This window comes from Ammoniphilus resinae (genome assembly GCF_017873965.1).
Classification (GTDB): Bacteria; Bacillota; Bacilli; order Aneurinibacillales; family RAOX-1; genus Ammoniphilus_A; species Ammoniphilus_A resinae.
On record NZ_JAGGKT010000003.1, the window covers coordinates 57672 to 173014 of the forward strand.

Below are 115343 nucleotides of genomic sequence, written 5' to 3' on the forward strand. Positions count from 1 at the left end.
TAAAGGTGAAGTTGTAGTCGTAGACGAGAGCTTTGCCGTGAGATTAACGGAGATCACATCCCAACAAGACCGGATGAAGAACTTGCAATAATCCTAGTTTTGTAGCCCTCATATTTGAGGGTTTTTTATTTGTGTTCTAGATGGTTGGTGCTCTTAGTTTGGTGGGGGGAGGGGATATTTCTCCTGATCTACCCTCTGATTGAAACTAAAGAAAGTTAGATGATATGCCGATATAAAAAGTAGGGAATATTTCGCTTGGGAGGGTCGAAATGGAAGTTGGAAGAATACAACCTGCAGCAAAAAACTTGAATCAGATGAAACAGTCTTCCCAGTACTCAAGTAAACCAAAACAAGAAGAAAAAATGAATGATGAAATGGAACAGAAGAAGAATCCGTCAGAAAAGGAAGTTAAAAAAGCCGTAGATGGGTTAAATCGGATGTTTGAGTTGAGCAACACTCATATTAAATTTAATTACCATGAAAAACTTGGAGAGTACTATGTTCAAGTGATTGATGATCAGGAAAATGAAGTGATTCGAGAAATTCCTTCTAAAAAGATTCTAGATCTAGTAGCACATATTCGGGAATCTATTGGGATTTTAATCGATACTAGAGTTTAGGGGGGAACCGAATGATAAATGAACTTCGTTTTAGTGGGCTTGCTTCCGGGATGGACACAGAGTCGATTGTAAAAAAGTTAATGGATGCTGAACGGATCCCACTAAATAAACTAAAGCAAGATAGGCAATGGAAAGACTGGCAGCGTGATGCCTACCGCGAAACCAATACACTCTTGATGGACTTGCGAAGTTCCATGGAGAAGCTTCGTTTGCAATCTTCCTTTACACAAACGAAGGTGAGTTCTTCGGACACGTCAAAAGTAGATGTGACCAAAGTAGGCAAGCCAAGCCTAGATAGTTACACTATTTCAAGTGCGTCATTTGCAAAGCCTGCGCAGCCTTCTTCTGTGAAATTTGCCTCAACAGGTCTAAGTCCAGATGATTTAATAAATAAAAATGGTGGAACAGACTTCACATTTAAATTGTTAAATACCGACGGGACGGAGTCTGAAATAAAAGTTGATGCAGATGTTGATACAGTTAATAGTGTGATTTCCAGAATTAACAGTCTTTCTGATAAAACAGGTGTTACAGCTAGTTATTCGGAAGGTGACAAGAGACTTATTTTTACTTCGACTGCAACTGGAGCCTCAGCCGACTTTGCTGTAACAACAGCAGATGGTAACAATCCTCTGAAAATTGTAAAGGGATCGATTAAAGAATCCCTTTCAGATAGTACTGGGACAACCATTACAAAATTTGATGTTTTAAAACAGGATGGGACATCTGATGCTAATGCTGTTGTAATTGGAAAAGATCTAGAACCCGGCACCGTCGTCATCAACGGAACCACCGTTTCTACAACTGGAAACAGCTTTGTTTACGACGGATTAAAATTCACCTTGAAGGCCGAAATGGTAAGCGGCACCGGCTCCGTCACTATCAACAAAGAAACCGATACCGAAGCCATCTATAACGATATTAAAACCTTTGTTGATAAATATAATGAATTGATTGAGACGTTAAACGGCAAGCTTGATGAAAAGAGATACCGGAATTACCAGCCTCTTTTAGAAGATCAAAAAGAGAGCATGAAAGACAAAGAAATTGAACTTTGGGAAGAAAAAGCAAAGAGCGGTTTGCTGCGAAATGATAATATCATCTCGAATGCCCTGGTGAAATTAAGAAGTAGTCTTTATAATGTGGTATCCGGAGCGGCTAATGACAAGTTCGATACGTTAAGTGAAATCGGAATTAAACCCAGCGACGAATGGCGCGATAATGGGAAACTCGTCATTAATGAGGACAAATTAAAAGAAGCAATCACCAATAATATTGAAAGTGTAAAAGAATTTTTCACCAAAACCTATGATACGGGTGATAAATCCGACACAACCGTTAATAACTCCACAAAATACCAAAACAGCGGAGTTGCCTGGAGATTCTATGATCAACTGAATGCCTCGATTAAAGACATTACAGACAAGGCGGGGCTCGCTGGAGCTACAGAAACGACTAGTTTAATGGGGAAAGCCATTGGTGAAATAGACGATCGAATAGATGCTTTCCAAAACCGTTTGATTGAAGTTGAAAATCGCTATTGGAGACAATTCACTGCCATGGAGAAAGCGATTCAGAAGGCAAACTCACAGAGTGGATGGATGATGCAGCAGTTCGGCGGCGGAATGTAGGTGGGAGACAATGTTAAACCAAAAAGAAGAATGGTTTAAACAATATTATGAATTAACCCTTGAGGCCGTTGAAAAAGATGACCCTGAGCAGTTCGAAAGTTTTTTAAATGAACGTGAACAGCTGATTATGAGGATTAGCGCACTTGATGAATCAGCAGGGGAGATTATGCTCAATTCGACCATTCGCTCCTATATTGAGAAAATTCAAGCGCTTGATAAAAAATGGATAGCAAGAATGGAGTTACATAAACAGGAAATGATGGGGAGAATTCGTTCCTTAAATAACGGTCGTATGCTTCGGAATCAGTATCAACAAGAGTATCAAGTGGCAGATGGAATCTTTTATGACAAAAGAAAATGATATGTCTTATAAACGTGGTTGACTGTCTAGCCCGAACAGGAGGAGCAATATGGTAACGAATAGAGCACTTGAATATCAAAGAAACCAGGTACAAACAGCTTCGCCCGAAGAATTGACTTTTATGTTGTACAATGGGTTAGTTAAATTCATTAAACAAGGAAAAAAAGAAATCGAAAACAAACAAATTGAACAAGCTAATAATTATGTCATTCGTGCACAGGATATCCTTTCCGAACTTATGCTTACTTTAAACATGGATTACGAGATCTCTAAGCAATTAATGCCCCTGTATGACTATATGAAAAATGGTTTAGTCCAAGCTAATCTTCAAAAGGATCTTGAGAAATTGTTGGAGATAGAGGAAATGGCTGTAGAGTTAAAAGAAACATGGGCACAAGCAATGAAAATTGCAAAAAAAACAGCAGGTACTTAAATAAAAAGGATGAGAAAAGACTTAGACGTTTTTTGTCTGGTCTTTTTCTCATGTTTCGTCAATTTTTGTGAATATTTGACAGATGTTTATTGTTTTTTCCTAGTTATTCCTCTATTATTTAATTAATAAAATGATACTTTATGATTATATCAAAGATAACAGTAAGGACTATTCCTATCATTGATAAATAACTCCTGGAGGGAAAGTATGGCTAACAGAATTCTTATCGTTGATGACGCAGCTTTTATGAGAATGATGATCAAGGATATTTTAACGAAGAATGGATTCAGTGTAGTTGGAGAAGCTAGTGACGGTGTACAAGCTGTAGAAAAATTTAAAGAGCTTAATCCCGATTTGGTGACGATGGATATTACGATGCCGGAAATGGACGGCATTTCGGCGGTGAAAGAGATAAAGAAGATAGATTCAAATGCAAAGATCATAATGTGTTCGGCTATGGGGCAACAGGCCATGGTAATTGACGCCATCCAGGCAGGTGCAAAGGATTTTATTGTTAAACCCTTCCAAGCAGATCGTGTTTTAGAGGCTATTAATAAAGTTATTGGCTAAAGGAGATCTCGCAGATTGGAGATGTATGGATGGAGAAAATAAGGGTTTTGGTCGTTGACGATTCTGCTTTCATGAGAAAGGTTATTTCCGACATTCTTTCATCCAATATAGAAATAGAAATAATAGGAACAGCAAGGAATGGTATGGAAGCGATCCAAAAAATCCAGGATCTTCGACCCGATGTTATGACACTTGATATAGAGATGCCTGTAATGAATGGAATCGAAACACTAAAAATGGTCATGAAGACACAACCACTCCCCGTAATTATGATTAGTAGTTTAACTCAAGAAGGCGCCACAGCTACTTTTGAAGCCCTTGAGCTTGGGGCAGTGGATTTTATCCCAAAACCATCAGGACCTATTTCTCTCGATATACATAAGGTACAAGAGCAGATCATCGGGAAAGTTATCGCAGCATCAAAAGCAAGGATTCTTGGGAAACAGACGAAATTTTCACATGGGAACGTAACTCCTGCTGCACCACCCGTAAAGATGGAGCCGTTGTTAAGTAAGAAATCAAGCCCAAATCATATAAGGGAACAAAGATCTCCATCTGGGATCCCCCATTTAATTGCTATTGGTTCTTCTACTGGTGGGCCGAATGCATTGCAGCAGGTTTTGAAGAATCTCCCAAAACAACTCAATGCAGCTATATTTATTGTACAGCATATGCCTCCCGGTTTTACTAAATCTCTTTCTGAGAGGTTAAATTCATTATGTGAAATTCAAGTGGTTGAAGCTGAAGATGGTATGATCGCAAAGGCGGGGTACGCCTATATTGCTCCTGGAAGCTATCATATGGAGGTTAAAGATGGCCGGGACGGTGAATTAGTTATTACCTTAAACCAAAGGGAACCCAAGAGTGGACATAGACCTTCTGTTGATGTATTGTTTGACTCCCTTGCCAAGGTCCAACATGTAAGCAAATTTGCTGTGATCTTGACTGGAATGGGAAGTGACGGAACAAACGGTTTAAAAAACCTAAAAGAAACAGGGTGTAAAGAAGCAATTGCTGAAGACGCAAGTACTTGTGTTGTCTTTGGTATGCCAAGGGCAGCCATCTCCTCTGGAAATATAGATACAGTTTTACCGCTCTTTCAGATAGGTTCTTATCTCACAAAAATAACAAATAATTACGGCAAACTATAGAAAGGAGGGGAAGAATGATGGAAATGAATCAATATCTTGATATGTTTCTGGAAGAGTCCAAAGAACATTTACAGTCCATTAATGATCACTTGCTTGTGCTAGAGAATAAGCCATCCAGCATGGATGAGGTGAATGAAATCTTCCGTTCCGCTCACACCCTTAAAGGAATGGCGGCAACGATGGGCTTTGAAGATATGGCTAAATTAACCCATGAAATGGAGAACGTATTGGATCAAGTGAAAAGTGGGAAGATGGCCATTCGTCCAGATATCATGGACATCATATTCCAGTGCGTTGATATATTAGAAGGGATGGTATATTCGATCTCGGAAAACGGAGACGGTCGGTTTGATGTATCAGAAGCGGTAAATGGATTGAGAAGAATCCTGAAGGGGGAGACAGCTTCGACACAGGCCATTGGAGATTCCGCACAGAATGAAGACCCTATCGCTCAGGAGGAAATTCCATTCGATGAATATGAAATGACAGTTCTGAAGCAATCTATTGAGAGTGGTTACTCCGCTTTATGGATCAAAACAACAGTACGCAACGATTGTGTTCTTAAGGCGGCGCGGGCTTACATGGTTTACAACAGCCTGGAGTCCGTTGGAGAAATTATTAAGTGTATCCCTTCTGTAGAGGAATTAGAAGAAGAAAAATTCGACAAGTCTTTTGATCTTGTGATCCTTACCCACAAAAGTGAAGAGGAACTGAAAAAAATTGTGTTGAATGTTTCTGAGATTGATTCAGCAGAAATACGAACCATTGATCTAAAATCAGAAGCAAAAGAGAATAAGAAAGAGGAACACGAACAAAGTCTACAATCTCCCAAAGCTTCAGACCAATCTTCGGCTAATGGAAATCTGCCGGTGACTGGTGATAGCACCAATGGGCAGAAAAAACATACCACAAGCAAGACAATCCGTGTTGATATTGAACGTTTGGATGTCTTAATGAATTTATTTAGTGAACTTGTCATCGATCGTGGGAGACTCGATCAATTAGCAAAAGAACTACTTAATGGTCCTTTAAGCGAAACCGTTGAACATATGAACCGAATTACTGGTGATCTGCAAAATATCATTTTAAACATGAGAATGATTCCTGTTGAACAGGTCTTTAACCGTTTTCCGCGAATGGTCCGTGATTTAAGCAGAGAACTTCAAAAGAACCTCACGTTACAAATTGAAGGGGCGGAGACAGAATTAGACCGTACCTTAATTGATGAAATTGGTGATCCTTTAGTCCATCTTTTACGAAATTCTATCGACCACGGAGTGGAAAGTCCAGAGGAACGTAAAAAAGCTGGAAAACCAGAAATGGGTACGATCCTGCTTAAGGCCTTTCATAGTGGAAACCATGTTTTTATTGAAGTAAAGGATGACGGAAGAGGAATTAATCGTGCTAAAGTTCTAAAGAAAGCTATAGAAAAAGGAATTGTTAGCGAGCAACAAAGTTCTTCTTTAACAGATAAACAAGTGTATGATCTCTTATTCTCTGCAGGGTTTAGTACCGCAGAAAAATTATCAGATATATCCGGTAGAGGCGTCGGTTTAGATGTTGTAAAGACAAAAATAGAAGTGTTAGGCGGAGCGGTTAGTGTCGACTCTGTTCCGGGAAAAGGGACAACGTTTTTGATCCAACTCCCACTGACTTTGTCAATTATTTCTTCCATGCTAGTAGATGTGGGCAGTGAAATCTTTGCTGTTCCGCTCAGTTCTATCATTGAAACAGCTGTATTCGACAAAGGTCAAATTATGAGGGCTCATCAGCAGGATGTCATCGATTTCCGCGGAAAAGTTGTACCTTTGGTGTACTTGGACCGGATTTTCCAAATATCTGAGGAATTTACTGCCCATAAAGAACAGATCTCTGTGCTGATTATTCGAAAAGGGGATAAGATGGCAGGTCTTGTTGTCGACTCATTTATTGGTCAACAAGAAATTGTTTTGAAGTCGTTGGGGAGATATCTTGGGAATGTTTTTGCCGTATCAGGGGCAACAATCCTTGGGAACGGAAAAGTAGCACTCATAGTGGACTGTAACCAGCTGATAAAATGATGAAATGTTATGGTATGGATAAGGGGGGAATGTAAGGTGTCAGATGAAAAGAAAATTATTGTTTTTAGATTATTGGATCAGGAATATGGAGTAGAGTTAAAGTACGTAAAATCGATTGAACGTTTGGAATCTGTGACGAAAGTGCCGCGTACGCCTAAGTTTGTTAAAGGGGTCATTAATCTTCGTGGGATTGTTACCCCCATCATTGATCTTAAGGAACGTCTAGGACTTCCGCAGGCTGAATTAACCGAAGAATCCCGTGTCATCATCGTTGAATTGGATGGATTGGAAGCAGGTTTCATTGTTGATTCTGCCAATGACGTTTTGGATATTCCTCTTCAATCTATTGAACCAGCCCCTAACGTTTTTCAAGGTGTCAGGTTTGAATTCCTAGAGGGCATTGCCAAATTGGATCAACGACTACTTGTGCTATTAAACTTCAATAAGGTTTTAAACCTAGAAGAAATGGACCAACTTTCCAAGGTGGAAGGATTATAACCATGACGATTAAATGGAACGGGATGGGGGAAATTCATCTCGATGTCTTAAAAGAAGTTGGCAACATCGGTGCGGGTAATGCTGCTACTGCGCTTTCCAAATTGATTTCAAGGGATATCGATATGAAAGTTCCCCACGCGCGCATTGTTCATTTTGATCAGATCACCGAGTTGGTTGGGGGACCAGATGCTGTAGTTGTTGCTATATTATTACATATTAATGGCGATGTGCAGGGGAGTATGTTCTTTATCCTTAATGAAGCTTCTGCTAAGGAGCTGGTTAAAGAACTGCTTCCTACTAATGATCAGACTCCTAATTTTACGGATTTGGAATTTTCCGCATTACAGGAAATTGGGAATATATTAATCGGCTCATATCTTACCTCTTTGATAGATTTTACTCAGTTAAATATGTATCACTCTGTCCCTTCTCTTGCAATTGACATGGCAGGGGCTATTGTAAGTTACGGGCTTATTGAATTAAGTCAGGTGGGGGACTATGCAATGGTCATAGATACAAGCTTTTTAGATGGGAGCAAGGAAGTAGAAGGACACTTTTTCTTTCTGCCGGATCCTGAATCTTTAAACAAAATATTTCGTGCCTTAGGAGTACCTTTAGATGAATGTCATTAAAGTTGGGATGGCGGATTTGAATATTGCCTCATCCCCCGACAGGATTCGCACTGTTGGGTTAGGGTCATGTGTAGGGGTTGCACTCTACGACAAAATCACAAAAATCGGAGGACTTGCCCATATTATGCTTCCCTCATCTACACTGAATAAGGGAGTACTTAATGTAGCAAAATATGCCGATACGGCCATTCCTAAATTAATTGATGATATGGTAAAGAAAGGTGCGGATTCGCGAAGGATTATTGCGAAGATTGCAGGCGGAGCGCAAATGTTTTCTTTCTCCTCGGCTAGTGAAATCATGCGAATCGGGCCCCGAAATGTAGAAGCGTGTAAGGAAGCCTTACGACATGCTAGGATTCATTTGAATTGTGAAGATACAGGTGGGAATTGGGGAAGAACTATTGAAATGGATTGTTCCACAGGAGTACTGCAAGTTCGTTCGGTAAATAACGGGGTTAAAGAATTCTAATGACTGTGAATGAAGCTTGCCCTGCATTAACGGGCAGTAAGCCCCTTCAAAACTATTTGAAATAAAGGGACAACTGCCCGTAAATGCTGGATAAGTGCAACTAGCCATCAGTGGGGGATGAAGATCCCTTTCTGATGGAAGTTTTCTTTATTGCTTTTAAAAAACACATATGGTATAGTTATCAACGGTGTAAAAATACACACGCATATCAATTCAACCAAGGGTGCTATGCCAAGCATAGTCTTGACTTGAAGATGAGGTGTGCGGAGGAAAACAAAAACCAAGAGGAGGTGTTGTGAAGATGGCAGTAATCTCTATGAAACAGTTGCTCGAAGCTGGTGTTCATTTCGGACATCAAACTCGTCGCTGGAACCCGAAAATGGCCAAGTACATCTTCACCGAAAGAAACGGAATTTATATCATCGATCTACAAAAGACAGTTAAGAAGGTAGAAGAAGCTTACAACTTCATTCGTGAAGTTTCTGCTAACGGTGGTAAAGTTCTTTTTGTCGGAACTAAGAAACAAGCCCAAGATTCTGTGAAAGAAGAAGCAGAACGTTGCGGAATGTTCTTTATTAACCAACGTTGGTTAGGTGGTACATTAACCAACTTCTCAACCATTCAAAAACGAATTCAACGTCTTCATAAACTTGAAGCTATGGAATCCGACGGTACTTTTGAGGTTCTTCCTAAGAAAGAAGTTATCCTTCTTCGCAAAGAGAAAGATCGTCTTGAAAAGTTCTTAGGCGGAATTAAAAATATGAACGATCTTCCGGATGTTATGTTCGTAGTTGATCCTCGCAAAGAGCGCATTGCTGTTGCTGAAGCGCGTAAATTAGGTATCCCAATCGTTGGGATTGTAGATACTAATTGTGATCCAGATGAAATTGATTACGTCATCCCAGGGAATGACGATGCAATCCGTGCCGTTAAGTTGTTAACTGGTAAGATGGCTGACGGAATTGTAGAAGCTAATCAAGGTGAACAAACAACTGCTTAATGTCTAAAAAGGGGTGGCCTGAGGGTGTGAAAACCCTTGCCACCCTTTTTTCTTGATAAGAGATATTACATAAAGGAGGAAATTAAGATGGCTATTACTGCTGCTATGGTTAAAGAACTTCGTGAAAAAACCTCTGCTGGAATGATGGATTGTAAGAAGGCGCTTGAAGAAGCAAGTGGTGATATGGAACGTGCTGCTGAAATTCTTCGTGAAAAAGGAATTTCCAAGGCTGCGAAAAAATCCGATCGTGTTGCTGCAGAAGGTTTATCAACCGTTTCGATTAATGATCAGGTTGCTGCAATCGTTGAAGTAAACTGTGAAACTGACTTTGTTGCGAAAAATGAGGATTTCCAAAACTTAACGAAAGAGATTGCAGAGTATATTGCTGCTAAGCGTCCAAGTGATGTAGAAGCTGCAATTTCTGGAGAGTTAACGGATGGGAAAACCCTGGAAACTTATCTAAACGAAAAAATTTCTACCATTGGTGAGCGCCTATCGTTACGTCGTTTTGGTGTGCTTGAGAAGCCAGCCAACGGTACGTTAGGATCTTATTTACATATGGGCGGAAAAATTGGGGTTATCGTTCAGTTGGACGGTTCAACAGATGAGTCCTTGGCTAAGGATGTTGCCATGCACATTGCTGCTGTAAACCCTAAATATGTGTCCCGCGATCAAGTGTCCCAGGATGAAATTGAAAAAGAAAAAGAAATTTTGAAGGCACAAGCCCTTAATGAAGGGAAACCGGCTAACATTGTAGAAAAGATGGTAGAAGGTCGTCTTGGTAAGTTCTTTGAAGAAATCTGCTTGAATGACCAAGCCTTTGTTAAGGATTCCGACAAAAAAGTTGGAAAGCTGTTAAGCGAAAAAGGTGCTTCAGTAACTGGCTTTGTTCGTTATGAAGTAGGAGAAGGTCTGGAAAAGCGACAAGAAAATTTTGCTGAAGAAGTTATGGCTCAAACGAAAAAGTAGTTAGAATTTCAACTTGCTAAGAAGTACAAAGAAGGGAACACAGAGTGTTCCCTATTTTTGAAGATTGTTTTTAAATGGATGGAAAGTCAGATGATTTTTAAGGATGGAGGGTAACTTATGCCTTTACCCGCGTTTAAAAGGGTCGTTTTAAAGTTAAGCGGTGAAGCATTAGCTGGTGATCTTGGATATGGAATTGATGCCACCGTGATCACTTCTATTTCTGATCAGATTAAGGAAATCGTTGAACTTGGTGTGCAAGTAGCCATCGTAGTTGGCGGGGGGAATATTTGGCGCGGCATCGCTGGCAGTGCGAAAGGAATTGATCGTGCGACCGCGGATTATATGGGAATGCTTGCGACTGTGATGAATGCCATGGCCTTGCAGGATGGATTGGAGAAGGCAGGTGTTCCAACACGGGTCCAGACTTCAATCGAAATGAGACAAGTTGCGGAACCTTATATTCGCAGGAAGGCCATCCGTCACCTAGAAAAGAACCGTGTCGTGATTTTTGCTGCAGGTACTGGGAACCCTTATTTCTCTACGGATACGACAGCCGCTTTGCGAGCAGCGGAAATTGAAGCAGAAGTCATTTTAATGGCAAAGAATAAGGTGGATGGTGTTTATAACGCAGATCCATCTGTTGACCCGAATGCAAAGAAGTACGATCGTTTAACTTTCTTAGATGTACTCAATCAGGGTCTTGGGGTGATGGATTCAACTGCATCTTCACTCTGTATGGATAATGATATTCCATTGGTTGTCTTCTCTATTATGGAGTCTGGTAATATTAAAAGAGCCATTATGGGTGATAAAATAGGGACAATAGTGAAGGGAGGCTAAATTCAATGCCACAAACAGTAATTAAAGATGCCGAAGACCGTATGTCAAAAGCAATTTCTGCACTGAAAAAGAACCTGTCAACACTTCGCGCCGGGAGAGCCAATCCAGCCTTATTGGACAAAGTAAACGTTGATTATTATGGATCACCAACACCTATCAATCAAATGGCGAATGTGAGTGTTCCAGAACCTCGTTTGATCATTATCCAGCCTTGGGATAAAACACAATTAGGTCCTATTGAAAAGGCGATTATGAAGTCTGATCTAGGATTAACGCCAACAAACGATGGGAATGTGATTCGCTTAATGATCCCTGCACTGACAGAGGAAAGAAGAGCGGAGCTCGTCAAATTAGTAAAAAAAGAAGGTGAGGAGGCAAAGATTGCGATCCGCAATATTCGACGGGATGCAAATGATGCCTTTAAGAAACTGCAAAAAGATGGTATGATTTCTGAAGATGATCTAAAAAGAAATCAAGATGTTATGCAGAAGTCAACAGATAACTTTACCTCTCAAGTAGATAGGACTGTACAAGATAAAGAAAAGGAAATTATGGAAGTCTAAATTTGCTAAAAATCCCCCAGGTTAAATGGGGGTTTGTGTATATTGGCTTTTTTTGGGGGAAAACTTATGTTGGGTAAGATTGCCAAATGGATGCAGAGCAAAGAATTGACGGCTGGGAAAGATGAACTCGAACTCGATCCCAATTTAATCCCGGAGCATGTTGCAATTATTATGGACGGTAATGGTCGTTGGGCGAAAAAGAGAGGACTGCCGCGTGTTGCCGGTCACCGAGCAGGGATGAAAGCTGTTAAGGAAGTCACTCGAGCTGCCAATGATCTTGGTATTAAAGTGCTGACATTGTATGCATTCTCAACGGAAAATTGGAAACGTCCGAAGGACGAAGTAGATTACTTAATGAAACTTCCCCAAGAATATATTTTAACAGAACTAGATGAATTGATTGAGCAGAATGTTCAAGTGAGAATGCTGGGGAATCCTGAGCAGTTGCCCTCCTTTACGGTTGAAGCGGTTTTAGAGGCAAAGGAGCGAACAAAGCTCAATACAGGACTTATCCTCAATTTTGCTTTGAATTATGGAAGCCGCGACGAAATCGTTCAGGCGATTCAACAACTTGCTGGAGATGTAAAGTGTGGGCAAGTGGATATCGAAGAAATCTCTGAGGAGATTTTTAATCGTTATTTATATACGAATGGGCTACCTGATCCTGATTTGTTAATTAGAACAAGCGGTGAAGTTCGACTCAGTAATTTTATGCTTTGGCAGCTGGCTTACGCAGAAATGTATTTCAGTGAAGTGTACTGGCCAGATTTTTCGAAGCGAGAATTATGGAAGGCCATTTACAATTATCAGCACCGCAACCGCCGATATGGCGCGGTATAATGGGTGGAGTGAGGATCTTGAAAACAAGAATTGTAACGGGTGCCATAGGAGGAGCCGTATTTCTTTCACTTGTGTACGCGGGGGGAATAGCATTTGGAATCCTCCTTTTTTTCATTGGCTTGTTCGGTTTTTATGAATGGTTAAAAATGGGTCGCATACATATAGGAAGTAAACAGGGAATTGTCGGTTTAATCTTTACAATCTACTATCTTCTACCGGTATATGTGACTGGAGGATGGACGAGTAAAAGTTTGCTTGTCGAATTAATTGTTTTATTGGTTATTGTGGTGTTAAGCAAGAATAAGGCGAACATCCAGGAAATTTCCTACGTGTATTTGGGGTCTATTTATTTAGGCGTTGCCCTTCATTATATGAATGAAGCACGACTTATGGAGAATGGATTAACGCTCACTTTGGTGATTCTAATTGCCGTGTGGACAACAGATACAGCCGCTTATTTTGTAGGAAAAGCGTTTGGTAAACATAAGCTGTGGCCTGCAATCAGTCCGAACAAAACGGTGGAGGGGTCGGTAGGGGCGATTGTTTTTGCGGTCTTAACAGTCGTCCTATTTGCAATGTTTTCTGCGCAAATCACGGTCCCCTTCGCGCTTCTGCTAGCATTAGCAATTTCCATCGGCGGACAGATCGGGGATTTGGTGGAATCTGCTGTCAAAAGGACATTTGATGTGAAGGATTCCGGTCAAATCCTGCCTGGACATGGTGGAGTATTAGATCGCTTTGACAGTTTGTTGTTTGTATTTATACTCTTGCATTTGCTATCCTTAATTTGAAAAAGAAAGGTGTGGCCCTTTTTTGCTATATATATCGATTCTCGGCTCTACCGGTTCAATCGGCCAACAAACCTTGGATGTCATTTCAGAAAATCCTGATCGATTTGCTGTAGTGGGGCTAGCGGCTGGATACAACTGGGAGCTTATCTTACAGCAAATTGAACAGTTTCAGCCACAGATCGTTGCAGTTGCCACAGAAGAAATTGCCGCCAAGGTAAAGCTGCATACGACGAAATGTGTGCAAGTTTTATACGGGGAAGAAGGACTAACTGAAGTTGCAACTATAGATAAGGCACAATTTGTCGTTTCGGCGATTGTTGGAAGTGCTGGTCTTGCTCCGACATTGCAGGCGATTGAGGCAAGAAAGACGATTGGCCTAGCCAACAAGGAAACACTGGTTACTGCAGGCCATATTGTAATGAGCAAGGCAAAGCAATATGGGGTACCGATTCTCCCTATTGACAGTGAACATTCCGCAATATTTCAGTGCCTTCAAGGGGAGAATTCAGCTTCCGTGGAACGCCTCATTCTTACGGCATCTGGTGGGGCTTTTCGGGACAAAAAACGGGAGGAACTACGGGATGTTACAGTTGAAGCAGCATTGCAGCATCCAAATTGGCAGATGGGAGCAAAAATTACGATTGATTCTGCTACAATGATGAATAAAGGACTGGAAGTGATAGAGGCCCATTGGCTGTTTCAGTTATCATTCACCAAAATTGATTGCATCCTCCATCGGGAAAGTATTGTTCATTCCATGGTTGAGTTTTCTGATCGTGCCTTAAAGGCTCAATTAGGTACTCCTGATATGCGGGTACCGATTCAATACGCTATGACTTATCCGGAAAGAATCCCCTTAAATACCCCTCCATTAGATTGGGGGAAATTGGCTGAATTGCACTTTGCACCTGTTGATTTTGAACGCTATCCAGCACTAAAGCTTGCTTATCAATGCGGCACAAGTGGCGGGACCATGCCGACTGTTCTGAATGCGGCTAATGAAATAATTGTCGGTCGTTTTCTTAAAGGAGAGTTTCCATTCTTGGAAATTGAGCCCGCTATCGAAAGCATACTGTCCAAGCATGAATCAATTCCGGATCCAAACCTGGAGGAAATCTGGGCCGCTGATCAATGGGCAAGACACATGGCGGCTGAAATTCCCAATAAATAAAGAAACTTGCTGTTCCATAGCCAAACCTTCAAATCGCAATCGAAAGGTGTGTTGTCATGTTTGAGGTCATTTCCATTATCCTTGTATTTGGTGCCTTGGTATTTTTTCACGAATTGGGGCATTTAGTATTCGCAAAGCGGGCAGGCATACTCTGCCGCGAATTTGCCTTGGGCATGGGACCTAAGCTCTCCTCATTTAAAAGGGGCGAAACCACTTATACACTTCGCCTCTTACCGATTGGCGGATTTGTCAGGATGGCCGGGGAAGATCCGGAGGTTGTCAAGGTGAATCCAGGTCAAGAGGTGGGGATCCAACTGGAGGGTGGTCAGATCACCAAGATCTATACAGATCGCCTAAAAAATTACCCACAAGCGGAAATCATTTCCGTTGAAAATATTGATCTCGATCAAAAAATGTTTATTGAAGCCTATGTGGATGGCGAATTAAAGCGGTGGAAAGTGCACCCACAGGCGATTATGGTACATCAGGGGCAAGAAGTTCAAATCGCCCCATGGAATCGTCAATTTGGAAGTAAAACCATTGGACAACGGGCGGCTGCCATTTTTGCCGGACCTGCGGCTAATTTCATACTTGCCTTTATTCTTTTAACGGCCATGGCACTTTCCTATGGCACACCGGTCAATCAGCCGATTCTTGGACAAATTAGTCCTGGAGGACCGGCTGAAAAGGCAGGGCTACAGCAGGGGGATAAAATTATTAGGGTTAACAATAAGACAGTGAATACCTGGGAGGATATTGTTGCAATTGTCAGCAAGTCACCTGGTGAAAAAGTCACGTTCTCCCTTGAGCGGAATGGTAAGCCGATGGAAATTTCATTTGTTACAGAAACCGTTGACAATGTTGGGAAAGTAGGGGTTTATCAACCTCTAAGCAAAGATTTTATGCTGTCTCTTAAATACGGGGCCGATACCACCTGGCAGTTCTCAACATTAATCTTTAAGGGTCTTGGGATGTTAGTAACTGGAAAAGTTTCCATGGAGGAATTATCGGGTCCGGTTGGGATCTTTAATTATACCTATGAAGCTGCGGAAAAAGGGGTGGCCATGCTGTTGAAATGGTCCGCTATTCTAAGTGTAAACCTGGGTATTATGAACCTGTTGCCACTTCCTGCACTTGATGGTGGAAGATTAGTTTTTCTCTTTTTGGAAGCTCTCCGCGGGAGACCCGTTGACCCGCAAAAAGAAGGGATGGTCCATTTTCTTGGTTTTGCCTTTTTAATGTTGTTAATCCTTGTTATAACTTGGAATGATATACAACGGTTTTTCTTTTCATAACCCAATCAGTTTACAGTCCTTGTTGATAGGAGGAGAGTTTTTTGCGGCAGTTAAATTTATTTGTTCCAACACTTCGCGAAGTACCTTCCGAAGCGGAAATTGTCAGTCATCAATTAATGTTAAGAGCAGGGTTTATTCGTCAGCTGGTCTCCGGGGTATATTCTTATTTGCCTTTAGGGCATAGAGTACTTCGCAAAGTGACCAATATTGTAAGGGAAGAAATGGAACGTGCCGGAGCACAGGAAATTTCCATGCCTGCTATCCAACCAGCAGAGCTTTGGCAAGAAACTGGCAGATGGGAAGCTTATGGTCCTGAATTAATGAGACTAAAAGATCGACATGAGCGCAGTTTTGTTTTAGGCCCAACACATGAGGAAGTAGTGACAAGCATTGCGAGAGATGGAATTAATTCCTATAAGAAACTACCAGTGAACTTGTTTCAAATTCAGACTAAATATCGCGATGAGGTAAGACCGCGTTTTGGTGTTGTTCGTGCACGTGAATTCGTGATGAAAGATGCATACTCCTTTGATATTGATCGTGAAGGGCTGGATAGAAGTTATCAGTCTATGTATGATGCTTATACACAGATTTTTACCCGTTGCGGCTTGAACTTCCGCGCAGTGGAAGCAGATGCAGGGGCCATTGGGGGAAAGGGGACTCATGAATTTATGGCTCTTTCCGAGATTGGCGAAGATACTATTGCCTATTGTGATTCCTGTCATTATGCAGCAAATCTTGAACAGGCGGTTGTGCATTACAACGGAGAACCCTCTTCAGAAGTCCCACTCACTATGGAGAAGGTGCACACTCCAGATATGAAAAGCATTGAACAACTAGTCAGTTTTCTCCGCATTAATCCGGACAAGCTGATTAAATCGCTTATGTTTAAGCTTGATGAACGATTCGTTTTGGCTTTGGTGCGTGGGGATCATGAATTAAATGATGTGAAACTGAAAAATATGTTTGATGCAAATACCCTTCGTTTTGCTACGGAACAAGAGGTACTGGACGTGATAGGTGCTCCAGTAGGATTTATTGGTCCTGTTGGGGTTGAAGCAAAAATAACAGTGGTAGCAGATCACGCAATAAGGGATATGGTTAATGCGGTTGTAGGTGCCGGGGAGAAAGATTACCACCTGATCAATGTGACTGCGGGCACCGACTTTCAAATATCTGAGTATGGCGATCTAAGAAATATACAAGAGGGAGATGCTTGTCCTCAATGTGGAGGAGAGATTCATTTCGCTCGAGGAATCGAAGTGGGGCACGTATTTAAATTGGGGACTCGGTATAGTGAAAAGATGAAAGCGACCTTCCTTGATGAACAGGGAAAGGAAAAACCGATGATCATGGGGTGCTACGGAATAGGGATTTCCCGTACCATTGCCGCAGTCATTGAACAATGCCATGATGAACATGGGATCATCTGGCCTAAAACCATTGCCCCGTTTGATGTACATGTCATTCCTGTCAATGTGAAAAATGATGAGCAGCGGCAACTAGCAGAGGAAGTCTATGCCTCTTTGCAAGAGGCAGGACTTGAGGTACTCATTGACGATCGTGCAGAACGTGCAGGAGTGAAGTTTAAAGATGCAGATCTAATTGGTATTCCGCTTCGTGTGATCGTTGGGGCCAAGGCTGGGGAAAATAAGGTGGAATGCAAAGTAAGGAAAACAGGTGAAACAGTGGAAATTTCTGCTGATCAAGTGGTTTCCTATTTGAAAGAGATGTTGAACAAGTTATAATAAGATTGACCTTTTGGTGAGTTCCGGGAAATTCGGAACTCATCGTTGTTTTTCAGAATAAAAAGAAATGGGGACGGGGCATGGAGGAATGGTTGGAACAGAAGGAACGCTTTCAACTTCTTTTGCGACAGACCGACATACCTGAGGAGTATAGAAGTCAATATTTCGCAGAGGGAAGAATTGAAAGACTGGAACTGAGCAGACAAAATAAGAAATGGACTTTTATCATTCAGCTTGAGAAGCTCCTTCCTGGATTAGTTTATCGCGCTTTTATTCAAAGATTACAATCTACCTTCGCCCATATTGCTGCAGTAGATTGCTATATTTCTTATACCCAGAAAATTAATTGGGAACTGTTTTTGGGAGAGTATTGGAACTACCTGGTTGACAGCATGTTGGATGAACAACAGACAGGAACATTTCCGTTACAAGGAAAAGCTCCATACATCGAGAACGGAAAGGCAACGATTGCCGTTTCCAATGAAATCGAATTGACGATGATGAGGAAAAAAGAAATTGATAAGCTTCTTTCCGGAGTAACCTTCAAGTTGACAGGAGAGTCTCTGCCAATTCAATTTAAAATCGAGGAAAATGAAGCCGAATTGCTTGCTTTCCTTGAACAGCGTGAACAAGAGGACCGGACCAGGGCGATGGATGCCATGATCGTCGAGAGAGAAAAACCAAAGGACGACAAGGCTACTTCGCTATCAGATGCAAAATTGGAATTTTTGATTGGTTATAAAATACAGGATGAGCCTGTCCCCCTTCGGCAGATTACAGAAGAAGAAAAGAGAATCACTGTCCAAGGTCAGGTCTTTGCTGCGGAAATTAGGGAACTGCGAAGTGGACGTTCCTTGCTTACATTTCGGATGACGGATTATACGGATTCAATCAGTGTGAAGATTTTTTCACGTGACAAAGAGGACGTTCCGATGCTGTCAGCCGTGAAAGAAGGAATGTGGGTGAAAGTCCGGGGCGGTGTCCAGTTTGACACCTTCTCAAGGGAATTGGTGCTGAGTGCCAACGATGTGAACGAAGTAAAACCCCGGATGAGAGAAGATACAGCCGAAGAGAAAAGAATCGAATTACATCTGCACACTCCAATGAGTACCATGGATGCGATTACCCCAGTGAAAAAATTGGTTGCACAAGCTGCAAAATGGGGGCATCCGGCGATTGCAATCACAGATCATGGTGGAGTACAGAGTTTTCCGGAAGCGTTTAGTGCCGGACAGAAGGCTGGGATAAAGGTTATCTATGGAGTAGAAGCCAATATCGTTGATGATGGCGTTCCAATCGTTTATCAGCCGCAGGAAAGAAATCTAAAAGAGGCTACATACGTTGTATTCGACGTTGAGACGACAGGATTGTCTGTTGTCTATAATACCATCATTGAACTTGCGGCAGTGAAAATGTGCAATGGTGAAGTTATAGACCGCTTTGAAAGATTTGCCAACCCGCATGAGCGTCTGTCCAAGACGATCCGTGACCTAACAGGAATCACGGATGATATGCTTGTCGACGCACCGGAAATTGATCAGGTCTTGAGAGATTTTCGTGAATTTGCTGGGGACAGCGTATTGGTTGCACATAATGCAAGATTTGATATCGGGTTCTTGAATGCCGGATATAAAAAAATAGGTGAACCCGAAATGGATAACCCTGTACTCGACACATTGGAGTTAGCCAGATTTCTTATGCCAGAATTGAAGAATCACCGTTTAAATACACTCTGTGATAAGCTTGGAGTTGAATTGGTCAGTCACCACAGGGCTGTCTATGATGCGGAAGCGACAGGACATATGTTATGGAAGTTAATATTACGTTTGGAAGAACGAGAGATTCTTGATTTAGTTCGAATTAACGACCATATTGGGAAGGGCGACTGGATGAGGCAGCGACCTTTTCACGTGATTTTGCTGGCAAAGAACCAGAAGGGATTGCGAAATCTATATATCCTGGTCTCGAAGGCACATATAAATTACTATCATCGTGTCCCTCGTATTCCTCGCAGTGAACTGCAGAAGTACAGGGAAGGCATTTTGATAGGTTCCGGCTGTGAACGCGGCGAGCTGTTTTCTACTGTGATGCAGAAGTCTCTTGATGAAGCGGAAGAAGTAGCGAAGTTTTATGATTATTTGGAGATCCAGCCAGCCTACTATAACCAGCATCTAATAGAGAAGGAATTGGTAAAAGACGAACAGGCCTTGCAAGAGATAAATCAAAAGATCGTTGAGCTAGGACGTCGATTGAACAAACCAGTGGTTGCGACCGGGAATGTTCATTATCTTGAACCACATGAAAAAATTTATCGGCAGATTTTGATTCAGGGTCTGGGCGGAGCTAGTATGATGAACCCAGACAAACTGCCTGATGCCCATTTTCCTACAACCAATGAGTTTTTGCAGGAATTCAGCTATCTAGGTGAGGAAGTAGCAAAAGAGGTTGTGATTTACGGACCGCGTCAGGTGAATGAATGGATTGAAGAAGTGAAACCAATCCCAGACAAACTCTATACACCCGTGATTGACGGGGTAAATGAGAAAACGGAAGAAATGAGCTATGAGATGGCAGGAAGTATTTACGGAAGCCCCTTGCCGGATATTGTGCAAAAACGTCTCGAAAAGGAACTGGCGAGCATTATTGGGCACGGTTTTGCCGTAATCTACTATATTTCACATCAGTTGGTAAAAAAATCATTGCAGGATGGATATCTAGTCGGATCGCGGGGTTCCGTTGGTTCTTCCCTTGTTGCCACCATGATGGAGATTACTGAAGTTAATCCGCTGCCCCCGCATTATATTTGCCCACATTGCAAGCACTCTGAATTTATCGAGGATGGTTCTGTAGCATGCGGTTACGATCTACCCGATAAAAATTGTCCGCATTGCGGCGAAGCTTATAAAAAGGATGGGCATGACATTCCTTTTGAAACTTTCTTGGGATTCAAGGGGGATAAGGTTCCTGATATTGACTTGAATTTTTCCGGTGAATACCAGCCGCGTGCACACAATTATACAAAAGTGCTTTTTGGTGAGGACTATGTTTACCGAGCGGGAACCATAGGTACTGTTGCCGATAAAACAGCCTATGGATATGTTAAAAAGTATGAGGAAGAAAAAGGACTGCAGTTAAAAAATACAGAAATTCTTCGCCTTGCATCGGGTTGCACAGGTGTAAAACGGACAACCGGACAGCATCCCGGAGGGATTATTGTAGTCCCTAATTATACGGATATTTACGATTTTTGCCCGATCCAATTTCCAGCCGATGATAAAACTTCGGAGTGGAAAACAACGCATTTTGACTTCCATTCCATTCATGATAATCTTTTAAAACTGGATATCCTGGGACATGACGATCCGACCGTGATTCGTATGTTGGAGGATTTGACTGGACTTGACCCGAAGGAAATTCCCACAGATGACCCCTTGGTGATGGGGATTTTTAGCAGTCCCGCGACCTTAGGGGTTACCACGGAACAAATTCGGACCAATACAGGAACTTTGGGAATTCCCGAGTTCGGAACCAAATTTGTACGGCAAATGCTGGAAGATACAAAACCGACGACCTTTGCCGAATTGGTCCAGATTTCTGGGCTGTCACACGGTACAGACGTTTGGTTAAATAACGCTCAAGAACTTATTCGTCAAGGTACTTGTACATTGAAAGATGTTATTGGATGTCGTGACGACATCATGGTTTATTTGATGTATAAAGGCCTAGAGCCAAGTTTAGCATTTAAAATTATGGAAAGCGTGCGAAAAGGAAAAGGACTTACTCCAGAAATGGAAGAGGATATGAAAAAAAACCAAGTCCCGGATTGGTATATTTGGTCTTGTAAACAAATCAAGTATATGTTCCCGAAGGCGCATGCAACAGCCTACGTATTAATGGCTGTAAGAATTGCTTATTTTAAAGTGCATTATCCGATCCAATATTATGCGACATACTTTACCGTTCGGGCTGATGATTTTGATATTCCACTGATGGTCAAAGGAAGCACAGCGATTGCCGACAAAATTGAAGAAATTGAGCGGAAGGGTAATGACGCGACACCGAAGGAAAAAAGCTTGCTCACCGTATTGGAATTAGCCTTGGAAATGTGTGAACGAGGGTTTCATTTTAAGAATATTGACCTTTACCGTTCCGATGCGACAAAATTTCTTGTCGACGGAAATGGCTTGATCCCTCCATTTAATGCCCTTCCAGGGGTAGGGACGAACGCGGCGATCAATATTTCTGAGGCAAGAGAGCAAGGTGAGTTCTTATCGATTGAAGATATGCAGCAGCGGTCGAAAGTTTCTAAAACGGTTCTCGATTACCTTAAGGAACAAGGATGCCTGGAAGGGCTGCCTCAATCGAATCAACTTTCCTTGTTTTAAGTTAATGTCATCGGATTTTTGCAATCATGAAGGTTCGGTTGCTAGCTTAATAGGATTATGGTATAATTTTTTTGGAAATACTGAGGATACTTGACTATTCAGAGTGGGGAAACCCACTCTTTCGTTTTACTTTAAAACTAAATCAGATGATTTGGATAAACGATAAGTGGATTGAGTGGCAGAATGCGAAAGAAAGGAGGAGGTTCTATTGGCAAAAGATGTGATTAATACTGTTGAACAGCTTGTTTTACCTATTGTGGATAGCGTTCAACTGGAATTGGTCGATATTGAATACATAAAGGAAGGCAGCAATTGGTTCCTCCGGGTTTTTATTGATAAAGAGGGTGGTGTGGATATCGACGATTGCGGTATGGTCAGTGAAAAATTAAGCAAGAAGCTTGATGAAATTGATCCCATTCCAACCGCTTACTTTTTAGAGGTATCTTCACCAGGAATCGAACGTCCCTTGAAAAAGCCAAAGGACTTTGAATGGGCAGTAGGCAAACGAATTTCGTTGAAAACAAAGGAAGCGATCGTTGGAGCAGTTTTATTTGAAGGTGATTTGATGGCTTTTGACGGAGAGCAGATTACTGTGAAAGAAGAAAGCCAAACATTGGATATTCCAATTGAGAAAATTGAATCAGCCCGATTGTCTGTTGTTTTTTAACACAGAGAAGTTGCAGATAAGGAGGAGCATAATGAACGTAGATTTTATTGAAGCCTTAAATGATATAGAGAAAGAGAAAGGCATAAATAAGGAAGTCTTGATTGATGCGATCGAGGCTGCCCTGATTTCCGGATATAAGCGGAATTTTAATTCGGCTCAAAATGTCCGAGTAGATGTCAACAGGGAAACGGGTCAAGTGAAAGTTTATGCAAGAAAAACCGTTGTTGAAGATGTGCTTGATTCACGATTGGAAATTTCCTTAGAGGCAGCACAAGAAATTGATCCGAACTTTCATCTTGAAGACATCGTAGAAATTGAGGTTACCCCAAGGGACTTCGGGAGAATTGCAGCGCAAACTGCTAAGCAGGTTGTAACTCAGCGGATTCGAGAAGCTGAAAGAGGCATTATCTTCAGTGAATTTATCGATCGAGAAGATGACATAATTACCGGGATTGTGCAAAGACAGGATGCAAGAAATTACTATATAGATCTCGGGAAAGTCGAAGCGATTATGCCATTAAACGAGAAAATGCCTGGGGAGACGTTTGAACAAGGTGGACGCATCAAGGCATATATTACTAAGGTTGAAAAAACAACAAAAGGCCCGCAAATCTTTGTTTCCCGTACCCACCCAGGGCTACTGAAAAGATTGTTTGAACTTGAAGTGCCAGAAATCTTTGATGGTGTAGTGGAAATTAAATCCGTCGCCCGGGAAGCTGGGGACCGTTCTAAAATAGCGGTTCATTCTGTTGATCCAAATGTAGATCCTGTAGGAGCCTGTGTTGGGCCCAAGGGGAGTCGAGTGCAAACGATTGTCAATGAATTAAGAGGCGAAAAAATTGATATCGTTAAATGGTCTGAAGACCCCAAAATTTATGTGGCTAATGCACTAAGTCCTTCAAAGGTCTTAACGGTAGATGTATCCGAAAGTGAAAAGGCGACACGTGTGGTTGTTCCAGATTTCCAACTGTCTCTCGCCATCGGGAAAAGGGGTCAAAATGCCCGACTGGCGGCGAAATTAACAGGTTGGAAAATTGACATTAAGAGTGAATCCCAAGCGAAGAAGGAAGGGCTTGAATTGCCTGAGGATTCGTTGTTAGATACGGATGCGGATGAGCTTTCACAAGATGAAACGAATGTTTAGGGAAGGCGGGGAATCGAATGAAACCTAGAAAGGTACCAATGCGCAAATGCGTGGCTTGTCAAGAGATGACCCCCAAAAAAGAACTTATTCGGATTGTGAGAAGTCCTGAGGGAGAAGTGAAAGTTGATCCATCTGGAAAATCCTCGGGACGTGGAGCTTATATCTGTAGGAAGGCAGAGTGTTTCAGCCTCGCGAAAAAGCGAAGAGCATTGGATAAATCTCTTGAAGTGTCTATTCCCGAAGAGATCTACGATCGTCTTGAAATAGACTGGATAGGAATGGATAAAAGTGAATAAAGTTGAACAATTTCTTGGGTTGGCTATGCGTGCGAAGAAACTGGTAACTGGTGAAGAATTAGTTGTCAAATCGATTGCCAACAGACAGGTTGCTTTGGTGATTTTGTCCGGGGACGCATCCGCAAATACAAGGAAAAAGCTGCAAGACAAATGTACAACATATGACATTCCTTTTCGCCTATATGCAGATAGAAATCGCCTTGGTCACTGCATAGGGAAGGAACAGAGGGTTGTCGTTGGGGTGAAGGATGGTGGGTTTGCCCGTGAACTGCTAAAGCATTTGGATAACGTATAGGGGGTAACAAATGAGTAAAATCAGGGTATATGAATTAGCAAAACAAATAAATATTTCTAGTAAAGAATTGATCAATGTGTTAAAGAAGATGGATGTCGAGGTTGCCAACCACATGAGTATGTTAGATGCGAATGTGGGGAAAAGGGTTGAACAATATTTAAACAACCTTAAACCACAGACAAAATCTGAACCGCAAAAAAATGGGGAAACGTCCAATCAGCAAAGGGAAGGTCAACAGGATCGGAACCCTTCCACAGGACATGCAAACAATCAAAGACCAAGGCCAAAATCCAATGGAAACCAGCAATCCGGTAAACGAGAAAATCAGCATCAGCCATATAATAAAAATCAAAACCAAAAGCCGTCTGCTGACCAACGCAATCAAAACCAAACAAAGCAAAACCATACGAATCAAGGCCACACCAATCGAACAAATGAACAACATGGTAAAAAAGTATCTCATCAACAAGGGGCTAACAACAGACCATCTCCTAGTGAGAAGGAAAAGAGAGGGAATTCGGTGGAAAGTAGAAATACACAAAATCAAACAGTGAAAACTGTGAAAGATGAAAACTATGAAACCCGTGGAAAAACGAAGGTCAAATCAAAGGGGAATTCAAAGCGATTTGATGATAATAAAAACTCAGTTGATTTTTCAAATAAGCTAAAGCATAAGAAAGTTCCCCAACAAGAGCCGAGAGCACCGAAACCTCTGCCCGAGAAAATTGTGTTCACAGAAAGTATGTCGGTAGGAGAACTAGCCAAAAAGTTGGGTAAAGAGCCTTCAGAAATCATTAAAAAACTGCTCTTCCTGGGTATCATGGCAAACATTAATAAGGAATTGGACGGCGATACGATTACTTTAATCGCTGGGGAATACGGTGTTGAGGTAGAAGAAAAAATTCTCATCAATGAACTGGAATTTGAAACCATAGAGGAGAATGATGATCCGGCTAATCTACAAGAACGCCCTCCTGTCGTTACCATTATGGGTCACGTTGACCATGGGAAAACGACGTTGCTTGATGCGATTCGTCAAGCCAGCGTAGTTTCCACGGAAGCGGGCGGAATTACCCAACATATCGGGGCCTACCAAGTGGAAATCAACAATAAGAAGATTACTTTCCTTGATACACCGGGACACGCAGCTTTCACCACGATGAGAGCTAGGGGCGCCCAAGTAACGGACCTTACTATTCTTGTAGTGGCCGCAGATGACGGAGTCATGCCGCAAACGATAGAAGCCATTAACCATGCGAAAGCGGCAAAAGTACCGATTATTGTAGCGGTTAATAAAATGGATAAACCAGCAGCAAATCCCGATCGTGTAATGAATGAGTTGACGGAACACGGCTTAGTCGCTGAAGCATGGGGTGGGGAAACGATCTTTGTTCAAGTGTCTGCACTTCAAAAACAGGGGTTAGAAGACCTATTGGAAATGGTGTTGCTTGTTGCCGAGGTGCAGGAATTAAAAGCTAATCCAAATAAACGGGCAAGAGGAACTGTGATTGAAGCTGAGCTTGATCGCGGACGTGGAACAGTGGCTACTGTACTTGTCCAGAATGGAACACTTCACGTTGGAGATCCGATTGTTGTTGGAAGTTCTTTTGGACGTGTAAGGGCAATGGTTAACGATAAGGGCCGCCGGATTAAGGAAGCTGGGCCGTCGACACCTGTCGAGATTACCGGATTAAATGATGTGCCACAAGCTGGCGATCAATTCATGGTATTCGAGGATGAGAAGAAAGCACGTTCAATTGGTGAAAAGCGAGCTGCTATGAAGCGTGAAGTTGAATTGAGGGCTTCCGCACGCGTTTCTCTTGATGACCTGTTTAACCAAATAAAAGAAGGCAATATTAAAGAAGTTTCCGTAATAATTAAAGGGGATGTCCAAGGATCTGTTGAAGCCTTGCGCGGCTCTTTAGAGAAAATTGACGTGGAAGGTGCAAGGGTTCGGATCATTCATACTGGGGTTGGAGCAATCACAGAATCCGATGTTATTTTAGCTTCTGCGTCCAACGCGATTATTATTGGGTTTAACGTAAGACCTGACGTAAATGCCAAATCAACAGCTGAATCGCAAGGTGTTGATATCCGTTTACATCGCATAATCTATAAGGTTATGGAAGAAATCGAAGCGGCGATGAAAGGAATGCTTGAGCCCGTTTATCAGGAAAAGGTCATTGGCCAGGCTGAGATTCGACAGGTATTTAAGGTTTCTAAGGTTGGAAATATCGCTGGATGCTATGTAACGGAAGGGAAAATTACTCGTGATTCCGGTGTTCGAGTGATCCGTGACGGGGTTGTCATTTTTGAAGGGAAGTTAGATACTTTGAAACGCTTCAAGGATGACGCTAAGGAAGTGGCGCAAGGATACGAATGCGGGATTACAGTTGAGCGTTACAATGATATCAAAGAAGGCGATATTATTGAGGCCTTTATTATGGAAGAAATCCCAGCAACCTAATGTTTTATGGCTAATGCTTGGGCTGAAAATGAGTAGCACAAGACATTTTGTTTAAACTAACATAAAGGGTCAATCTGCTGCTTTCTGCAACATGCAAGAAGCAGCAGATATCTACTACTCGAGGTGATCCCGTGAGTAAGGTTCGTGTAAGCCGAATCGGCGAACAGATGAAGAAGGAATTAAGCCAGATTATCCAACGAGAAATTAAAGATCCGCGTATCGGATTTGTAACTGTTACTGCTGTGGAGGTAACTGGTGATTTACAACAAGCCAAAGTTTATGTCAGTGTGATGGGCAATGAGGAACAAACTGAGAATTCTTTGGCAGCGTTACAGAAAGCAAAAGGATTTATTCGAACGGAAGTGGGTCGAAGAATTCAGCTTCGTCACACACCTGAACTATTATTTAAGATTGACAAGTCCATTGAGTATGGCAGTAAAATTGAAACTATCTTGGGAGATATAAAAAAGGACAATGAGCTATAAAGAACAATTATCGATTGCCGGTCGTTTCCTCACGGAGAACGACCATTTTCTCGTTCTAAACCATGTAAGTCCCGATGGGGATGCGACCGGATCTCTTTTGGCAATGGGACACTTGCTGCAAACGCTGGGGAAGACTTTTACGCTTGCTAATGAAGGACAAACCCCGAGGAAATTATTATTCTTACCGTTAAGTGAGTCGATCCTGGATCTTTCTACACAGGAATTACCGCCTTTCTCCACCGTAATCGCTTTAGACTGTGGAGATTTTAAGCGGATTGGAGACGCTTCGCGGTTCATTATGGAGAATGCGCAAATCTTAAATATTGATCACCATCCGACGAATGATTTTTTTGGGACAGTGAATATCGTTCAGACTGAAGCGTGTTCAACTGCCGAAATCCTTTTTGACTTAGTAAAGCAAATGGATATTCCCTTAACAGAAGAACTTGCGAAACCTTTGTACATGGGTTTTCTAACCGATACCGGAGGGTTTCGTTATTCCAATACGACAGCTGAAGTGATGTCGAAAGCTGCAGAGTTGTTAAGTTGTGGTGTTTCCCCTTCGGATATGGCAGAACGATGCCTGGAAACGATCTCAAAGACTTACGTTCAGCTGTTGCGACTTGTTTTAGAAACAATTGATGTCAGTTTTTCCGGCAAAGTGGCGACCCTTAGCGCTACACTAGATACGATAAAAGAAGTTGATGCAGATTCAGATGATCTGGATGGGCTTGTAAATTACGCTAGAAATATTGAAGGTGTAGAGGTTGGAATCCTCTTTAAAGAAAAGGATGAAAACACGATCAAGGTAAGTCTGCGCTCCAAGCACCAGGTAGATGTGGGCAAAATAGCGAAAGAACTTGGCGGTGGCGGGCATGTGAGAGCAGCTGGATGTACGATTAACGCTAGCCTAAAGGAAGCAAAACAAATGATTTACGAGATCCTTAAACAAGCAATGGGGGAACATGATGAGCACAGCAATTAAGGGGATCATTCCGCTCATGAAACCCGTTGGGTTCACATCACATGATTGTGTAAATAAGTTGAGAAAGATACTCAAAACAAAAAGAATTGGCCATACAGGAACTCTCGATCCTTCCGTTTCCGGGGTTTTGCCTATTTGCGTGGGGCAGGCAACTCGAGTGGTCGAATACGTACAAGAACTCTCCAAAGAATATGTGGGTACTGTTACCATTGGAAAATCAACGACAACAGAAGATGCAGACGGCGAACTTGTTGCATGCCAAGAGGTTTTTCCTCCTTTACAGATCACACAGATTCACCAGGTTTTAAATAACTTTACAGGTAAAATCATGCAGACCCCGCCGATGTTTTCCGCAATTAAAATAAATGGTGTTCGACTTCACGAACTTGCCAGGAAGGGCATGGAAGTTGAACGGAAGCCCAGGGAAGTAGAAATTTATTCCATTGAGCTTTTAAAAACAATGCTTGATCAGCCATTTCCGGAAATTTCTTTTCGTGTCGTTTGTTCCAAGGGCACCTATGTGAGGACGCTCTGTGTAGACATTGGACTTGCTCTTGGCTACCCGGCGCATATGAGTTATTTGCAACGAACTGCCAGTGGTCCTTTTAAGTTGGAGGATTGCTATCACTTTGAGGAAATTGAACAAGCAGTTAGGGAGGATCAAATAGATCTATTGCTTAGGCCGCTTGATACAGCCCTTGTTCACTATCCTAAGATTGAAGTGCCAATGGAAAAAAAGAAGGATGTTTGGAATGGAAAGAGGCTTAAGATCCCAAGTGAGTTTGCTGAAGGTCAGTTAATCCGTGTTTACAGTGTGGAGCAACAATTTTTAGCCTTATATAAAGTTGTTAGAGACGAGGGGGAATTCTTCGCAAAGCCGGAGAAGGTGTTCCATGAAGAAGGGGAAATGAAGCATGAACATTAACTATTTGCGGTATCCCTTGGAATTAGACAATGACATTCAATCCTATGTTATGGCTATCGGGTATTTTGACGGGGTACATGTCGGTCATCGAAGAGTCATTCAGCGTGCTATCGATCTTTCCAATAAGAAAAATCTCCAGGCCGCAGTAATGACTTTTCACCCCCACCCAAGAGAAGTGTTAGGAAGAAGTGGGTATACACATTATTTAACCCCTTTACAGGATAAATTAGAAGTTTTCCGTAAAATGGGAGTGGATACGGTATTTGTAGTACAATTTGATATCCCTTTTTCCTCCATTTATCCTGAAGATTTTATAGATGAATTCCTGATTCCTTTACAGGCGAAACACATCATTGTTGGGTTTGATTACACCTTTGGATACCGCGGACAAGGAACTGCCTATACCTTGAAAGAACAGAGCAAAGACCGTTATCAAGTGGATGTTGTCTCTCCAATCACCAGATATGGGGAAAAAATAAGCAGTACAATCATTCGCGAATATTTATATGGCGGTAAGATTGAACAAGCGAATGAGTTTCTTGGGAGACCATATGCCATTAAAGGCATGGTCGTTCATGGGGAAAAAAGAGGGCGTCTGTTAGGGTTTCCAACAGCAAACCTGAATTTAGACGAGCCCTACTTGGTACCCCGAACAGGCGTTTATGGTGTTCGTGTCGATTTTGAGGGGACAATTCACTTTGGTGTTATGAACGTTGGGATCAAACCGACTTTTGATCAAGTGAAAAAAGAAAAGAGCTTAGAGGTATATATTTTTGATTTTAATGAAAACCTGTATGATAAGGAACTGACTGTCGAGTTTCTCTTCTTTATTCGTGAAGAACAAAAGTTTGCTGGCGTTGAACAACTTGTACAGCAAATCAAACAAGATGTGGAAACGGCAAGAAGTAGAATAGAGAGCATAAGAAGCTAGAAGGAACAGTTATAATTTTTCTATCCCAACATATTCTTTTAATGAACTCTAAATTTACATTTACTCGCCCTTCCATCTATGTTATACTTCTCATTGGTAATTTCATTTACTTATGCCTGCTTTTATTCTAGGGTTGAAGGTGCGAACTCCGTTCAGTGAATGAAAGGAGAGGACGTGCGTGAAGTTACCCCAAATGGAAGTGAATGATCGACGTTTAAGTGAGCTCTGTCAAGATGTAGCCACGATTTGTTGCAGCTCAGAATTTAAAAAGCTGCATAAAGAAATTTCGAAAATCTACCGTAAAAACGGGCTGAGTGATGCTAAGAGAATGGCTTTTCAGGATTCACTATTTTCCATGTTTCTCGAGCATTTTCATTCTGAGGCTAGGGAAGACCTTCCTTATCCTTAGAAGATGCATGTGATAGTAACCTCACATGTCAAGCAACGTTTACGCGAAAATCGGCAGCATGGAATAACGGTCCAAGATATCATTCGCGGAGCGAAATCGATTCCTGGAACTGTGCCTGTTGCAACTCGTTTTCGAGGCTTCCTAGCCGGAAGCGGAAGATTATTCGATATAGTGGCTAAGGACATCACTCATGGCCGTTTGGTCATTACTGTCATTGGAAAGTAAACCATAGCGTGGTTGATCGAATCACCGGCGATACACTAGGCTATAGGGGATTTTAAAAAGGAGGTGAAAAGGATGGCATTAACTCAAGAGCGTAAACAACAATTGATCGAAGAGTACCGTGTTCATGAATCTGACACAGGTTCCCCTGAAGTTCAGATCGCTATCCTTACAGAGAAGATTAATTATCTGAATGGACATTTGCGTGAACACAAGAAGGACCACCATTCTCGTCGTGGACTTTTGAAAATGGTTGGACAACGCCGTAACTTGTTGAACTATCTTAAGAATAGTGATATCACTCGTTATCGCGACCTTATTAACAAACTTGGTCTACGTAGATAGAAAAAAGCGGGGATTCCCCGCTTTTTCTGTTATATTTTTGGTTGGAAAATTATAGAAAATGCAATGAGAATCCAGGGATATTTCCTTTTATTTTTTCTGCGGAAGGAAATAATAAGACAATGACGAATTAACTATCACGAAAGGAGGAATAAATATTTATGGAAGTTTTTACATATGATTTAGGCGGTAGAACTTTAACCGTCGAGTATGGAAAAGTAGCTAAACAAGCCAATGCATCAGTGATGGTTAGATATGGCGATACAGTTGTACTTTCAACAGTCACCGCATCGAATGAACCATCCAAATTAGACTTCTTTCCGTTAACAGTAAATTATGAAGAAAGATTATATGCCGTTGGGAAAATTCCCGGTGGTTTCATTAAGAGGGAAGGAAGGCCAAGTGAAAAGGCGATCCTTGCCAGCCGTTTAATTGACCGCCCTATTCGCCCTTTGTTTCCAGATGGTTTCAGAAACGAAGTGCAAGTGGTCAATATTGTCATGTCGGTTGATCAGGACTGTTCATCGGAAATTGCTGCCATGGTGGGGACGTCCATAGCCCTATCCATTTCAGATATTCCTTTTAATGGTCCGATAGGTGGTGTTGTTGTTGGGAGGATCGATGGGGAATTTATTCTCAATCCAACGGTAACACAGCAAGCGGCGAGTGATATTCATCTGGTTGTCGCTGGAACAAAAGATGCAATAAATATGGTGGAGGCCGGTGCCAATGAGGTCCCAGAGGAAGTGATGCTTGAAGCAATCATGTTTGGCCACGATCATATTCGTTCTATTGTACAATTTGTTGAGGAAATCCAGAAGAAAGTCGGCAAGCCTAAAATGGAAGTCAAACTGCATCAGGTCGATCCTGAAATAGATATGGCTGTACGGGAATTTGCCAAAGGGCGTTTGGTTGAAGCGGTTCGAATTGAGGAAAAGCAAGCGCGTCAAGAAGCAATTGATGCAATTAACGAGGAAGCGCTTGCCCATTTCGAAGAAACCTATCCCGAGGGACAAGCTATTGTTTCAGAAGTTCTATACAACATCGTTAAAGAAGAGGTTCGTCGTTTAATTACCCATGACAAGGTTCGCCCAGATGGACGGGCGATAACGGAAATTCGACCGATAACCACAGAAGTTGACTTGTTGCCAAGAACGCACGGATCAGGGCTGTTTACGCGGGGCCAAACACAGGCTTTAAGTATTTGTACATTAGGTGCTTTAGGGGATGTGCAGATCCTAGATGGATTGGGGATTGAGGAAACAAAAAGATTTATGCACCATTACAATTTCCCACCCTTTAGTGTAGGGGAAGCTAGACCACTTCGGCCACCCGGACGCCGGGAGATTGGCCACGGAGCATTGGGCGAACGGGCGCTAGAGCCAGTTATTCCATCTGAAGAAGTTTTCCCATACACCATCCGCCTCGTTTCAGAAGTATTGGAATCCAATGGATCGACCTCCCAGGCTAGTATTTGTGCAAGTACCTTGGCTATGATGGATGCGGGTGTGCCAATCAAGGCTCCAGTAGCAGGTATTGCCATGGGATTGGTGAAGGATGGCGAGCATGTTACGGTTCTGTCAGATATTCAAGGGATGGAAGATCACTTAGGTGATATGGACTTTAAAGTAGCTGGAACAGCTGAGGGTGTCACGGCTTTACAGATGGATATCAAAATTGAAGGAATTGACCGTACAATTTTGGAACAAGCTTTGCGGCAGGCAAAAGAAGGACGGATGTTTATTTTGTCCAAGATGCTTGAAGCAATAGACAAACCAAAAGAAGTCCTGTCTCAGTATGCACCGAAAATCCTGACTATGAAAATCCATCCAGATAAAATTCGCGATGTCATTGGACCTGGTGGAAAACAAATAAACAAAATCATTGAAGAAACAGGAGTAAAAATTGATATCGAACAGGATGGTCGGGTATTTATTGCTTCTGTGGATCAGGTGATGAACCAACGCGCGAAAGAAATCATTGAGGATCTTGTTCGTGAGGTAGCTGTTGGACAAACTTATTTGGGAACCGTCAAACGGGTTGAGAAATTTGGGGCATTCGTAGAGATCTTCCCCGGCAAAGAAGGACTTGTTCATATTTCACAGTTAGCTGAAGAACGAGTAGCCAAGGTAGAGGATGTCGTCTCCGTGGGCGATCAAATCATGGTCAAAGTCACGGAAATCGATAATCAAGGCAGAGTTAATTTATCTCGCAAAGTGCTATTGAAGGAACAGAAGGAAAAGGAAAACCAAACAACAAAATCATAATTAACATCGAAAGAAGCTTCTTATTTAAAGAAGCTTTTTGTCATCTTTACTAAAGACATTTCATACCTTGTACCATTGAGTGTTTAAGATGGGGGTGGGTGATGATGGAGAAATGGAAAGCACAGTCACGGCTACTAGTGGGTGGGCTTTTTCTTGTGTGTTTTATCTATATCTTAAATTCTCCGGCCATTAATCAGTATGTATCATTTGTAAAGGGACAGCCTGTGACAGCAACAGTTGAAGGGGATTTGCTTCGAAAAATAGATGGGATTTTGGAACAAAAACAGGTTCCTGCGATCAATGCGCGAATTGACCAAGTTTGGAAGGCAATACCGGGATATAATGGATTGAAGGTAAACCGGGAGGAAACGATAAAAAGGATGTTAGAAAATGGGGAATGGGATGATCAGAAAATAGTTTATGATGAAGTGGAACCTGAAATAGGTCTTAAAGATTTGCAGCCTTCGCCCATTTATCGCGGGAATCCCCAAAAGCCGATGATTTCCTTTATGGTCAACGTTGCTTGGGGGAATGAATATTTACCTGAAATATTAAATACGTTGAAGAAATATAAGATTAAATCCACCTTTTTTCTGGATGGGTCCTGGGTGAGCAAGTTTCCAGAAGAAGCAAAAAAAATTATAGATGCGGGACACGAAATTGGAAACCATGCTTATTCTCATCCGGATATGAAAAAATTATCGATGAACAGAATTCGTCTTGAGATTGAAAAAACTAATCAAGTCATTGAAAAGGAAATAGGTGTAAGGCCTAAGCTTTTTGCTCCGCCGTCGGGATCCTTTGATCAAAGAACTGTAGAATTGGCTGCCCAGGAAGGTATGTTTACAATTTTATGGACTTTAGATACAATCGATTGGAAAAAACCCGCACCAAGCACCATCATCCAACGGCTAACCCCACAATTGGCCAATGGAGCAACAATCTTGATGCATCCAACCGCATCATCTGCAGCTGCTTTGCCGGAATTGATCAAAGCGGCCAAGTTAAAAGGGTTGCAAATGGGCACAGTAAGCGATCTGATTTCTTCAAAACGTGTTCAATCTATTGAGTAGAATTGCGTTATTTGTTATAGTTATTAATACTGGTTTTAAATCACCCCAAAAGTTAGAAATTCCAAAGCCTATCCCTATTGCTTTTGTGGGCCTATTCAAAAGCTGGCTAAACTGGAAGTGAGATGCGGGTGCATCGATAAGGAGGCTTTCTTAGTGATTGAAAAATACACCCTAGATAATGGGGTACGTGTTGTAATTGAAAAAATCCCTACTGTTCGTTCCGTTGCATTAGGGATCTGGGTTGGAACAGGCTCGCGCTACGAGACCCCAGAAAACAACGGGATTTCGCATTTCACGGAACATATGCTGTTCAAGGGAACGCATGCAAGGTCAGCGAAGGAAATTGCTGAGTCTTTTGATCAAATTGGCGGACATGTAAATGCTTTTACTTCTAAGGAATATACCTGCTATTATGCGCGTGTATTAGATGAACATGCTCCTATTGCCTTAGATATTTTATCGGATATGTTTTTTCATTCCAAATTTGATGAGGATGAATTACATAAGGAGAGAAAGGTTGTTATTGAAGAAATAAAAATGTACGATGACACACCTGACGATCTTGTCCATGATTTGATCTCCAAGGCGAGCTATCAAACTCATCCGCTTGGGTACAGTATTTTAGGCACAGAAGAGGTGCTTAATAACCTGAACCAGGAGAAGATGCTTGAGTATGTCTCCCAAAGATATACGCCTGACCGGATCGTTTTGTCCGTTGCTGGAAATATCAGTGAAAAACTTTTAGAGATGATTAAAACGAAGTTTTCGCGAATGGACCGGCAAAAATCTGCAGGGATTCTTACGCCACCGGAATTTCATCCTGAACTAAAGGTGAGAAAAAAAGATACGGAACAGGCTCATTTATGTATCTCCTTTCCTGGCTATGAAGTAGGTCATCCAGATGTTTATCCACTAATATTGATGAATAATATTTTGGGAGGGAGTATGAGTTCCCGCCTTTTCCAGGAAGTTCGGGAAGAACGTGGCTTGGCCTATTCTGTCTTTTCCTATCATTCTTCTTATCGGGATAGCGGTCTGTTCACGATTTATGCAGGGACCGCACCAAAACAGCTGGAAGAAGTAACTCAGGTGATCACGGATACTTTGGCAAAGCTCAAAGCGAAGGGGATCAGTCAGGAAGAATTAAAAAAGGGCAAAGAACAATTGAAGGGAAGTTTAATGCTCAGTCTTGAGAGCACCAACAGCCGAATGAGCAGACTTGGCAAAAATGAACTGATGCTCGGCAAACACTTGACATTAGACGAAATCATCGAACGGGTCAATCAAGTTACACTGGACAATGTACAAAACACAATTAATACAATTTTCAACAATAAAATGTCTGTTGCACTTGTAAGCCCGTTGGAAGCATTACCAGTCAGCTTCAGCCAGGATGCGCTGCTATAGGATAAGGAGCCAAATTAATGGAAGAGAAGAATAAACTCAAAGTTCAAATCTGTAAATTGTCGGGTAATGAAGATATTTCACTTCCAACGAAAATGTCGGATTTGGCAGCTGGATTCGATTTGTATGCAGCTAACCGGCAGCCGATCGAACTTGCACCTGGCAAAAGAGTTCTCGTTCCTACTGGATTTTCCATCGCTCTACCCATTCACTATGAAGCACAAATTCGTCCGCGTAGCGGCCTTGCTTTAAAAAAAGGAATTACTTGTATCAATTCTCCCGGGACAATTGATGCGGATTACCGAGGGGAAGTTGGGGTTATCCTGATTAATCATGGTGAGGATACTTTCATCATTCAACGTGGTGAACGGATTGCTCAGATGGTGATTCAGCATGTGCCAGAGGTGGAATGGGAGACTGTCGATATACTCCCGGATACAGAGCGGGGTGCCGGCGGGTTCGGACATACAGGGATCTAATATCGTAAGGTAAAAAGTACTTCGGTGATGAAGTACTTTTTCTTTTTTATGGAGCATATTCATCACAGCAAAGGGACTAATTGAAAGGGTGGTTGTGATGAGATTCAGTGAGTTCTGCAACAAAGAAATGATTGACTTAGACAATGGGGAACGGATGGGTGTATTGGGGCAGGCTGATTTAGTGATTCATCCGGAAACCGGGGATATTGATTCGATTATTTTGCCCAGTCATTCCTTCTTGGCTTGGGGAAAAAAACGTGATGAGGTTATAATTCCTTGGAACACAATCCGGAAAGTTGGGCCGGAAATGATTATTGTGGAGCTAAAGGAACGGGGAAGAGCGAGGTTTTAGTAACCCATTTATGGGCTCTTACATACGATGAGGGTAGAAACGCAACGAATTCCAGAAAACCAAAAAAACTCAGGTGAACTTTCTACTTTTAATGTCCACTTTATTGTTGTAAAATGTTTGAAAGGGGTTATCAGAGTATGCTCACAGGAATTCAGACTACCTTCATCGGAGGAGATGCTCGCCAACTTGAGGTAATTAAGAAATTTATAGAATTGGATGCAGCGGTAACCCTCATCGGATTTGATAATTTAGAAAGTAATTTTACTGGAGCTACGAAAAAAGACTTAACTGTTGATATCTTAAGAGAAACGGATGTGCTAATCCTGCCTATTGTGGGGACGGATGATGAAGGATATGTGGAGAGCATTTTCTGCTCAAGACCGCTTCAGTTAACCGAAGAGCACTTCGAATCATTAAATCCGAAGATTGTGATTTACACGGGAATGGCGAAAGATTATTTGCATAATCTATCGCAAAAGTACAATATTCAGCTTGTTGAAATTCTTGATCGGGATGATGTAGCCATCTATAACTCCATTCCAACGGTTGAGGGTGCCTTGATGATGGCGATACAGAATACGGACATCACTATTCATGGCTCTAATTGTATCGTACTTGGTTTAGGTCGGGTTGGAATGTCCATGGCCAGAGCTCTCCATGCATTAGGAGCCTCTGTTCGTGTGGGTGCAAGAAAACCGGAACATTTGGCAAGAATCCATGAAATGGGCCTCATTCCCTTTGAATTAAAGGACTTACCCGAACAGGTTAGGAATGTAGATATTCTATATAATACTATTCCCAAATTAATTGTCACTCCTCAGATTATTGCTCATATGCCGTTGCATACATTGATTATTGATTTAGCTTCAAAACCTGGGGGGATAGACTTCCGATACGCCGAAAAGAGAGGTATTAAAGCCTTATTGGCACCTGGTTTGCCTGGAATCGTTGCGCCAAAAACAGCAGGCCAAATCATTGCTAATACACTTTCTAGGCTTGTCTCTGATCAAATGGTTAATCGGGAGGGATCAGTATGAAGCTAGCAGGAAAAACAATTGGTTACGGGGTTACGGGATCTCATTGTACCCTAGAGGAAATTATGCCGCAAATCAAGACATTGGTGGATGAAGGGGCTAATGTAATTCCGATTATTACCCATACCGTAGCCACGACGGACACCTACTTTGGAAAGTCCGCAGACTGGAAGAAACTATTGCAAGATATCACAGGGAATGAAATCATCTCTACAATTGTAGATGCTGAACCGCTTGGACCCAAGCGCCCCTTGGATATTATGGTTATTGCACCGATGACAGGAGCATCAACGAGTAAGTTTGCAAATGCCTTAACAGATAGTCCTGTACTGATGGCTGCCAAAGCCACCATGCGCAATCACCGTCCTGTTGTTGTCGCTATATCGACAAATGATGGATTGGGATTGAACATGGCGAATATTGCGAAATTAATGGCAGCGAAAGATATTTATTTTGTTCCATTTGGTCAGGATAATCCTGAGAAGAAGCCAAAATCTTTAGTAGCTCGGATGGAATTGATCAAGGAAACATGTGAGTTAGCACTTGAAGGAAAACAACTTCAACCCGTTATCATTGAAAAATTTAAATATATGAATTGAGAAAAATAGGTTAGGAGAGAGAACATGCAAATCAAATCATCTTATAATGTAGCAGTCGTTGGTGCAACAGGAGCAGTTGGAACACAAATATTACGTCTTATTGAAGAACGTAATTTCCCCATCAATCAACTAAAATGTCTCTCCTCAGCAAGATCTGCAGGCACCAAGGTAGTGTTTAAAGGCCAGGAGATTACAGTGGAAGAAGCGAAACCAGAAAGTTTTGAGGGGATCGACATTGCCTGGTTCAGTGCCGGAGGAAGTGTAAGTAAGCAGTTAGCTCCTGCAGCGGTAGAAAGAGGAGCTTTGGTTATTGACAACACCAATGCTTACCGGATGGATCCTGAGGTGCCTCTTGTAGTGCCTGAAGTAAATATGAATAAAGCAAAAGAAAACAAAGGAATCATTGCTAATCCGAACTGCTCTACCATTCAGATGGTAGCAGCACTAAAACCACTCAAGGATCGCTTTGGTATTGACCGGTTGATTGTTTCAACCTATCAAGCAGTCTCCGGTGCAGGAAGCCGTGCGATCAACGATTTACTCAATCAAACAAAAGCTGCCTTGGAAGGAAAAGAAGTAAAAGGGGAAATTCTTCCTGTTGGTTCTCTCCCGAAGAAACACCAAATGGCTTTTAACGCGATTCCACAGATTGATGTCTTTGGAGAAAATGGATTCACTCTTGAAGAGATGAAGATGATCAGAGAAACTAAGAAAATATTTGATGATAATGAGATTGCCGTTTCGGCAACTTGTGTTCGTATCCCTGTTGTTAGTGGTCACTCTGAATCAGTATACATTGAAACCAAGGAAGATTTTGACCTGGAAGAAGTTAAGGAATTACTGGCGAAAGCTCCTGGTGTCGTGCTTGTCGATAATCCAAGCGAACAGGTTTATCCGCTGGCGACAGATGCAGTTGGAAAGCTTGAAGTATTTGTTGGGCGGGTTCGCAGAGATGTTGCGGTGGCTCGAGGTTTACACCTGTGGATCGTCAGTGATAATCTGCTCAAGGGCGCTGCTTGGAATGCAGTCCAGATCGCAGAAAACTTAACTCGCTAAGCGTATTTTTTAAAATTATTCCCCGAACAAGGGGGCTTAAACACATGAAGATTTTAGTTCAGAAATTCGGTGGGTCTTCCCTTTCTTTACCGAAAGAAAGGGAAGAGGCACTTTCTCATATTCTATCAGCTCGAAATGAAGGTTATTCCGTTTGTGTTGTTGTTTCAGCCATGGGGAGAATGGGGCAACCCTACGCAACAGATTCTCTCATCCGTTTGATACAGGAAAACGGAGATGCACTGGAAAAGAGGGAATTGGATTTACTTCTTCATTGCGGCGAAATTATTTCTGCTGTCACTCTATGCAGTATGCTGAACAGTAGAAACGTTCCATCCGTTGTTCTTACTGGCGGGCAGGCAGGGATCATCACAAACAAAGATTATAATAACGCCCAAATTATCAGGCTGGAAAGCAAAAGAATTTTAGACGAATTTGCAAAGGGTAAGGTTGTCATTGTGACAGGGTTTCAGGGCAGGACAGAAGAAGGGGAAATTACGACCCTTGGGCGTGGCGGAAGTGATACTTCTGCTACGGCATTAGGTGTTTCCCTAAATGCTGAGATGGTTGATATTTTTACGGATGTAAGTGGCGTAATGACTGCCGATCCAAGGATTGTGGAGGATGCTCAGCAATTGGAAACGGTGACTTATACTGAAATTGCCAATATGGCTTACCAAGGGGCGAAGGTGATTCATCCACGCGCGGTAGAGATGGCAATGAATGGGAAGGTGCCGATACGGGTTCGTTCAACGTTTACCAAGGATTTCGGAACCTTAGTTACAAGTCGATCAGGTATCCCCGAACGATTAATTACCGGTATTGCCAGCATTTCGAATGTTACACAAATCAAGGTTACTGCATTAGAGGGGCAATATGATCTGCAGCTTAAAGTGTTTAAGTCAATGGCTGAAAATGGGATTAGTGTTGATTTTATCAATGTAAACCCAATCGGTGTAGCCTATACAGTCCGCGATGAAGTCGCCGAAAAGGCTTGTCGAATCTTGCGGGATATGGGGTATGAACCGGTCCATACCCCACATTGTGCCAAGGTCTCTGTCATAGGAGCTGCGATGGCGGGAGTTCCAGGAGTTATGGCACAAGTTGCAGAAGCTTTGAATCATGAAGATATTCAAATTTTACAATGTGCGGATTCCCATACAACGATTTGGGTGCTTGTCAAGGAAGAAGATATGGTTAAAGCAGTTCGAGCACTCCATCGTAAATTCAATTTACATCAATCAACTAGTGAATTAGGTTAGGGAGGAGTTTTTCTTGGTGGATTTTGGAAGATTATTAACAGCGATGGTTACACCATTTAATGATCAATTGGAAGTGGATTTCGAAGCAGCTACAAAACTAATTGATCATTTAATTCAAACTGGAACAGAAACATTAGTAGTAGGGGGAACCACTGGGGAATCACCAACGTTAAGTAAAGATGAAAAAATTGCCCTTTTCCGATACGTTGTGAAGGAAGCCAAAGGGAGAGTCAAGGTGATCGCTGGAACAGGCAGCAACAATACCCAGGCGTCTATTGAGTTGACCCGAGCAGCAGAAGAAGTTGGTGTCGATGGAATCATGCTTGTTGTACCGTACTACAATAAACCTTCTCAAGAAGGACTTTATCAGCATTTTAAAGCCATCGCTGAATCTACCAGCCTCCCAGTTATGCTATACAATATTCCCGGCAGATCGGCAATCAACATGTCTGTAGAGACAATTCTAAGACTGGCTGAGGTCCCGAACATTACTTCTGTAAAGGAAGCAAGCGGTGATCTATCTGCAGCTGCTTTTATTGTTGATAAGGCACCTGAAGGATTTAGGGTATACTCTGGTGACGATAAATTGACGCTGCCGATCATGAGTGTCGGTGGGCACGGTATCGTTAGTGTCGCCAGCCATGTCATTGGTCAAGAAATCAAGGAAATGGTTCAGGCATATGTTGATGGAAATGTTTCTGTCGCCTCTAGCCTTCATCGTAAGTACTTGCCTATATTTGAAGGGATATTTGTTACTTCCAATCCAGTACCAATAAAATATGCCCTTCAGCAAATGGGAGTTCAAGTTGGTTCAGTACGCCTACCATTGGTGCCTGTGACCCCACAGGAAGCAAAGTTTATCGATTCGCTGTTCAAGTAACATTTAAGAGCCCTTATCACAAAGTGGTAAGGGCTCTTTTCTTCCGGGAAAAATCCCCCCTTCTAAAATTTTTAGGTGCCTTTCTTTTACCTTATCGTTCATGTATAATAATTGTAAGTGGCTCGTTCGGTGTTTGTTAGTTTTATGCTCATATACAACTAAATAAGGAGTCAATCATAGGAGGAATATACTTGGCAAAGCAAAGCAATAAAGCGTTGTCTATTTTTGCCTTGGGCGGCGTTGGTGAAATAGGCAAAAACATGTATGTAGTTCAATACGACCAAGACATTGTCGTGATTGACGCAGGATTGAAATTCCCTGAGGAGGATATGCTGGGGATCGATATGGTCATTCCAGATATTTCTTACCTTACGGAAAACAAGGAGAAGGTCCGTGCTATTCTTCTCACACATGGTCATGAAGATCATATTGGGGGACTAGTCTACGTTTTAAGGCATCTGAAGGTTCCAGTCTATGGGACGAAACTGACCATTGGACTAGTAACAGAGAAGTTAAGAGAAGCTGGAATTTTGGCGGATGTTAGCTTGAAAATCATTGATAATGACTCACAAATCGAACTGGGAACACTTCAGGCTTCATTTTTCAAAACAAATCACAGCATCCCTGATTCTGTAGGGGTTTGCATCGATACTCCAGAAGGAAAAGTTGTCCACACTGGTGATTTTAAGTTTGACCAAACTCCAGTTAATGATGAAGCTGCAGACCTGGCCAAAATGAGTGAAATTGGACAACAAGGGGTTCTAGCCCTGTTATCAGACAGTACCAATGCCGATAAACCAGGCTATACTGGATCAGAAAGGCTTGTGGGTAAAGCAATTGATGAGGTATTCTTTCGGGCTAATGGTAGAATTATCGTTGCCACCTTTGCATCCAACGTTCATCGTGTCCAGCAGGTTGTAGATGCAGCTGTGCATTATGGAAGAAAAGTAACGGTGATCGGACGCAGTATGCAGAATGTGGTTCGAATTGCTATTAATTTGGGCTATTTGCATGTACCCGACGGTACGTTCGTTGAAACAGATACTATCCAAAGTCTTCCTGCTGACCAAGTAGTCATTCTGACTACAGGTAGCCAAGGGGAACCTATGTCAGCCTTGACAAGGATGGCCCGAACATCCCATCGTAAGGTGGATATCTTGCCAGGTGATACCGTTATGATTGCCGCCACGCCTATTCCTGGTAATGAACGCCAAGTTGGAAGAATTGTTGATCAGCTTTATCGGATTGGTGCAGACGTTATCTATGGTTCACAGATTCATGTATCCGGTCACGGATGCCAAGAAGAATTGAAATTAATGCTTAACCTTATGAAACCGAAATTTTTTATTCCGATCCACGGGGAATTTCGAATGCTTCATAGCCATGCTGGACTTGCAGAACAAGTTGGTGTCGAGAAAGAAAATATCTTCCTTCTTGACAATGGGGATACCGTTGAGATTTCTAACGGACAAGCCAGGTTAGCGGGAAGAGTTTCCACTGGACAAATTCTTATCGATGGACTTGGCGTTGGTGACGTTGGAAATATCGTCCTTCGCGATCGAAAACTGCTTTCCCAAGATGGAATACTTGTGGTTGTGGTTACCTTAAGCAGGCAAACTGGTGTCATTCTGTCGGGCCCAGATATCATTTCCAGAGGATTTGTCTATGTTCGTGAATCCGAGGAATTGCTCGATGAGGCTAGTAAATTAGTGACACAAATATTAAATAAATGCATGGATGAGAAGGTAAATGATTGGTCTTCACTAAAAACAAATGTTCGTGAAGGATTAGGCCGATTCCTCTACGAAAAGACAAAGCGGAAGCCCATGATTTTACCAATCATTATGGAAGCATAGAGCTTCAAGGAAGAAATAGCGGAAAATATTTCCGCTATTTTTGTTTTTTGGGTGGATTTTGGCGATAAACGTCTTCATCGGGGCTTTAGGGGAATCGGGACAGTACACCTCGCAATTCACCATGAACTGTTCTATTAAGGACCTTTTCCAACTTACCATACTACCTTCCCATTTTCGTTAAACTTTTTAATCCCCTCATGCACGGAATTCCTCCAACCCTTCTCTCTTTATTTTGCGATCGGACTGAGGAGACCTTATTTGGCTAAAAATCTCCTTTTTTGGGGGTGTAGTGGACTCAGAAGACCTTATTTACTTTAAACCCAAGGGTATTTGATGCTTAACAGTGGAATAAGGGCTTTTGGGTCCGGATCCCCCTCAAATTTTGGCATTTGATAAGAAATAGGGGCTCTGCGGTCCGCTTTATTTTGCGATCGGTCTGGGGGAGAACTTATTTCCGATAAAAATACAAAAATCACGGCTGTCAGCAAATAAAAGGGACCAGCTATGCCTGGTTTTCCTTATGAAAAGGTCATTTCTCCGTGCCCCCCCACTTCCACACCGTATTTTCTTTCCAAATCAGTCCATACTAACTTAAGGAATCATTGAAAGTTTTAGTTCATTTTTATAATAAATGGAGGGAATTATATGCCATTTGATATTCAGCAGTTTGGGGTAAAGCGGACGCAGATACCACCATTGCAAAATCGACCAGATCTTCGCCCACCGGTGAATCCGGGCTTAGCACCGACTCCCCGCGAGGAACAAGCACCTCAGGGGGATCCTCCGCAACAAGAGCCACAAGGGGATGCTAAAAAAAGTGCGCTTGTGGAAAGTATTCAACAATTAGGCCAGACATCCATTGCCTCAAGCCCTGACAGCAATATCCATTGTTTAAGCATCATTGGTCAGATTGAAGGACATATGGCAATGCCGCCGCAAAATAAAACGACAAAGTATGAGCATCTGATTCCGCAACTCGTCGCGATCGAACAAAATCCAAAAATTGAGGGATTGCTTGTCATTCTGAATACAGTTGGCGGAGATGTGGAAGCTGGCCTAGCCATCGCAGAAATGATTGCTTCTCTTTCTAAACCGAAGGTAAGCCTTGTTTTAGGGGGGGGACATAGTATTGGGGTTCCTATAGCGGTTTCCTCTGATTATTCTTTTATTGCTCCCACAGCTACAATGACGATTCATCCTGTTCGTTTAACCGGGTTGGTTATTAATGTGGTGGAGTCCTTTGAATATCTGGAAAAAATGCAGGACCGCGTGGTCAACTTTGTAACAAGCCATTCTAAAATTGAAGAAAAAGTGTTCCGGGAGTTGATGCTGAAGGTCGGAGAACTTACCCGGGATGTAGGGACCAACGTTGTTGGTACAAAGGCTGTTGAATATGGGTTAATAGATGAAGTGGGCGGAATTGCGCAAGCTATGCATAAATTAAACCAACTGATCCAGGAAAATAAACAGAAGGAAAATTTATTACAGTAAAAAGGAGGGGGAAAAGTGATTATTTATTCTGTCATGCCTATGGAATTGATAATGGAAAATATGGAGGCTATGTCAGAAATCCAATATGAAGAAACGGAGATCGACGGGGTGAAAATGGTTGTGGAACGAACCCCACAGACTTCTGAAGCGAAAATTGTTCGTTTGCTAAGCTGGAATCCACAGGATTATTTAAACCCTCGATTTGCACCAGGTACAACGATTTATTTTCGGCCAAATGCATAAGCAAAACTATGATCCATGCCTTCAATATGGTATAATTTGGACAGAGGTTAAAAGCAAAAAGTTGGAAGATTATCCTTGCCGTTGATGGCTGAACAATTCGCAAGTTTATATTACTAACCTAAAGAGGGCAGTCTTCCAACTGCCCTTATACTGTTTTGGTTCCAATCAAACTTTTCTTACCTCTAACTTTAAGAAAAGCTTCTATCGAAGCCATTTCGAAGAGGTAGTCGAGTCCATCTTAAGCGGAAGCTTTTCATGCCCACGGAAAGTTTAGGTACACTTTAAATTTTAGTGAACTTAAACTTTCCTAAAAGGACAAAAAGGGGGAGTGCCTATGGCGGCAAAGAAAACGAAAAAATCCTATCAATCAGCTACAAGAAAAAAGTTCTCTCTTAAAAATGACCTCGTTTTTGAACTTTATGGATTAATCCTACTGGCCGTTTCACTAATATCCTTGTCAAGATACGGTTGGTTTGGGGAAACCTTTGCCTGGGTTCTGCGTGTCATCGCAGGGACATGGGATTTTATAATCCCTTTAATCGGAATGTATTGCGCCGGGTTAATCATGGTTCAAAGAAAATGGCCGAATTTGTTAACACCAAGGTGGATAGGGTTATTTGTCTTCCTCTTTTCAATATTATTATTCAATCATCTTTCTCTATTTGACCAACTGTCTGCACAGGGGAAATTTACAGATCAAAGTATCTTAAGAGTCACCTGGGACGCCATTCTTAAAGAAAAGGCACAACTGGAAAACGGACTGGCGTCAACCATAGATGTAGGTGGAGGAATGATTGGGGCAATTGGTTTATCTATTAACTATTATTTGTTTGCTAGAACAGGTACATTGATCATTGCCATCTTTTCCTTTTTAATTGGTGCGATGCTTTTATTCCAGCTATCTTATGTTACCCTTCTAACAAAATTGAAGCAAATACTTACTGCCGGGTGGACGACGGTTTATGAAAAGAGTGTAGAGGCCGTTCAATTAATGTTGGAAAAGAAGGAAGGGAGCAATGAATCATCAAAACCGATGAAGAAATCACAGGAGGAGAATATAGATTCACCAATTGATCTATTTCCTCATGTTTCCTCTGAAGAAAAAGATGATGTTGCTGAACCAATTATTCACGATTTTTCAGAAGTAGCTTATCAACAAGAAGAACTAGATTTAGGGTTTGAGGAGGCCCATTTAGCAAATGAAAAACAGCAAGTATCAGCACAAAAATCGGCTGAGGTTCTAGAAATCGATTTTAGTAAAAGTGACGATCAACTTGGGGTTATTCAGGAAGAACCTGATCTTAATTATACCCTTCCCAGTCTTCCACTTTTGGATAAGCCTCGGCAATCCAAGCAACATGGGAAAGAATATAGGGATATGCAATCCAATGCAAAGAAGCTGGAACAAACGTTGGAAAGCTTCGGTGTTAATGCTAGAGTGATGCAAATACATAGAGGGCCAGCTGTTACCCGCTATGAAGTTCAGCCGGCAATTGGCGTTAAGGTGAGCAAGGTTGTCAATTTGGCAGATGACATTGCCTTGGCGCTCGCAGCTAAAGATATCCGGATTGAAGCCCCGATTCCGGGGAAATCTGCAATAGGAATTGAAGTCCCCAATTCCGAAGTCGCTGTGGTTAGCCTTCGCGAGGTATTAGAAACATCCTCTTATCAAGATAGTGAGGGGAAATTAACAGTAGGGTTAGGTCGTGATATTTCTGGTGAACCCATTATTGCCAATTTGGCGAAGATGCCGCATCTATTAGTAGCCGGTGCCACAGGTAGCGGGAAGAGTGTTTGTATAAACGGGATTATCACCAGTCTTTTGTTTAAGGCCAAGCCCCATGAGGTAAAGTTGATGATGATCGATCCGAAGATGGTTGAATTAAATGTCTACAATGGAATCCCCCATCTCCTAGCACCGGTCGTTACGGATCCAAGAAGGGCATCTATGGCATTAAAAAAAGTTGTTGTCGAGATGGAAAAAAGATACGAACTGTTTGCCAAAAGCGGTACAAGAAATATCGATCTCTATAATCAAATGGTACTGCAAAGTGGTACTGGCAGTGCGCTTCCCTATATCGTTGTCATTGTGGACGAGCTTGCAGATTTGATGATGGTTGCTGCAGGGGATGTGGAGGACGCGATTTGCAGGTTAGCGCAAATGGCCCGTGCGGCAGGCATTCATCTTATTATTGCCACGCAGCGTCCATCTGTAGATGTTATTACTGGAGTGATCAAAGCAAATATTCCATCGCGAATTGCCTTTGGAGTTTCCTCCACGGTTGATTCCCGTACCATTCTTGATGCTGGTGGAGCTGAAAAATTGCTGGGCCGTGGGGACATGTTGTACCTTCCAATGGGGGCATCGAAACCTGTTCGAGTTCAAGGTGCATTTGTTTCTGAAGCAGAAGTTGAAACTGTTGTACACTTTGTAAAAGAACAGCAAACAGCAAACTACCACACAGAAATGATTCCCGCCGAAGTGGAACCAAACGTGGAAACCAAGCCAGAGGATGACCTTTATGATGATGCAGTCAAACTGGTCATAGAAGCACAAACAGCATCCGCTTCCTTACTGCAAAGAAAATTCCGGATAGGTTATGCTAGAGCAGCAAGACTAGTCGATATGATGGAAGCAAATCAAATTGTTGGGCCTTTTGAAGGAAGTAAGCCACGTGAAGTGTTGGTGAAAAAAAGTGAATCCAATATTTCTTAGCAAATAAGGGGCGAACCCATTCCTTTAAGTAGCGGATTCTGTCCAAGGCCTTGAGGATGGCCCCTCATAAAAAAACAAAGAATGGACTATAATGGAAATAACACACTTCCCTACAAAGGAGAGGAAAATTTTGAATCAACCTGCTTTTGAAACGGCTACCATAGATCAAATGAACCTGCATGTTCTACCCACAGATAAATTCAAAACAACAACGATTGTCGTCCAAATTGAGCAACAGTTAAAAGAAGAAACAGTTACCCCTACAGCGCTCCTTCCATTTATATTAAAGCGGGGAAGTGCGAAGTATCCTACCACGAAAGAGCTGCGTCAATTCTTGGACAGCTTATTTGGTGCAGTTTTCTATACTGATGTCATTAAAAAGGGAGAAAAACAAATTATTCAGCTTCAGCTGGAAATTGCTAATGAAAAATATTTGTCAGATACGAGCCCACTACTGCTAAAAGGGATTGAGTTTCTAGGAGAAATCATGACGAATCCTCTCATTCAAGACAATGGTTTTTCCAAAAACTATGTTCGATCTGAAGCTGATGTCCTGCAAAATAAAATCTCCGGTCTCATCGATGATAAAATCCGCTATGCCAATCAAAGGGTAACAGAAGAAATGTGCAAAGAAGAGCCTTACCGTCTTCTTTCATATGGAAAAGCAGAAGAACTGGCCGCAGTGGATCCAATACAGCTTTATGGCTATTATCAACAATTGCTTGCTGAGAATCCGATTGATATCTATGTAGTGGGGGATGTTGTTCCGCAAGAAGTGAAAGATGGCATTGCAAAATTTTTCAGAGTGAAACGCAATCAAATTCGGGATCTTCCTTTTGCTCCAACGCAAAAGAAGGTCGTCGAAGAAAATCTAATTGTAGAGAAATTGAAGGTCGGACAAGGAAAATTGAATATTGGTTGTCGCACTCATACAACACTCGTTGATGACGATTACGAAGCCTTATTAGTCTATAATGGGATTTTAGGCGGGTTTCCGCATTCCAAACTTTTTGTTAATGTTCGGGAAAAGGCCAGCTTAGCCTATTATGCTGTTTCCAGATTGGAGAGTCATAAAGGAATTTTAATGATGATGTCAGGAATTGAAATTGACAAATTCGAGCAAGCCGTAGAAATCATGAAAAAACAATTACAGATGATGAAGGAAGGCACGATTTCAGATCAAGAAATGGCACAAACAAAGGCAACTTTAGTAAATCAATTATTAGAAACAAAAGACAATGCTCGAACAATCATCGATTTTTCATATAACAATCAGCTTACTGGAAATAAGAAAACAGTGGAAGGTATGATTGAAAAGATTAAATCAACAACCATTGCCGATGTGGTTAAGATCGCCCAAAAAATTGAAGTGGATACAATTTACTTTTTACGGGACGAGGAGGGCAAATAAATGGAACAAATACGTCATGATCAACTAAATGAAACCATTTATTACGAGAAAATGGAAAATGGTTTGGATGTTTATGTGCTACCAAAACATGGATTCAGTAAATCCTATGCGACATTTACAACAAAATATGGTTCTATCGATAACCATTTCCAAGTACCTGGAAAAGATCCTGTCAAGGTTCCAGACGGAATTGCCCATTTTTTAGAGCATAAAATGTTTGAACAAGAAGATGGCGATGTATTTAATGAATTTGCCAATAATGGGGCTTCAGCCAATGCGTTCACTAGCTTTGAAAGAACAGCCTATTTGTTTTCCAGCACAGGGCATGTGGTGGAGAATTTAACCATTCTGCTTAACTTTGTCCAGGCTCCATATTTTACGGAAGAAAATGTGGAGAAGGAGAAAGGGATCATTGGGCAGGAGATAAAGATGTATGATGATAATGCAGACTGGCGCGTTTACTTCGGTTTAATTGAAAATATGTATCATAACCATCCGGTGAAAATTGATATTGCAGGGACGATTGATTCCATTTCGCAAATCACTAAGGATACACTGTATACCTGCTATGAAACCTTCTATCATCCGAGTAACATGTTGCTCTTTGTTGTTGGGGCCGTAAAGCCTGAAGAGATTTTTCGTTTAGTCCGTGAGAATCAGGGACAAAAGGAGTATGGATTACAACCAGAAATTGAACGTTTTTTTGAAGAAGAACCTGCGGAAGTGGCCAATCCCGTTTCAATTCGTGAGATGTCAGTGGCAATGCCCAAGGTAATGTTTGGTTTTAAAGAAAAAAAAGCTGGTTTGCAAGGGAAGAATTTACTCCAGCAGGAATTGACTACACAGCTTGTTCTCGATATTTTGCTTGGTCCAAGTTCAGATCTTTATCAAAAATTGTATGAGCAAGGACTAATCAATGATACCTTCGGGACGGATTACAGTTGTGAAGCACAATATGCTTTTTCTGTGATTGGCGGCGACACACCAAATCCGGAGGAATTAGTGAAACAGGTTACGGAAGGATTAGAAAAAGCAAAACAAACAGGCATTAGTCAAAAGGATTTTGAGTTAAGTAAGAAGAAAAAAATCGGAGCTTTTTTACGTTCCCTCAATTCCATTGAGTTTATCGCCAATTCCTTTACAAAATATAAATTCAATGGCACAGATTTGTTTGAAATTGTTCCTACGCTTGAGAACATCACTGTTGAACAGGTTAACGAACGGCTTAAGGATCACTTCCAAATGGAGCAAAGAAGTGTTTCCACGATTAAACCTGTATAGTAACGTCTTGAAAAGCTGAAATAATGGAGGAGGATGGGGATGGATTAGCTATCCCTATTTTTTCTGCCGATAAACTTACCGGAGAGGAATGCAATTTTAGAATGGAAAAGGAAAAATGGGCATTAGTGACAGGCGCTAGCGGAGGAATCGGTTCGGCCATTAGTTTAAAGCTGGCAGAAGCGGGTTATCATTTGTATCTTCACTATTGGCGGGGGGAAGTTGAGATTCAGAAGTTGGCAGAGGCCTGTAGGGAATATGGAGCGGCTGCAGTCCCCATAAAGGCTGATTTGGAAATTGTAGAAGAAATCGGAGGACTGATTTCTTCACTTTCGCGGAAACCCGATGTCCTGATTAATAATGCTGGAATTACTCATTATGGCCTGTTTACAGAAACGCCAATCATCGATTTGGAGCGTTTATACCGGGTCAATGTACGAGCACCCTTTCTTTTAGCACAAGGTTGTGCCCCTTATATGATTCGGCAGCAATACGGGAGAATTATTAACATTTCATCCATTTGGGGGGTAACAGGGGCATCTTGTGAGGTCCTTTATTCAATGACCAAAGGGGCTCTTCTTTCTTTTACCAAGGCATTAGCAAAGGAATTGGCGCCATCACAAGTTACCGTAAATGCAGTGGTGCCAGGGGCCATTGAAGGAAAGTTACTTCGCAACCAATTTAATGACGAAGAACTTAAACTCATTGCATCGGAAATTCCCATGGGACGGCTTGGGGAACCGGAAGAAATAGCTTCGCTTGTTGCATACCTATTGCAGCCAGATGCAAAGTATATTACTGGACAAGTCATAAGCCCCAACGGCGGGTGGTATACCTAAAGGGATTTCCCTAAAGTTGGACCTCAACCCGGGGAATAATTGAATCTTAAACAAGTCATATTATATATGTACAGGAGGGGAACCTTCTGAAACATTTAAAGGAGGGATTCTAATGTCAGTATTAGAAAACTTCGGTGAATGGAAATCCTTTTTAGCTGAACGCGTTGGACAAGCAGAAAAAATGGGAATGGACAAAAGCACGATGGCAAATGTAGCATCACAACTTGGTGACTACCTTTCAGATAAGGTTGATCCAAAAAATGTTGAAGAGCGTTTATTAAAGGAACTATGGGATTCTGCCGATGACCAACAGCAAAAAGCGCTTGCTGAAGTCATGATCAATTACGTTCAAAAACATTAGTAAGGATTTTGCCTCCATATTATTGGAGGCTTTTTTCCATTCCGCATAGGAATGAGTAAGCTTCCTCCAATTTACATTTCTACTGGCATGACAGCATCCGTCTCCTTCTGAACTTAAATTTTGAAGGGATTGTAGTCCTCGAAAAGGGGAATGCTTCTTCTAAAGATGGATACATCTTCTTCAAATGAACTTCAATAAGAAGCTTTTCTTATACAGTTTTTTAGGAAAATTCCTTACCTAGCGAGTAAAATATGGTATACTTTCCAAGGAGAAGAATCATTTTTAATTCGAGAGGGATCCACACATGCAGAAGAGTGATTGGTACCTAGAATGGGAAATTCATAAAAATCGACCTGGGCTTTTGGGAGACATTGCCTCTATTTTAGGAATGCTTTCCATTAATATCATTACGATTAATGGTGTTGATGTTTGGCGAAGAGGAATGCTTTTACAAACGGATGATGAAAAAAAGATTGAATTACTGGGAAATATATTAAGGAAAGTAGAGAATATAACCATAACGGCCCTCCGTCCGCCTACAATGATGGATACGCTGGCTGTTCGTCACGGAAGATATATTGAACGAGATATGAAAGATAAAAAAACATTTCGTTTTACACGAGATGAAATTGGACTTCTTGTTGATTTTATGGCCGAAGTCTTTAAACATGAGGGGCACCAACTTGTAGGTGTCAGAGGGATGCCTCGCGTTGGGAAAACGGAATCTATGGTTGCGGCAAGTGTTTCAGCCAATAAGCGGTGGATTTTTATTTCATCAACGCTTTTAAGACAAACCGTACGAAATCAACTGGCAAACGATGAGATGGTGTCTGACAATGTTTATTTTATCGATGGTATTGTATCCACCATGCGTTCCACAGAGAAACATCACGCGTTAATGCGTGAAGTTTTGCGTTTTCCGGCAACCAAGGTGATTGAACATCCCGATATTTTTATTCGTGAAACAGAATTTTCCTTGGATGATTTCGATTATATTATTGAGTTGCGCAACCACCCAGAAGAAGAAATTACTTATGAGGCAGTAAATGATACATTTTCTGATTTTAATTTAAGTTAACATATAAATGGGAGGTGGGAGAGTGACCGAATTAGGCGAAACACTAAAACAAGCTCGAATAAAAAAAGGACTTACAATTGATGATATTCATCAAGAAACGAAAATTCAAAGTAGATATTTAGAAGCAATAGAAGCTGGAAATCTAGACGCACTGCCTGGACATTTTTACGCAAGGGCTTTCGTAAAAAGCTACGCTGAGGTTGTTGGTATTGATCCGGATACGATCTTAGAGCATATCCAGCCGGAAATAGGGCCGCTTGTGGAAGAACAAGTAAAATCCTTAAGACGTCACCGTCCTGCTAAGCCCCCAGTACAAGCAGGAAGATGGCTGTCCAGAGTATTACTGTATTTATTTGCTGTGCTCATCCTGTTTGTCATTTACATAGCTTGGGCCAAGCTTGATGAAGTCCCAGACGTTAATTCGGAAATAGGACAGCCAACGGATACAGCCAATCCCCCTATTGTAGATAATCATATGTCTACGCCAAATCAGCCAAATCAATCAGGTCAAGGCAATGGGATCCCGCCTAATCAACCGCCTAAAGAGGAACAACAGCCCAAACCTACATTAAATTTTATCAGTCAGAAAGGAAACCTTTATCAATATGAAATGACCGGGGTATCCTCCCTCACTGTAAAGATTTCCGCAAATAGTGCTTGTTGGTTTAGTGTCCTAAAAGGGGGGGGGAACGGCGAACAAATTGATTCGTTTACCATGTCTAAAGGGAATTCGAAAGAGTGGAATCTTGCCGAGGCCAAGGAAGTAACCATTCGTTTAGGAAGTGCTCCAGATGTAGAAATTCTAGTGAATGGACAACCCTTAGATACTTCGAAGATGCCGCGAGCATTACAAATTATATCCGTAGTTTTGAAATAGCCCTGAGAATTAGTCCAGGGCTATTTTTTTGACAGCCATTTCTTCATATATTATACTTGTTAAGGTGAAAAAGCATAAATCGGAGCTTAAATATAGAATGTGAGGCAAAAAAATGACAGTGAATACCAACACCAAGGAAAAGGTGGCGATCGTCACCCTTGGGTGCGAAAAAAACCTAGTGGATTCAGACATTATGTCAGAATTGGTAGATAAACGTGGATATGAAGTGGTTGAAAACCCAGAGGAAGCAACAGTAGTTGTTGTGAATACATGTAGTTTTATTGACGCAGCCAAGGAAGAATCAGTTAATATGATCCTTGATATGGCTGATTTAAAAAAGACTTCCAAGTTGAAATCGTTAATTGTAGCGGGTTGCTTGACACAACGATACAAGGAAGTACTGATGGAAGAAATGCCAGAGATTGATGGGATTGTTGGAACGGGTGACTTCGATAAAATCACCGATATTATTGAAAAAACATTAATTGGTGAGAAGGCCGTAATGGTTGGAAATCCCGCGTTTTCCTACGAAAATGTTTCCCGTCGAAAAATTGAAAAGGGTACGTTTACAGCGTATATTAAAGTTGCAGAAGGCTGTGACAATGCTTGTACGTTTTGTATTATCCCAACGCTGAGGGGGGCCTTCCGATCAAGAACGATTGAATCGGTTGTCCGTGAAGCTGAGGAACTCTCGCAACAGGGGATTAAGGAAATTAGCCTTATTGCTCAGGACCTTACGAATTATGGAATGGATTTATATGGTGAACACCGCTTGCCCCAATTGTTGACGGAGGTCTCCAAGGTAGAGGGGATTGAGTGGATACGAATTCATTATGCATATCCAGGATATTTCACAGATGAGTTGATTGATGTGATTGCAAAAAATCCAAAGGTTTGCAATTATATAGATATGCCCTTACAACATAGTGAAGACTCTGTTTTGAAAAGAATGCGCAGGCCAGGACGTCAACGTGATACACGAGAATTGGTAGCCAAGATTCGTGATCGCATCGGGCAAGTTGCTATTCGGACATCTATTATTGTAGGTTTTCCTGGGGAAACTGAAGAGGATTTTGGGAATCTTGTAGAATTTGTAAAGGAAATGAAATTTGACCGGTTAGGTGTCTTTACCTATTCTCAGGAAGAAGACACACCTGCTTATCGCTTAAAAGACCAAATTGATCAGGAAACCAAAGAACGACGCGCAAATATTTTGATGGAAGTACAAAGAGAGATTGCAGGTGAACGCAACGGACAGTTTGTCGGACAAACTCTTGATGTCCTGATTGAAAGATATGATGGAAAAAATAATATCTATATCGGACGTACTCAATTTGACGCATTAGAGGTTGATGGTGAAGTTTTTGTTACCGGCTATCAAGGCGAATTGGGCGAAATTGCAAAGGTGAAAATTACCCATTCATACGATTATGATCTTTCGGGGGAGGTTGTCTAGGTGAATCTGCCTAATAAGATTACCTTGGCACGCATTTTTCTCGTACCAGTAGTGATGCTTTTCCTACTGGTACGCTTTGATTTTGGAGTTCTTGTCATTGGCACCTTTAAAATTACATATAGTGAAATCATTGCTACCCTTATATTTATTTTGGCTGCCAGTACGGACGGTTTAGATGGATATATTGCCAGGAAAAGAAAATTAATTACAAACCTGGGAAAATTCTTGGATCCTTTGGCTGATAAGTTATTGATCTCAGCGGTGCTTATTTCGTTGGTAGAAATGCAGCGCCTGGATGCTTGGGTTGCCATTCTCATTATTAGCAGAGAATTTGCAGTGACAGGATTGCGGATGGTGGCGGTAGCTGAAGGTCAGGTCATTGCCGCCAGTAAGTGGGGGAAATTGAAAACCGTGATCCAAATTATTGCTGTGTGTTCTCTGATGATAAATAACTTCCCTTTTTACTTTATTGGACTTCCATTTTCAACGTTTGCTGTTTGGGCAGCGGTAATCATTACACTGTTTTCTGGGTATGACTATTTCGCAAAGAATAAACATGTTATAAACTTTTAGGCGAGGGGAGCCACTGGATATGAAGGCTGAAATTATTGCTGTGGGTACTGAATTGCTCTTAGGACAAATTGCTAATACCAATGCTCAATTTATTTCCAAGAAACTTGCGGAAGTGGGCATCGACGTTCTTTATCATTCGGTCGTTGGGGATAATGCAGCAAGATTGGCAGGGTTGGTAGAAACAGCCCAGCAACGTTCAGACATCATTATTTTTACAGGTGGTCTAGGGCCTACCAAGGATGATTTAACAAAGGAAACGATTGCTCGCTGTATGGGGAAAACGCTTGTTGAAAATTCTGAGGCAATGGAGCAAATATTGGCTTTCTTTGCCCGCAGAGGAACACCAATGACCGAGAATAATCGTAAACAGGCTTTGGTCATTGAAGGGAGTACGGTGTTTCCTAATGATCATGGTATGGCTCCGGGGATGGCTGTTGAATCATCAGGAATCCGCTATTTATTATTCCCGGGCCCACCTAAGGAACTTAATCCGATGTTTGAAAATTATGCACTTCCTTACTTGCTTTCCCTTTCCTCTGATTCCCAAGTTGTACATTCAAAGGTACTCCGCTTCTATGGAATCGGTGAATCCCTGTTGGAAGAAAAATTGATCGATTTAATTGATGGGCAAAGTAATCCGACCATTGCACCGCTCGCCAATGAAGCAGAGGTGACCATCCGAATTACGGCAAAAACAGATACTACTCAAAAAGCTGATGAAATGATTTCTGAGGTTGAGAAAGAAATTGAGCGCAGGGTTGGGGAGTTTATCTATGGATATAACCAGGATTCTTTACATAGTGTCTTAGTTGGGAAACTTAAGGAAAACGGATTAACCTTGTCGTTAGCGGAAAGCTGCACAGGAGGCTTGATCAGTCATTTAATCACGAATATTCCTGGATCATCTGAGGTTTATGCCGGGGGGTATGTCAGCTATACGGAAAAAGCCAAGGTTCAGGCCTTGGGAGTGGATCCCGCATTAACCCAAAAGTATGGAACTGTATCTGAAGAGGTTGCTTCAGCGATGGCTGTACAAGCGAAAACGAATATGTCAGCTGACATTGCTTTATCCGTTACTGGAGTGGCTGGACCTGGAACGGTGGAAGGAAAGCCGGTTGGACAGATATTCATTGGTGTTGCGACAGCAACTGGGGAAAAGGTATACTCCTTGAAGTTATCAGGAACTAGAGAGGGAATTCAGCTCCGTGCCGCGAAATACGGGATGTATTACCTGCTGAAAGAACTTGTGAATGAAAGAAACTAACGCAAAAAACTTGATTTGAATAAGGTGGTAATTTGATGTTAACTTTTTCAGATTTTGCTTTGCATCGAAACTTACAAAGAGCTGTAAATGACATGGGCTTTGAAGAGCCCTCTCCAATCCAGGCAACTGCTATTCCACTCATCTTGGAAGGGCATGATGTAATTGGCCAGGCCCAAACAGGTACAGGGAAGACAGCTGCTTTTGGGATTCCTTTAATTGAACGGGTGAGCAATGAAGGCAGGGTACAAGCCATTGTCCTAACCCCGACACGTGAATTAGCGATACAAGTGTCAGGAGAATTAAGGAAAATTTCCAAATACAAAAGAACCAGAACCCTCCCGATCTATGGCGGTCAATCGATAGGACACCAGATCCGGACACTTAAACAGGGTGTTCAGGTTGTGATTGGAACTCCAGGACGGATCTTAGACCATTTGCGCAGAAAAACATTACGTCTTGAGGATGTGAAGATGGTTGTTCTTGATGAAGCCGACGAAATGCTCGACATGGGTTTTATCGATGATATTAAGGAAATTCTTTCCTATACCCCTGAAGAGCGACAAACTCTGCTTTTCTCGGCCACCATGCCGAATGAAATTTTAGATCTTTCCCGGCGTTATATGAATAACCCGCAAACTGTTGCGATAAATAGAAAAGAAGTTACTGCACCATTGATTGATCAAGTATACTATAAAGTTTTAGAACGAAATAAGCTGGATAGCCTATGCCGTATTCTTGACAGTGAGGAAGTTGGACTAGGGATCGTGTTTTGCCGGACAAAGCGCGGAGTCGATGAGTTGGCTGATGCCCTTCAGGAACGTGGATATCTTGCTGACGGTCTTCATGGAGATTTGAGCCAGGCACAGCGAGATCGTGTCATGAAAGGCTTTAGGGATTCGAGTATTGAACTGTTAGTTGCTACAGATGTGGCCGCTAGAGGGATTGATGTTGGGAATATTACCCATGTTATAAACTATGATATACCGCAGGATCCAGAAAGCTATGTTCACCGCATTGGTCGTACAGGGCGTGCTGGACGTAAGGGAATTGCCTTGACACTAGTGACCCCAAGGGAAATGAGGCAGCTTTTAACGATTGAAAAGGTAACTAAATCCAATCTTCAACCTCGAAGTGTTCCAACCTTAGCAGAAGTAGCAGAAAAGCAACAAATGCAGTGGAAAGAACAAGTGATTTCCGTTATAACTTCGGACGATGTGGATCTATCTTTGTTTTCATCTGTAGTGGATGATATGAAACAGGAATATTCATTGGAACGGATTGCAGCAGCAGCACTGCATGTAGCCTTCTCTTCCACCTTTCAAACTGAGGAAGAGGAAGTTTATAATTTTGGCGATACAGGCGCTTCTAAAGGAATGGTCCGCTTCTTCATGAACGTGGGACGTAACATTGAAATGAAACCGCAGGATTTAGTAAAAGAGATTTCGGAAACTGTCGGGATATCTGGAAAGTCAGTGGGTAAGATCGATATCTTTGATAAATTTACCTTCTTTGAAATTACCGAAGATGCAGCTCCGTTTGTTTACGAAGCCCTTCGCCATTCCCGAGTACTCGGAGCGAGGGTGAACGTAGAACCTGCTAAACCGCGTGGAAAAAGAGAATAGTGATGGAGGAAAGGACTGCCTCGTTGGGGTGGTTCTTTTTAATTTAAATGTTTTTCAGTCCGAAAGCCAAATTTCTCCTGCAAGAACATTCGTTTGTATTTTCTTGTTGGCAAACAGATTGAAATTAGGTATCATTAAGGAGAAAAGCTAGTCTGGCTTTCTATTATGGGAGGGGGATTTTATTTGTCAGATCGAAAAGCGGCCTTAGAATCGGCATTGCGTCAAATAGAAAAGCAGTTTGGAAAAGGATCCATTATGAAGTTGGGGGAAGTGGCAGCAACCAATACTGTTTCGGTTGTTTCCAGCGGTTCAATTGCCTTGGATATCGCTCTTGGAATTGGAGGTTACCCAAAGGGAAGAATTATTGAAATCTATGGTCCGGAATCAAGCGGTAAAACAACCGTTGCCTTACATGCCATTGCTTCCGTTCAGAAAAATGGCGGACAGGCAGCATTTATAGATGCTGAGCATGCGCTTGACCCAGTCTATGCCAGCAAACTAGGGGTTAACATAGATGAATTGTTATTATCCCAGCCCGATACAGGGGAGCAGGCACTCGAGATCGCAGAGGCACTTGTCCGTAGCGGTGCAGTCGATATTGTTGTTGTTGACTCAGTTGCCGCACTAGTACCTAAAGCGGAAATCGAAGGGGAAATGGGAGATTCCCATGTGGGTTTACAGGCCCGCCTTATGTCTCAGGCATTGCGTAAATTGGCTGGTGCTATCAACAAATCAAAAACGATCGCCATCTTTATCAATCAACTTCGGGAAAAGGTGGGAGTTATGTTTGGAAATCCCGAAACCACTCCCGGCGGTCGGGCTTTGAAGTTTTACTCTAGCGTACGTCTAGATGTGCGTCGTGCAGAAACGATTAAACAAGGCAATGATATGGTGGGAAATCGTACAAAGATTAAGGTAGTAAAAAACAAAGTGGCCCCACCATTCAAGAGCAGTGAAGTAGATATCATGTATGGGGAAGGAATTTCTCATGAAGGAAGTATCCTCGATATCGGCTCGGACGTGGATATTGTTTCAAAGAGTGGCGCATGGTATTCCTATAATGGAGAACGACTAGGGCAAGGAAGGGAAAATGCAAAACAATTCCTTAAAGAAAATCCAGCCATTACAGATGAAATCGAGAAGCAAATACGCGAACATTTCTTATTAAATAGTACAACGGTACCTGTCAAAGCAGTAGAAGAAGATGAGGAATCAGAGGAATTTGAATTAGATTTTGAATAAATACCTTGAGAAATAGTCTTGCTATCTATTCCTTTGCGGAAAGAAAGTAAGACTATTTCTATATTGGTTGATGGGGGTGAAGAGGATTTGCCAGATCTAGAGCATGAAGAGGGAAGTAAAATTACATCCATAACCGTGCAAAAAAACAACACAAAAAGATATAACATATACGTCAATGGTGAGTATGCCTTTGCTGTCCACGAAGATATTTTAGTGAAATATCAGTTACTAAAAGGCAAAGAATTGAATCCAGAGGAGATGCGAGAGATTCTCGCTGCGGAGGAATTGAACCGGGCTGAACAATATGCCTTACGCTATTTGAGTCATCGTCCAAGGACGGCAAAAGAGATGTTTGAGTACATAATTGCAAAAGGTTTTCAGACAGCGCAGTCGGATACTACTGTCAAGAAATTAATTGATAAAGGCTATATTAATGATGAAGCTTTTGCAGAACAATGGATTGAAGAAAGAATGCGTTTGAGGCCAAGGGGGCGTTATCTACTTTTTCAGGAGTTGACAAGCAGAGGAATTGATGAAGGGATTGTAGAGCAAAAACTTAGTCAAATTTTGAATCAGGAAGATGAGATAGCAATGATTGAACAGCTAATTCAAAAAAAATTTCGCGGTCATACTTTTGAATCGGAGTGGGAGATGAAGAAAAAGATCATTCCATTTCTGCAACGCAAAGGATTTTCACTTAATCATTCGCTCTCTGCAATTAGTAAAATAAAGAAAGAATATGGCCTCTAATCTCCAATTTTCATGCAAAATTCGTTAAAAACAACCTATTTCTTGACAATCTTAACTTAATGTCAGTACAATATAAGTGGATATTCATCTTTACTTCTAGTAACTGATATTTCCTTCATTTTTATTCAGGAAAAAGATGATATTTTAAAGAATCTGAAGGCAAGTGCTAAGTAAGGCATGACTTGATGATTCAAATGTAATGAGTATGAGATATTTAAAAATTTACGGTACTTTAAGACCTGCAGATGCAAGGAGGTGACAAAGATGGAACTGCTAAGTCTTGGTGGTTTGACCATTCTGCTTGCATGCACAGCGGTCGGAGTCGGTATCGGTTATCTAGTACGCAAGTCCATTGCTGAAGCGAAAATTTCCAGTGCTGAGGAAGCTGCGAAGCAGATTGTTGACCAAGCTGGTAAGGAAGCAGAGGCGCTTAAGAAGGAAAAGATTCTTGAAGCGAAGGACGAGGTGCATCGATTACGCACCGAAGCAGAAAAAGAGAATCGGGAAAGACGTAATGAGATTCAGCGTTTAGAAAAACGTATCCTGCAAAAGGAAGAAACTCTAGACCGCAAGTTGGAAAACTTTGAAAGAAAAGAAGTTGAGCTAGAACGTAAAGAACGTTCTATTTCCGACCTACAAAGCAAAGTGGATGAACTATACAAGAGTCAACAAGTTGAGTTGGAACGAATTTCTGGCTTAACAAGAGAAGAAGCGAAGGCAATTATTCTTTCTCAAGTCGAAAATGAGGTTCGTCATGAATCGGCGATCCTAATTAAGGAGATAGAACAGAAAGCTAAGGAAGAAGCGGATAAAAAGGCAAGGGAAATCATTACAACGGCGATCCAGCGGTGTGCAGCAGATCATGTGGCAGAGACCACTGTATCAGTGGTTACATTACCGAACGATGAAATGAAAGGGCGAATTATCGGCCGAGAAGGAAGAAATATTCGTGCCCTTGAGACGTTGACTGGAATCGACCTAATTATTGATGATACACCTGAAGCTGTTATTCTTTCCGGATTCGATCCGATTCGTCGTGAAATTGCCAAAACTGCATTGGAAAAACTTGTTGCAGATGGTCGTATTCACCCTGCAAGAATCGAAGAAATGGTGGAAAAATCACGCAGGGAAGTGGATGAGCGGATCCGCGAGTATGGGGAACAAGCAACATTTGAGACTGGAGTTCATGGATTGCACCCTGATTTAATTAAGATTCTTGGACGATTGAGATATCGCACAAGTTATGGGCAAAATGTGTTGAAACATTCCATGGAAGTGGCACATTTATGCGGGCTTATGGCTGCTGAGTTAGGTGAAGATGTTACACTCGCGAAACGCGCAGGTTTATTGCATGATATTGGTAAAGCTATTGACCATGAAGTAGAAGGCTCCCACGTTGAAATTGGGGTTGAACTCGCGAAAAAATACAGCGAACATCCGCATGTTATTAATGCGATTGCTTCCCATCACGGGGATGTTGAAGCGGATAATATCATTGCCATGCTCGTAGCTGCTGCTGATGCTTTATCAGCTGCTCGACCTGGCGCTCGAAGAGAAACTTTGGAAACCTATATTAAGCGTCTAGAAAGATTGGAAGAGATCTCTGAATCGTTTGATGGTGTAGAAAAGTCATTTGCTATTCAGGCGGGTCGTGAGATAAGAATTATGGTCAAGCCGGAAGTGGTCGATGATCTAGAAGCTCATCGATTGGCACGGGATATTACGAAACAAATTGAGAGTGAACTAGATTATCCCGGACATATTAAGGTGACTGTAATCCGTGAAACAAGAGCGGTTGAATATGCAAAATAAAGTGGCCTAGTAGCCACTTTATTTTTTTGGATATAGGAAAGTATAAAGATGAGGTGAAGTTATGAGGGTATTATTTATTGGTGATATTGTAGGCTCAGGCGGTAGGGAGACCTTGCAAACCTATCTTCCTCGGTTGAAGCGAAAATACCAGCCCACTTTTACCATCGTTAATGGAGAGAATGCGGCGGGAGGAAGAGGCATTACGGAAAAAATCGCGAAGTCCTTTTTTGAGCTCGGGGCTGGCGTGATTACGATGGGAAACCATACCTGGGATAATAAAGAAATATTCGAGTTTATAGACCACGAAAATAAAATTATAAGACCGGCTAATTATCCTCCTGGAACACCAGGATTGGGATACACGTTCATTCGTTCCAATCAACATGAACTTGCTGTCATCAACTTGATGGGGAGAACCTTTCTTCCTGCAACGGATTGTCCTTTCCGGACAGTTGATCAGTTACTTGATAAGATTCGCAAAAGGACGCCATACATATTTGTAGATTTTCATGCTGAAGCCACTTCAGAGAAGCAAGCGATGGGATGGTTTCTTGATGGAAGGGTTTCAGCGGTTGTTGGAACCCATACCCATGTGCAAACAGGCGATGCAAGAATCCTCCCGAAAGGGACCGCTTACTTAACCGATGTGGGCATGGTTGGACCTTATGATTCCATTTTAGGGATGGAAACAGAAGCTGTCTTGAAAAAATTTATAACCCAACTTCCTGTACGTTTTGAAGTGGCGAGCGGAAGAATGCAATTAAATGGGGTAATTATTGATATTAATCCAACATCTGGAGTGGCAGAACGAATTAAAACGTTCCGTATTGATGATGAACACCCTTTCCTGGAATAGGAAAGGGTGTTTTTATATGAAAATCACGGGCATAGGCATTTTTTATCAATCAGCTGAATATAGTAGCAATGGTAATAATCATACAATCATTCGAGGAGGTACCGACCATGGAAGTATTAAAAGTTTCAGCAAAGTCCAATCCTAATTCTGTAGCAGGTGCACTTGCCGGCGTTCTTCGAGAACGAGGTGCTGCTGAAATTCAGGCAATTGGCGCAGGGGCACTGAATCAAGCTGTGAAAGCAGTAGCCATTGCAAGAGGATTCGTAGCTCCCAGTGGTGTTGACTTGATTTGCATTCCAGCTTTTACAGATATATTAATCGATGGAGAAGAAAGAACGGCAATCAAGCTAATCATCGAACCGCGTTAAATTATTATGATAGAATATAACCCTTGCCTGTTTATTCCACTGAATGAACGGGCTTTCATTTTGTTTTTCCAAAGGAAGAAGGTTGAATTGTGTTTTGTATACGGAAGGGGTAAGAGTAATGAAAATCTTTGATGCCCATTGCGATGTTTTATGGAAAATGGCTGAGAATCAGCAGCTTTCTTTTTATGATTCGAATGACTTACTTCAATTAAATTATGAGGCTATGAAAGAATCAAATATCGGTGTACAGGCATTTGCCCTTTTTGTTCCCCCAACCATCCCTTCACAGCTAAAATTCGACTATGTATTAAAAATGATTGACATCTATCATGAACAGATCTTAAACAAAAAACATATTTCCCCCATTCTTACTTCAAACGATCTAAGGAAAATTTTACACAATGAAACAAATTTAAGAGGTGGAATATTAACACTTGAAGGCGTTGATGCTCTACAGGGCAAGATGATCTATTTAAGGACTCTTTACCAACTAGGTGTTCGGGGGTTAGGTTTCACCTGGAACTATCGTAACGAGGCGGCAGATGGCGTAGAAGAGCCCAAACCGGGTGGTCTGTCCAAATTTGGCCGGGAGTTATTAAAGGAAGCGAATCGTTTAGGGATGGTTTTGGATGTTTCCCACCTTTCTGAACCAGGATTTTGGGATGTTATCGAGCTGACGGCGTCTCCAATCATCGCCTCTCATTCAAATTGCCAAGTGGTCCATTTACATCGACGAAATTTGAGCGATGATCAATTGCATGCCATCTTCAAGTTGAACGGTGTTATTGGTTTAACCTTTGTTCCTTCCTTTATCTCTGGAAACGAGAACGTCTTTATACCTGATTTATTAATGCATCTTGAGCACATCCTAGTCCTTGGCGGGGAGGACCATGTGGCATTCGGTTCTGACTTTGATGGAATCACGAGAACTATGAGTGATTTATCAAATGCAAAGCAATATCATCGTTTAGTCAACACGCTTTTACAGACCTATAAAGAAGCGCAAGTTGAAAAATGGCTGCATGGAAACTGGCAGAGAGTATTTCAGAAAATTTTGGGTTAAAATGGAATAGAGGCGAATACCCGCCGATTAATTAAATTTGCTTGCATTTTTCTTTAGATAGGACTACAATTGTAGACGTTTGAGGTAACAATTCGTTCACATTTCGACATAAGTGCTAGAGCAGTTCCATATCGTTTAGGAAAGTTTAAGTTCATTAAAAGTGTAAATTGAACGGAATTTTTCTAACGGCGTGAAAAGCTTCTTCTAAAGATGGATGTTTATTCTTCGAAAGGGCTCCGATATAGAAGCTTTTCTTATATAATTATTCTTTCTTGTACTCACAAGAAATGCTAAACTTGATAGTGTGTCGAGATAGAAACGATGTAACGTTCGAAGGGGTGGAGTTCATGATAAGTCAACTTTCTTGGAAAGTTGGAGGACAGCAAGGAGAAGGGATTGACAGTACCGGCGAGATTTTTGCAATCGCATTAAATCGCAAAGGGTACTATCTGTATGGATACAGACACTTCTCTTCCAGGATTAAAGGTGGACATACTAATAATAAGATTCGTGTTAGCACCAAGCCAGTTCATGCCATTTCTGACGACTTGGATATTTTAGTTGCGTTTGACCAAGAAACAATCGATGTGAATGTACACGAGCTGCGTAAAGGCGGAATCGTGATTGCAGACAGCAAATTTAATCCAACTCTTCCAGAAGGAAAAGATGCCCGTTTATTTAACGTTCCTTTCACTAGCTTGGCTGAGGAACTTGGAACATCTTTGATGAAAAACATGGTTGCCGTTGGTGCATCAATCGCTGTGTTAGGTTTACCAGTTGATTCCTTCACAGAAGTTGTAACAGAACTATTCGGCAGAAAAGGCCAAAAAGTTGTAGATAAAAACATGGAGGCCATTGCTAAGGGTGCCGAATTTATTAATACGGAAGCCGGTGGGAATCTTCCTGAGTTCCAGTTGGAGCCAGCAGATGGTCAGAAGCGTATGTTTATGATCGGTAATGATGCTGTAGCATTAGGTGCTGTTGCTGCTGGGGCACGTTTCATGCCAGCATATCCAATTTCACCTGCATCTGAGATCATGGAATACTTAATCAAGAAGCTTCCACAAGTAGGTGGAACTGTAATTCAAACAGAAGATGAAATCGCTGCGATTACCATGGCGATCGGTGGAAACTTTGCCGGTGTTCGGACTCTAACAGCATCCGCAGGGCCTGGATTGGCATTAATGATGGAAGCCATCGGGTTGGCAGGAATGACAGAAACTCCAGTGGTTATCGTTGATACTCAGCGTGGCGGTCCTTCAACAGGACTTCCTACGAAACAGGAGCAAAGTGACTTGAATTCGATGATTTATGGAACACACGGTGAAATTCCGAAGATTATCTTAGCTCCAAGCACAGCGGAAGAAGCGTTCTACGATACAATCGAAGCATTCAATCTTGCTGAAGAATATCAAGTACCAGTTATTTTGCTAAGTGATTTGCAATTGGCACTAGGTAAACAAACTGTTGAAACACTTGATTACAATAAGATTGAAATCCGTCGCGGAAAATTGGTGGACAAGGAACTTCCAGAAACCGAATCAGGATTGTTTAAACGCTATGAATTAACAGAAGACGGCGTTTCACCTCGCGTAATTCCTGGAATGAAAAATGGAATCCACCATGTAACTGGTGTGGAACACAATGAGGTTGGAAGACCTTCTGAAGATTCAAAGAACCGTATAAACATGATGGATAAGCGTCTAAACAAGATGAATAATCTCAAGACAGCTAACCCAGTTATCATTAATGCTAAACACAACACACCTGATGTACTTATTGTGGGTATGGGATCTAACCGCGGGACGATCGAAGAAGCCATCGAACGCCTTGAAAATGACGGGTTGAAAGTTAATCAATTACATGTTCGTTTGCTATGGCCGTTCCCTGTAGAGGAAATTAAGCCATACGTTGAAAATGCTAAAACCGTCATTGTTGTTGAAAACAACGCAACGGCTCAGTTAGCAAACCAAATTAAGATGCATGTTGGGATGCACGACAAAATTAAATCCGTATTAAAATATGATGGAAATCCATTCTTACCTTCCATTGTTTACAAAGAATGTAAGGAGCTGTTATAGTATGGCAACTTTTAAAGAATTTCGTAATAATGTAAAACCAAACTGGTGCCCGGGTTGTGGGGATTTCACTGTGCAAGCTTCTATTCAGCGTGCTGCTGCTAACGTAGGTTTAGAGCCTGAGAACCTTGCTGTGATTGCTGGTATTGGTTGTTCTGGACGGATTGCAGGATATATTCATTCCTATGGATTCCACGGTGTGCATGGAAGATCCCTTCCAATCGCTCAAGGGGTTAAAATGGCAAACCGTGAATTAACAGTAATCGCATCTGGTGGAGATGGTGATGGTTTTGCCATCGGAATGTCTCACACAATTCATGCTATGCGTAGGAATATCGATATTACCTACATTGTTATGGATAATCAGATCTACGGATTAACCAAAGGTCAGACTTCCCCACGAAGCAGTGCGGGATTTGTGACAAAGAGCACTCCTAAAGGTTCTATAGAGTCTGCTATTTCTCCTATGCAGTTAGCCATATCCTCTGGCGCGACATTTGTTGCTCAGACGATGTCTAGTGATCTTAAGGGGATGACTGAGATCATTGAAAAAGCGATCAATCACAAAGGATTCTCTTTTGTTAACGTATTTAGTCCATGCGTAACTTTTAATAAGATTAATACTTACGATTGGTTTAAAGAACATGTGAAAAGCCTAAGCGAAATTGAAAACTATGATCCAACTAATAAAATTCAAGCAATGCGTGTGTTAATGGAAAATGAAGATCTAGTTAGTGGTATTATTTACCAAAATGAAAACCAAAAGGCTTATGAAGACCTAGTTCCTGGTTTCAAACAAGAAGCTTTAGCAAAACAAGATCTTACATTAGATCCTGCACAGTTTGAAAAATTATGCGCTGAATTTATGTAAGGACAATTAGCTATAAAAAACCACCGATTATTTATCGGTGGTTTTATCTATATTTTTCAAGCCAGTCTTGGAGGTTATACTATGAAATGGATCGTCCTAGGCTTTCAATCTCCTTATCCAGGACCGGGTGGAGGGACTCCAGGATATCTTCTGGAAACTCCTGAGGGCATATGGTTAATTGATTGTGGCAGCGGTGTAATTAGCCAGTTAGGAAAATACATTCATCCTTGGAAAATAGACGGTGTTATTTTATCCCATCTACATAATGATCATATCGTTGACATACCCATCCTTCATTACGCCTTATTAATGGCTAAACGAACAGGAAAACGGACGGAGCGGATGCCTGTTTATAGTCCTTCGATTCCCTCTACCCGTGCGGAGCAACTACATGATGAAGAATTTACAAAAGTAATGTATTATGATCATCAACCTACACTTCCTCTAACAAAAAATTTAATGGTACAGTTCCAAAAAACAGATCACCCGATTGATTGCCATGCAATGAAATTCACTTTTGGTGATAAGACGATATGTTACACAGCAGATACAGGTTTAGAGATGGACTGGTCATTTTTTGGAGAAGGAATGGATTTGTTGGTTATTGAAGGTACCTATCTACATAAGGACTCCCCAAAAGAAAAAAGAGGTCATCTAAGCATTCGAGAAGCTGCACAACTGGCAACAAGATTGCAGGCAAAATGCTGTTTAATTACCCATTTATACCCTGAATATGACCGGAAGGAAATGATGAAAGAGGCACGGGATTTTTACCAAGGAAATCTTTTTCTTGCCGAGATGGGCTTAGAGGTGAGGGTTTAATGTTTCCGCGGATTACAGAGTATGTGCATCAATTAATGAAGGAAAGAGTAAAAGAAGGGGATACATGTATTGATGCAACCATGGGCAATGGTCACGATACTCTATTCTTGGCACATCTTGTTGGGGAGAAAGGGAAGGTCATTGCCTACGATATTCAGGAACAAGCACTAGAAAAAACTCGGGAGCTTCTTATACAAAAAAAACTGCATCATTGTGTGGAATTAAAGCTATGTTCTCATGACAAATTGGAACAATCAATCAAAGCCCCTTCATTGATTATATTTAATTTAGGTTATTTGCCAGGATCAGATAAAAAAGTGACAACCATTGCAAAAACAACGATTCCAGCCATTAAGAGAGCGCTTGAATTAATTTCGGAAGAGGGAATCATTATTGTTGTTGTCTATCCAGGTCATGATTCGGGTAGGATAGAGAAGGAGGAACTTGAAAAATTTACTACAACAATTCCCTATCCACAATACATAGTATTAAAATATGAGTATGTAAATATTGGAAATAACCCACCGTTTATTTTTGCCATTGAAAAAAGAAAAGGGAGATAAAGCTCTCCCTTTATATAGAAACTGCCTAGGTTAGGTTAACTTTTTTTGCATTGGGACCTTTTTTCCTTTGATTCCCTCATAATGTTCGGGGGCGTATTGATTTTGCTGTGATTTGGCTTCACGTGGTCGGGGGCGTCCCTCTGGTTTGTAAAATTCTGTTGCAAATTCAGCCCTTGCAAAATCGCGCTTATTGCGAAAAATATCCTTTGGCATAAAGGCACCTCCTAAGCAGAGTAAGAATATTATCCCCTTATCTATTTGAAAAATTGTCTTGTAAAACCTGGACAGACTAAGAAAAGCCACTACGTAAATAACTAAAGGGTGAGGAAAGAAAATATGGAGAGGAGACGATCCTGTGTGGTTTTCAGCATCTATTCTTTTTCGCGTTGAAACCCTAGACCAGCTTCCCTGTTATTGTGAATCTATTGTCCTCTTTCAGGCAGCTTCAGAGGATCAAGCGCTGCTTTTAGCTGGACAATGGGGAAAAGAATACGAAGATGAAATTCTAGAAACAAATGGAAAAAAAACAAGATGGGTTTATGAAAAGGTGCTTGATGTTTGGGAACTGTTTGATGAGAAGATTGAATCGGGCACCGAAGTATATACCCGTTTTTGGGGAAACCCGCCTTTTATTGAAGAACCCTAGGGACAAATTCGTAAAACATTCAAAGAAAAGGGTGGACGACAATTGGTTTTCCATTTACAATTATACACGGAAAATCATAAGGAGATAAAAGGTGATACATAATGGGGTTATATCAGATATTATTTGAGACAACAGAAGGAAAAACGATTACGGGTCAAATGCTTGCAAATAATTCGGATGAGGCAAGAAAGCGGGCTGAAAAAGACCTTAGTGATAAAAACGGATTAAAAAGGATCGTAGAGGTTAAAGAAGGATAGCCTTTCATGCAGTCACCGTATTTGGTGGCTGCGTTTCGCATTTAACCAACGTAATTGGTATAATGGATATAATGATAATAGAGTCCCTTCGTCCCATCGGGAGGACTGTTGCCATCTGCATGGCAACAATCAAAGGAGTGAGAGATCGATGTCGGAAAAGGATTATAGCAAATACTTCCAAACTACTTATAAACCTGATGAAAAGAAGAAAAAACCAAAGTCTGCAGAAGACGTTGGGTACTCCCAGAAGGAAGCCAAAAGGCGTGGAAAAGAAGAGATTATGGTGGTTAATTTTGACCCCATTCCCGATGAATTGAAAGCTCTCGGTAACGGAAAAACCTACTGTTTAGTCACTTTTGGCTGCCAGATGAATGAACATGATAGTGAAACGATTGCTGGAATTTTGGAAAATATGGGGTACACTTCAACAGAAGATGAAAAATCTGCCGACATTGTGCTTTACAATACTTGTGCTGTTCGGGAAAATGCGGAAGACAAAGTATTCGGTCACCTTGGTGCCTTAAAAGCGGTGAAAATGGAAAGGCCAGATATGATTCTTGGGGTTTGTGGATGTATGTCCCAGGATGAATCGGTTGTTAACCGCATTTTGCAAAAATACCAACATGTTGATTTGATCTTTGGTACTCACAATATTCACCGTCTGCCCATTCTTCTTCGTGATGCCTTATACAGTAAAGAAATGGTGGTTGAGGTTTGGGCAAAGGAAGGCGACGTCATTGAAAACATGCCCAAGGTTCGCGAAGGTGGATTAAAAGCTTGGGTCAATATCATGTATGGTTGTGATAAATTCTGTACCTATTGTATTGTACCTTACACAAGAGGGAAAGAACGCAGCCGGCTTCCTGAAGATGTCATTGCTGAGGTGAGGGACCTGGCTAGACAAGGGTATAAGGAAATTACCCTATTAGGCCAAAATGTAAATGCTTATGGGAAGGATCTAACGGATCGTGAATATCTATTTGGTGACCTAATGGACGATATCCGAAAAATTGACATCCCGCGGGTACGTTTTACTACGAGCCACCCACGCGATTTTGATGACCACCTGATTGAGGTTATAGCAAAGGGTGGAAATCTTGTTGAACATATTCATCTTCCAGTTCAATCTGGGAGTACAGAAGTTCTCAAGAAGATGGCAAGAAAATATAGCCGTGAACAGTATTTGGAATTGGTAAGGAAGATCAAACAGGCGATTCCAGGTGCTGTTCTAACAACAGACATTATTGTCGGGTTCCCTGGGGAGACGGAGGAACAATTCCAGGATACCCTCTCGATTGTTGAAGAAGTTCGCTATGATTCAGCCTATACCTTTATTTATTCTCCGCGCCATGGTACCCCAGCGGCGGGCATGGAGGACGATATTCCTGAGGAAGTCAAAAAGGAAAGATTGCAGCGGTTGATTGAAGTTGTAAATCGGATTGCCCGTGAGAAAAACGAGGAAATGCGCGGACAAATTGTAGAGTTATTGGTGGAGGGAGAGTCCAAAACAAATCCAGATGTCCTTTCCGGTAGAACAAGAGGAAACAAACTTGTCAATTTTGTTGGTCCAAAGGATTGTATTGGTAAGTTTGTTCATGTTAGAATTACAGAGCCGCAAACATGGACCCTAAAAGGGGAATATTTGGCACTTGTGGAGGTTTAATGGGGATGGGAGAAAAAGAACAGGTAATTGATCAAAATGTGATTATAGATAAAGCTAAGGAATTAGCAACTATGATTGCTGAATCTGCAGAAGTAGATTTCTATAAGAAAGCCGAAAAACAAATTTCAGCTCATGCAACAGTTCAGGAAATAATTGAGAAGATCAAGCTAAAGCAAAAGGAAGCCGTGCAGCTTGAACATTTGGGAAGGCAGAATCTGATTAAGAAAGTCGAAGCCGAGATTGATGCTCTCCATGATCAGCTTGATGAAATTCCAATTGTTGCAGAATTTAAGCAAACACAGTTGGATATTAATGATTTGCTACAAATGGTTACAAACGTGATTGCTAATACCGTTTCGGAAAAAATCATTGTATCTACAGGGGGCGACCCACTTACTGGAGAGACCGGTTATCCGAAGAATCGGACAAACAATGGCTCTGATTGCTGTGGTCACTAATAGATCAAAAATTGAATAGGTTTAATCCAAAGCTGTAGGTCATGATAGTATTTTGTGATCTTCAGCTTTTTTTGTTTGGCATTTTCACCCTAGACGAATGACCTGCATAGGCTATAAGTAAACATAGATAAGATTCTTTGTTTGAGGAGTACGTTTGTGTTTTGACATTTGAAGAGGGAAGAATGCGAATGCACCCTAGACGAATGACCTGCATACAAATGTACTGAATAGCAGTATGGAGGAGGTAAAATTATGCCGAGTACAGATACAGAAATGCAGTGCCGTGAAATTATAACAAAAGCGGTCTGCGGAAAAGGTCGTAAAGTATCCCTTAGAACGCATACGATTACACCTAAGCAAAAGCCATCCAATATCCTTGGATGCTGGATCATCAATCACTCCTTCGATGCAAACAAGGTAGGTGATGTGATCGAGGTTGCGGGATCTTACGACGTTCAAATATGGGTGTCCTTCAATAAGAATACGGACACTGCAGTCATTAAGGAAAATGTTTCATTTGTGGAGAATGTGCCATTGTCTTTCTTCGATAACAACTGCCGAGGAAAGCTGGAAGTGCACGCTCAGGCATTACAACAACCGAATTGTCTTGAAGCGAAGATTTCGGGAACTGGAGATTCCATCTTAGTAAAAGTGGAGAGCGAATTTGCAGTTGAGGTTGTTGGAGAAACAAAGCTTTGTGTTGTAATTTGTGATAGCTGCCACGATGATGAAAAAGACGTAGATTTCGAAGATCTAGAAGATTTCGATGATTTTGATGACCTTGATGACAATATCATTGACGACCTTGATTAATAGATGAATGGGGGGAATAACCCCCTTTTTCTTTTCTATCTTTCGTCTATGAGAAAGGAAGAGTTCTATGTCATCATTCTTGTTGTATTCTAAGTCAAGCACACCGACATCTTTATTGCCCTTATTAAAAATGCCGCGAGGGACTGTTCCACCGCGAGAAGGCGCTCAAGTAGTCATTCAATGGGGAGCAAACTATTTCTCTTCGCAGGACCCTTCCACACATGTTTTAAATGGGGAAGAGGGACTTCATAATGTTTCATCAAGACGAACAATGATGGATATGATCAAGTGGAATGGCATTCCGACGATAGAATCTACTCCTAAAGTGTCTACCATTCGAAGATATTTTGTCGCTGTATTCCAGCAGGAGGAACTGGCTCTTTTTCGGGCGAGAGGGAAAAAAGTTTGGATGAATGATCAATTGTCGGTTAATACCGATGACACCTACGAGGAAATTGAAATGAATCGTGCAATCCGCGAGATTCGCCGGGTATTGCAATATGCGGTAAGAAGCATATATACCGTTGGGTTGGATTTCGGAGGGGTACTTATTGGCGTTGGCATTAATGGAGCACTTAAAGTCATTGATATCACTCCCACGCCCAAGTTGACAGAGGCTCTCGCTGCGAAATTTTCCGGGGCCTTTGAATCCTATATAAGTGAAGTGCAAAAGCGGCCCTCTCAAACGGTCATGCTTGGTGCCGATCCGGAGTTTGTTTTGCGAAATAAAACAACGGGGAAAATGGTGTTAGCCTCTCAGTTCTTTGGTAAGAAAGGGAGAGTTGGTTGTGATCAAATTTGGATTCGCAGTGACCAAACGAGGACACAGCTTCCACTGGCCGAATTAAGGCCACTTCCATCCAGGGACCCTCGCCAACTCACTTTTAATCTGTATAAGACGATGTTGATGGCAGAAAGAAAAATTAGTCATACAGGCATCGAATGGCTAGCTGGAGGGATGCCGATGAAAGGGTATCCCATTGGAGGACATATTCATTTTAGTCAAACTACGCTCAATACAAGGTTTCTTCGAGCCCTAGACAACTATCTGGCGCTCCCTGTCATGCTATTGGAAAGTGACCATTCATTAAGCAGGAGGCCCAAGTATGGCTTTCTCGGAGATTTTCGCAGGCAATTCCACGGCGGATTTGAATACCGGTCTTTACCCAGCTGGATCGTTTCTCCTCGCGTTACTAAAGGAGTTTTTGCCTTGGCTAAATTAATTGCCCTGTCTTATTCAGAGCTATCCTATTTTCCAACCTTAAGTTCTTCGATCCAAGAGGCCTTTTACAATGGCGATAAAAGAAAAATATTAAGTATTGTAAAAAACTTATGGAGCAACCTGGAACAATTAAAGGAATATGAAAATCATCGTCAATTTTTAAATCCATTCCGCGATATAGTGCTTAAAGCGGAGGAATGGGATGAATTCCAGGATATTCGACAAGCTTGGCGGATTCCACCCTTTGGCGCTAAAAAAGTGACAACGATATGATATAATAAATGCTATTAATAGTTGAAGCCAATCCAAACAAGTTATCCTATGCAATGATTGGTCAACCTAAGCAGGAGAGGACATGAATGGCGAAATATACTCCAATGATGGAACAATATTTATCAATAAAGGCAGAGTATCCGGATGCCTTTCTTTTTTTTAGATTAGGAGATTTCTATGAACTCTTCTTTGAAGATGCAGTACTTGCTGCACGTGAGCTAGAGATCACCTTAACGGGACGGGAAGCAGGGACAGAGGAACGAATTCCAATGTGTGGCGTTCCTTATCATTCAGTGGATACCTATTTTCACACATTGCTTGCAAAAGGGTATAAAATTGCTATCTGTGAGCAGGTTGAAGATCCAAAAACAGCGAAAGGAGTTGTCCGCAGAGAAGTCATCCGTGTTTTAACGCCAGGAACAGTGATGGAGGGCAATATGCTCTCAGATCGAGAAAACAATTTCCTTGTTGCTGGTATTGCTGAAGAAGATGGCTTTTCCCTAGCGGCATGTGATATCTCTACCGGGCAATTTTACGGGGCCGTATTTCAAACGATAGAGCAGCTTGCTGCAGAAATTATGTCGTACAACCCGAAGGAAATTTTGCTGAAGCAAGGAACTGGATCAATTACATTACAAGAACGTTGCGTGGCTATGGGGTCCTCTAATATTCAAGTGATCACTGATGAGCAGCGGCCTACTGCTGGGTTGTCATCTCAGTTGATCGATGGTGATCTTTCCGCATCACTGAAAATGGCGAGTCAAATGCTGTTAGATTATCTTAAGGATACTCAGAAGAGAAATTTGGATCATCTTCAGCCGTTAGAGGTTTATCTAACTGAACAATATATGGTCCTAGATCCTTTTACCAAGAAGAATTTGGAATTAATGGAAACCTTGATTGACAAATCGAAAAAGGGCTCGCTTCTTTGGTATTTGGATCAAACGGTAACGGCGCTTGGGGCGAGAATGATTCGGAGTTGGGTAGACAAGCCTCTACTGGGCAAAGAGGAAATTCAAAATAGGCTAATTGCCGTTGGATTTTTAAAGGATCAATGGATGGTTCGTGAGGAGTTGCGTGAACTTCTAAAATCAGTTTATGATATTGAGCGATTGGCAGGAAGAATTTCGTTCGGTAACGCTAATGCGAAAGATCTGGTCAATTTAAAACGTTCTTTGGAGGTCATTCCCCTTCTTAAAAAGTTGATCTTGAAGGCAGAAACTGAGGCACCTGGTTTGCTTAAGCAAATGGCTGAAACCATGGATGGCTGCCAAGATCTAGTCGAATTAATCGAACAAGCGATTGTTAATGATCCGCCATTATCTGTTAAAGAAGGTGGATTAATCAAGGAAGGCTATGATGGTTACTTAGATAAGCTGAAAACAGTAAGCCGGGATGGCAAGCAGTGGATTTCTGCCCTGGAAAAGAAGGAACGGGAAGAGACAGGAATTAAATCGCTTAAGGTCGGATACAATCGTGTATTTGGTTATTATATAGAAGTAACAAAGGCAAACCTCGGTTCTTTACCGGAAGGTAAATATGAGAGAAAACAAACCCTTGCCAATGCGGAACGATTTATCACCCCGGAGTTAAAGGAGCAGGAAGCATTAATTCTGGAAGCAGAAGAGAAGTTGACAGAGCTTGAGTATCAAATATTCTCTGAACTACGTCAGCAGATAGCACGTTTTGTGACGAGACTGCAAAGGGCTGCAAAACAGATCGCTACCTTTGACGCATTGGCTTCATTGGCACAAGTGGCCCAGGAGTGCGGTCTGGTTCGTCCTACACTGCAAGATGATGGTGTGCTATATATCCGAGAAGGTCGGCATCCGGTTGTGGAAAAGGTTTTAGTCGATCAACCATTTATCGCTAACGATACTCACTTAGACTGTGACACACAGAGAATTGTTCTGCTTACCGGTCCGAATATGGCGGGGAAAAGTACATATATGAGGCAAGTTGCTTTAATTGTGATTATGGCACAAATAGGCAGTTTTGTACCCGCAGAATCGGCAACCATTTCCCTGACAGATCGAATTTTCACCCGTATAGGTGCGGCTGACGATCTAGTCGGTGGACAAAGCACTTTCATGGTAGAGATGAAAGATATTGAAACGATGACGACACAGGCCAGCAAACAAAGTTTGGTGATTATTGATGAAATTGGAAGAGGGACATCGACACATGACGGGATGTCGATTGCCCAGGCAGTTATTGAATTTCTACATGATGAAGTAGGCTGTAAATCCATTGTGTCTACCCACTACCACGAGCTTGCGGTGCTAGAAGATATGCTGCAAGGTCTGAAGAACTTTCACATGGCTGTTCAGGAACAAAAGGATAATATCGTTTTTCTGCGTAAATTAAAACAGGGTTCAACGAGTGAAAGTTATGGGATATACTGTGCGCAGTTAGCAGGGCTGCCAGAAAAGATTATTAACCGCTCCGGTGAACTGCTGAAAGGATATAAAGAAAAGGGTCCCGTAGAACAGTCGTCTGGCCTAGTTAATTCCTTTGTTCAAGAGCCGATCCAGCTAGATTTATTTGCAACCAGTTCGAAGGAAAAGGAGAAAACAATAGATACAACGGTTAAAAAGCTAGAGAAGATCACCCAGGAAGTTAAAAGTATAGATCTTATTAATATGACTCCCCTTGCAGCAATGAATTATTTATTTGAACTAAAACAGAAACTGCAAAAGCTGTAATGGTTAGGGAAGTGGAATGGGAGGGGAAAACAAATGGGGATCATCCAAATTCTTGATGACAGGCTTGCCAATTTAATTGCTGCTGGAGAAGTAGTTGAAAGGCCGGCATCGGTCGTGAAAGAGTTGGTTGAAAACGCAATAGATGCCGGTAGTAGCCAAATAGAAGTCCATATTGAAGAAGGCGGATTACGGCTAATACGGGTAGTAGACAATGGGATCGGGATGACTGCCGACGACTGTGAAATGGCATTTGAAAGACATGCAACGAGTAAAATACGACAAGATCGTGACTTGTTTCAAATTCGCACACTGGGGTTTCGCGGCGAAGCGCTGCCAAGTATTGCCTCTGTGTCCAAGGTTGACTTGAGCAGCTGTACAGGAAATGGGATTCCAGGATTAAAAATGAGTTTTGATGGTGGAAAAAAACTAGATAAGCAAACAGTGGCCCTTCCGAAAGGAACAGAAATCCATGTGAAGGATTTATTCTTTAATACCCCAGCTCGCTTAAAGTACTTGAAGAGTATGAATACAGAGGTTGGACATGTTGCTGATTATATGAATCGTCTTGCTTTAAGCTATCCTGATATTTCATTCCTTTTTACCTCCGAGGGGAAGACCCTGCTTAAAACTTATGGTGATGGTCAGCTGCTGCACGTCATTGCTTCGGTTTATGGAACATCGATAGCCAAGGAGATGCTTTTACTAGAAGCAGAGGATCTTGATTTTAAAGTATATGGATACATAGGGAATCCGCAAATCACAAGGGCAAACCGTGGGTACCTTTCTACTCTGATAAACGGTCGTTATGTCAAAAGCCATTCATTGAACGGAGCGGTCCTTAGAGGATACCACACACTTCTGCCCATCAATCGTTATCCAATCGTTGTTTTGCAGTTCGAGATGGAGCCATCTCTGCTGGATGTTAACGTTCATCCTGCTAAGCTAGAGGTGAAATTCAGCAAGGAACAAGAATTGCTTCAATTGGTAGAAACGGCAGTGCGGGATCGGCTTCGTCAGCAACGATTAATTCCGGAACCGGCCCGGCCACAACCAAAGGTCAACACGGTCCAGACAAGGATGGAATGGGGGTATTCTCGTCCCACCCAACAGCCCTTTACACCAACGAATTCCAATGTTTTAACAACAAATTGGGAAGTCAGGGAAAGGGAAGATATATCTATTCCGCAAGTGGATTACAAAGAAGTGAAGGAAATGGAGGCGCCCATTCCACCTGATGCAAATGAGGGTGTGGAACAAGACCAGCCCGTCAACGCCCACGAAGAGACGAAATCGAAGACCTCCGAAAACCAGGTCCCTCTTTTCTATCCACTGGCACAATTGCATGGGACATACATCCTAGCCCAGAGTGAGGATGGGCTATTCATTATCGACCAGCATGCGGCCCAGGAACGGATCTTTTATGAATATTTTTTAGGTAAGTTAAGTGATGAAACGATCGAACTTCAGGAGCTCCTTATTCCGATATCGATTGAGTTACCTGTGCAGGAAACAAAACAAATTCAGGATAAACTTTCTTTATTTCAACAGATTGGATTGGAACTGGAACCTTTTGGGCTGCATACATTTAGGATCCGTTCGCATCCGAGATGGTTTGTGGCAGGAGAAGAGGAAGCGATTATTCACGAAATGGTTGACATGGTCATTCGGGGAGAGCAAAAAATAGACACCGTCAAAATCCGGGAAAAAGCCGCCATTATGATGTCCTGTAAAGCGGCTATTAAAGCAAACCGTCATCTTAATCATTTGGAAATGGAAGCCCTACTTAACAAATTAAGAGAAACGACTTCGCCTTATACTTGTCCACATGGAAGGCCAATCATTATTCATTTTTCAACTTATGATATTGAAAAGATGTTTAAACGTGTGATGTAGATTTTGCCTTCTGAAATTTTTTTATTAAAATAGTAGATAAAACATAAGTCTTGGAGAAAAACAAATGATTGTCACTACCTCGCAGAAGGTTAATGATATGTTGCTTACAAAAGCAAAAAACATTGCAGTTGAGCTTTCCGTACCCTTCGTAGAGCGCGATGGAAGATCCATTGAGTCACTCTATCGGATCTGGAATGAAGAGCGGGTTTTGGTCGTTTCTTCAGGGGGAATCAAATGGCATATAAAAGGTGCCAATCAACCTTTATTTTTCCATCCTGGATTATCTGTAGTCCGTATAAAGCGCTTATTGCGCGGCGATAATGATATAATGATCCAGACATGCCAATTGATGCCAGGAAATTCCTTTTTAGATTGTACACTGGGACTGGCAGCAGATTCCATTGTTGCTTCCTTTATTGTTGGGGAAAAAGGGAAAGTGGTCGGTTTGGAGTCTGAGCCGATGATTGCCTATCTTGTCGCGGAAGGGTTAAAAGAAATTCAGTTGTTTCCGGAATTGGACCAGGCAGCTAGAAGAATTTCTGTATCTTCCGGAGATCATCTACTACAGCTTTCTCAGATGCGTGATAACAGTTTTGATGTTGTCTATTTTGACCCAATGTTTCGCCACGGGACCCAGCAATCTTCATCACTTCAGTCATTGCGTCAATTCGCCAATTGGGCCCCTTTAACAATGGCAGCAATTGATGAGGCAAAAAGAGTGGCTAAAAGAAGAGTGGTTCTTAAGGAAAAAAAGGATAGTGGGGAGTTCGATCGATTGGGCTTTTCCATTATTGTTCGGGAACATATGGATGTTGCCTACGGAGTGATAGAGAAATAAGGGGGGCAACCTATGAAAGAAAAACTGCTGGTATTGGTAGGCCCAACTGCTGTTGGGAAGACCGCGCTTAGTGTTAAGTTAGCCCATTCCTTGGATGGAGAGGTGATATCAGGTGACTCTATTCAGGTTTACAAGGGGATGGATATTGGGACAGCTAAGATCACTGTAGAAGAGATGGACGGGATTGTCCACCATTTGATTGACATTCTTGAGCCAGATGAAACTTTTTCCGTCAATGAATTTCAGAAACATTCGAGACGGTTAATCACGGAGATTAATCAGCGTGGAAAACTGCCGATGATTGTTGGCGGCACAGGACTTTATATCCAATCTGTTATCTATGATTACCAGTTTTCAAAGGCAAGTCAAAACCAAGAGCTGCGCGATCAATTGGAAGCCTTTGCAGCGTGTGAGGGTAAGGAGGCACTGCACAAGCGCTTAGCGGAGATTGATCCAGTGACAGCCAGTCGTCTTCACCCAAACGATGTTAAAAGAATTGTGCGGGCGATCGAAATTTATCAGCAAACAGGGACAAGCATGGCTGAATATCAGCAAAGATCAAGCGTTTCACCTTATCAATTATGTTTAATTGGTTTAACGATGGAGCGCAGTCAGCTCTATGAACGGATTAACCATAGAGTGGACCTGATGATTGAACAAGGGTTGATTGAAGAAGTGCAATCGTTGCTAAAACGTGGTTACAATTTGTCATACAGCTCCATGCAGGCGATTGGTTACAAAGAGATTATAGCTTATTTGGAAGGTAACCTATCTAAAGAGGAATCCATTGAATTGCTGAAGAAGAATAGTCGTCATTTTGCCAAAAGGCAACTCACATGGTTTCGCTCGATGAAGGAGATTCATTGGTTTGAAGTAGCAGCTAGTTCTAATGGAGCAGAACTTGTCGAAAATATTAGAAGTTTTGCAGAAGGAATGCTTATGCCTCATGGCGAATAAAATTTATAAGATATAAATAGAGGAGGTACAACCCACCATGGCAAATTCCATCAATATTCAGGATACATTTCTCAACCACTTAAGAAAGGATAATGTTCCTGTTACGATTTACCTTGTAAACGGATTTCAATTACGAGGATTAATTAAGGCTTTCGATAATTTCACGATCGTTATTGACAGCGAAGGCAAGCAGCAACTTGTTTATAAGCATGCGATTTCTACTTTTCTTCCACAGCGTCCTGTTTCCCTAATGCCTGACAATGAATAAGCCAATATATCTTTTTAGCCGGAGGGGTTTTTCTCCGGCTTTTCTACTCTTTTCCCCCACTCTTTTCCCCTAATCCACTAATCTTGACATGTTCTTTTTTTCATTTATACTCTTTAATATACTTTGTTATTCAACTAGTCCCTTTTACCATTTTGAAAAAAAGTATTTGACAATGTATCGCCTCCGTAGTAAATTTATAACATCTTAAAAATCCAATTTAATTTATAGGATTTGTTTCTTATCTAGAGAGGTGGAGGGACTGGCCCGATGAAACCCGGCAGCGGATCTTTGTTTGCAAAGATACTGTGCCAATTCCAACAGGAATGAATTTTCCTGGCAGATAAGAGAGCAGTCTGACGATAGATATTGTCATGCCCTCTTTTTCTGTGAAAAAGAGGGTGTTTTTATTTAGCCAAGGGCCCTGGTTAAATTGACACATGCTCTCACAAAAATGAAAACATTAAAACAGAAAGTTTAATTAACAAACTAGCCTTGAGGGAGAGGATGAAGATGAAAAAGTGGTTTAATGTATTTGCAACATCGATATTAGCAATTTCTTTACTAACAGCATGTGGCAGTGCCGGGGATAAAACAACGGAAGCAAGTGGCAGTGGACAAGAGGAAGGCGCAACAGCAACTCTTAAAGTGGGTGTTACATCAGGTCCACATGAAGAAGTTATGGAAAAGGTAAAGGAAGTAGCTGCGAAAGATGGACTTAATATAGAAATTGTTCCCTTCAATGATTATATTCAACCAAACAAATCCTTGGCAGAAGGAGAATTGGACGCCAACAGCTTTCAACACCAACCGTTTCTTGACCAGTTTAAAGAAGATCATCAATTGGATTTAGTAGGGATTGCCAATACAATTAATTTAACAATGGGCATCTATTCGACTAAAATTAAAGATGTGAAGGATTTGAAGGAAGGCGATGTCCTTGGCTTACCGAATGATCCGACGAATGGAGCGCGAGCCTTGCAGTTATTCGAATTGGCTGGACTCATAAAGCTTAAAGATGGGGTTGGGGTGAAGGCAACTGTTCGTGATATTGTCGAAAATCCTAAAAACCTTCAATTCAAAGAGCTTGAGGCTGCCTTTATTCCGCAAGCGCTAGATGATTTGTCAGCGGCAGCCATCAACGGGAACTATGCCGTGGAGCAAGGGCTCATTCCTACGGAAGATGCTATTTTCACCGAGCCGAAGGATTCACCTTGGGTCAACCTGATTGCTGTCCGCACGGAAGAAAAGGATCGGGAAGAATTCAAAAGGCTTGTGAATGCTTACCATTCTGATGAAGTGAAAAAGTTTATTGATGAGCGGTTTAAGGGATCCATTGTAGCTTCCTGGTAGACCCTTGTATGGTTTATTAAGGATTTGGAAATCCTTTGAGAAAAAAGCTTGATCATAAAAGTGCCAAAATGGAAATGGAATAAAGGAAGGGGGTCTCCTTTTGTTGGAGGCCTTTTCTTTTCGGATATGACCGATAGGATGGAGGAAGGTATGGATGATTTCAATCAAAAATTTATATAAAACCTATGATCAAGGGGGTCGAAAGGTTGAAGCTGTAAAAGACGTCCACATTGAAATAGGAAAGGGAGAAATATTTGGTGTGATTGGTTTTAGCGGCGCTGGAAAAAGCACTCTCATCCGCTGTGTAAACTTGCTTGAAACCCCAACCAGTGGATCCGTCAAAATAAATGGGGTTGAAATGACTGAGCTTACAGATCCTGAATTGCGCCAGGCACGCCGAAAAATAGGAATGATTTTCCAACATTTTAATTTATTGACATCAAGTACAGTGTTTGATAACGTAGCAGCTCCCCTTCGCTTGGTCGGAATTTCGAAAGAACAAATAAAAAAACGGGTAGACGAATTGTTGGGGTTAGTGGGACTAGCAGATAAAGGCGGATTTTATCCGTCACAGTTATCTGGTGGACAGAAGCAGCGTGTAGCTATTGCACGTGCTTTAGCGAATGAACCGGAAATACTGCTCTGTGATGAAGCGACTTCAGCCTTGGACCCGCAAACTACAGATTCAATTCTAGAACTTTTGTTAGATATTAATAAACGATTCCAAATTACAATTATGTTGATTACACATGAAATGCACGTCATCAAAAAAATTTGTGATCGGGTTGCGGTGATGGAAAATGGGCGGGTTGTAGAGCAGGGAACTGTTTTAGATATATTCTCCAATCCGCAAACCCAGACTACCAAAAACTTCATTAAAAATGTTTTTGATATTCAATTACCGGAGAATTTGCAACGGAAATTCAGACAGCAACAGCCTGGTGGAGAAATCATTCGGGTGTCTTTTGTTGGAGAGGCTACTTCCGAACCCATTTTCGCGGAATTAACCACACGGTTTCCATTGCGCCCAAATATTCTTTTTGGAAATATAACACAAATTAAAGAAACAACGTTTGGCAGCCTTATTCTTCAATTAACAGGAGATTCTGTAACGATTCAGCAAGGATTGCAATATTTGAAGGAACAAGGCTTGCGTGTGGAGGTGCTTGAGGATGTTGAATAGTTTTGTGGAAAATTTTGATTTATACTGGGTTGCTATTGTTGAAACCTGGTGGATGGTTGCTTATTCTTTGGTGATCGCTACAGTTATTGGGTTGCCTTTAGGGGTGCTTTTAGTTGTTACACGTCCAAATCATATCTATGAAAATCGCCTCTTTTATACTATTCTAAATGTAGTGATTAATATTTTGCGTTCTATTCCCTTTATCATTTTAATGGTTGCCATTATCCCTTTCACGAAAAGCATTGTTGGTACAGCAATAGGGATTAAGGGGGCGATCGTTCCTTTAGTTGTCTATACTGCTCCATACATTGCCCGCCTAATGGAGTCTGCCTTGCTTGAAGTGGATGCTGGAATTATTGAGGCCTTTCAAGCGATGGGTGCAACACGAAGGCAAATTGTGTTTCAAGTCATGTTGAAGGAAGCTCGCCCTGCTATTTCCTTAGGATTGACCATTGCTACCATCGGTCTGATTGGTGCAACCGCCATGGCAGGGGTAATCGGTGCAGGTGGTCTAGGGGACCTAGCCATCCGATATGGATATCAACGTTGGCAGCTTGATGTGATGGCTGGAACTGTCATTATTTTAGTTATTATTGTGCAAGGGGTGCAATCTCTTGGGAATTTTGTTGCTAAACGGTTGAGAAAACAATAGAAGAGGGATGTAATATGAAAATCGAAGCAGCTGATGTTATTAAAGGGCTTCCTACGCAATTTTTTTCGACCTTGGTGCGGAAAGTGGGGAAGGTTGCAGAAGCAGGTCATGACATTATTAATTTAGGTCAAGGGAATCCAGATCAACCAACCCCCGCCCATATCGTGGAAGCAGCACAAAAGGCTGTGGCAGATCCTTTGCACCATAAATATCCTCCTTTCCAGGGGAGGATTGAGCTAAAGGAAGCCGTAGCAGAATGGTATAAAAACGAATTTCAGGTTACGTTGGACCCGGGACGTGAAGTGGCCATTGTTTTCGGTGGCAAGACTGGTTTAATTGAGGTCAGTCAGTGTCTTTTAAATCCAGGGGACATTTGTCTTGTTCCTGATCCTGGTTATCCAGACTACTGGTCAGGGGTAGCGATGGCCGGGGGACGTATGTCCTTTATGCCACTGCTTAAAGAAAATCAATTCTTGCCGGATTTTTCGAAGATTCCTTCTAAGGAACTGGGGAAAGCAAAATTAATGTTTTTGAACTACCCGAATAACCCCACAGCAACAACGGCCCCTCTATCTTTTTTTGAGAATACCGTTCGCTTTGCCAAGGAGAATAACATCGTTATTTGCCATGATTTCGCTTATGGAAAGATCGGCTTTGACGGTCAAAAACCAGCGAGCTTTCTCCAGGCGGAAGGAGCTAAAGAGGTAGGTGTAGAGGTATATACCCTTTCAAAAACATATAATATGGCGGGCTGGCGAGTAGGATTTGTGATTGGTAATGAAGAGGTAGTACGACTTATTAATTTATTGCAAGACCATCTTTTTGTCAGCTTGTTTGGAGCCGTTCAAATGGCCTCGGCACATGCCCTTACTGCATCACAGGACTGTGTCCGGGAATTGGTCGGAATCTATGAAAAGAGAAGAAACGTGTTTTTTGATGGTTTGCGGCAGATCGGTTGGCACGCCGAGCCCTCTCAAGGATCTTTCTTTGGCTGGCTACCCGTTCCCGAAGGTTTCACTTCTGTCAGTCTAGCTGACTACCTTTTAGAACACGCTCATCTCGTGGTCGCTCCAGGCGTTGGGTTTGGGGATCACGGTGAAGGGTATGTTAGAGTTGGTTTATTGACGACGGAACAACGGTTGGAAGAAGCGGTTGCGCGGATCGATGCGTTAAAATTATTTCGGTAGTAGGGCATAAGATTGGGAATAGGCCTTATCTAGCTTACCAAGACCAAAATGACCTTTGGGAAATGTGAAAATGGTCTTCATCGGGGGTATGAAGACCAAAATGACCTTTGAAAATTACGAAAATGGTCTTCATAACCTCGATGAAGACCAAACTACCTCTCAGGAGTTGGGAGAATGGTCTTTAAGCGGGATTTCCCCTATTTATTATTGAGATGTCAAAAATTGCAGCAAATTTTTCCTCTTATTTCCGCTGAAGCCCTTCGTTGTCATCTTCCTGTTCTGGTAAAAAATTACAGTCCTCACAAATCCAATACGTACCAATCTCTTTTCCCTCATGTAATTTTCCGCAATCGTTGCATGTTATCATCATTAAGCCTCCTTTCAGTATCGGTTTTCCTCAATTATCAATTATTATTCCCTCTTCAATGCCCTTTTTATCTTTGTATGAAACTATTTTTTGGAAAAATCGTATAGTAAAATAGGAAGTAGCAAAATTAGAAAGGAATTGATACATTTGGATCGGAAGGCTTCCCTTATTGTCGTTCATGCGAGTGCTTTTTTCGCCCCTATCCTAGTCCCCATCATTTTCATGTTTATAACGAAAGATCCTGACGTGAAAAGCAATGCGATTCAAGCTCTATTATTCCATCTGATTCTTGGATTCTGTTTCTTTATTTCTTTCGTCTTGTCATTTGTACTTATTGGTCTTCCCTTGTTAGTGTTCTTTGGTGTGGTTGCCGTTTGGTATCCGATCAAAGGAATCGTATATGCTGCTCAGGACAGTCAATATAGTTACCCAATTGTGGGAAAATGGGTTTCTTAAACGTAAAAAGAGGAAAGTTTTTGTCATCCTCTGCATATAGATATAAAGGTCAGAACAAGGATGAGGTATATGGAGGGATTTCTCATGTATGTAGGTGTATTTGACCTCAGAAACAGACTAGAGCAAACGAGGAAACTATTGAAGGATAAAATCCATTTGCGGGAAATGCTGGAAGAGGACATTAAGGAATTAGAGCAATCGGTGAAAGATCTCGAGGGCATGCTAAACAAAACTGAAAAAACGGTGCTCGTATAGCGAGCTTGGCATAAGGCCTCTCTAATAGGAGAGGCCTTATTTCAGCCGGTTACTTTCAAATCTTTTTTAAATCCTGTACAATATAATTTGGAATGGATGTCTCTGGCAGGAGGAATTGCAGTGGACAACAGAAATTGGGATACCTTTTTAATCCCATACGAACAGGCTGTGGAAGAACTAAAAATCAAGTTTAAAGGGATACGAAAGGAATTTAAGAAGAGAGAAGAATATTCGCCCATTGAATTTGTTACAGGAAGGGTCAAGAGAATATCGAGTATCTTCGATAAGGCGAAACGCCTTAATGTTTCCATGGAGGAAATCGATACGGGAATCGAGGATATTGCAGGGATTCGAATCATGTGCCAGTTTGTAGATGATATCTACAAGGTTAGGGATTTGATATTGCAAAGAGATCAAAAGGACATGACCATTGTTTATGAAAAGGATTATGTAAATCATAAAAAGGAAAGCGGTTATCGCAGTCATCATATTATTATTAAATATCCGGTTCAAACTTCGATTGGGCAAAGAGTGATCCTTGCTGAAATCCAGATTCGGACGTTAGCGATGAATTTTTGGGCAACGATTGAGCATTCATTAAACTATAAATATGCACAAAATATACCCCCGCGGATTAGGGAACGCCTAGCCAAAGCTGCCGAGGCTGCCTATGAACTGGATCAGGAGATGTCCCTGATTCGGGAGGAAGTGATGGAAGCACAGCAGGAATTTGAGACGAAGTCACAATTGGTAACAAATATCTTAAGAGGGATTCAAAAACTGTATTCATATGGGAATGTTACAGAAGCTGACCGATTCTATCAGAGTTTTAAAGAAATTTGGGATTCCGGAAAAGTTTCACAGCTGGGTCACCTAGCTGATCGGATCCGTATCGCAATCGAAGCTTCCGTTTCATCTAGAGGGCAATAAGCGTTGCTCTCTTTTTTCTTGATCACAAGAAAATCTCCTCGAAGGAGGAGAAAAAACAAAGGTTATGAGTTATATTAATATATGCAGGTATAGATACAAATTGACAGAAAAATTTGCTTTTAGCACCAAAAGATAAAGGGCTCGACAACTGGGCTAGATGATATAAAATAAATAGTGGATGTTATATCTCCAAAAACGAAGGAAATGATTGTTTCTAAGTATAAAGGAGTCGGACTATGTATCATAGAAAACAAACCAGACCTGTAAAGGTTGGAAATGTGACAATTGGTGGCAGTGATGAAATCGTTATTCAAAGCATGACAACGACGAAAACGGCAGATGTGAAGGCAACTGTAGAACAGATTCATAGACTGGAAGAAGCAGGCTGTCAAATTGTACGGGTTACAGTGAACAACATGGAGGCCGCGGAAGCGATCAAAGAGATCAAAAAACAGATCCAGATCCCACTTGTATCGGATATTCATTTTGATTATAAATTGGCAATAAAAGCGATTGAAAATGGGATTGACAAAGTTAGAATAAATCCGGGTAATATCGGCAAAAGAGAAAAGGTCCAAGAGGTGGTTAAAGCCTGTAAGGAACGGGGAGTTCCCATCCGGATTGGGGTCAATGCCGGTTCTCTGGAAAAGCATCTACTAGAAAAATATGGTTACCCAACTGCAGATGCGATGGTGGAAAGTGCGCTCCACCATATTCAAATTTTAGAGGATTTGGATTTCCACGATATTATCGTATCCTTGAAGGCATCTGACGTGCCCTTGGCTATTTCAGCTTATATGAAGGCGGCTTCAGCTTTTGCTTATCCTCTTCACCTTGGGATTACTGAAGCGGGTACCCTATTCTCAGGAACCATTAAGAGTGCAGCAGGACTTGGGGCACTCTTAGCCCAAGGCATTGGATCTACTATCCGAATTTCTTTAAGTGCGGATCCGGTAGAAGAAATTAAAGTATGCCGCGAATTGCTAAAGACATTTGGGCTTGTTTCTAATGCGGCAACCTTAATTTCCTGCCCGACATGTGGACGGATAGAAATAGACCTATTTTCCGTTGCCAATGAAATAGAAGATTATATTGCAGGGTTGAAGGCGCCTATTAAAGTAGCTGTGTTAGGATGTGCAGTAAATGGACCTGGGGAGGCAAGGGAAGCCGATATCGGAATTGCCGGTGCAAGGGGAGAAGGGCTGCTCTTCCGACACGGGGAGATAGTGCGGAAAATCCCGGAAGAGAATTTGGTAGAAGAGTTAAAGAAAGAAATTGATGCCTTAGCAGAAGAGTACCATCGGACCGGGGTATTGCCTAGACGCCATTAAATAATGAACAATGGAAGGTTGTGGCGTGTAAATGAAAAAAAAGAAAACGAAGCCTCTTACGGAGGCTTCAAAAAGACCAAGCCAGGAAAAAGGGGCTAGCCTGGCAGACCTTTTGAATGATCAAGTTACAGATCAACTAAAGAAATTGAAAAAGGACAAGGAACAAGAATATCGTCAAAAGCAAGAAGAGGAAACCGCTAGAAGAATTTTTGAGGCTCAGCAGAGAGAGAAAAACAAATCCTTTGAAGAATTGCTTCAGGAAAGCAATCTAGATTGGAAAAAGTTTAAATAGACAAAGACAAAGGATATTTAAATAGATGAAATGTGGAGGAAATATAATGACTGCAAAGGTACTCAAAAAGAAATTGCAGGATGGAGAATGTGTATATGGAACATGGGTGAGAATTCCTGCACCCGTGACTGTTGAAGTGCTTGGCAGTGCTGGATTAGACTTTTTACATATTGATCTTGAACATAGTTCCATTGATTTACCGATGTTAGATTCCATGGTGTTGGCTGGATACAGCCAAGGGATTCCCTTAGCTGTTCGAACCGCTTCGCAGAATCCCGCAGATATGTATCGAATCCAGGATATAGGCATCACTTCCCTAATGCTCCCGCGGATTGAAACGGCAGAGCAATGTTCCCATTTGCTTTCGGGAATTCGTTATGCACCTGCCGGGGTAAGAGGACTTGGCGGAGCTGTTCGAGCGAATCGCTGGGGCGCTATCTCTCTGGAGGAACATCTAAAAGAAGCGGAAGAAGAGACCATTGTTATTGTACAGATTGAATCGCAAAAGGGTCTGGATAATATGGAGGAAATTCTGGATGTACCGGGAATTGACGTTTTATATATCGGTCCATTCGATCTTTCTCAAGCTTTAGGGTATACAGGTCAAGTAACGCATCCAAAGGTACAAGAAACCATTCTTGCCATGATCCAGTCAATCCGTAAGCGTGGAATTGCCGTAGGAATTCATGTGTCAACAGAAGAAGAGGCAAAATATTGGGCTGAGCAAGGTGTTCAATATTTTACTATTAGTATGGATATTGCATTTTTACGTTCAGGTGCAGCTTCTTTGGTCGCAAGTCTAAAGTAGGGATCGTTAGAATAATATATAAAAAACGCTTGTACTGAAGGAGAGGATCACCATGCTTCTTCAATTTATGATTAGTATTACACTCTTATCATTTTTATTTCTTTGGATTTTAGACGGATCAAGGAAACAGCTGTATGATTTAGAAAAGGAACTTTCGGAAGTTAATTTTTTAGATCGAATTAATAAAGAAAAATACTTGGAGGAAGTGGGTTATAATGTATTGGGTGACCCATGGTAACCATCTTCCTGCGATAATCTTTTTTCGACTATGCTTCCAAGTATAGTCGTTTTCATTTTCAGCGCATTTTTGCGAATAATAAAGAAAGCTTGTCTTAGAAAGAAGGGAATTGGTTTGAATACGGAAACACGTTGTTTTGCGGTAATAAGCAGAGGAGACCCCATTTCTGAAGTAAAAAGAGAATTAGCCATCCGAACGTTAGAAAGAGCGGGGTTTGTCTATCAAGCAGAGGAACCGGAAATCATCCTTGCAATTGGCGGAGATGGGACCGTTCTGCAGGCTTTTCATACCTATAAACACCGATTGGAATTGTCTGGATTTATCGCATATAATACTGGTCATTTAGGTTTCTATTCTGACTGGGATGATCTAGATGCTTTGCTGCAGGCAATCATTGAAGGGCATCTTATTACAGTATCTTATCCATTAGTTGAAGTTCATGTACATAGTCATGAGGGACAAACCTCTTTTCTCGCCTTAAACGATTTTACTATCAAGGGTGTAAAAGGTTCGGTTCAAATCAATGTTTGTTTAAATCAGCATCTATTTGAATCATTTAAAGGAGATGGCTTGTGTGTTTCTTCACCCTCTGGGAGTACAGGGTACAATAAAAGTCTTGGTGGGGCGATTGTCCATCCGTCCTTGGAGATGATTCAACTAAGTGAAATGGCTTCGATTAACAATCGAGTCTATCGCACCATCGGGTCATCACTTGTTATTCCCAAGCATCACGTATTAAAACTAATGCCAGAAAGAGATTCGTATATTTATACCGTAGACCATGAATCTTATTTTACAGATACAATACAGGAAGTTCGCTGCAATGTGGCAAAAGAAAAAATTCAATTTTATCGCTGTCGGACTTTTCCATTCTGGAACAGGGTAAAAGAAGCATTTATTTCCACCGATTAGTTCTGGCATGTGCCTTAAAAATTTTTTTAAGAATGGGAGAAAATCAGCGAAAAACTCAGCAAATTGGGTTAGATACAAGGGTTGAGTTGGATAAATTGATTAATTATACAGTTTTTTCTTCGAATGTTACTGATTTTGGCTGATTTCATGATGAAAAATGGGCCTGTTTTTATGGTATAATGATTATGAACCTGAAAATGGGAGAGATATTTATGGCTCAGAGGTTAGCCACAGAATACAAACAAATTGTACTGGAATTAAGCAGTCAACAGTTGCAAGGATTTATTAACTTATTTAAGATGAATAATTTTTCGTCTGAAATTCGAGTGTATGAGAATGGGGATACCGAATTTATCCTGTCTGACAATGGGAATGAGATTCCTCTAGCCTTTCGCAACATGGGGCTGTTCTTTGAATTTAAAGGTTCCTATATCATTACTGATATACAACTGGCACACACCATGCGTAAAGCAATACGTGATTTTAAGGGGAACGCCATTGTAAATCGTCTTTACAACGGATATTCTATGGAATATCATTATGAACACGGAATTGTCATGAAAATTGTTGAATGCAAGAAGGAAGATCAAACCGTTATTTATGAATACGAAGATACGGTTGGTAAGCTTACACGTTTGTTTGCCAAACAGGGAGTGGAAGATCAGATTGCCTGGATTAGACTGCAAATTGACTTATTGCTTGACCAACGAAAGAAGACTGAAAACATGAAAACGATTGCTAATATTGATCAGCAATTAGGAACATTATCACGTGAATTAATCAGCCTAGAAGCTTAATCCTATAAAAAATGCAGCCCATAGGGCTGCATTTTCACATTTATGCTATTTTTCAGTCTGCCTAATCTGGGAACAATGGCCAATTCCCCAAAAGGTATTGCACGTTCGCGGAATCCGTGTTATTTTAGTCATTGTGATACTAAATAGGAACCAGGATTCACTCAAGGAACTTCTCCTCTAGTTAGTGAATGGCGTAGGTCCTAGCGATATCGATTTTAGTAACCAATATGCTAGGAGGGGGGACCGGAAGATGGAATACTCTACTTTCGGAAGACATGTTGCAATGGATACTTGGGGTGTAGACTTTGACTTATTGAACAATGCGGAGCTTCTCAAGCATCATATGGTAGAGGCAGCCGAAGCTTGTGGGGCTACTGTGTTGAGTGTTCAGGCTAAACAATTTGAACCACAAGGGGCTACAGTTCTGGTTCTATTATCTGAAAGCCACCTTTCTATCCATACCTACCCGGAGAAAGGGTTTGCTGCCCTTGACTGTTACACATGTGGTGAAACCGTTGATCCTGAGATTGCCATTGGGTATATGGTAAAAATGCTTAAACCAGAAAAAACTTATTCTCGTAAATTAATTCGCGGTGTTGGGGAAATGGAAGTTATGACGCCTGACATGGAAAATGAATTAGTGAAAAAGTAGAATGTTATTAGCCACCTTTTTAGGTGGCTTTTCCACTTGGGTTGGACCCATATATTACTAAAGAAATTTGCATTTAATTGTGTTAGAATCAGCAAAAGGACCTCTTCAATCCAAAAAGAATGGGGACGTGAAGAAATGAACCAAGTCTTTCTTATGTCTGAAAGTCCTGATATTCAATTCAAAACGAATGTAGTAGCAGGAGAAGAATCTACCACTGTACGTGTTTGCTTAAAAGAGGGGTGTAAAGGATGGTCAAAAAATCTCGATGTCATGGACTGTCCTTTCTGTAATGGGAAAATGGAGATTGCAGAGAAAAAAATCCCGATTGTACGAGCTGTTAATTCTTGTAGAAATTGCTTTTATCTGGTCAAGACAGAGAATGTTTGCATGCTGAAGGAAAAGAAACTTTGTTATCATGCAAGTGATTATTCCGAGGATTGTGGATCGTTCAAAATAGAACGTAAAGCTGGCAAGAATGAACGAATAGAAAAACAAAAATTTGAAGAAAACTGGAAGAAAGAGCACACCCGCTCATAATAATGCGGGTGTGTTTATTTGTCTTTTTTCATGATAGAGTTAATGCCTTCCACAATCTCTGAGGTTTGCGCTAGATGCTGATTTAATTCCGCAAGGGTGGGCAATCTAAAACGGAAATTACCGGTTTTTCTTTTCGGATGGGTGACCCGTTTTGCCTCAAGCTTCTTGATTCTGCGTGTCAATCGATTCTTTTTACGTAACAAAGCTTCATTGAACGCGCTTAAAAAAGAAGGATTCTCTAGCATGCTCCTGATTACTTGCGGGTTGGATTCAAACCATTGGCCGTTAGTACGAAGCCATTTCCTTAAGTCAGGATTTTGTCTAAGGTATCTCTTGAATTGTCGGTGGGACATAAACTTGCACTCCTTTCCCCAAAGGGGTCTGACCCTGGTTTTCTTATAGGTTATGTGTCAGATGACAGGTGTGTTTGTTTATATACCTAGACTGTTTACCTTTGACTTAAATAATTAAGTTACAACCCATTTTCCCTTTCCTGTACTCTTTACTAAATTATTGTATTCCAACGTTTTCAAGTCCCTTTGAATGGTTCGCGAAGCATAGCCAAATTCCTCCGCCAATTCCGTGGAATGGACGGCCTTCCCTTTATTTTTTAGGTAAAGGTAGATGGATTTGATGCGGGTTACCATGCGTTCATGTGGACTCAATAACAACGCCTCCTTTTGATTTAGCAACCTTGGATAAGAGGAAAAAGGTGTTAAACCTTCTAATATTATTGTACCATTTTACCTAATGCTTTCCAAAGTTCAATTTGAGGTATAATAAGAACATACATATTTGGTATGGAAAGGCAGGTTTGTTTGAATGACGAAAGATGAGCTTCTTACCATTTTGAAAGAAAATAATTTTGATGAAATTATTGAATTGATTGAGGATGCCGAAACAGGGGATTTAGCGGAATTGGAACTGGTTGAATCTCTTGGTTTGCTTTACGATGAGCAACTAAATGAGGAGGTTCTTCGACTGCTGCAAGAATTAGGCGTGAAGATCATTTATGTTACCGACGTGGATGGAGAGGAAGAGGAAGACTAAATAGAGAAAGGGGGGAGATGGTTGAGTAATCTAGATGATTTATTTATTTGTACAAATCCAACCCGCAGGGATGTAAAGAATATTTTTCGAAGCGAAAAATATGCCCGCGGAATCCTCTTGAAAAATGGGGATATGATTGTTTGGAACGGGGATGTTATGCATAGCAAGGTTCTTCCTTTTTTAACTGAGACGGGGATCCATTTTAGTGTTTTTGGAGATAAATTGGAAGTATGCTGGCAATTTGAATCATGGACAGAAATTCAAAAACGATTGAAGGAAGCTAAACCCTATCTAGAGGTATTGGGGTATCCCGAAGAGGGCAAAATCGTAATAGATACTGTTTTTTATACACATAAAAAATACGCGTTTCCAGATATAAAATATAAGGATATATGGGAAGAAGGATATGAATTAAAACCGATAGATGCATAAAATAAAAAATTCCGGTTCAAGGACCGGAATTTTTTATTTTGAAGCTTTACTTCATGCTAATTCTTTTCTTCCAAAATAACCGCCTGAGCAGCAGACAGGATCCCGATGGGAATTAAATGGGGGACCGATGATAAATAATCCAACCCAAGGCGCTGGAAGAAACGAACAGATTTTTTCTCGCTACTTTGAACACCACAGGTTCCGACCTTTAATCGAGGATTGCTTTCCCTCCCAGAGACCGTACCCATACGAATTAATTCTCCTACACCTTCCTCATCGAGTGAAACAAAAGGGTTTTCAGGCAAAACCTTGTAATCGATATAATAAGCGAGATATTTCCCTTCTGCGTCATCCCGACTGTAACCAAAGGTTGCTTGGGTTAAATCATTGCAGCCAAAAATAATAAAATCAGCATATTGCACAATTTGCCTCGTTGTAATGCAGGCTCTCGGCAATTCGATAAAGGTTCCAATAGGAATTTCAATCTGGTCTTGATAGCGGGAAAATACATGACTTAAAGATTCCAATACTTGTTCCCGAACCATTTTCATCTCATTAGCATGGCTGACCAGTGGAACGATGATTTGCGGATGTACTTCGATTCCTTTGCATTTTAACTCAAGGGCAGCCTCTGCAATAGCTGTCACTTGCATATCATAAATTTCCGGGTAGGTGATTCCAATTCGGCAACCTCGATGCCCGAAGGAAGGGTTCAATTCATGGAGTCCCTTTACTCTCCAAAAGAGCTTTTCTTTTTCCTGTACATCTTCAAAATCACGAGCCAACTTGGCACGTTCTATTTCAATGGACAATGTCTCGGCACTTGGCAAAAATTCATGGAGTGGTGGATCTAACAAGCGAATAATGACATCTTTTCCCTCCATGATGCGAAACATTTCTAGAAAATCACTTTTCTGCATGGGAAGCAGGTTGTCTAAGGCCTTCTTGCGTTCCCATTTATTTTGCGAAAGGATCATTTCTTGAACGAGCGGAACTCGAACGGGATCCATAAACATTTGTTCTGTACGGCACAAGCCAATACCCTCAGCACCCAAGAATCTTGCCTGCATTGCTTCCTTGGGTGTATTAACACTTCCCAAAACGGCCATTTTTTTCCGGTCCTTTGCCCATCCTAGAAGTGTCATAAATTCATCGCTAAGGGTTGGGGCAATAAGAGGGACCTGGCCAATGATTACCCTTCCAGTGGAACCATCCAATGTGATGATATCGCCAGCCTTTAGTCTTTTTTCGCCAATTGTGACCTCCTGCTTTGCTTCATCCAAATTTATCGCTGAGCAGCCGACAACACAAGGTTTGCTCATGTCCCGTGCAACAACAGCCGCGTGACTAGTCATGCCTCCTTGACTAGTGAGAATGCCGACACTTGCTACCATTCCGTGGATGTCATCTGGGTTTGTGTCACGGCGCACGAGGATTACCTCATGACCAGTTCGCTGTAATCTTTCCGCCTCTTCGGAATCGAAAACGATCATCCCTGTTGCTGCCCCTGGGCTGGCTGGAAGGCCTTTAGCTATCACATTGACGTCTGTCTTTGGATCGAGTGTTTCGTGCAATAGCCCTTTTAAGGTATCCGGGTCGATGCGCAGCAAAGCTTCATCCCTGCTGATCAAACCCTCTTGAGCCATATGTACAGCAATCTTAATAGATGCTTTAGGGGTCAACTTTGCTGAACGAGTCTGCAGCAGATATAATTTTTTTTGTTCAATGGTAAACTCAATATCCTGTACGGAGCAATAATGCTTTTCTAGGGATTGCGCAATTTTTTTAAAGTCCTCGTAGGTTTCCGGCATTTTTGTTTTGAGCTCATTCAAACTACCAGGTGTTCGACTTCCGGAAACAACATCTTCCCCTTGGGCGTTCCAAAGAAATTCACCATAAAGTTCTGGGTCTCCTAGTGCCGGATTCCTTGTAAAGGCTACGCCTGTCCCGGAATCTTCCCCCATATTACCAAAGACCATTTCTTGCACTGTAACAGCAGTTCCTAACGTTTGTTCTATTTTATTTATCCGCCTATAGAGGGTGGCCCTTTGATTGTTCCAGGATTCGAAGACGGCACCTACGGCCATCATCAGCTGAACTTTTGGATCTTGTGGAAACTCTTCCTTTGATTCCTTTTTTACTAGTTTTTTATAGGCTTTAATTAACTCTAATAGGTGTTCAATATGCAACTCGGAGTCTTTCTCAACGCCAGCTTTTCGCTTTATTTGATCTAGTTCTCGTTCAAACTGATAATGGTCAATCTGTAAAACAATATCGCTAAACATCTGGATAAATCTGCGATAGGAGTCATAAGCAAAACGCGGGTTTCCTGTGTTTTGCGCTAACCCCTTCACTGTCAAATCATTTAAACCAAGATTAAGGATTGTATCCATCATTCCAGGCATAGAGACAGGTGAACCTGAACGAACAGAAACAAAAAGTGGATTTCTCGTATTTCCAAACTCTTTCCCTGTCTTTTGTTCTAACCTTAATAATGCGTAATCGATTTGTTTTTCGATCTTTGAATTTATTTTCTTGCTATCTTCATAATAGAGACGGCAAGCATTTGTTGTTACCGTAAAACCGAAGGGAACAGGAAGGCCCAAGCTAAACATTTCCGCCAGATTGGCACCTTTTCTCCCGAGGAGATCATTCATCCGAGCATTCCCTTCCGAAAAAAGATATACATATTTGTCAGTCATACTGAACGCTTCCCCTTTTGACGAGAATTCCAGACGAAATACCAACGAATGGCTATCTCACCGCTCAAGATTTTTGAACATGAAGTAACGCGGATAATCTGGTTCGTCCATTTCCTCATCTAAAATAACGTATCCGTTCTGCAAATAAAAAGATACGGCTTGTTGATTCATTTTGCTGGCATGTAAAAAAGAAGAACGTGCATCGAGCTCTTTACTTTTCTGTTCAAAGTGACGGAGCATATATTGTCCATATCCTTTTTTGCGAAATGATTTTTCAACAAACATTTGCATCAAGTAAGTGGTTGTTAGATTGTGTTGATAAAGGTAAAACCCAACTAATTTCTGCTTTGATGTAAATAAAAGATTACTATAACAATTTTGACTTGCAATCCCTTCGATATACCATCCTGAAATATTCGCGTAAAACATCTGATCGAAAACCATATTGTGAAAGTTTAAAGAGTACAGTTCTTTTTGATGATGTAAAATGAGGGGCAGGTATTCGTCCTTGAAAGAAACCCAATGCAATCTTGATTCAGAAACCGGAATCATAAATACCCCTTTCTATGATTGTGCATAAGTTACTTTTCTTTTGCTTCTGATTTAAAACGAGAGATAATTTGTTGCATGCGCTCTTGTCTTTTCTTATCTTGTTCAGGAGAAACCTGTTTTCTCATTTTCCCATTCTTGGAAGTATCGGGTCGTTTTCGATTTGAGTTTGGTTTGTTCATGGTGCCCATCCTTCCACTATTTCCTTTAGTATACTAAATCTCAACTAAATTTTCCTCCAGTTTGGCTTCCGTTCTTCAATAAAAGCAGCAGCCCCTTCTTTATAATGTTTAGACTGAATAGAAAGGGTCATTGCTCTTGCGGGATCCATATCCAAGAAAGCTGCTTTAGCATATTGAATGGCAATAGGTGATTTATCTTGAAAGAACTCTGTGAATTCTTCTAAATATTCTGCGAGGTGATTCTTTGATGTGACATGATCGACAATGCCATGGTCAAGTGCTTCAGATGCTGTTAGAACTGCACCAGTCAAAATAAGGCGTTTAGCAGTTTGCCTTGGTACGAAGTTCTGGATACGCTTTGTATTATAAGCAAAACCGACATCAGTGCCAGGAAAACCAAGTTTGGCCTTTTGTTCCATTAGTCGGAAGTCACAAGCTAGTGCAAGTTCTGCTCCTGCCCCCATGGCATATCCTGTCATCTTGGCTATGGTGATAAAGGGGGCTGTCTCGATTTTACTAAGCAACTGCTCATAGATCGAAAACAACGTCTCCACTTCTGATACATTCATCATTCGAAGGGCATGAAGATTCATCCCAACAGAGAAATGAGGTGCACCTTCAATAACCAAGATTCTTGTCTCCTCATCAATGGAGTTCAGTTGTTCAAAGAAATCTTGAACGAATGGGAGGTCAATTGGGTTCCCTTTTTTTTGCCTAAAATGGAGATGGGAGTAGAATTTTTCTTTTTTCAATGTAAACATCTGTAAACTCCTAGAATTTTTTCTTTAGTTTACCATATTTTTTTGTCATTCAGAGAAGATTATATAACAGGAGCTTAAAAGTTGGGATTAGCAGTTTTCTCCAGTTTATGGTACATTGTAATTTGAATTTGGAGAGAGTGAAAGGGGTTATAAGAAGATGCAAGTTGGTTTAATCGGCTTAGGAAAAATGGGTTTTAACTTATGCCAAAATATGGTGGAACATGGTCACGAGGTTGTAGCCTTCGATGTGAATCCTGAGGCCGTTGAAGAAGTGAAAAAAGTCGGTGCTGAAGGCGTAGGGAGTTATCAGCAGCTAATTCAGACCTTGCAAGGACCAAGGATTATTTGGTTAATGGTTCCACATGGTGTCGTTGATTCGGTTATTGATGAAATGACGCCCTTGCTATCAAAAGGAGATATTGTAATTGAAGCCGGAAATTCACACTATAAGGAATCCCTTCGTCGCTATGAGAGATTACATAGCTCAGGAGTCCATTTTATGGATGTTGGGACGTCCGGAGGGATGGAAGGGGCGCGCCATGGAGCTTGCTACATGATCGGCGGTGATGAGGAAGCGTGGAAAGTGGTAGAACCGATTTTTCGTGATACCGCCGTGGAAAAAGGCTATTTTTATGCCGGTAAAGCAGGCAGCGGACATTTTCTGAAAATGGTACATAACGGAATTGAATATGGAATGATGGCAGCCATTGGTGAAGGATTTGAGGTTTTAGAGAAAAGTGAATTTGACTATGATTATGAAAAAGTCGCCCGTGTGTGGAGCCATGGCTCGGTTATTCGCGGTTGGCTAATGGATTTAACTGAAAGGGCCTTTTCCAAGGATCATAAATTAGATGAAATTAAAGGGGTCATGCACTCTTCTGGGGAAGGAAAATGGACGGTTGAGACAGCTCTTGATCTACAATGCGCAACACCGGTCATTGCAATGTCTTTATTGATGCGTTATAGATCTACAGAAACGGACACCTTCACTGGAAAAGTAGTAGCAGCCCTTCGGAATGAATTTGGCGGACATGCTGTAGAAAAGAAGTAACGAACGGAGAAATCAACCTAGATTCGTAAAGGGGATGGCAATGAAGCCAAAATTACTTTACACCATCGTTATATTCACCGTTCTTTTTAGCACATATGCCCATTTTTTCACTAGTTCAAGCGGTTTACAGTTTTTTTCTACGTCTTTGGCGATTATTTTCTTAGCCGGTCTGTTGGGGAAGGCAACGGAAACTGTTGCCCATTTTGCGGGGGAGCGTTTGGGAGGCTTTTTAAACGCAACCTTTGGTAATGCTGCAGAATTAATTATTGCTATCTTTCTTGTTCGAGAAGGACTGTTTGACATGGTTAAAGCGTCGATTACAGGTTCGATTATCGGTAATCTTCTACTCGTTCTTGGACTAAGTATATTTGCTGGCGGTTTAAAGTTTAAGCAACAGAAATTTAACCCTTTGTTGGCTGGGCACAATGCATCCTTAATGCTTCTAGGCGTGATAGCATTGTTTATACCTGCCGCATTTGCACGAGATTTATCAAAAAACCATATGGACACCTTTAGTTTGGTCGTTGCCGGGGCTCTGATCGTGGCGTACTTCTTATGGCTGATTTTCTCTATGATAACGCATAAAACAGAACTCTCGGATGATCCTCTGGGAAATCACGAACAAGAAGAAGAACCTTTATGGGGAAAGGGCACAGCCATTCTCATTTTGGTTGTCGCAACCGTTTTCGTTGCCATTCAAAGTGAGTGGTTAGTCCATAGCATTCAAGAAGTTGCACTTGCTCTAGGATGGTCTGAATTATTCGTTGGGGCTTTCGTAGTTGCAATTGTAGGAAACGCAGCTGAACATAGTGCTGCGGTTTTTATGGCGTTGAAGAACAAAATTGGTGGAGCTATGGAAATTGCGGTAGGAAGCAGTTTGCAGATTGCCCTACTTGTTGGGCCCTTACTTGTTTTTATCAGCCTGTTCTTTGGACAGCCGATGGATATTTTGTTTACCATGGAAGAACTTGTAGCCATTGGGGTTGCCGTATTTATTGCCATTTCCATTTCCAGGGATGGGATGACCAACTGGTTTGAAGGAATTCTTTTGTTTGTCGTTTATTTACTTATAGGAACAGCCTTTTATTTTGTTTAATATGAAAAAGGGACTGAAGATTAGAAAATCCAGTCCCTTTTTGTGTTATTTCTTTTTTTTATCCAAATGGAACACACCGCGTTCAAGTGGTACTCCGTCTCTCATCAATCCATTTCTATTGCGAGGTGTCTTTTTCATATTGGCTTGCTCTTTTAATGCCATTTTCCCACCCCCTCCATCGATAGTTTAACCGAACGAGAGGTGTCACTTGCGAGGAAGCTGGTAGAACATTTCACCAATTCAACCGTAATTTCATAACCTAAACAAATACCCATTTTAGGTGATGAAAATGCAAGGCGGAACGTTTCTTCGGTTATTGTTGTTTATTACAACTTTTGCCATTCTAACAGGTTTATGTATCCCACTTTTACTGGAAAATCTTCTTCAGGTGGATGATAATAAAATTCAAAAGCGGGCGGAGTCTATAGTTGTTGATGCAGCAAAGTGGTACTTAATGCATAATGGAATACCAAACGAGACAATGTATACGGATGATGTCAAAAAAGCACTTATACCAGAATATCTAAACAAATGGCCTGGCAAGTACCCCATTGTTTGTACGATAGATACACAAGGAAATATTATTGTGGAAACCGTTGAGCCAGAAAAAATAAAGCCAGCTTGGCTAGCCTGGCTATTAGGGGATCCTTAACTTTCCCATTATGCTTTAAGATGTTTCTCTAATTGTTCTCTAATAGCGGAAGGGATCGATTCAGCCCTTTGGGTCTTGAAATTAAAGTAAACCATCGTGATCCTTCCGCTTGCGCATACCTCATTCTGTTGGACAACCTCCTGAAAAATAACAAAGCTGGAGTTCCCAATCCGTTCAATGGAGGTTCGAATAGTGACATCTAATCCATAATAAATCTGCTTTATAAAGTCTACAGAGAGACTTGCGATAATTAAATTCCAATTTTTCAGATCTAGGTCTTCATTGAACAGGCGGAATACGTCAATACGTGCCGATTCAAACCAGTTTGGGATAACGTTATTGTTGATGTGTCCGAGTGCGTCTGTTTCCGCAAAACGAGGAATAAGATGTTGTGTAAACAAGGAAACTCCTCCTTTAAAAGATGTTTATTTGGAAATTTTACCATAGATATTAAAAAAATGGACAGGGAAAAATAGATCTTCTGAAGGGGTTGAATTTTTATAAATTGTTTTGTATAATTAAAACAATGATAAGCAGGAATGAGGGGATTTTCGTGAAGGCTCAAATTGAACATGTTGAACAATTACCACAACAAGAAGAGGTACAGATGTTGCGACAATCACTAATCGAGGCAACAGAAACGATTGAGTATATGGTCAACTCCCTCATGTGGAGTGCTGAATATAAGGTTCTTGCCCAGTCAAAAGAAAAACTGGGAAAGTTGAAGAAACTGCTAACAACATTAGATGCATAAATATACTAAGGGCGGATCGTTTGATCGCTCTTTTTTGTTGGTACCCTCATAAAACATCGCTATTTTTACGAATAGTTCTGTTAGGAGGGGAAAATATGAAAAAAATGGCATACATAGGGATTGGCATGGTTTTTACTTTCATTGTTTCTTTTACTTGGATCAGTTGGGCTGACAACAGTCAAATACCAAAAGAAACCATTGATCAAAACACTGCTGCCGAGGAAACAATAAACGAAACAGTACGTCCAAAAGAAGGGACTGTATCTTATTTAAATAAAGAAAAGAGAAGCTTAATTATTTTTGACGGACAGGGCAAGCAGCATGTTACCGTTCAACCGGAAACAAAGATCATGATTAATGATCAAGAATCCGCATTTGAAAATATTCAACTAGGTGACGAGTTGAAAGTCGTTTCCAATTCAGAGAATGTAGTTCGTTATCTTTTGGTGCATCAGCAGGTGGATGTAACACCAGCACTAAACCAAGAGACAAAAGAGGCAAGCAAACCAGCAGTAGAAAAGGTTAGCATGGCGGAGGAAGATACGTCCAGTGCTTTGACAAGATATGAGGAACTTAAAATCCAACTTAAACAGGATAAAAATAAGTTGGAAATTAAATGGGACGGAAAAACAGCAAAAATTACCTTGGAAACTGAAGATGATAAAAAGAAACTAGACGGAAAAGAAGCATATTCTGTTTTACAGAAATGGGTAGGAAAGTGGGATAATAACAGCAACCAACAAAAAGAAATGCTTATGGACCTGATCCGTATTGTCAAAATGGACAGCGACGAGCCTTTTACTTATTCATTTGAATGGAAAAAGGATGGTAAAAGCGGAAAATGGGAAACCAAGTCGAATGATAAAAAATCGGGTGATAAAGGAAAGCATCTGGGGCAACTGAAGCATGAGAATTATAACGAAAACGCACCCGGTCACAAAAAGCATGACCATGGAGACGATTAGAGACACATAACAAAACCACCGGTTTTTAATCGGTGGTTTTTCAATGGGATTCGTTAGTTAAGTGAAGAACTTTTTGTGTTTGTTTAAAACGAAAGAGCATGGCAATTCTCCATGGGAAGATCATCCCAATTGCAAGGATATAGAATAAGCCCCCCGTTTCATAAACGGACATGACATCACCAACGAAAAACTTGATAATCGTACGTAGAATCAATAAACCGAGCAAAATAAATATAAATGATTTAGATCGTTTCAAGAAGATGTTTTTCCCTTTGACCTCAAAATTAGAGGTTAGAATCAAGGGGATTGAGAAGATCATTCCCACGATCAGTGATTCAATAGCGTAAAGGACATGGACCTGCATCGGTGGATATAGAAACATAATAGAACCTGTGCTCATAAATACAGGTGGTAGAAGAATCTTTTTGATAGATGTTGGTTCTTTGGATTTTTTGTTTCGTACATAAATCACGACTAACGCCATTACAAAAGCACCAATGGAACTTATGAGTACACCCATGCTTGATTCATCCTCTCTATCTCTATTTTAAAAAACATCAAATGTATAACACATTTAATTATAATCCGATCCTCGAAAAAAAACTACTCTATCCAATAAATTCATAAGACCTCCAAATCTCTCTTTCGCAAGCTTTCAATAAATATCCGCCAATCATTTCACCTATTTACATGTTAAATAACATGTAAAATAAAATATTCTTAATTAACAGAAAACAATGCTTAAAATCTTATCTTACTGTCAAGAATCTTAACTAGGGCCCTAGTATTTAAGAAGAGGTGAGATTTTTGACAATTAGACGGATAGCGTTGGTTACAATGATTGTTTCCTATTTTTTAATTGTGTTTGGAGGATATGTGGCCTCATCTGAATCAGGGATGGGATGTGGCCCTGAATGGCCGTTTTGTAACGGGGAGATTATTCCTTCTCTACAGGGGGAAACCCTGATTGAGTTCACACACCGTGTGATTGGAGCCGTGCTTGTTATCTTGTCATTATGGCTATTTTTTCAAGTATTGCGTTCAACCAACGGGAGAAAGATTCGCTTAGCTGCCTATTGGATGATCAGCACCCTTGCCGTTCAGGTACTTTTCGGTGCTATTGTTGTTTGGTTAGATTTACCTACTTTTATGATCGCAGCACATTTAATCGTTGCCATGGCTTATTTGTATTGTGTAATTTTTATCTGGAGAGCTGCGCTTAATAGTGATTCCAGAACCGGTCGCCCTCATTATAGAAGTGATCAAATATTCAGGAATATGATGGTCCATATAGATATTCTTATCGGGCTGCTTGTTGTCACTATTGCTCTTGGAGCCTATATAAAACACAATCACTATGGATTGGCATGTGAGTGGGTTGCCTGCGGAGAGTCATTGTTGCCAACTAATTGGGGACAATTGCTACAAACGTTGCACCGTGTGTTTGCCTTAGGGTCAGCTATGTATACTCTTGTTCTGGTTTTTTGGGGATATACGAATGGGATATCTAAGAATATATGTATAAGACTAAAATTAGTGTCTTTCATGATGTTGCTCCAGCTTGCAATCGGTGTGATGACGATTTTATCTTTTATCGATTTAAGATGGGCACTTGTTCACATGGCAGCTGGAACTCTGTTACTGGCTACCATCTTTGAGACTAAGATCTTTTTGCAGTTCTACGATTACCCAATCTATAGTAATTTCATTTCGAGAAACCATCACAATGGTCATAGAATAGGTTAGTTTGTTGTCCTACTTGATATACAGAATATGGTATGATAGAAAGGAGTGGAAGTAATCCCCAATTTTTATATAGAAGGGAATGAGGAAGATGAGTTTTGATTTTCAACATCGCTTTGGAACAGGTATAGAGCCAAAAGAATTTATCCAGGGGATGACGCAAAATAAAGAGAAGTTTTTAGATTGGTATGAGAAGTTTTCTTTGGAAAATCAGGAGGATGCTGCTTTCTTTGGATCCCTAAAGGATAAGCATCAATGGCACTGCTTTATTCTGGCTGCTGATTGGTGTGGCGATGTGGTTCGAAATGTTCCCGTTGTATTTAAAGTATTGGAGAGCGCGGGAATTCCCACTGAAGTCCTAATTATGGAGCAGAATACTGATGTAATGGAGCAATTTTTAACAATGGGCGGAAGGTCCATTCCCATTGTTATTTTCACAGACCTTAATGGGAAGGTATTGGGGAAGTGGGGCCCGAGACCGAATGTTGTTCAGGAAGTTATGATCCAATTTAAGGGGGCGAATCCGGACCGGAATGCACTCGAATATGAGGAGAATCTGCGACTAACTTATTCGGAAATGATGAAAAGATACAACAGTGGATCTGGTACCGACTATCAACAATGGATTGTTGATGAACTAAGGGAATTGCTGGCAACCTTCTAAAAACAGTTTCGTTTCTGAATCCTGCATGTTTTGTCTAGCGATGATAAAATGTGTAGGATTTTGTATTTTTATTGCAGGTTTTTTTCGGTTTATGTGGAATACCTTTTTAGGATGATAACAGTGATCAGATTGGAGGATCGCTAATGCGAATAACGAAAAAATGTACCAATTTTGATTGCCAGTACTTTAATATTGAACTTGAAATTTCACCCCAAGAGGGACAAACCCTAACTTTATTATGTGAACACTGTCTCATTGGGGAAGCTCAGATGATGTTTTCAGACCTGTTTGAAATAGATCGTTCAAATGATGAGCTGATAGAGGCGGAATTTGACTTCGGAAAGATTTTTAATTCTTAGGAGTGGTATCTTTGGTATTTTCTAACGAATTTGATCGTTTAAGGAATAAAATTTTACAATCTAAACAGGAGCAAGAAGATAGTGGAGAAGCAACAAGAGAATCTTCTGCTACTCCGTTGGCCCCAGAGGATGAACAAATTTTCAACTCTTCGATTAAGGAATTGTGGCAGCAGGCAGTCGAGGACCATCAGCGAAACCTTGATGTGAGCAGATCTGGCAAAGAGGAGGAAACAGAAAACGAACCTCTTGAATCAAGTGACATCAACTGGGAAGAGCAGCAAAGAGAGATAGAGGAAATATATGAAGCCACAAAACATTCAATTTCCCCACAAATTGAAGCGGAAAAACCCGTGTTACAGGCTCCCCAGGAGCTTGGATTGCAACCCGCTGCCCCCAGTCTAGATGAGAAGGACAAGATAGAACATTCTGCTATAGAAGAAATTGCTGTAACAACAGTGGAAACAGAAGTGGCGGGGACTGAACCAGATTTCATATTATCTTCTCCTGATGTCAGCAATGAACAGGGAGGGATCCAAGCGGGAGCAGCAGATTCAGTCCATTTCCCCCTTGAAATGTTGGTGATTGAAGAAGATGAGGGGCCAGTTGAAAATTTCCATCAAATTTCTTTAAAAGGACTTCAGGAAGAAGTAAACGAAACTTTGGAAAGAGTGTATGAATATTACCAAAGCCGGATGCAAGAAATTTTTGGTTTTGAAATACCATCTAAGGATAATGTGGTATTGACTCAAACAAAGTTAGGGGAATATGCCAATGCTATTGTTGAGGTTGCCCGACAGCAAGGACGAGTAACACGTGAAGCAATGGAAGCGGTTCGCGTCTTGCTGCCCATTTTGTGGAAACCCTTAAATCGTCAAGAATACAGTGTTTCAGAAACATGGTATGGCACCAATCTGGGGTTCATCTGTCGGTTTATTCAATCAGGGCAATCCTGTCAGTCATTTGATCCGATTGACTTAAGTACGGCCGCTTCGATGCTCCATTGTACAGAACAAGAAGTCATCGATTTGTACCCTAAATTGGGTGGGGTAAAACTTGGTTCCAGCTATATCTTTAGTAAACAGCTGGTTGAAGAATTTGCTTCTGAATTTAAAGGAACCATAAAGCCTGCATCAGTAACAGACATGGAGCATTTCTATGAAAATGCAAAGGAAAGTTTAAGCACTCTTTTGTATATTGAACACGAAATAAACTATGCCTACGATGAAATTCGCTATATTCGAGACTTATTATTATCGGGGATCGATTTTTTAACCAATCGGATCAAACAGCCGGTGAAAATATTAATTGAGCAGAGACTCGGAGAGCTATATCGGAAGTATAAACAATTATCAGCTTGCAGCCTGGCTTCGATTGAAGTAAACAGGGATGTTTGGACACAATATGAGCTGCCGAATATCTTTGCCATTATTGAACAATATAGCGGGGAAAAGATGACTGGAGATCGTCTAGCTGAGAGTCTTGAGCAAACCATTAAATTGATTGACCAGGAACGAGCGACAATCAGTGAGTTGTCTAAGCAGGTAACCGGAACTTTAGGACAACTAAGTGTTGATATGGAACTTCTTAAAATTAAACAAGGCCTATAATGTTTTTAAACAGGAAAGCAGATGGAAGTGGAGTTATGACAGATCAATTAATTTTTTTTGATGCTTTAGAAAATGAAGTGAACAGGTCTCCACATCACCTGTTGCTACTTCGTACTGAACTAAATGAGTTGCAATTTGAGGCAATCTTATTGACATCTGCAGCTATATATTTGTTTTTTGTAATACCAAGCGACGTACGAAATCTATCGATTACCGGAAAATTACTAGAGGCTCAAAGGGAGGACAAATTCTTAGCTTGGAAGAGAGGGGCCGGAGAAAAGCAAATCAATGCTGTTCAGAATGAACTTGGGCTGCCTTCCTTACCTGTTTTTGAATGTTACGTACTCCCTTCTAAATGGGGGCCCGTGCGGATCGTTGGGCATCGATCCCTAGTTTTGTCCTGTGATCTGTTTCCTTCTTTCATCCAACAAATTGGCGGAAGAGAGAATGAAACAATCCGGAATAAACAACAAGCACTGTATCAGCATCTTAAGAAAACTAGTGAACTCACAGCAGTTTCAAAGGAGAAAGGGATATTAGAGCTTGAAGGTTCGCGCCAACAAGCGGCGGCTATTGCTATTCCTGAGACATCTAATGTGGGTCTGCCACCAAGACAGGCCAAAAGAAAGGAACAGACCAAAGAAAATATATTCTTGCTGTTCTGGCGAGTATTCTTTAAAAAAAGGCAGAAAAAAGGATAAAACCCACTGTAGGGATGGACATACCTTACGGTGGGTTTTATCGCTAAATAAATTGAAATCGTTTGTTTTTATCCCATACCTTCTTGAAACGCGGGATCTCAAGTTGATCTACTTGGACCGAATCGAGAAATTTTATTAAAGGTCTTACAAAGACAACTTCTCCATCACTTTTGTATATAACCATTTCTTCATGGGTTTCAGTATGAATGGCCCGACCCATAATCATATATAAATTTCCTTTATAGCTTTCATAGATATCCCCAGCTTCTGGTTTCTCTTCTTTTATTTCTTCCATTTATGGTGCTCCTCTCTCTCAAATAATTCCACGTTCTTTCTTTTAATTCTATTATATGCTTAAATGCTTTAAAGCGCAATCTGATTAAAGCGTGCAACTTTGTATACTAGCTAAAAAAGAAGGGACATAGAATGGTACAAGGTTTGGGTTTATTAGAAAGGAGAAGGGCGATGGGAAAGCAGATAAAAATGATTTTCTTGATTGCGGCGACTTATATCGGGACAGTTGTAGGTGCGGGTTTTGCAACAGGTAAAGAGGTCGTAGAGTTTTTTACCCAATACGGGAGTAAAGGACTAGTTGGAGTACTCATTAGTTCTATTCTTTTTATCTGGTTAGGAACTAAAGTCATGATTATAGCAAATCGGATTGGTGCCTATTCTTATCAGGAATTAACAGAGTATCTTTTCGGTAAGAAAATTGCCAGGTGGTTCAATATAGTTGTCCTAATGATCCTGCTTGGAGTGACTTCGGTCATGCTTTCCGGAACCGGAGCGATCTTCCAGGAGCAGTTGGGATTACCCTATCAAGCAGGCGTAGTAATTACCTTAGTCTTGTCTTATTTAGTCATGATTAAAGGATTGCAGGGTGTAATGGTCGTGAATTCGTTAGTTGTACCGATGATTCTTGGGTTTAGCATACTGATTGGGGTCGAATTTATACTGAAATTAGACGATTGGTCATCTCTATTTACCGGGGCGTCGCTGACAAGAGGAACGGGAAGCGGTTGGATGATGAGCCCGCTCATTTATGTTTCTTTGAACCTCGCAATGGCCCAAGCTGTGCTTGTACCACTGGGAAAAGAAATTGATGATGAAAAGGTATTGAAGTGGGGAGGAATATTTGGCGGGATTGGGCTTTGCTTTATGCTGCTAGTATCCCATCTAGCCCTTGTCAATCTCCCAGAGGTATTAGCATATGAAATACCGATGGGGGTCTATATCAAAGAGTATGGCCTAGTTGTTCATCTACTATTTTTATTCGTCATTTATGGAGAGATTTTTACGACGCTTATCGGAAATGTATTTGGACTTGCCAGACAAATTCATTCCGCTTCCCGAATCTCTGAACAGGTCCTAATTATTATTATTCTTATCATTAGTTATCTTATTAGCCTAGTTGGGTTTAGCTCACTGCTGACCTATCTTTATCCTGCTTTCGGATATATGGGGATTGTGTTCCTTGTTATGCTGGCGATTCGGCGTCATAACGAAAAGAAATCCAATAAAAAATAGAGATGCCCCCTCTTGTGAGGGGGTTACCATGTTCTTAATCCTTAACCAATTCCAAGTCTTTTTGTTCACAATCTGGTGAGCAGTAGCCATGGTATTTTTCTTCACATTCAGGGCAGACCACATGCTGGCGGTGGCAAAGATCGTATTTACAGTTGATGTAGCGATCTTCTGGTTTTCCGCAGTGGTAGCATTTGCCAATCACGACATCTTCTTCCGTATGGTTAATGGGGACCGCAATCCGCTCATCAAATACATAACACTTCCCATCCCAAAGTCGACCTTTGACTTCTGGGTCATTTCCGTAGGTGACGATTCCTCCATGTAATTGGGCTACATCTTTAAACCCCTCTTCAAGCATAAAGGCCGTTAATTTTTCACAACGGATACCACCTGTACAGTAGGTAATAATCTTTTTATCTTTATAATCACCTAGATTCTCACGGATCCATTCCGGAAATTCTTTAAAGGATTCGACCTCGGGGCGAATAGCCCGACGGAAATGGCCAATATCATACTCATAATCGTTTCTCCCGTCAAGGACGATAACATCTTCATCTTGTAATGCCGCATAAAATTCCTTAGGTTCTAAGTAATTTCCAGTTTTTCGATTCGGATCTAGATCTTTATCAACGCGGAACGTGACAAGCTCCGGACGATGTCTAACATGCATTTTTTTGAAGGTATGTCCATCTGCCTCATCTATTTTAAACCATAGGTCACTAAACCGGGGATCCCTATGCATCGTTTCCATATAGGTATTTGTTTGCTCTATTGTTCCGGAAACCGTCCCGTTGATACCTTCTTTAGAAATTAAAATTCGGCCTTTTAAACCTAAATCTTTGCAGAAGTCCAAGTGTTCCTGAGTAAATTCTTCAGGATTTTCAATTGGCACAAATTTGTAATAAAGTAATATTCTATATGGTTTTTGAACGTCCATATAAAAGCTCCACCTATCCTTTTTTATTTGTATTTTATATTGTTGCCATACCTAAGATTTATACATCATACCAAATTTCATGTGAAAATGCATAGTGTCCTATTAACTGACGTAAAGAGTGAAAAAATAATATTTGTATTAAGATTAACCGTATAGTATATTTATTCATTATAATAGCTTTAGATTAGCATTTATCTGCTACTATATATGTAACACGTGCTAAATCGTGGGGAGGAATAGACAATGTGCGCATATCAGGTCATAGAAGGGCATATAGCCAAACCGCAGGGTTATCAGGCCACAGGGATATACTCTGGCATAAAAAAGGTGGAGAAATTAGATCTCGGTTTAATTCTAAGTGAAGTTCCTGCTGCTTCAGCGGCAGTATATACAACGAATCTTTTTCAGGCACCCCCGTGTCATGTGACGCGCGAAAGCCTGGAAAAGGAAGGAAAATTGCAAGCTGTTGTCGTTAACAGTGGTAATGCTAATGCGTGTACTGGGAGTAAAGGGGTTGATGATGCCAAGATGATGCAGCATCTTGTGTCGCAATCTTTCGGTGTGCCAAAAGATTATGTTGCTGTCGCTTCTACAGGAGTAATTGGTCAATTTCTTCCAATGGACTGCATTGAAGAAGGAATTCTCCAGTTGCCTAAAGCACTTAACAATGAAAGTGCACCTCTTTTTTCACAATCGATTATGACGACTGACCTAATTGAAAAGACAGTGTGTGTTGAATTGCCCATTGATGGGAAAAAGGTAACCATTGCAGGAACAGCAAAAGGGTCGGGAATGATTGAACCCAATATGGCAACGATGCTTGGATTTATTACGACGGACGTAAAGATAGAACAAAGCTATCTGCAGAAACTGCTTAGAAAAGCCACGGATACAACCTTTAACATGATTACTGTGGATGGTGATACAAGTACTAACGACATGGTGGTCCTAATGGCAAATGGGATGGCTGAAAACAATGAATTAAACGAGCAGCATCCAGAAGAAAAGGAATTTTATCAAGCCCTTCTGTATGTCATGCAGGAGTTAGCAAAGAAAATTGCCCGCGATGGAGAGGGAGCAACAAAATTGATTGAGGTTGAGGTCACTGGTGCTCCATCCGTAGAAGCTGCACGCCAGGTGGCCAAATCGGTGATTGGTTCAAGCCTAGTTAAAACTGCAGTTTTTGGTGCCGATGCGAACTGGGGAAGAATATTATGTGCTGTGGGTTACAGCAGTGCACCTATTCAAGCTGACAAACTAGACGTATTCCTTGGTTCGATCCAAGTCGTTGAAGCGAGTTTTCCTATCCCATTTTCAGAGGAAGAAGCATATGCCTATCTACAGGGGGATACGGTGAAGATAGGTATTCACCTGAATGAAGGGGAGTATCAAGCGATCGCTTGGGGTTGTGACTTAACTTATGATTATGTGAAAATTAATGCACATTATCGTACCTAAAGAGAAAAGGGTGACCCGATTCGTTTCGGGTCACCCTTTATTTTACAACAGCATAGTACCTTTTTCCTCATAATTAATATGCCAGCTAAAAGCTTTCTGTAATAAATGTGGAGTCTGGCCACCTTTGGCAAGAGCCTCTTTAAAATAGTCATAAAGCTGCGGTCTGTAATCAGGATGTGCGCATTTCTCAATCATAAGAATTGCCCGTTCTCTTGGGGCAAGCCCACGGAGATCGGCCAGTCCTTGTTCCGTGACGATAATGTCGACATCATGTTCGGTATGATCGACATGTGTTACAAAAGGAACAATGCTAGAGATAGCCCCGTTTTTTGCAATGGATTTGGTAACAAAAATCGCTAGTCTGGAGTTACGGGCAAAGTCACCCGATCCTCCGATGCCATTCATCATGCGGGTTCCTGACACATGAGTAGAATTGACGTTCCCATATATATCCACTTCTAATGCTGTGTTAATAGCAATTAGCCCTAACCTGCGGATAATTTCTGGGTGATTAGTGATTTCTTGCGGGCGCAAAAGAATTTTTTCCTTGTACTTATCAAAGTTCTGCAACACTTGTTCCATTTTCTTTGGAGATAGGGTGATCGAACAACCAGAAGCAAAGCGGATTTTTCCTGCATCAAGTAAATCAAACACGGCGTCTTGCAGAACCTCAGAATAAACATCCAAAGAATGAAAATCTGAGGTTAGGAAACCGTGGAAAACAGCATTTGCCACAGATCCAATCCCTGATTGCAATGGGGCCAAATTTGCTGGCAGTTTCCCGTCTGCAACTTGTTGTTCTAGAAATTCTAAAAGATTTTCAGCAATACGAATGGTGTCCCCATCAGGAGGAACAATCGTTGATGGCGAATCGGGCAAGTTGGTAACCACAATCCCCTTGATTTTATCGGGGGCTACTTGAATTCCCGAGGTCCCTATCCGCTGTTCAGGAGAGGTAAGTGGTATAGGTTTCCGTTCACCTTGCGGCCCTATCTGATAGATATCGTGAATTCCTTCCAGGCTTAAAGGTTGTGCGAGGTTTAATTCAACAATGACTTCTTTTGCTTTTTCAATAAAAATATTTGAATTTCCAACAGAGGTAGCAGGAATAATCCATCCTTCTTCATTGATTGCAACCGCTTCCACAATTGCTATATCAATGGATGGCAATACATCTGCGCGCACTAATTCAGCAGTGTGGGACAAATGCTGGTCAACAAAAAGAAGTTCGCCTGTGTTAATTTTATTCCGCATCACTTTATCAGCTTGAAACGGAAGACGTTTATGAATAATTCCGGCTTCCGCCATCATGGTATCGATATCGCTACCTAGTGATGCTCCTGTATAAACATTTACTTTAAAAGCATCATGGCTTTGTTTAACACGTTCTACCAATGCCATGGGAACAGCCTTGGCATCACCTGCTCTGGTGAATCCGCTCAATCCAAGTGTCATGCCATTTTTAATCCAAGTTGAGGCTTCTTCAGCCGAAACGATCCGGGAGGTAAATTCTTGTTTTCGAATACGACTGTTAATCATGAGTTCCTCCAATTTTACTGTGTTTCTTTCTACCATAGCATGGAGCGGATAAGACGGCATTGGGTTTTTGGTGAAGTAGATAATTTAACGATAAAGTAGAAAAAAGCAGGATGAATGTTAAGGTACAAAAAAACAAGGATCCGGGTGACGATCCTTGTTTTCAAAACCCCATGTATTCGCGGAAATGGCTGGCATATTTTTGACTAACCGGTACTTGAATTTTCTCAAAACTTTTCATCACGAGTAAGAATGTAGAATGAAAATGGGGTTGGATTTCTTCGATTTTTCCTATATTTACCATATATGCACGGTGACAGCGGATAAATTGATTGTTGGGAAGAACCCCCTCCAACTCTGTCAAATTAAACTTATTCAGATACTGCCCGTCTTTTGTATGAAGCCATGTCTTTCCGTCCTTTGAATGAATATAAACAATTTTTTCGTGCGGGATGGGGATCCATCTGTCATCCACTTTACCAATTAAAAATGAATGTGACTGAAGACTAGGTTTGGTTACAGAAAACGGCAGTGGAAAAATAGCTGTAAAGCAATACAGTATGGCCTCATTACTGATAATGGGAATGCTTAACCCATAATAGGGGATACCATACAGATCACGATCAACAATTTGCGTTACTTTTTGTCTAGCTTGGACGGCCTTAAGGGTTGCTGTGCCTTCTTTCAGAAAGTCACCGGGTTTAATTTTGAGATCAATACTTTGACTTGGTTCGTAATAGATGAACTGAGAAGAATCTGCGATGGCAATAGACGCATCAATGGGGAAAGATTTATATAATTCTTGAAGCAATGATGGAAAGGCTGCGTTTTCCATTCCGAATTTCACCCTCTAATTTGTAGTCATCTATATTATAATAAAAACCAAGAGGTTCGCCTAGTTAAGGATAACGGCAGGGTAACTTTACTATATTTCGAATATATTATTGGAAATGGCGGTTAAAGAGGTGAGGGTATGGAGCATTGGCGCTTGATTGCACTTGATTTAGATGGGACCGTCCTCAGTGAAGAAGGTACGATTTCGAATGAGAACAAAGAGTGGCTAAATCGAGCGAAACAGGCTGGAATAGAAATTACGATTGCAACGGGGCGCCCTGTTCAGCATTTTCGTAAGTTTCTTACTGAGTTAAATATTCAAGTGCCTTATGTGGCCGCTAATGGAAGTGAAGTTTGGACGACTGACGGAGATATTTTAGAACGGCATACTTTGAATACTGAAGATGTTGAATTTATGCATCAGTTGGCTGTTCGATATGAAACGCGTTTTTGGAGTTCTGTCGTTGATCATCTTTTTCGACCGGGAACATTTCCAGACAATGCTCAGGATTATCAATGGTTAAAGTTTGGGTTTCAAAGTATGGATATGAAAATTCTGGAGATAATTAGGAGTCAATTGACTGAATATGGGTTGGAGGTTACTAGTTCAGATCCTAGCAATCTGGAGGTTAATCCATTAGGTGTAAGCAAGGCAAGTGGATTGCAAGCTGTATGTAAACATCTACAGATTCGACCTAGCGAGGTAGTTGGGATCGGCGATGGATTAAACGACGTATCCATGATACGCTGGGCTG

The 115343-nt window shown here is 41.3% G+C and carries 123 protein-coding genes and 1 riboswitch (2 of these 124 cut by a window edge); of the genes, 109 read left to right on the forward strand and 14 right to left on the reverse strand.

Annotation, left to right across the window (positions count from 1 at the left end):
- The 67 genes from fliY to mnmM all read left to right on the forward strand — a co-directional run.
- Positions 1-91, forward strand: partial view of a flagellar motor switch phosphatase FliY gene (gene fliY, locus J2Z37_RS07370; protein WP_209809605.1) — the final stretch only. 1046 nt of this gene lie to the left of the window's left edge; 91 of the gene's 1137 nt are visible here — the last part of the coding sequence; its start codon lies off the left edge, out of view; the stop codon is at positions 89-91.
- A 178-nt stretch (positions 92-269) separates the two neighbouring features.
- Positions 270-620 carry a flagellar protein FlaG gene (gene flaG / locus J2Z37_RS07375; RefSeq protein WP_209809606.1) on the forward strand — a complete coding sequence of 117 codons (351 nt, stop codon included), beginning with the start codon at positions 270-272 and terminating at the stop codon, positions 618-620.
- An 11-nt stretch (positions 621-631) separates the two neighbouring features.
- On the forward strand, positions 632-2251 hold the full coding sequence (gene fliD, locus J2Z37_RS07380; protein WP_209809607.1) for a flagellar filament capping protein FliD: 1620 nt from the start codon (positions 632-634) through the stop codon (positions 2249-2251).
- A gap of 10 nt (positions 2252-2261) precedes the next feature.
- Complete coding sequence (locus J2Z37_RS07385) at positions 2262-2612, forward strand: flagellar protein FliT (protein WP_209809608.1); 351 nt, start codon at positions 2262-2264, stop codon at positions 2610-2612.
- A gap of 49 nt (positions 2613-2661) precedes the next feature.
- Complete coding sequence (fliS, locus tag J2Z37_RS07390; protein ID WP_209809609.1) at positions 2662-3045, forward strand: flagellar export chaperone FliS; 384 nt, start codon at positions 2662-2664, stop codon at positions 3043-3045.
- Positions 3046-3252: 207 nt separating this feature from the next.
- The gene (locus J2Z37_RS07395) at positions 3253-3615 is read left to right on the forward strand and encodes a response regulator (protein WP_209809610.1); all 363 of its coding nucleotides are present in this window, start codon (positions 3253-3255) and stop codon (positions 3613-3615) included.
- Positions 3616-3644: 29 nt separating this feature from the next.
- Positions 3645-4766: a protein-glutamate methylesterase/protein-glutamine glutaminase gene (locus J2Z37_RS07400; RefSeq protein ID WP_209809611.1), complete on the forward strand. Its 1122-nt coding sequence runs from the start codon at positions 3645-3647 to the stop codon at positions 4764-4766.
- 17 nt (positions 4767-4783) lie between these two features.
- A complete protein-coding gene (locus J2Z37_RS07405) occupies positions 4784-6826 on the forward strand; it encodes a chemotaxis protein CheA (protein WP_209809612.1) in 2043 nt (680 codons plus the stop codon).
- A gap of 9 nt (positions 6827-6835) precedes the next feature.
- Positions 6836-7324, forward strand: a complete 489-nt coding sequence (locus J2Z37_RS07410) for a chemotaxis protein CheW (RefSeq protein WP_209809613.1) — start codon at positions 6836-6838, stop codon at positions 7322-7324.
- A 2-nt stretch (positions 7325-7326) separates the two neighbouring features.
- Positions 7327-7956 carry a chemotaxis protein CheC gene (locus J2Z37_RS07415; protein ID WP_209809614.1) on the forward strand — a complete coding sequence of 210 codons (630 nt, stop codon included), beginning with the start codon at positions 7327-7329 and terminating at the stop codon, positions 7954-7956.
- The gene (locus tag J2Z37_RS07420) at positions 7943-8425 is read left to right on the forward strand and encodes a chemotaxis protein CheD (protein WP_209809615.1); all 483 of its coding nucleotides are present in this window, start codon (positions 7943-7945) and stop codon (positions 8423-8425) included. The genes J2Z37_RS07415 and J2Z37_RS07420 overlap by 14 nt, the downstream gene beginning before the upstream one ends.
- A 301-nt stretch (positions 8426-8726) precedes the next feature.
- Complete coding sequence (rpsB, locus tag J2Z37_RS07425; RefSeq protein WP_209809616.1) at positions 8727-9425, forward strand: 30S ribosomal protein S2; 699 nt, start codon at positions 8727-8729, stop codon at positions 9423-9425.
- Positions 9426-9512: 87 nt separating this feature from the next.
- On the forward strand, positions 9513-10394 hold the full coding sequence (tsf, locus tag J2Z37_RS07430) for a translation elongation factor Ts (RefSeq protein WP_209809617.1): 882 nt from the start codon (positions 9513-9515) through the stop codon (positions 10392-10394).
- Between the two features lie 117 nt (positions 10395-10511).
- On the forward strand, positions 10512-11234 hold the full coding sequence (gene pyrH / locus J2Z37_RS07435) for a UMP kinase (protein ID WP_209809618.1): 723 nt from the start codon (positions 10512-10514) through the stop codon (positions 11232-11234).
- A gap of 5 nt (positions 11235-11239) precedes the next feature.
- Positions 11240-11797 (forward strand): ribosome recycling factor, encoded by a 558-nt coding sequence (frr, locus tag J2Z37_RS07440; RefSeq protein ID WP_209809619.1) that lies wholly within the window; start codon positions 11240-11242, stop codon positions 11795-11797.
- Positions 11798-11863: 66 nt separating this feature from the next.
- Complete coding sequence (locus tag J2Z37_RS07445; protein WP_209809620.1) at positions 11864-12637, forward strand: undecaprenyl pyrophosphate synthase; 774 nt, start codon at positions 11864-11866, stop codon at positions 12635-12637.
- Positions 12638-12654: 17 nt separating this feature from the next.
- Complete coding sequence (locus J2Z37_RS07450; RefSeq protein ID WP_209809621.1) at positions 12655-13428, forward strand: phosphatidate cytidylyltransferase; 774 nt, start codon at positions 12655-12657, stop codon at positions 13426-13428.
- Positions 13429-13450: 22 nt separating this feature from the next.
- Positions 13451-14599: a 1-deoxy-D-xylulose-5-phosphate reductoisomerase gene (locus J2Z37_RS07455; RefSeq protein ID WP_209809622.1), complete on the forward strand. Its 1149-nt coding sequence runs from the start codon at positions 13451-13453 to the stop codon at positions 14597-14599.
- A 56-nt stretch (positions 14600-14655) separates the two neighbouring features.
- A complete protein-coding gene (gene rseP / locus J2Z37_RS07460; RefSeq protein WP_209809623.1) occupies positions 14656-15894 on the forward strand; it encodes an RIP metalloprotease RseP in 1239 nt (412 codons plus the stop codon).
- 41 nt (positions 15895-15935) lie between these two features.
- The gene (locus tag J2Z37_RS07465) at positions 15936-17642 is read left to right on the forward strand and encodes a proline--tRNA ligase (RefSeq protein ID WP_209809624.1); all 1707 of its coding nucleotides are present in this window, start codon (positions 15936-15938) and stop codon (positions 17640-17642) included.
- Between the two features lie 80 nt (positions 17643-17722).
- Entirely contained in the window at positions 17723-22027 is a 4305-nt protein-coding gene (locus tag J2Z37_RS07470) for a PolC-type DNA polymerase III (RefSeq protein WP_209809625.1), read from the forward strand.
- A 208-nt stretch (positions 22028-22235) separates the two neighbouring features.
- The gene (rimP, locus tag J2Z37_RS07475; RefSeq protein WP_209809626.1) at positions 22236-22694 is read left to right on the forward strand and encodes a ribosome maturation factor RimP; all 459 of its coding nucleotides are present in this window, start codon (positions 22236-22238) and stop codon (positions 22692-22694) included.
- 31 nt (positions 22695-22725) lie between these two features.
- Entirely contained in the window at positions 22726-23838 is a 1113-nt protein-coding gene (gene nusA, locus J2Z37_RS07480) for a transcription termination factor NusA (protein WP_209809627.1), read from the forward strand.
- A gap of 17 nt (positions 23839-23855) precedes the next feature.
- Positions 23856-24134 (forward strand): RNase P modulator RnpM, encoded by a 279-nt coding sequence (gene rnpM, locus J2Z37_RS07485; RefSeq protein ID WP_209809628.1) that lies wholly within the window; start codon positions 23856-23858, stop codon positions 24132-24134.
- On the forward strand, positions 24127-24429 hold the full coding sequence (locus tag J2Z37_RS07490) for a YlxQ family RNA-binding protein (RefSeq protein ID WP_209809629.1): 303 nt from the start codon (positions 24127-24129) through the stop codon (positions 24427-24429). The genes rnpM and J2Z37_RS07490 overlap by 8 nt, the downstream gene beginning before the upstream one ends.
- A 10-nt stretch (positions 24430-24439) precedes the next feature.
- Positions 24440-26896 carry a translation initiation factor IF-2 gene (infB, locus tag J2Z37_RS07495; protein WP_209809630.1) on the forward strand — a complete coding sequence of 819 codons (2457 nt, stop codon included), beginning with the start codon at positions 24440-24442 and terminating at the stop codon, positions 26894-26896.
- A 131-nt stretch (positions 26897-27027) separates the two neighbouring features.
- Complete coding sequence (gene rbfA, locus J2Z37_RS07500; protein WP_209809631.1) at positions 27028-27381, forward strand: 30S ribosome-binding factor RbfA; 354 nt, start codon at positions 27028-27030, stop codon at positions 27379-27381.
- On the forward strand, positions 27371-28366 hold the full coding sequence (locus tag J2Z37_RS07505) for a DHH family phosphoesterase (protein ID WP_209809632.1): 996 nt from the start codon (positions 27371-27373) through the stop codon (positions 28364-28366). The genes rbfA and J2Z37_RS07505 overlap by 11 nt, the downstream gene beginning before the upstream one ends.
- Positions 28350-29291: a tRNA pseudouridine(55) synthase TruB gene (truB, locus tag J2Z37_RS07510; protein WP_245203649.1), complete on the forward strand. Its 942-nt coding sequence runs from the start codon at positions 28350-28352 to the stop codon at positions 29289-29291. The genes J2Z37_RS07505 and truB overlap by 17 nt, the downstream gene beginning before the upstream one ends.
- Positions 29281-30222, forward strand: a complete 942-nt coding sequence (locus J2Z37_RS07515; RefSeq protein ID WP_209809633.1) for a bifunctional riboflavin kinase/FAD synthetase — start codon at positions 29281-29283, stop codon at positions 30220-30222. Before truB ends, J2Z37_RS07515 begins: the two co-directional genes overlap by 11 nt.
- Before the next feature lie 178 nt (positions 30223-30400).
- Complete coding sequence (locus tag J2Z37_RS07520) at positions 30401-30631, forward strand: hypothetical protein (RefSeq protein WP_209809634.1); 231 nt, start codon at positions 30401-30403, stop codon at positions 30629-30631.
- 3 nt (positions 30632-30634) lie between these two features.
- The gene (locus tag J2Z37_RS07525; protein WP_209809635.1) at positions 30635-30856 is read left to right on the forward strand and encodes a hypothetical protein; all 222 of its coding nucleotides are present in this window, start codon (positions 30635-30637) and stop codon (positions 30854-30856) included.
- Positions 30857-30928: 72 nt separating this feature from the next.
- Positions 30929-31198 carry a 30S ribosomal protein S15 gene (rpsO, locus tag J2Z37_RS07530; protein ID WP_209809636.1) on the forward strand — a complete coding sequence of 90 codons (270 nt, stop codon included), beginning with the start codon at positions 30929-30931 and terminating at the stop codon, positions 31196-31198.
- A gap of 158 nt (positions 31199-31356) precedes the next feature.
- Positions 31357-33462: a polyribonucleotide nucleotidyltransferase gene (gene pnp / locus J2Z37_RS07535; RefSeq protein ID WP_209809637.1), complete on the forward strand. Its 2106-nt coding sequence runs from the start codon at positions 31357-31359 to the stop codon at positions 33460-33462.
- Positions 33463-33566: 104 nt separating this feature from the next.
- Entirely contained in the window at positions 33567-34535 is a 969-nt protein-coding gene (locus J2Z37_RS07540) for a polysaccharide deacetylase family protein (protein WP_209809638.1), read from the forward strand.
- A gap of 153 nt (positions 34536-34688) precedes the next feature.
- Positions 34689-35942: a M16 family metallopeptidase gene (locus tag J2Z37_RS07545; protein ID WP_209809639.1), complete on the forward strand. Its 1254-nt coding sequence runs from the start codon at positions 34689-34691 to the stop codon at positions 35940-35942.
- A gap of 17 nt (positions 35943-35959) precedes the next feature.
- Entirely contained in the window at positions 35960-36418 is a 459-nt protein-coding gene (dut, locus tag J2Z37_RS07550; protein ID WP_209809640.1) for a dUTP diphosphatase, read from the forward strand.
- 97 nt (positions 36419-36515) lie between these two features.
- Positions 36516-36770, forward strand: coding sequence for a YlmC/YmxH family sporulation protein (locus J2Z37_RS07555; protein ID WP_209809641.1), 255 nt, complete (start codon positions 36516-36518; stop codon positions 36768-36770).
- A gap of 137 nt (positions 36771-36907) precedes the next feature.
- Positions 36908-37807, forward strand: coding sequence for a dipicolinate synthase subunit DpsA (dpsA, locus tag J2Z37_RS07560; protein WP_209809642.1), 900 nt, complete (start codon positions 36908-36910; stop codon positions 37805-37807).
- On the forward strand, positions 37804-38403 hold the full coding sequence (locus J2Z37_RS07565) for a dipicolinate synthase subunit B (protein ID WP_209809643.1): 600 nt from the start codon (positions 37804-37806) through the stop codon (positions 38401-38403). Before dpsA ends, J2Z37_RS07565 begins: the two co-directional genes overlap by 4 nt.
- Positions 38404-38427: 24 nt before the next feature.
- On the forward strand, positions 38428-39459 hold the full coding sequence (locus J2Z37_RS07570; RefSeq protein WP_209809644.1) for an aspartate-semialdehyde dehydrogenase: 1032 nt from the start codon (positions 38428-38430) through the stop codon (positions 39457-39459).
- A 44-nt stretch (positions 39460-39503) separates the two neighbouring features.
- Complete coding sequence (gene dapG / locus J2Z37_RS07575) at positions 39504-40718, forward strand: aspartate kinase (protein ID WP_209809645.1); 1215 nt, start codon at positions 39504-39506, stop codon at positions 40716-40718.
- A gap of 13 nt (positions 40719-40731) precedes the next feature.
- Positions 40732-41598: a 4-hydroxy-tetrahydrodipicolinate synthase gene (gene dapA, locus J2Z37_RS07580; RefSeq protein WP_209809646.1), complete on the forward strand. Its 867-nt coding sequence runs from the start codon at positions 40732-40734 to the stop codon at positions 41596-41598.
- Between the two features lie 191 nt (positions 41599-41789).
- Positions 41790-43454 (forward strand): ribonuclease J, encoded by a 1665-nt coding sequence (locus J2Z37_RS07585; RefSeq protein ID WP_209809647.1) that lies wholly within the window; start codon positions 41790-41792, stop codon positions 43452-43454.
- A gap of 645 nt (positions 43455-44099) precedes the next feature.
- A complete protein-coding gene (locus tag J2Z37_RS07590) occupies positions 44100-44945 on the forward strand; it encodes a ClpP family protease (protein ID WP_209809648.1) in 846 nt (281 codons plus the stop codon).
- Between the two features lie 15 nt (positions 44946-44960).
- Complete coding sequence (locus J2Z37_RS07595) at positions 44961-45188, forward strand: YlzJ-like family protein (protein WP_209809649.1); 228 nt, start codon at positions 44961-44963, stop codon at positions 45186-45188.
- A gap of 334 nt (positions 45189-45522) precedes the next feature.
- Positions 45523-47904: an FtsK/SpoIIIE family DNA translocase gene (locus J2Z37_RS07600; protein WP_209809650.1), complete on the forward strand. Its 2382-nt coding sequence runs from the start codon at positions 45523-45525 to the stop codon at positions 47902-47904.
- 130 nt (positions 47905-48034) lie between these two features.
- A complete protein-coding gene (gene yfmF / locus J2Z37_RS07605) occupies positions 48035-49315 on the forward strand; it encodes an EF-P 5-aminopentanol modification-associated protein YfmF (RefSeq protein WP_342453796.1) in 1281 nt (426 codons plus the stop codon).
- Positions 49316-50596, forward strand: a complete 1281-nt coding sequence (gene yfmH, locus J2Z37_RS07610) for an EF-P 5-aminopentanol modification-associated protein YfmH (RefSeq protein WP_209809652.1) — start codon at positions 49316-49318, stop codon at positions 50594-50596.
- Between the two features lie 101 nt (positions 50597-50697).
- Positions 50698-51432, forward strand: coding sequence for an elongation factor P 5-aminopentanone reductase (ymfI, locus tag J2Z37_RS07615; RefSeq protein WP_209809653.1), 735 nt, complete (start codon positions 50698-50700; stop codon positions 51430-51432).
- 112 nt (positions 51433-51544) lie between these two features.
- Positions 51545-51793 (forward strand): DUF3243 domain-containing protein, encoded by a 249-nt coding sequence (locus tag J2Z37_RS07620; protein WP_209809654.1) that lies wholly within the window; start codon positions 51545-51547, stop codon positions 51791-51793.
- Between the two features lie 304 nt (positions 51794-52097).
- Complete coding sequence (locus J2Z37_RS07625) at positions 52098-52871, forward strand: DUF3388 domain-containing protein (RefSeq protein WP_209809655.1); 774 nt, start codon at positions 52098-52100, stop codon at positions 52869-52871.
- A 22-nt stretch (positions 52872-52893) separates the two neighbouring features.
- Entirely contained in the window at positions 52894-53748 is an 855-nt protein-coding gene (locus J2Z37_RS07630) for a helix-turn-helix domain-containing protein (RefSeq protein ID WP_209809656.1), read from the forward strand.
- A 112-nt stretch (positions 53749-53860) separates the two neighbouring features.
- Positions 53861-55204: a 30S ribosomal protein S12 methylthiotransferase RimO gene (gene rimO / locus J2Z37_RS07635; protein ID WP_209809657.1), complete on the forward strand. Its 1344-nt coding sequence runs from the start codon at positions 53861-53863 to the stop codon at positions 55202-55204.
- The gene (gene pgsA, locus J2Z37_RS07640) at positions 55205-55777 is read left to right on the forward strand and encodes a CDP-diacylglycerol--glycerol-3-phosphate 3-phosphatidyltransferase (protein WP_209809658.1); all 573 of its coding nucleotides are present in this window, start codon (positions 55205-55207) and stop codon (positions 55775-55777) included.
- A 19-nt stretch (positions 55778-55796) separates the two neighbouring features.
- On the forward strand, positions 55797-57041 hold the full coding sequence (locus tag J2Z37_RS07645) for a competence/damage-inducible protein A (protein WP_209809659.1): 1245 nt from the start codon (positions 55797-55799) through the stop codon (positions 57039-57041).
- A 35-nt stretch (positions 57042-57076) separates the two neighbouring features.
- Positions 57077-58663, forward strand: a complete 1587-nt coding sequence (locus J2Z37_RS07650) for a DEAD/DEAH box helicase (RefSeq protein ID WP_209809660.1) — start codon at positions 57077-57079, stop codon at positions 58661-58663.
- A gap of 183 nt (positions 58664-58846) precedes the next feature.
- Positions 58847-59905: a recombinase RecA gene (gene recA, locus J2Z37_RS07655; protein ID WP_209809661.1), complete on the forward strand. Its 1059-nt coding sequence runs from the start codon at positions 58847-58849 to the stop codon at positions 59903-59905.
- A 33-nt stretch (positions 59906-59938) separates the two neighbouring features.
- Complete coding sequence (locus tag J2Z37_RS07660; protein WP_209809662.1) at positions 59939-60655, forward strand: RecX family transcriptional regulator; 717 nt, start codon at positions 59939-59941, stop codon at positions 60653-60655.
- Positions 60656-60919: 264 nt separating this feature from the next.
- Positions 60920-62467: a ribonuclease Y gene (rny, locus tag J2Z37_RS07665; protein WP_209809663.1), complete on the forward strand. Its 1548-nt coding sequence runs from the start codon at positions 60920-60922 to the stop codon at positions 62465-62467.
- Between the two features lie 61 nt (positions 62468-62528).
- A complete protein-coding gene (locus J2Z37_RS07670; protein ID WP_209809664.1) occupies positions 62529-63323 on the forward strand; it encodes a TIGR00282 family metallophosphoesterase in 795 nt (264 codons plus the stop codon).
- 107 nt (positions 63324-63430) lie between these two features.
- Entirely contained in the window at positions 63431-63691 is a 261-nt protein-coding gene (gene spoVS / locus J2Z37_RS07675; RefSeq protein ID WP_100403008.1) for a stage V sporulation protein SpoVS, read from the forward strand.
- A 118-nt stretch (positions 63692-63809) separates the two neighbouring features.
- Positions 63810-64754: a dipeptidase gene (locus tag J2Z37_RS07680; protein WP_209809665.1), complete on the forward strand. Its 945-nt coding sequence runs from the start codon at positions 63810-63812 to the stop codon at positions 64752-64754.
- Positions 64755-65101: 347 nt separating this feature from the next.
- Positions 65102-66835, forward strand: a complete 1734-nt coding sequence (locus tag J2Z37_RS07685) for a 2-oxoacid:acceptor oxidoreductase subunit alpha (RefSeq protein WP_209809666.1) — start codon at positions 65102-65104, stop codon at positions 66833-66835.
- A gap of 1 nt (position 66836) precedes the next feature.
- Positions 66837-67703 carry a 2-oxoacid:ferredoxin oxidoreductase subunit beta gene (locus J2Z37_RS07690; protein ID WP_209809667.1) on the forward strand — a complete coding sequence of 289 codons (867 nt, stop codon included), beginning with the start codon at positions 66837-66839 and terminating at the stop codon, positions 67701-67703.
- An 81-nt stretch (positions 67704-67784) separates the two neighbouring features.
- The gene (locus tag J2Z37_RS07695; RefSeq protein ID WP_209809668.1) at positions 67785-68525 is read left to right on the forward strand and encodes an MBL fold metallo-hydrolase; all 741 of its coding nucleotides are present in this window, start codon (positions 67785-67787) and stop codon (positions 68523-68525) included.
- A complete protein-coding gene (gene mnmM / locus J2Z37_RS07700) occupies positions 68525-69088 on the forward strand; it encodes a tRNA 5-(aminomethyl)-2-thiouridylate-methyltransferase MnmM (RefSeq protein ID WP_209809669.1) in 564 nt (187 codons plus the stop codon). The genes J2Z37_RS07695 and mnmM overlap by 1 nt, the downstream gene beginning before the upstream one ends.
- A gap of 30 nt (positions 69089-69118) precedes the next feature.
- Here the strand turns inward: mnmM and J2Z37_RS07705 are convergent, their stop codons facing one another.
- Positions 69119-69301 (reverse strand): hypothetical protein, encoded by a 183-nt coding sequence (locus tag J2Z37_RS07705; RefSeq protein ID WP_209809670.1) that lies wholly within the window; start codon positions 69299-69301, stop codon positions 69119-69121.
- Positions 69302-69443: 142 nt separating this feature from the next.
- On the opposite strand from J2Z37_RS07705, the gene J2Z37_RS07710 reads away from it, so the two are divergent.
- The 16 genes from J2Z37_RS07710 (at position 69444) to J2Z37_RS25775 (ending at position 85664) form a co-directional block, all read left to right on the forward strand.
- Positions 69444-69734, forward strand: coding sequence for a DUF4288 domain-containing protein (locus J2Z37_RS07710; RefSeq protein WP_209809671.1), 291 nt, complete (start codon positions 69444-69446; stop codon positions 69732-69734).
- A gap of 101 nt (positions 69735-69835) precedes the next feature.
- Positions 69836-69991, forward strand: a complete 156-nt coding sequence (locus J2Z37_RS07715; protein WP_209809672.1) for a hypothetical protein — start codon at positions 69836-69838, stop codon at positions 69989-69991.
- A 148-nt stretch (positions 69992-70139) separates the two neighbouring features.
- Positions 70140-71654 carry a tRNA (N6-isopentenyl adenosine(37)-C2)-methylthiotransferase MiaB gene (gene miaB, locus J2Z37_RS07720; protein ID WP_209809673.1) on the forward strand — a complete coding sequence of 505 codons (1515 nt, stop codon included), beginning with the start codon at positions 70140-70142 and terminating at the stop codon, positions 71652-71654.
- A 5-nt stretch (positions 71655-71659) separates the two neighbouring features.
- Positions 71660-72112, forward strand: coding sequence for a YlbF/YmcA family competence regulator (locus J2Z37_RS07725; protein WP_209809674.1), 453 nt, complete (start codon positions 71660-71662; stop codon positions 72110-72112).
- 252 nt (positions 72113-72364) lie between these two features.
- Complete coding sequence (gene cotE, locus J2Z37_RS07730) at positions 72365-72925, forward strand: outer spore coat protein CotE (RefSeq protein WP_209809675.1); 561 nt, start codon at positions 72365-72367, stop codon at positions 72923-72925.
- A 130-nt stretch (positions 72926-73055) separates the two neighbouring features.
- Positions 73056-74420, forward strand: a complete 1365-nt coding sequence (locus J2Z37_RS07735; protein WP_209809676.1) for a putative amidoligase domain-containing protein — start codon at positions 73056-73058, stop codon at positions 74418-74420.
- Between the two features lie 86 nt (positions 74421-74506).
- Positions 74507-77125 (forward strand): DNA mismatch repair protein MutS, encoded by a 2619-nt coding sequence (gene mutS, locus J2Z37_RS07740; RefSeq protein WP_209809677.1) that lies wholly within the window; start codon positions 74507-74509, stop codon positions 77123-77125.
- Positions 77126-77158: 33 nt separating this feature from the next.
- Positions 77159-79018: a DNA mismatch repair endonuclease MutL gene (mutL, locus tag J2Z37_RS07745; RefSeq protein WP_209809678.1), complete on the forward strand. Its 1860-nt coding sequence runs from the start codon at positions 77159-77161 to the stop codon at positions 79016-79018.
- Positions 79019-79082: 64 nt separating this feature from the next.
- Positions 79083-79856, forward strand: coding sequence for a class I SAM-dependent methyltransferase (locus J2Z37_RS07750; protein ID WP_209809679.1), 774 nt, complete (start codon positions 79083-79085; stop codon positions 79854-79856).
- A 12-nt stretch (positions 79857-79868) separates the two neighbouring features.
- Positions 79869-80813: a tRNA (adenosine(37)-N6)-dimethylallyltransferase MiaA gene (gene miaA / locus J2Z37_RS07755; protein WP_209809680.1), complete on the forward strand. Its 945-nt coding sequence runs from the start codon at positions 79869-79871 to the stop codon at positions 80811-80813.
- A 37-nt stretch (positions 80814-80850) separates the two neighbouring features.
- Positions 80851-81081, forward strand: a complete 231-nt coding sequence (hfq, locus tag J2Z37_RS07760; RefSeq protein WP_209809681.1) for an RNA chaperone Hfq — start codon at positions 80851-80853, stop codon at positions 81079-81081.
- A 235-nt stretch (positions 81082-81316) separates the two neighbouring features.
- A riboswitch (SAM riboswitch) is annotated at positions 81317-81428 on the forward strand.
- 163 nt (positions 81429-81591) lie between these two features.
- Complete coding sequence (locus tag J2Z37_RS07765) at positions 81592-82431, forward strand: MetQ/NlpA family ABC transporter substrate-binding protein (protein WP_209809682.1); 840 nt, start codon at positions 81592-81594, stop codon at positions 82429-82431.
- Positions 82432-82585: 154 nt separating this feature from the next.
- Positions 82586-83614 carry a methionine ABC transporter ATP-binding protein gene (locus J2Z37_RS07770; RefSeq protein WP_209809683.1) on the forward strand — a complete coding sequence of 343 codons (1029 nt, stop codon included), beginning with the start codon at positions 82586-82588 and terminating at the stop codon, positions 83612-83614.
- The gene (locus J2Z37_RS07775) at positions 83604-84266 is read left to right on the forward strand and encodes a methionine ABC transporter permease (RefSeq protein ID WP_209809684.1); all 663 of its coding nucleotides are present in this window, start codon (positions 83604-83606) and stop codon (positions 84264-84266) included. Before J2Z37_RS07770 ends, J2Z37_RS07775 begins: the two co-directional genes overlap by 11 nt.
- Before the next feature lie 14 nt (positions 84267-84280).
- Positions 84281-85453, forward strand: a complete 1173-nt coding sequence (locus J2Z37_RS07780; RefSeq protein WP_209809685.1) for a pyridoxal phosphate-dependent aminotransferase — start codon at positions 84281-84283, stop codon at positions 85451-85453.
- A gap of 88 nt (positions 85454-85541) precedes the next feature.
- Entirely contained in the window at positions 85542-85664 is a 123-nt protein-coding gene (locus J2Z37_RS25775; protein ID WP_280922178.1) for a hypothetical protein, read from the forward strand.
- 30 nt (positions 85665-85694) lie between these two features.
- On the opposite strand, the gene J2Z37_RS25780 is transcribed toward J2Z37_RS25775, so the two are convergent.
- Positions 85695-85820, reverse strand: coding sequence for a hypothetical protein (locus tag J2Z37_RS25780; protein WP_280922179.1), 126 nt, complete (start codon positions 85818-85820; stop codon positions 85695-85697).
- Positions 85821-85967: 147 nt separating this feature from the next.
- Here J2Z37_RS25780 and J2Z37_RS07785 point away from each other — a divergent pair, with 147 nt between their 5' ends.
- The 11 genes from J2Z37_RS07785 (at position 85968) to J2Z37_RS07835 (ending at position 93028) form a co-directional block, all read left to right on the forward strand.
- The gene (locus tag J2Z37_RS07785; RefSeq protein ID WP_209809830.1) at positions 85968-86276 is read left to right on the forward strand and encodes a DUF4870 domain-containing protein; all 309 of its coding nucleotides are present in this window, start codon (positions 85968-85970) and stop codon (positions 86274-86276) included.
- 84 nt (positions 86277-86360) lie between these two features.
- On the forward strand, positions 86361-86531 hold the full coding sequence (locus tag J2Z37_RS07790) for a hypothetical protein (RefSeq protein ID WP_209809686.1): 171 nt from the start codon (positions 86361-86363) through the stop codon (positions 86529-86531).
- Between the two features lie 120 nt (positions 86532-86651).
- On the forward strand, positions 86652-87461 hold the full coding sequence (gene yjbM / locus J2Z37_RS07795) for a GTP diphosphokinase (RefSeq protein ID WP_209809687.1): 810 nt from the start codon (positions 86652-86654) through the stop codon (positions 87459-87461).
- Between the two features lie 236 nt (positions 87462-87697).
- Positions 87698-88792 carry a flavodoxin-dependent (E)-4-hydroxy-3-methylbut-2-enyl-diphosphate synthase gene (gene ispG / locus J2Z37_RS07800; RefSeq protein ID WP_209809688.1) on the forward strand — a complete coding sequence of 365 codons (1095 nt, stop codon included), beginning with the start codon at positions 87698-87700 and terminating at the stop codon, positions 88790-88792.
- A gap of 31 nt (positions 88793-88823) precedes the next feature.
- Positions 88824-89084, forward strand: a complete 261-nt coding sequence (locus J2Z37_RS07805) for a YqkE family protein (RefSeq protein ID WP_209809689.1) — start codon at positions 88824-88826, stop codon at positions 89082-89084.
- A 46-nt stretch (positions 89085-89130) separates the two neighbouring features.
- A complete protein-coding gene (locus J2Z37_RS07810) occupies positions 89131-89892 on the forward strand; it encodes an HpcH/HpaI aldolase family protein (protein WP_209809690.1) in 762 nt (253 codons plus the stop codon).
- 52 nt (positions 89893-89944) lie between these two features.
- On the forward strand, positions 89945-90130 hold the full coding sequence (locus J2Z37_RS07815) for a hypothetical protein (protein ID WP_209809691.1): 186 nt from the start codon (positions 89945-89947) through the stop codon (positions 90128-90130).
- 114 nt (positions 90131-90244) lie between these two features.
- The gene (locus J2Z37_RS07820) at positions 90245-91042 is read left to right on the forward strand and encodes an NAD kinase (protein ID WP_245203653.1); all 798 of its coding nucleotides are present in this window, start codon (positions 90245-90247) and stop codon (positions 91040-91042) included.
- A gap of 212 nt (positions 91043-91254) precedes the next feature.
- On the forward strand, positions 91255-91839 hold the full coding sequence (locus tag J2Z37_RS07825; RefSeq protein ID WP_209809693.1) for a non-ribosomal peptide synthetase module: 585 nt from the start codon (positions 91255-91257) through the stop codon (positions 91837-91839).
- Positions 91840-92089: 250 nt separating this feature from the next.
- Positions 92090-92491, forward strand: a complete 402-nt coding sequence (gene speD / locus J2Z37_RS07830) for an adenosylmethionine decarboxylase (protein WP_209809694.1) — start codon at positions 92090-92092, stop codon at positions 92489-92491.
- 153 nt (positions 92492-92644) lie between these two features.
- Positions 92645-93028, forward strand: a complete 384-nt coding sequence (locus J2Z37_RS07835) for a hypothetical protein (RefSeq protein ID WP_209809695.1) — start codon at positions 92645-92647, stop codon at positions 93026-93028.
- Between the two features lie 14 nt (positions 93029-93042).
- Here J2Z37_RS07835 and J2Z37_RS07840 read toward each other — a convergent pair whose 3' ends face one another.
- Together J2Z37_RS07840 and J2Z37_RS07845 are read right to left on the reverse strand one after the other, a co-directional pair.
- Positions 93043-93381 carry a hypothetical protein gene (locus J2Z37_RS07840; protein WP_209809696.1) on the reverse strand — a complete coding sequence of 113 codons (339 nt, stop codon included), beginning with the start codon at positions 93379-93381 and terminating at the stop codon, positions 93043-93045.
- A 114-nt stretch (positions 93382-93495) separates the two neighbouring features.
- Positions 93496-93675, reverse strand: a complete 180-nt coding sequence (locus J2Z37_RS07845) for an HTH domain-containing protein (protein ID WP_209809831.1) — start codon at positions 93673-93675, stop codon at positions 93496-93498.
- Between the two features lie 175 nt (positions 93676-93850).
- Here J2Z37_RS07845 and J2Z37_RS07850 point away from each other — a divergent pair, with 175 nt between their 5' ends.
- Together J2Z37_RS07850 and J2Z37_RS07855 are read left to right on the forward strand one after the other, a co-directional pair.
- Positions 93851-94078 carry a hypothetical protein gene (locus J2Z37_RS07850; RefSeq protein WP_209809697.1) on the forward strand — a complete coding sequence of 76 codons (228 nt, stop codon included), beginning with the start codon at positions 93851-93853 and terminating at the stop codon, positions 94076-94078.
- A 21-nt stretch (positions 94079-94099) separates the two neighbouring features.
- Positions 94100-94510, forward strand: a complete 411-nt coding sequence (locus J2Z37_RS07855) for a hypothetical protein (protein WP_209809698.1) — start codon at positions 94100-94102, stop codon at positions 94508-94510.
- A 56-nt stretch (positions 94511-94566) separates the two neighbouring features.
- Here the strand turns inward: J2Z37_RS07855 and ppdK are convergent, their stop codons facing one another.
- From ppdK to J2Z37_RS07875, 4 genes are all read right to left on the reverse strand, one after another.
- Entirely contained in the window at positions 94567-97212 is a 2646-nt protein-coding gene (ppdK, locus tag J2Z37_RS07860; RefSeq protein WP_209809699.1) for a pyruvate, phosphate dikinase, read from the reverse strand.
- 57 nt (positions 97213-97269) lie between these two features.
- Entirely contained in the window at positions 97270-97641 is a 372-nt protein-coding gene (locus J2Z37_RS07865) for a GNAT family N-acetyltransferase (RefSeq protein ID WP_209809700.1), read from the reverse strand.
- A 152-nt stretch (positions 97642-97793) separates the two neighbouring features.
- A complete protein-coding gene (locus J2Z37_RS07870) occupies positions 97794-97943 on the reverse strand; it encodes a hypothetical protein (RefSeq protein ID WP_209809701.1) in 150 nt (49 codons plus the stop codon).
- 44 nt (positions 97944-97987) lie between these two features.
- Positions 97988-98704 (reverse strand): enoyl-CoA hydratase/isomerase family protein, encoded by a 717-nt coding sequence (locus J2Z37_RS07875; protein WP_209809702.1) that lies wholly within the window; start codon positions 98702-98704, stop codon positions 97988-97990.
- 157 nt (positions 98705-98861) lie between these two features.
- Between J2Z37_RS07875 and gnd the strand changes: the two genes are divergently transcribed.
- From gnd to J2Z37_RS07890, 3 genes are all read left to right on the forward strand, one after another.
- On the forward strand, positions 98862-99755 hold the full coding sequence (gene gnd, locus J2Z37_RS07880; protein WP_209809703.1) for a phosphogluconate dehydrogenase (NAD(+)-dependent, decarboxylating): 894 nt from the start codon (positions 98862-98864) through the stop codon (positions 99753-99755).
- Between the two features lie 40 nt (positions 99756-99795).
- Positions 99796-100851, forward strand: coding sequence for a calcium/proton exchanger (gene cax / locus J2Z37_RS07885; protein ID WP_209809704.1), 1056 nt, complete (start codon positions 99796-99798; stop codon positions 100849-100851).
- Positions 100852-101131: 280 nt separating this feature from the next.
- Positions 101132-101503, forward strand: a complete 372-nt coding sequence (locus J2Z37_RS07890) for a hypothetical protein (RefSeq protein WP_209809705.1) — start codon at positions 101132-101134, stop codon at positions 101501-101503.
- Between the two features lie 8 nt (positions 101504-101511).
- On the opposite strand, the gene J2Z37_RS07895 is transcribed toward J2Z37_RS07890, so the two are convergent.
- Complete coding sequence (locus J2Z37_RS07895; RefSeq protein ID WP_209809706.1) at positions 101512-101904, reverse strand: acyl-CoA thioesterase; 393 nt, start codon at positions 101902-101904, stop codon at positions 101512-101514.
- Between the two features lie 152 nt (positions 101905-102056).
- Here J2Z37_RS07895 and J2Z37_RS07900 point away from each other — a divergent pair, with 152 nt between their 5' ends.
- Both J2Z37_RS07900 and J2Z37_RS07905 read left to right on the forward strand, forming a co-directional pair.
- On the forward strand, positions 102057-102257 hold the full coding sequence (locus tag J2Z37_RS07900) for a hypothetical protein (protein ID WP_209809707.1): 201 nt from the start codon (positions 102057-102059) through the stop codon (positions 102255-102257).
- A 95-nt stretch (positions 102258-102352) separates the two neighbouring features.
- Positions 102353-103222: a hypothetical protein gene (locus J2Z37_RS07905; RefSeq protein WP_209809708.1), complete on the forward strand. Its 870-nt coding sequence runs from the start codon at positions 102353-102355 to the stop codon at positions 103220-103222.
- Positions 103223-103262: 40 nt separating this feature from the next.
- Here the strand turns inward: J2Z37_RS07905 and J2Z37_RS07910 are convergent, their stop codons facing one another.
- Positions 103263-103742 carry a CcdC family protein gene (locus J2Z37_RS07910; RefSeq protein WP_209809709.1) on the reverse strand — a complete coding sequence of 160 codons (480 nt, stop codon included), beginning with the start codon at positions 103740-103742 and terminating at the stop codon, positions 103263-103265.
- 287 nt (positions 103743-104029) lie between these two features.
- On the opposite strand from J2Z37_RS07910, the gene J2Z37_RS07915 reads away from it, so the two are divergent.
- The 5 genes from J2Z37_RS07915 to J2Z37_RS07935 all read left to right on the forward strand — a co-directional run bounded on the left by J2Z37_RS07915 (position 104030) and on the right by J2Z37_RS07935 (position 108296).
- Complete coding sequence (locus J2Z37_RS07915; protein WP_209809710.1) at positions 104030-104968, forward strand: COX15/CtaA family protein; 939 nt, start codon at positions 104030-104032, stop codon at positions 104966-104968.
- A gap of 88 nt (positions 104969-105056) precedes the next feature.
- A complete protein-coding gene (locus J2Z37_RS07920) occupies positions 105057-105629 on the forward strand; it encodes a thioredoxin family protein (protein WP_209809711.1) in 573 nt (190 codons plus the stop codon).
- 143 nt (positions 105630-105772) lie between these two features.
- The gene (locus tag J2Z37_RS07925) at positions 105773-105988 is read left to right on the forward strand and encodes a hypothetical protein (protein ID WP_209809712.1); all 216 of its coding nucleotides are present in this window, start codon (positions 105773-105775) and stop codon (positions 105986-105988) included.
- A gap of 11 nt (positions 105989-105999) precedes the next feature.
- Entirely contained in the window at positions 106000-107595 is a 1596-nt protein-coding gene (locus J2Z37_RS07930) for a hypothetical protein (protein ID WP_209809713.1), read from the forward strand.
- A gap of 35 nt (positions 107596-107630) precedes the next feature.
- On the forward strand, positions 107631-108296 hold the full coding sequence (locus J2Z37_RS07935; protein WP_209809714.1) for a hypothetical protein: 666 nt from the start codon (positions 107631-107633) through the stop codon (positions 108294-108296).
- Positions 108297-108339: 43 nt separating this feature from the next.
- On the opposite strand, the gene J2Z37_RS07940 is transcribed toward J2Z37_RS07935, so the two are convergent.
- Positions 108340-108591, reverse strand: coding sequence for a DUF1653 domain-containing protein (locus J2Z37_RS07940; protein ID WP_209809715.1), 252 nt, complete (start codon positions 108589-108591; stop codon positions 108340-108342).
- A gap of 170 nt (positions 108592-108761) precedes the next feature.
- Between J2Z37_RS07940 and J2Z37_RS07945 the strand changes: the two genes are divergently transcribed.
- Entirely contained in the window at positions 108762-109823 is a 1062-nt protein-coding gene (locus J2Z37_RS07945) for a YkvI family membrane protein (protein WP_209809716.1), read from the forward strand.
- Positions 109824-109857: 34 nt separating this feature from the next.
- Here J2Z37_RS07945 and trhO read toward each other — a convergent pair whose 3' ends face one another.
- Positions 109858-110760 (reverse strand): oxygen-dependent tRNA uridine(34) hydroxylase TrhO, encoded by a 903-nt coding sequence (gene trhO / locus J2Z37_RS07950; RefSeq protein WP_209809717.1) that lies wholly within the window; start codon positions 110758-110760, stop codon positions 109858-109860.
- 243 nt (positions 110761-111003) lie between these two features.
- Between trhO and argJ the strand changes: the two genes are divergently transcribed.
- Positions 111004-112218, forward strand: a complete 1215-nt coding sequence (gene argJ / locus J2Z37_RS07955; protein WP_209809718.1) for a bifunctional ornithine acetyltransferase/N-acetylglutamate synthase — start codon at positions 111004-111006, stop codon at positions 112216-112218.
- 42 nt (positions 112219-112260) lie between these two features.
- Here the strand turns inward: argJ and scpC are convergent, their stop codons facing one another.
- Positions 112261-113757 (reverse strand): succinyl-CoA:acetate CoA-transferase ScpC, encoded by a 1497-nt coding sequence (gene scpC, locus J2Z37_RS07960; protein WP_209809719.1) that lies wholly within the window; start codon positions 113755-113757, stop codon positions 112261-112263.
- A gap of 160 nt (positions 113758-113917) precedes the next feature.
- Positions 113918-114589 carry a LytTR family DNA-binding domain-containing protein gene (locus tag J2Z37_RS07965; RefSeq protein WP_209809720.1) on the reverse strand — a complete coding sequence of 224 codons (672 nt, stop codon included), beginning with the start codon at positions 114587-114589 and terminating at the stop codon, positions 113918-113920.
- Positions 114590-114727: 138 nt separating this feature from the next.
- Here J2Z37_RS07965 and J2Z37_RS07970 point away from each other — a divergent pair, with 138 nt between their 5' ends.
- Positions 114728-115343, forward strand: the 5' portion of a protein-coding gene (locus J2Z37_RS07970; RefSeq protein ID WP_209809721.1) for a Cof-type HAD-IIB family hydrolase. Its footprint extends 158 nt past the window's final position; 616 of the gene's 774 nt are visible here — the first part of the coding sequence; it begins with the start codon at positions 114728-114730; the stop codon falls past the right edge of the window.

What these genes read in the sequence shown, in the direction of transcription:
- flaG (WP_209809606.1), top strand. Translation starts at nt 270, where the DNA reads ATGGAAGTTGGAAGAATACAACCTGCAGCAAAAAACTTGAATCAGATG.
- fliD (WP_209809607.1), top strand. Translation starts at nt 632, where the DNA reads ATGATAAATGAACTTCGTTTTAGTGGGCTTGCTTCCGGGATGGACACA.
- J2Z37_RS07385 (WP_209809608.1), top strand. Translation starts at nt 2,262, where the DNA reads ATGTTAAACCAAAAAGAAGAATGGTTTAAACAATATTATGAATTAACC.
- fliS (WP_209809609.1), top strand. Translation starts at nt 2,662, where the DNA reads ATGGTAACGAATAGAGCACTTGAATATCAAAGAAACCAGGTACAAACA.
- J2Z37_RS07395 (WP_209809610.1), top strand. Translation starts at nt 3,253, where the DNA reads ATGGCTAACAGAATTCTTATCGTTGATGACGCAGCTTTTATGAGAATG.
- J2Z37_RS07400 (WP_209809611.1), top strand. Translation starts at nt 3,645, where the DNA reads ATGGAGAAAATAAGGGTTTTGGTCGTTGACGATTCTGCTTTCATGAGA.
- J2Z37_RS07405 (WP_209809612.1), top strand. Translation starts at nt 4,784, where the DNA reads ATGGAAATGAATCAATATCTTGATATGTTTCTGGAAGAGTCCAAAGAA.
- J2Z37_RS07410 (WP_209809613.1), top strand. Translation starts at nt 6,836, where the DNA reads ATGGTATGGATAAGGGGGGAATGTAAGGTGTCAGATGAAAAGAAAATT.
- J2Z37_RS07415 (WP_209809614.1), top strand. Translation starts at nt 7,327, where the DNA reads ATGACGATTAAATGGAACGGGATGGGGGAAATTCATCTCGATGTCTTA.
- J2Z37_RS07420 (WP_209809615.1), top strand. Translation starts at nt 7,943, where the DNA reads ATGAATGTCATTAAAGTTGGGATGGCGGATTTGAATATTGCCTCATCC.
- rpsB (WP_209809616.1), top strand. Translation starts at nt 8,727, where the DNA reads ATGGCAGTAATCTCTATGAAACAGTTGCTCGAAGCTGGTGTTCATTTC.
- tsf (WP_209809617.1), top strand. Translation starts at nt 9,513, where the DNA reads ATGGCTATTACTGCTGCTATGGTTAAAGAACTTCGTGAAAAAACCTCT.
- pyrH (WP_209809618.1), top strand. Translation starts at nt 10,512, where the DNA reads ATGCCTTTACCCGCGTTTAAAAGGGTCGTTTTAAAGTTAAGCGGTGAA.
- frr (WP_209809619.1), top strand. Translation starts at nt 11,240, where the DNA reads ATGCCACAAACAGTAATTAAAGATGCCGAAGACCGTATGTCAAAAGCA.
- J2Z37_RS07445 (WP_209809620.1), top strand. Translation starts at nt 11,864, where the DNA reads ATGTTGGGTAAGATTGCCAAATGGATGCAGAGCAAAGAATTGACGGCT.
- rseP (WP_209809623.1), top strand. Translation starts at nt 14,656, where the DNA reads ATGTTTGAGGTCATTTCCATTATCCTTGTATTTGGTGCCTTGGTATTT.
- J2Z37_RS07470 (WP_209809625.1), top strand. Translation starts at nt 17,723, where the DNA reads ATGGAGGAATGGTTGGAACAGAAGGAACGCTTTCAACTTCTTTTGCGA.
- nusA (WP_209809627.1), top strand. Translation starts at nt 22,726, where the DNA reads ATGAACGTAGATTTTATTGAAGCCTTAAATGATATAGAGAAAGAGAAA.
- rnpM (WP_209809628.1), top strand. Translation starts at nt 23,856, where the DNA reads ATGAAACCTAGAAAGGTACCAATGCGCAAATGCGTGGCTTGTCAAGAG.
- infB (WP_209809630.1), top strand. Translation starts at nt 24,440, where the DNA reads ATGAGTAAAATCAGGGTATATGAATTAGCAAAACAAATAAATATTTCT.
- J2Z37_RS07505 (WP_209809632.1), top strand. Translation starts at nt 27,371, where the DNA reads ATGAGCTATAAAGAACAATTATCGATTGCCGGTCGTTTCCTCACGGAG.
- truB (WP_245203649.1), top strand. Translation starts at nt 28,350, where the DNA reads ATGAGCACAGCAATTAAGGGGATCATTCCGCTCATGAAACCCGTTGGG.
- J2Z37_RS07515 (WP_209809633.1), top strand. Translation starts at nt 29,281, where the DNA reads ATGAACATTAACTATTTGCGGTATCCCTTGGAATTAGACAATGACATT.
- J2Z37_RS07525 (WP_209809635.1), top strand. Translation starts at nt 30,635, where the DNA reads ATGCATGTGATAGTAACCTCACATGTCAAGCAACGTTTACGCGAAAAT.
- rpsO (WP_209809636.1), top strand. Translation starts at nt 30,929, where the DNA reads ATGGCATTAACTCAAGAGCGTAAACAACAATTGATCGAAGAGTACCGT.
- pnp (WP_209809637.1), top strand. Translation starts at nt 31,357, where the DNA reads ATGGAAGTTTTTACATATGATTTAGGCGGTAGAACTTTAACCGTCGAG.
- J2Z37_RS07540 (WP_209809638.1), top strand. Translation starts at nt 33,567, where the DNA reads ATGGAGAAATGGAAAGCACAGTCACGGCTACTAGTGGGTGGGCTTTTT.
- dut (WP_209809640.1), top strand. Translation starts at nt 35,960, where the DNA reads ATGGAAGAGAAGAATAAACTCAAAGTTCAAATCTGTAAATTGTCGGGT.
- J2Z37_RS07555 (WP_209809641.1), top strand. Translation starts at nt 36,516, where the DNA reads ATGAGATTCAGTGAGTTCTGCAACAAAGAAATGATTGACTTAGACAAT.
- dpsA (WP_209809642.1), top strand. Translation starts at nt 36,908, where the DNA reads ATGCTCACAGGAATTCAGACTACCTTCATCGGAGGAGATGCTCGCCAA.
- J2Z37_RS07565 (WP_209809643.1), top strand. Translation starts at nt 37,804, where the DNA reads ATGAAGCTAGCAGGAAAAACAATTGGTTACGGGGTTACGGGATCTCAT.
- J2Z37_RS07570 (WP_209809644.1), top strand. Translation starts at nt 38,428, where the DNA reads ATGCAAATCAAATCATCTTATAATGTAGCAGTCGTTGGTGCAACAGGA.
- dapG (WP_209809645.1), top strand. Translation starts at nt 39,504, where the DNA reads ATGAAGATTTTAGTTCAGAAATTCGGTGGGTCTTCCCTTTCTTTACCG.
- J2Z37_RS07590 (WP_209809648.1), top strand. Translation starts at nt 44,100, where the DNA reads ATGCCATTTGATATTCAGCAGTTTGGGGTAAAGCGGACGCAGATACCA.
- J2Z37_RS07600 (WP_209809650.1), top strand. Translation starts at nt 45,523, where the DNA reads ATGGCGGCAAAGAAAACGAAAAAATCCTATCAATCAGCTACAAGAAAA.
- yfmH (WP_209809652.1), top strand. Translation starts at nt 49,316, where the DNA reads ATGGAACAAATACGTCATGATCAACTAAATGAAACCATTTATTACGAG.
- ymfI (WP_209809653.1), top strand. Translation starts at nt 50,698, where the DNA reads ATGGAAAAGGAAAAATGGGCATTAGTGACAGGCGCTAGCGGAGGAATC.
- J2Z37_RS07620 (WP_209809654.1), top strand. Translation starts at nt 51,545, where the DNA reads ATGTCAGTATTAGAAAACTTCGGTGAATGGAAATCCTTTTTAGCTGAA.
- J2Z37_RS07625 (WP_209809655.1), top strand. Translation starts at nt 52,098, where the DNA reads ATGCAGAAGAGTGATTGGTACCTAGAATGGGAAATTCATAAAAATCGA.
- rimO (WP_209809657.1), top strand. Translation starts at nt 53,861, where the DNA reads ATGACAGTGAATACCAACACCAAGGAAAAGGTGGCGATCGTCACCCTT.
- J2Z37_RS07645 (WP_209809659.1), top strand. Translation starts at nt 55,797, where the DNA reads ATGAAGGCTGAAATTATTGCTGTGGGTACTGAATTGCTCTTAGGACAA.
- J2Z37_RS07650 (WP_209809660.1), top strand. Translation starts at nt 57,077, where the DNA reads ATGTTAACTTTTTCAGATTTTGCTTTGCATCGAAACTTACAAAGAGCT.
- rny (WP_209809663.1), top strand. Translation starts at nt 60,920, where the DNA reads ATGGAACTGCTAAGTCTTGGTGGTTTGACCATTCTGCTTGCATGCACA.
- J2Z37_RS07670 (WP_209809664.1), top strand. Translation starts at nt 62,529, where the DNA reads ATGAGGGTATTATTTATTGGTGATATTGTAGGCTCAGGCGGTAGGGAG.
- spoVS (WP_100403008.1), top strand. Translation starts at nt 63,431, where the DNA reads ATGGAAGTATTAAAAGTTTCAGCAAAGTCCAATCCTAATTCTGTAGCA.
- J2Z37_RS07680 (WP_209809665.1), top strand. Translation starts at nt 63,810, where the DNA reads ATGAAAATCTTTGATGCCCATTGCGATGTTTTATGGAAAATGGCTGAG.
- J2Z37_RS07685 (WP_209809666.1), top strand. Translation starts at nt 65,102, where the DNA reads ATGATAAGTCAACTTTCTTGGAAAGTTGGAGGACAGCAAGGAGAAGGG.
- J2Z37_RS07690 (WP_209809667.1), top strand. Translation starts at nt 66,837, where the DNA reads ATGGCAACTTTTAAAGAATTTCGTAATAATGTAAAACCAAACTGGTGC.
- J2Z37_RS07695 (WP_209809668.1), top strand. Translation starts at nt 67,785, where the DNA reads ATGAAATGGATCGTCCTAGGCTTTCAATCTCCTTATCCAGGACCGGGT.
- mnmM (WP_209809669.1), top strand. Translation starts at nt 68,525, where the DNA reads ATGTTTCCGCGGATTACAGAGTATGTGCATCAATTAATGAAGGAAAGA.
- J2Z37_RS07705 (WP_209809670.1), bottom strand. Translation starts at nt 69,301, where the DNA reads ATGCCAAAGGATATTTTTCGCAATAAGCGCGATTTTGCAAGGGCTGAA.
- J2Z37_RS07715 (WP_209809672.1), top strand. Translation starts at nt 69,836, where the DNA reads ATGGGGTTATATCAGATATTATTTGAGACAACAGAAGGAAAAACGATT.
- miaB (WP_209809673.1), top strand. Translation starts at nt 70,140, where the DNA reads ATGTCGGAAAAGGATTATAGCAAATACTTCCAAACTACTTATAAACCT.
- J2Z37_RS07725 (WP_209809674.1), top strand. Translation starts at nt 71,660, where the DNA reads ATGGGAGAAAAAGAACAGGTAATTGATCAAAATGTGATTATAGATAAA.
- cotE (WP_209809675.1), top strand. Translation starts at nt 72,365, where the DNA reads ATGCCGAGTACAGATACAGAAATGCAGTGCCGTGAAATTATAACAAAA.
- J2Z37_RS07735 (WP_209809676.1), top strand. Translation starts at nt 73,056, where the DNA reads ATGCCGCGAGGGACTGTTCCACCGCGAGAAGGCGCTCAAGTAGTCATT.
- mutS (WP_209809677.1), top strand. Translation starts at nt 74,507, where the DNA reads ATGGCGAAATATACTCCAATGATGGAACAATATTTATCAATAAAGGCA.
- mutL (WP_209809678.1), top strand. Translation starts at nt 77,159, where the DNA reads ATGGGGATCATCCAAATTCTTGATGACAGGCTTGCCAATTTAATTGCT.
- J2Z37_RS07750 (WP_209809679.1), top strand. Translation starts at nt 79,083, where the DNA reads ATGATTGTCACTACCTCGCAGAAGGTTAATGATATGTTGCTTACAAAA.
- miaA (WP_209809680.1), top strand. Translation starts at nt 79,869, where the DNA reads ATGAAAGAAAAACTGCTGGTATTGGTAGGCCCAACTGCTGTTGGGAAG.
- hfq (WP_209809681.1), top strand. Translation starts at nt 80,851, where the DNA reads ATGGCAAATTCCATCAATATTCAGGATACATTTCTCAACCACTTAAGA.
- J2Z37_RS07765 (WP_209809682.1), top strand. Translation starts at nt 81,592, where the DNA reads ATGAAAAAGTGGTTTAATGTATTTGCAACATCGATATTAGCAATTTCT.
- J2Z37_RS07770 (WP_209809683.1), top strand. Translation starts at nt 82,586, where the DNA reads ATGATTTCAATCAAAAATTTATATAAAACCTATGATCAAGGGGGTCGA.
- J2Z37_RS07775 (WP_209809684.1), top strand. Translation starts at nt 83,604, where the DNA reads ATGTTGAATAGTTTTGTGGAAAATTTTGATTTATACTGGGTTGCTATT.
- J2Z37_RS07780 (WP_209809685.1), top strand. Translation starts at nt 84,281, where the DNA reads ATGAAAATCGAAGCAGCTGATGTTATTAAAGGGCTTCCTACGCAATTT.
- J2Z37_RS25775 (WP_280922178.1), top strand. Translation starts at nt 85,542, where the DNA reads ATGAAGACCAAAATGACCTTTGAAAATTACGAAAATGGTCTTCATAAC.
- J2Z37_RS25780 (WP_280922179.1), bottom strand. Translation starts at nt 85,820, where the DNA reads ATGATAACATGCAACGATTGCGGAAAATTACATGAGGGAAAAGAGATT.
- J2Z37_RS07790 (WP_209809686.1), top strand. Translation starts at nt 86,361, where the DNA reads ATGTATGTAGGTGTATTTGACCTCAGAAACAGACTAGAGCAAACGAGG.
- ispG (WP_209809688.1), top strand. Translation starts at nt 87,698, where the DNA reads ATGTATCATAGAAAACAAACCAGACCTGTAAAGGTTGGAAATGTGACA.
- J2Z37_RS07805 (WP_209809689.1), top strand. Translation starts at nt 88,824, where the DNA reads ATGAAAAAAAAGAAAACGAAGCCTCTTACGGAGGCTTCAAAAAGACCA.
- J2Z37_RS07810 (WP_209809690.1), top strand. Translation starts at nt 89,131, where the DNA reads ATGACTGCAAAGGTACTCAAAAAGAAATTGCAGGATGGAGAATGTGTA.
- J2Z37_RS07815 (WP_209809691.1), top strand. Translation starts at nt 89,945, where the DNA reads ATGCTTCTTCAATTTATGATTAGTATTACACTCTTATCATTTTTATTT.
- J2Z37_RS07825 (WP_209809693.1), top strand. Translation starts at nt 91,255, where the DNA reads ATGGCTCAGAGGTTAGCCACAGAATACAAACAAATTGTACTGGAATTA.
- speD (WP_209809694.1), top strand. Translation starts at nt 92,090, where the DNA reads ATGGAATACTCTACTTTCGGAAGACATGTTGCAATGGATACTTGGGGT.
- J2Z37_RS07835 (WP_209809695.1), top strand. Translation starts at nt 92,645, where the DNA reads ATGTCTGAAAGTCCTGATATTCAATTCAAAACGAATGTAGTAGCAGGA.
- J2Z37_RS07840 (WP_209809696.1), bottom strand. Translation starts at nt 93,381, where the DNA reads ATGTCCCACCGACAATTCAAGAGATACCTTAGACAAAATCCTGACTTA.
- J2Z37_RS07845 (WP_209809831.1), bottom strand. Translation starts at nt 93,675, where the DNA reads ATGGTAACCCGCATCAAATCCATCTACCTTTACCTAAAAAATAAAGGG.
- J2Z37_RS07850 (WP_209809697.1), top strand. Translation starts at nt 93,851, where the DNA reads ATGACGAAAGATGAGCTTCTTACCATTTTGAAAGAAAATAATTTTGAT.
- ppdK (WP_209809699.1), bottom strand. Translation starts at nt 97,212, where the DNA reads ATGACTGACAAATATGTATATCTTTTTTCGGAAGGGAATGCTCGGATG.
- J2Z37_RS07865 (WP_209809700.1), bottom strand. Translation starts at nt 97,641, where the DNA reads ATGTTTTACGCGAATATTTCAGGATGGTATATCGAAGGGATTGCAAGT.
- J2Z37_RS07870 (WP_209809701.1), bottom strand. Translation starts at nt 97,943, where the DNA reads ATGAACAAACCAAACTCAAATCGAAAACGACCCGATACTTCCAAGAAT.
- J2Z37_RS07875 (WP_209809702.1), bottom strand. Translation starts at nt 98,704, where the DNA reads ATGTTTACATTGAAAAAAGAAAAATTCTACTCCCATCTCCATTTTAGG.
- gnd (WP_209809703.1), top strand. Translation starts at nt 98,862, where the DNA reads ATGCAAGTTGGTTTAATCGGCTTAGGAAAAATGGGTTTTAACTTATGC.
- cax (WP_209809704.1), top strand. Translation starts at nt 99,796, where the DNA reads ATGAAGCCAAAATTACTTTACACCATCGTTATATTCACCGTTCTTTTT.
- J2Z37_RS07905 (WP_209809708.1), top strand. Translation starts at nt 102,353, where the DNA reads ATGAAAAAAATGGCATACATAGGGATTGGCATGGTTTTTACTTTCATT.
- J2Z37_RS07910 (WP_209809709.1), bottom strand. Translation starts at nt 103,742, where the DNA reads ATGGGTGTACTCATAAGTTCCATTGGTGCTTTTGTAATGGCGTTAGTC.
- J2Z37_RS07920 (WP_209809711.1), top strand. Translation starts at nt 105,057, where the DNA reads ATGAGTTTTGATTTTCAACATCGCTTTGGAACAGGTATAGAGCCAAAA.
- J2Z37_RS07925 (WP_209809712.1), top strand. Translation starts at nt 105,773, where the DNA reads ATGCGAATAACGAAAAAATGTACCAATTTTGATTGCCAGTACTTTAAT.
- J2Z37_RS07935 (WP_209809714.1), top strand. Translation starts at nt 107,631, where the DNA reads ATGACAGATCAATTAATTTTTTTTGATGCTTTAGAAAATGAAGTGAAC.
- J2Z37_RS07940 (WP_209809715.1), bottom strand. Translation starts at nt 108,591, where the DNA reads ATGGAAGAAATAAAAGAAGAGAAACCAGAAGCTGGGGATATCTATGAA.
- J2Z37_RS07945 (WP_209809716.1), top strand. Translation starts at nt 108,762, where the DNA reads ATGGGAAAGCAGATAAAAATGATTTTCTTGATTGCGGCGACTTATATC.
- trhO (WP_209809717.1), bottom strand. Translation starts at nt 110,760, where the DNA reads ATGGACGTTCAAAAACCATATAGAATATTACTTTATTACAAATTTGTG.
- argJ (WP_209809718.1), top strand. Translation starts at nt 111,004, where the DNA reads ATGTGCGCATATCAGGTCATAGAAGGGCATATAGCCAAACCGCAGGGT.
- scpC (WP_209809719.1), bottom strand. Translation starts at nt 113,757, where the DNA reads ATGATTAACAGTCGTATTCGAAAACAAGAATTTACCTCCCGGATCGTT.
- J2Z37_RS07965 (WP_209809720.1), bottom strand. Translation starts at nt 114,589, where the DNA reads ATGGAAAACGCAGCCTTTCCATCATTGCTTCAAGAATTATATAAATCT.